Source organism: Variovorax sp. Sphag1AA (genome assembly GCF_014192575.1).
GTDB lineage: Bacteria > Pseudomonadota > Gammaproteobacteria > Burkholderiales > Burkholderiaceae_C > Variovorax.
Window position 1 is genome coordinate 506,861 of sequence record NZ_JACHYC010000004.1, and the last position, 112,691, is coordinate 619,551.

Annotated in this window: 110 protein-coding genes (2 of these 110 running past the window's edge); 43 read left to right on the forward strand and 67 right to left on the reverse strand. The window is 64.9% G+C overall.

Going from position 1 to position 112,691, the window contains the following annotated elements; all coding sequences use genetic code 11:
- The 4 genes in view from FHW64_RS18435 to FHW64_RS18450 are tightly spaced (at most 13 nt apart) and all read right to left on the reverse strand, a layout consistent with a single transcriptional unit that may run on beyond the window.
- Positions 1–92: the 5' end (the start) of an MIP/aquaporin family protein gene (locus FHW64_RS18435; protein ID WP_184528773.1), read on the reverse strand. Its footprint begins 547 nt before the window's first position; 92 of the gene's 639 nt are visible here — the first part of the coding sequence; its start codon is at positions 90–92; its stop codon lies off the left edge, out of view.
- Positions 89–556, reverse strand: coding sequence for an arsenate reductase ArsC (locus FHW64_RS18440; RefSeq protein WP_184528775.1), 468 nt, complete (start codon positions 554–556; stop codon positions 89–91). Before FHW64_RS18440 ends, FHW64_RS18435 begins: the two co-directional genes overlap by 4 nt.
- 8 nt (positions 557–564) lie before the next feature.
- The gene (locus FHW64_RS18445) at positions 565–1,032 is read right to left on the reverse strand and encodes an ArsI/CadI family heavy metal resistance metalloenzyme (protein WP_184528777.1); all 468 of its coding nucleotides are present in this window, start codon (positions 1,030–1,032) and stop codon (positions 565–567) included.
- Positions 1,033–1,045: 13 nt separating this feature from the next.
- Entirely contained in the window at positions 1,046–1,372 is a 327-nt protein-coding gene (locus FHW64_RS18450) for a helix-turn-helix transcriptional regulator (RefSeq protein ID WP_184528778.1), read from the reverse strand.
- An 88-nt stretch (positions 1,373–1,460) separates the two neighbouring features.
- On the opposite strand from FHW64_RS18450, the gene FHW64_RS18455 reads away from it, so the two are divergent.
- Positions 1,461–1,961 (forward strand): isoprenylcysteine carboxylmethyltransferase family protein, encoded by a 501-nt coding sequence (locus FHW64_RS18455; RefSeq protein WP_184528780.1) that lies wholly within the window; start codon positions 1,461–1,463, stop codon positions 1,959–1,961.
- Between the two features lie 34 nt (positions 1,962–1,995).
- Here FHW64_RS18455 and FHW64_RS18460 read toward each other — a convergent pair whose 3' ends face one another.
- Positions 1,996–2,304 carry a hypothetical protein gene (locus tag FHW64_RS18460; protein ID WP_184528782.1) on the reverse strand — a complete coding sequence of 103 codons (309 nt, stop codon included), beginning with the start codon at positions 2,302–2,304 and terminating at the stop codon, positions 1,996–1,998.
- A 329-nt stretch (positions 2,305–2,633) separates the two neighbouring features.
- A complete protein-coding gene (locus FHW64_RS18465; RefSeq protein ID WP_184528784.1) occupies positions 2,634–3,062 on the reverse strand; it encodes a potassium channel family protein in 429 nt (142 codons plus the stop codon).
- 121 nt (positions 3,063–3,183) lie between these two features.
- Between FHW64_RS18465 and FHW64_RS18470 the strand changes: the two genes are divergently transcribed.
- Together FHW64_RS18470 and FHW64_RS18475 are read left to right on the forward strand one after the other, a co-directional pair.
- Complete coding sequence (locus FHW64_RS18470) at positions 3,184–4,047, forward strand: TorF family putative porin (protein ID WP_184528786.1); 864 nt, start codon at positions 3,184–3,186, stop codon at positions 4,045–4,047.
- A 169-nt stretch (positions 4,048–4,216) separates the two neighbouring features.
- Positions 4,217–5,206: a DUF1214 domain-containing protein gene (locus FHW64_RS18475; RefSeq protein ID WP_311733331.1), complete on the forward strand. Its 990-nt coding sequence runs from the start codon at positions 4,217–4,219 to the stop codon at positions 5,204–5,206.
- 159 nt (positions 5,207–5,365) lie between these two features.
- Here FHW64_RS18475 and FHW64_RS18480 read toward each other — a convergent pair whose 3' ends face one another.
- Positions 5,366–8,023 (reverse strand): autotransporter domain-containing protein, encoded by a 2,658-nt coding sequence (locus tag FHW64_RS18480; RefSeq protein WP_184528790.1) that lies wholly within the window; start codon positions 8,021–8,023, stop codon positions 5,366–5,368.
- Between the two features lie 146 nt (positions 8,024–8,169).
- Positions 8,170–8,937 (reverse strand): IclR family transcriptional regulator, encoded by a 768-nt coding sequence (locus FHW64_RS18485; protein WP_184528792.1) that lies wholly within the window; start codon positions 8,935–8,937, stop codon positions 8,170–8,172.
- 130 nt (positions 8,938–9,067) lie between these two features.
- Here FHW64_RS18485 and FHW64_RS18490 point away from each other — a divergent pair, with 130 nt between their 5' ends.
- From FHW64_RS18490 to FHW64_RS18520, 7 genes are read left to right on the forward strand one after another with little or no spacing between them, the layout of a single operon-like run.
- Complete coding sequence (locus FHW64_RS18490) at positions 9,068–10,681, forward strand: acyl-CoA carboxylase subunit beta (RefSeq protein ID WP_184528794.1); 1,614 nt, start codon at positions 9,068–9,070, stop codon at positions 10,679–10,681.
- A 34-nt stretch (positions 10,682–10,715) separates the two neighbouring features.
- Entirely contained in the window at positions 10,716–11,882 is a 1,167-nt protein-coding gene (locus FHW64_RS18495) for an acyl-CoA dehydrogenase family protein (RefSeq protein ID WP_184528796.1), read from the forward strand.
- Between the two features lie 11 nt (positions 11,883–11,893).
- Positions 11,894–12,760 (forward strand): enoyl-CoA hydratase/isomerase family protein, encoded by an 867-nt coding sequence (locus FHW64_RS18500; protein WP_184528798.1) that lies wholly within the window; start codon positions 11,894–11,896, stop codon positions 12,758–12,760.
- Between the two features lie 11 nt (positions 12,761–12,771).
- Positions 12,772–14,787 carry a biotin carboxylase N-terminal domain-containing protein gene (locus FHW64_RS18505; protein ID WP_184528800.1) on the forward strand — a complete coding sequence of 672 codons (2,016 nt, stop codon included), beginning with the start codon at positions 12,772–12,774 and terminating at the stop codon, positions 14,785–14,787.
- Positions 14,784–16,586, forward strand: coding sequence for an acyclic terpene utilization AtuA family protein (locus tag FHW64_RS18510; RefSeq protein WP_184528802.1), 1,803 nt, complete (start codon positions 14,784–14,786; stop codon positions 16,584–16,586). Before FHW64_RS18505 ends, FHW64_RS18510 begins: the two co-directional genes overlap by 4 nt.
- 25 nt (positions 16,587–16,611) lie before the next feature.
- The gene (locus tag FHW64_RS18515; protein ID WP_184528804.1) at positions 16,612–17,598 is read left to right on the forward strand and encodes a tripartite tricarboxylate transporter substrate binding protein; all 987 of its coding nucleotides are present in this window, start codon (positions 16,612–16,614) and stop codon (positions 17,596–17,598) included.
- A gap of 5 nt (positions 17,599–17,603) precedes the next feature.
- Entirely contained in the window at positions 17,604–18,827 is a 1,224-nt protein-coding gene (locus FHW64_RS18520) for a CaiB/BaiF CoA-transferase family protein (RefSeq protein ID WP_184528806.1), read from the forward strand.
- Positions 18,828–18,853: 26 nt separating this feature from the next.
- On the opposite strand, the gene FHW64_RS18525 is transcribed toward FHW64_RS18520, so the two are convergent.
- Positions 18,854–19,732 (reverse strand): hypothetical protein, encoded by an 879-nt coding sequence (locus FHW64_RS18525; protein WP_184528808.1) that lies wholly within the window; start codon positions 19,730–19,732, stop codon positions 18,854–18,856.
- Between the two features lie 483 nt (positions 19,733–20,215).
- On the opposite strand from FHW64_RS18525, the gene FHW64_RS18530 reads away from it, so the two are divergent.
- Positions 20,216–20,941: a DUF899 family protein gene (locus tag FHW64_RS18530; RefSeq protein ID WP_184528810.1), complete on the forward strand. Its 726-nt coding sequence runs from the start codon at positions 20,216–20,218 to the stop codon at positions 20,939–20,941.
- Here the strand turns inward: FHW64_RS18530 and FHW64_RS18535 are convergent.
- On the reverse strand, positions 20,923–22,401 hold the full coding sequence (locus tag FHW64_RS18535) for a DUF2252 domain-containing protein (protein WP_184528811.1): 1,479 nt from the start codon (positions 22,399–22,401) through the stop codon (positions 20,923–20,925). The two genes, FHW64_RS18530 and FHW64_RS18535, sit on opposite strands and share 19 nt — an antisense overlap.
- 78 nt (positions 22,402–22,479) lie before the next feature.
- Positions 22,480–23,439, reverse strand: coding sequence for a helix-turn-helix domain-containing protein (locus tag FHW64_RS18540; RefSeq protein ID WP_184528813.1), 960 nt, complete (start codon positions 23,437–23,439; stop codon positions 22,480–22,482).
- A gap of 155 nt (positions 23,440–23,594) precedes the next feature.
- On the opposite strand from FHW64_RS18540, the gene FHW64_RS18545 reads away from it, so the two are divergent.
- The gene (locus FHW64_RS18545) at positions 23,595–24,620 is read left to right on the forward strand and encodes a carbon-nitrogen hydrolase family protein (RefSeq protein WP_184528815.1); all 1,026 of its coding nucleotides are present in this window, start codon (positions 23,595–23,597) and stop codon (positions 24,618–24,620) included.
- Positions 24,621–24,622: 2 nt separating this feature from the next.
- On the opposite strand, the gene FHW64_RS18550 is transcribed toward FHW64_RS18545, so the two are convergent.
- From FHW64_RS18550 to FHW64_RS18660, 23 genes are all read right to left on the reverse strand, one after another.
- Positions 24,623–25,051, reverse strand: a complete 429-nt coding sequence (locus FHW64_RS18550; RefSeq protein WP_184528817.1) for a thioesterase family protein — start codon at positions 25,049–25,051, stop codon at positions 24,623–24,625.
- Positions 25,048–25,587, reverse strand: a complete 540-nt coding sequence (locus tag FHW64_RS18555) for a MarR family winged helix-turn-helix transcriptional regulator (RefSeq protein WP_093160925.1) — start codon at positions 25,585–25,587, stop codon at positions 25,048–25,050. The genes FHW64_RS18550 and FHW64_RS18555 overlap by 4 nt, the downstream gene beginning before the upstream one ends.
- Positions 25,584–26,360, reverse strand: coding sequence for an SDR family NAD(P)-dependent oxidoreductase (locus FHW64_RS18560; protein ID WP_184528819.1), 777 nt, complete (start codon positions 26,358–26,360; stop codon positions 25,584–25,586). The genes FHW64_RS18555 and FHW64_RS18560 overlap by 4 nt, the downstream gene beginning before the upstream one ends.
- Positions 26,361–26,428: 68 nt before the next feature.
- Positions 26,429–27,178, reverse strand: coding sequence for an SDR family NAD(P)-dependent oxidoreductase (locus FHW64_RS18565; protein ID WP_184528821.1), 750 nt, complete (start codon positions 27,176–27,178; stop codon positions 26,429–26,431).
- Between the two features lie 4 nt (positions 27,179–27,182).
- Positions 27,183–28,775: an ATP-dependent acyl-CoA ligase gene (locus tag FHW64_RS18570; protein WP_184528823.1), complete on the reverse strand. Its 1,593-nt coding sequence runs from the start codon at positions 28,773–28,775 to the stop codon at positions 27,183–27,185.
- Complete coding sequence (locus FHW64_RS18575) at positions 28,765–29,496, reverse strand: ABC transporter ATP-binding protein (RefSeq protein ID WP_184528825.1); 732 nt, start codon at positions 29,494–29,496, stop codon at positions 28,765–28,767. The genes FHW64_RS18570 and FHW64_RS18575 overlap by 11 nt, the downstream gene beginning before the upstream one ends.
- Positions 29,493–31,208, reverse strand: a complete 1,716-nt coding sequence (locus FHW64_RS18580; RefSeq protein WP_260305596.1) for a branched-chain amino acid ABC transporter ATP-binding protein/permease — start codon at positions 31,206–31,208, stop codon at positions 29,493–29,495. Before FHW64_RS18580 ends, FHW64_RS18575 begins: the two co-directional genes overlap by 4 nt.
- A gap of 146 nt (positions 31,209–31,354) precedes the next feature.
- Positions 31,355–32,410: a branched-chain amino acid ABC transporter permease gene (locus FHW64_RS18585; RefSeq protein ID WP_184528829.1), complete on the reverse strand. Its 1,056-nt coding sequence runs from the start codon at positions 32,408–32,410 to the stop codon at positions 31,355–31,357.
- Positions 32,411–32,465: 55 nt separating this feature from the next.
- Entirely contained in the window at positions 32,466–33,623 is a 1,158-nt protein-coding gene (locus FHW64_RS18590; RefSeq protein ID WP_184528831.1) for an ABC transporter substrate-binding protein, read from the reverse strand.
- A 40-nt stretch (positions 33,624–33,663) separates the two neighbouring features.
- A complete protein-coding gene (locus tag FHW64_RS18595) occupies positions 33,664–34,134 on the reverse strand; it encodes an aromatic-ring-hydroxylating dioxygenase subunit beta (protein WP_184528833.1) in 471 nt (156 codons plus the stop codon).
- Complete coding sequence (locus FHW64_RS18600) at positions 34,131–35,456, reverse strand: aromatic ring-hydroxylating dioxygenase subunit alpha (RefSeq protein WP_184528835.1); 1,326 nt, start codon at positions 35,454–35,456, stop codon at positions 34,131–34,133. The genes FHW64_RS18595 and FHW64_RS18600 overlap by 4 nt, the downstream gene beginning before the upstream one ends.
- A gap of 26 nt (positions 35,457–35,482) precedes the next feature.
- A complete protein-coding gene (locus FHW64_RS18605; protein ID WP_221210369.1) occupies positions 35,483–36,622 on the reverse strand; it encodes an ABC transporter substrate-binding protein in 1,140 nt (379 codons plus the stop codon).
- Between the two features lie 2 nt (positions 36,623–36,624).
- Positions 36,625–37,782 (reverse strand): ABC transporter substrate-binding protein, encoded by a 1,158-nt coding sequence (locus tag FHW64_RS18610; RefSeq protein WP_184528837.1) that lies wholly within the window; start codon positions 37,780–37,782, stop codon positions 36,625–36,627.
- Between the two features lie 248 nt (positions 37,783–38,030).
- Positions 38,031–38,762: an SDR family NAD(P)-dependent oxidoreductase gene (locus FHW64_RS18615; protein ID WP_184528839.1), complete on the reverse strand. Its 732-nt coding sequence runs from the start codon at positions 38,760–38,762 to the stop codon at positions 38,031–38,033.
- On the reverse strand, positions 38,759–39,571 hold the full coding sequence (locus FHW64_RS18620; RefSeq protein WP_184528841.1) for a cyclase family protein: 813 nt from the start codon (positions 39,569–39,571) through the stop codon (positions 38,759–38,761). Before FHW64_RS18620 ends, FHW64_RS18615 begins: the two co-directional genes overlap by 4 nt.
- A 13-nt stretch (positions 39,572–39,584) precedes the next feature.
- On the reverse strand, positions 39,585–40,838 hold the full coding sequence (locus FHW64_RS18625; RefSeq protein ID WP_184528842.1) for an SDR family NAD(P)-dependent oxidoreductase: 1,254 nt from the start codon (positions 40,836–40,838) through the stop codon (positions 39,585–39,587).
- A complete protein-coding gene (locus tag FHW64_RS18630; protein ID WP_184528844.1) occupies positions 40,835–42,004 on the reverse strand; it encodes a thiolase family protein in 1,170 nt (389 codons plus the stop codon). The genes FHW64_RS18625 and FHW64_RS18630 overlap by 4 nt, the downstream gene beginning before the upstream one ends.
- Positions 42,001–43,623: an AMP-binding protein gene (locus tag FHW64_RS18635; protein ID WP_184528846.1), complete on the reverse strand. Its 1,623-nt coding sequence runs from the start codon at positions 43,621–43,623 to the stop codon at positions 42,001–42,003. Before FHW64_RS18635 ends, FHW64_RS18630 begins: the two co-directional genes overlap by 4 nt.
- A gap of 7 nt (positions 43,624–43,630) precedes the next feature.
- The gene (locus FHW64_RS18640) at positions 43,631–44,116 is read right to left on the reverse strand and encodes an aromatic-ring-hydroxylating dioxygenase subunit beta (protein WP_221210368.1); all 486 of its coding nucleotides are present in this window, start codon (positions 44,114–44,116) and stop codon (positions 43,631–43,633) included.
- Positions 44,116–45,429, reverse strand: coding sequence for an aromatic ring-hydroxylating dioxygenase subunit alpha (locus FHW64_RS18645; protein WP_184528850.1), 1,314 nt, complete (start codon positions 45,427–45,429; stop codon positions 44,116–44,118). The genes FHW64_RS18640 and FHW64_RS18645 overlap by 1 nt, the downstream gene beginning before the upstream one ends.
- 13 nt (positions 45,430–45,442) lie before the next feature.
- Positions 45,443–46,435, reverse strand: coding sequence for a PDR/VanB family oxidoreductase (locus FHW64_RS18650; RefSeq protein ID WP_184528852.1), 993 nt, complete (start codon positions 46,433–46,435; stop codon positions 45,443–45,445).
- A gap of 14 nt (positions 46,436–46,449) precedes the next feature.
- Complete coding sequence (locus FHW64_RS18655; RefSeq protein WP_184528854.1) at positions 46,450–47,940, reverse strand: indolepyruvate oxidoreductase subunit beta family protein; 1,491 nt, start codon at positions 47,938–47,940, stop codon at positions 46,450–46,452.
- 17 nt (positions 47,941–47,957) lie between these two features.
- Positions 47,958–50,117 carry an indolepyruvate ferredoxin oxidoreductase subunit alpha gene (locus FHW64_RS18660; RefSeq protein WP_184528856.1) on the reverse strand — a complete coding sequence of 720 codons (2,160 nt, stop codon included), beginning with the start codon at positions 50,115–50,117 and terminating at the stop codon, positions 47,958–47,960.
- A gap of 83 nt (positions 50,118–50,200) precedes the next feature.
- Between FHW64_RS18660 and FHW64_RS18665 the strand changes: the two genes are divergently transcribed.
- Positions 50,201–50,743, forward strand: coding sequence for a MarR family transcriptional regulator (locus FHW64_RS18665; protein ID WP_184528858.1), 543 nt, complete (start codon positions 50,201–50,203; stop codon positions 50,741–50,743).
- Between the two features lie 13 nt (positions 50,744–50,756).
- Here the strand turns inward: FHW64_RS18665 and FHW64_RS18670 are convergent, their stop codons facing one another.
- From FHW64_RS18670 to orn, 6 genes are all read right to left on the reverse strand, one after another.
- On the reverse strand, positions 50,757–51,701 hold the full coding sequence (locus FHW64_RS18670; protein WP_184528860.1) for a zinc-binding alcohol dehydrogenase family protein: 945 nt from the start codon (positions 51,699–51,701) through the stop codon (positions 50,757–50,759).
- On the reverse strand, positions 51,698–52,501 hold the full coding sequence (locus tag FHW64_RS18675; RefSeq protein WP_184528862.1) for an alpha/beta fold hydrolase: 804 nt from the start codon (positions 52,499–52,501) through the stop codon (positions 51,698–51,700). Before FHW64_RS18675 ends, FHW64_RS18670 begins: the two co-directional genes overlap by 4 nt.
- Positions 52,498–53,499, reverse strand: coding sequence for a 3-hydroxybutyryl-CoA dehydrogenase (locus FHW64_RS18680; protein ID WP_184528863.1), 1,002 nt, complete (start codon positions 53,497–53,499; stop codon positions 52,498–52,500). The genes FHW64_RS18675 and FHW64_RS18680 overlap by 4 nt, the downstream gene beginning before the upstream one ends.
- Positions 53,489–54,562, reverse strand: coding sequence for an NAD/NADP octopine/nopaline dehydrogenase family protein (locus FHW64_RS18685; protein ID WP_184528865.1), 1,074 nt, complete (start codon positions 54,560–54,562; stop codon positions 53,489–53,491). Before FHW64_RS18685 ends, FHW64_RS18680 begins: the two co-directional genes overlap by 11 nt.
- A 201-nt stretch (positions 54,563–54,763) precedes the next feature.
- Positions 54,764–56,548: a DEAD/DEAH box helicase gene (locus tag FHW64_RS18690; RefSeq protein WP_184528867.1), complete on the reverse strand. Its 1,785-nt coding sequence runs from the start codon at positions 56,546–56,548 to the stop codon at positions 54,764–54,766.
- 228 nt (positions 56,549–56,776) lie between these two features.
- Positions 56,777–57,367 carry an oligoribonuclease gene (orn, locus tag FHW64_RS18695; protein WP_184528869.1) on the reverse strand — a complete coding sequence of 197 codons (591 nt, stop codon included), beginning with the start codon at positions 57,365–57,367 and terminating at the stop codon, positions 56,777–56,779.
- A 77-nt stretch (positions 57,368–57,444) separates the two neighbouring features.
- On the opposite strand from orn, the gene FHW64_RS18700 reads away from it, so the two are divergent.
- The 3 genes from FHW64_RS18700 to rsgA all read left to right on the forward strand — a co-directional run bounded on the left by FHW64_RS18700 (position 57,445) and on the right by rsgA (position 60,064).
- On the forward strand, positions 57,445–58,716 hold the full coding sequence (locus FHW64_RS18700; protein ID WP_184528871.1) for a M48 family metallopeptidase: 1,272 nt from the start codon (positions 57,445–57,447) through the stop codon (positions 58,714–58,716).
- A gap of 13 nt (positions 58,717–58,729) precedes the next feature.
- On the forward strand, positions 58,730–59,065 hold the full coding sequence (locus tag FHW64_RS18705; protein ID WP_184528873.1) for a 4a-hydroxytetrahydrobiopterin dehydratase: 336 nt from the start codon (positions 58,730–58,732) through the stop codon (positions 59,063–59,065).
- Positions 59,066–59,137: 72 nt separating this feature from the next.
- Positions 59,138–60,064 carry a ribosome small subunit-dependent GTPase A gene (rsgA, locus tag FHW64_RS18710; protein WP_184528874.1) on the forward strand — a complete coding sequence of 309 codons (927 nt, stop codon included), beginning with the start codon at positions 59,138–59,140 and terminating at the stop codon, positions 60,062–60,064.
- Between the two features lie 9 nt (positions 60,065–60,073).
- Here the strand turns inward: rsgA and hisC are convergent, their stop codons facing one another.
- From hisC to rpsP, 7 genes are all read right to left on the reverse strand, one after another.
- Positions 60,074–61,156, reverse strand: a complete 1,083-nt coding sequence (hisC, locus tag FHW64_RS18715; RefSeq protein WP_184528876.1) for a histidinol-phosphate transaminase — start codon at positions 61,154–61,156, stop codon at positions 60,074–60,076.
- Between the two features lie 19 nt (positions 61,157–61,175).
- Positions 61,176–62,177, reverse strand: coding sequence for a CobD/CbiB family protein (locus FHW64_RS18720; protein WP_184528878.1), 1,002 nt, complete (start codon positions 62,175–62,177; stop codon positions 61,176–61,178).
- A 43-nt stretch (positions 62,178–62,220) separates the two neighbouring features.
- The gene (locus FHW64_RS18725) at positions 62,221–62,937 is read right to left on the reverse strand and encodes a CoA pyrophosphatase (RefSeq protein ID WP_184528880.1); all 717 of its coding nucleotides are present in this window, start codon (positions 62,935–62,937) and stop codon (positions 62,221–62,223) included.
- 171 nt (positions 62,938–63,108) lie between these two features.
- Positions 63,109–63,486: a 50S ribosomal protein L19 gene (rplS, locus tag FHW64_RS18730; RefSeq protein WP_093160839.1), complete on the reverse strand. Its 378-nt coding sequence runs from the start codon at positions 63,484–63,486 to the stop codon at positions 63,109–63,111.
- A gap of 100 nt (positions 63,487–63,586) precedes the next feature.
- Positions 63,587–64,333, reverse strand: coding sequence for a tRNA (guanosine(37)-N1)-methyltransferase TrmD (gene trmD / locus FHW64_RS18735; protein ID WP_184528882.1), 747 nt, complete (start codon positions 64,331–64,333; stop codon positions 63,587–63,589).
- 24 nt (positions 64,334–64,357) lie between these two features.
- Positions 64,358–64,912, reverse strand: coding sequence for a ribosome maturation factor RimM (gene rimM / locus FHW64_RS18740; protein ID WP_184528884.1), 555 nt, complete (start codon positions 64,910–64,912; stop codon positions 64,358–64,360).
- Positions 64,913–64,926: 14 nt separating this feature from the next.
- Entirely contained in the window at positions 64,927–65,190 is a 264-nt protein-coding gene (rpsP, locus tag FHW64_RS18745) for a 30S ribosomal protein S16 (RefSeq protein WP_184528885.1), read from the reverse strand.
- A 168-nt stretch (positions 65,191–65,358) separates the two neighbouring features.
- On the opposite strand from rpsP, the gene FHW64_RS18750 reads away from it, so the two are divergent.
- Both FHW64_RS18750 and FHW64_RS18755 read left to right on the forward strand, forming a co-directional pair.
- A complete protein-coding gene (locus FHW64_RS18750) occupies positions 65,359–65,880 on the forward strand; it encodes a GNAT family N-acetyltransferase (RefSeq protein ID WP_184528887.1) in 522 nt (173 codons plus the stop codon).
- Complete coding sequence (locus tag FHW64_RS18755) at positions 65,877–66,329, forward strand: hypothetical protein (protein WP_184528889.1); 453 nt, start codon at positions 65,877–65,879, stop codon at positions 66,327–66,329. The genes FHW64_RS18750 and FHW64_RS18755 overlap by 4 nt, the downstream gene beginning before the upstream one ends.
- A gap of 19 nt (positions 66,330–66,348) precedes the next feature.
- Here the strand turns inward: FHW64_RS18755 and FHW64_RS18760 are convergent, their stop codons facing one another.
- The 5 genes from FHW64_RS18760 to hda all read right to left on the reverse strand — a co-directional run bounded on the left by FHW64_RS18760 (position 66,349) and on the right by hda (position 70,860).
- Positions 66,349–67,359 (reverse strand): inorganic phosphate transporter, encoded by a 1,011-nt coding sequence (locus FHW64_RS18760; protein WP_184528891.1) that lies wholly within the window; start codon positions 67,357–67,359, stop codon positions 66,349–66,351.
- A gap of 13 nt (positions 67,360–67,372) precedes the next feature.
- Positions 67,373–68,017: a DUF47 domain-containing protein gene (locus tag FHW64_RS18765; protein WP_184528893.1), complete on the reverse strand. Its 645-nt coding sequence runs from the start codon at positions 68,015–68,017 to the stop codon at positions 67,373–67,375.
- A 95-nt stretch (positions 68,018–68,112) separates the two neighbouring features.
- A complete protein-coding gene (gene folK / locus FHW64_RS18770) occupies positions 68,113–68,571 on the reverse strand; it encodes a 2-amino-4-hydroxy-6-hydroxymethyldihydropteridine diphosphokinase (protein ID WP_184528895.1) in 459 nt (152 codons plus the stop codon).
- Positions 68,568–70,145 (reverse strand): polynucleotide adenylyltransferase PcnB, encoded by a 1,578-nt coding sequence (gene pcnB, locus FHW64_RS18775; RefSeq protein WP_184528897.1) that lies wholly within the window; start codon positions 70,143–70,145, stop codon positions 68,568–68,570. Before pcnB ends, folK begins: the two co-directional genes overlap by 4 nt.
- 28 nt (positions 70,146–70,173) lie before the next feature.
- A complete protein-coding gene (gene hda, locus FHW64_RS18780; RefSeq protein WP_184529229.1) occupies positions 70,174–70,860 on the reverse strand; it encodes a DnaA regulatory inactivator Hda in 687 nt (228 codons plus the stop codon).
- Between the two features lie 277 nt (positions 70,861–71,137).
- Here hda and purM point away from each other — a divergent pair, with 277 nt between their 5' ends.
- From purM to FHW64_RS18805, 5 genes are all read left to right on the forward strand, one after another.
- A complete protein-coding gene (purM, locus tag FHW64_RS18785) occupies positions 71,138–72,178 on the forward strand; it encodes a phosphoribosylformylglycinamidine cyclo-ligase (RefSeq protein WP_184528899.1) in 1,041 nt (346 codons plus the stop codon).
- Positions 72,123–73,250 (forward strand): AI-2E family transporter, encoded by a 1,128-nt coding sequence (locus FHW64_RS18790; protein WP_221210367.1) that lies wholly within the window; start codon positions 72,123–72,125, stop codon positions 73,248–73,250. The genes purM and FHW64_RS18790 overlap by 56 nt, the downstream gene beginning before the upstream one ends.
- A gap of 113 nt (positions 73,251–73,363) precedes the next feature.
- Entirely contained in the window at positions 73,364–73,936 is a 573-nt protein-coding gene (locus FHW64_RS18795) for an isochorismatase family protein (RefSeq protein WP_184528901.1), read from the forward strand.
- Complete coding sequence (locus tag FHW64_RS18800; protein ID WP_184528903.1) at positions 73,933–74,556, forward strand: DJ-1/PfpI family protein; 624 nt, start codon at positions 73,933–73,935, stop codon at positions 74,554–74,556. The genes FHW64_RS18795 and FHW64_RS18800 overlap by 4 nt, the downstream gene beginning before the upstream one ends.
- On the forward strand, positions 74,535–75,539 hold the full coding sequence (locus tag FHW64_RS18805) for a GlxA family transcriptional regulator (protein WP_184528905.1): 1,005 nt from the start codon (positions 74,535–74,537) through the stop codon (positions 75,537–75,539). Before FHW64_RS18800 ends, FHW64_RS18805 begins: the two co-directional genes overlap by 22 nt.
- Before the next feature lie 6 nt (positions 75,540–75,545).
- On the opposite strand, the gene FHW64_RS18810 is transcribed toward FHW64_RS18805, so the two are convergent.
- The 3 genes from FHW64_RS18810 to murJ all read right to left on the reverse strand — a co-directional run bounded on the left by FHW64_RS18810 (position 75,546) and on the right by murJ (position 78,502).
- A complete protein-coding gene (locus tag FHW64_RS18810) occupies positions 75,546–76,025 on the reverse strand; it encodes a VOC family protein (protein WP_260305384.1) in 480 nt (159 codons plus the stop codon).
- Positions 76,025–76,876 (reverse strand): SirB1 family protein, encoded by an 852-nt coding sequence (locus FHW64_RS18815; protein ID WP_184528907.1) that lies wholly within the window; start codon positions 76,874–76,876, stop codon positions 76,025–76,027. The genes FHW64_RS18810 and FHW64_RS18815 overlap by 1 nt, the downstream gene beginning before the upstream one ends.
- A 66-nt stretch (positions 76,877–76,942) precedes the next feature.
- Positions 76,943–78,502: a murein biosynthesis integral membrane protein MurJ gene (gene murJ, locus FHW64_RS18820; RefSeq protein WP_184528909.1), complete on the reverse strand. Its 1,560-nt coding sequence runs from the start codon at positions 78,500–78,502 to the stop codon at positions 76,943–76,945.
- Positions 78,503–78,637: 135 nt separating this feature from the next.
- Here murJ and rpsT point away from each other — a divergent pair, with 135 nt between their 5' ends.
- Positions 78,638–78,937 (forward strand): 30S ribosomal protein S20, encoded by a 300-nt coding sequence (rpsT, locus tag FHW64_RS18825; protein ID WP_093160785.1) that lies wholly within the window; start codon positions 78,638–78,640, stop codon positions 78,935–78,937.
- A 141-nt stretch (positions 78,938–79,078) separates the two neighbouring features.
- On the opposite strand, the gene FHW64_RS18830 is transcribed toward rpsT, so the two are convergent.
- Positions 79,079–79,438, reverse strand: a complete 360-nt coding sequence (locus FHW64_RS18830) for a DUF3579 domain-containing protein (protein WP_184528911.1) — start codon at positions 79,436–79,438, stop codon at positions 79,079–79,081.
- A gap of 168 nt (positions 79,439–79,606) precedes the next feature.
- On the opposite strand from FHW64_RS18830, the gene FHW64_RS18835 reads away from it, so the two are divergent.
- Genes FHW64_RS18835 through FHW64_RS18850 form a run of 4 tightly spaced genes read left to right on the forward strand, consistent with a single transcriptional unit; the run spans position 79,607 to position 83,736 of the window.
- Positions 79,607–80,812 (forward strand): aspartate aminotransferase family protein, encoded by a 1,206-nt coding sequence (locus FHW64_RS18835; RefSeq protein WP_184528913.1) that lies wholly within the window; start codon positions 79,607–79,609, stop codon positions 80,810–80,812.
- Positions 80,809–81,738: an ornithine carbamoyltransferase gene (argF, locus tag FHW64_RS18840; protein ID WP_184528915.1), complete on the forward strand. Its 930-nt coding sequence runs from the start codon at positions 80,809–80,811 to the stop codon at positions 81,736–81,738. The genes FHW64_RS18835 and argF overlap by 4 nt, the downstream gene beginning before the upstream one ends.
- Positions 81,739–81,797: 59 nt before the next feature.
- On the forward strand, positions 81,798–82,448 hold the full coding sequence (gene kynB, locus FHW64_RS18845) for an arylformamidase (protein WP_184528917.1): 651 nt from the start codon (positions 81,798–81,800) through the stop codon (positions 82,446–82,448).
- A gap of 49 nt (positions 82,449–82,497) precedes the next feature.
- Positions 82,498–83,736, forward strand: coding sequence for an SMI1/KNR4 family protein (locus FHW64_RS18850; protein ID WP_184528919.1), 1,239 nt, complete (start codon positions 82,498–82,500; stop codon positions 83,734–83,736).
- A 1-nt stretch (position 83,737) separates the two neighbouring features.
- On the opposite strand, the gene FHW64_RS18855 is transcribed toward FHW64_RS18850, so the two are convergent.
- Genes FHW64_RS18855 through FHW64_RS18870 form a run of 4 tightly spaced genes read right to left on the reverse strand, consistent with a single transcriptional unit; the run spans position 83,738 to position 87,387 of the window.
- On the reverse strand, positions 83,738–84,916 hold the full coding sequence (locus FHW64_RS18855) for an FAD-dependent monooxygenase (RefSeq protein WP_184528921.1): 1,179 nt from the start codon (positions 84,914–84,916) through the stop codon (positions 83,738–83,740).
- Positions 84,917–84,928: 12 nt separating this feature from the next.
- Complete coding sequence (locus FHW64_RS18860) at positions 84,929–85,204, reverse strand: DUF6587 family protein (RefSeq protein WP_184528923.1); 276 nt, start codon at positions 85,202–85,204, stop codon at positions 84,929–84,931.
- A gap of 1 nt (position 85,205) precedes the next feature.
- Positions 85,206–87,104, reverse strand: coding sequence for a ferrous iron transporter B (locus FHW64_RS18865; RefSeq protein WP_184528925.1), 1,899 nt, complete (start codon positions 87,102–87,104; stop codon positions 85,206–85,208).
- Positions 87,097–87,387, reverse strand: a complete 291-nt coding sequence (locus FHW64_RS18870; protein WP_311733332.1) for a FeoA family protein — start codon at positions 87,385–87,387, stop codon at positions 87,097–87,099. The genes FHW64_RS18865 and FHW64_RS18870 overlap by 8 nt, the downstream gene beginning before the upstream one ends.
- Before the next feature lie 319 nt (positions 87,388–87,706).
- Here FHW64_RS18870 and FHW64_RS18875 point away from each other — a divergent pair, with 319 nt between their 5' ends.
- The gene (locus FHW64_RS18875) at positions 87,707–89,137 is read left to right on the forward strand and encodes an XVIPCD domain-containing protein (RefSeq protein ID WP_184528927.1); all 1,431 of its coding nucleotides are present in this window, start codon (positions 87,707–87,709) and stop codon (positions 89,135–89,137) included.
- A 115-nt stretch (positions 89,138–89,252) separates the two neighbouring features.
- Entirely contained in the window at positions 89,253–90,932 is a 1,680-nt protein-coding gene (locus tag FHW64_RS18880; RefSeq protein WP_184528929.1) for a type IV secretory system conjugative DNA transfer family protein, read from the forward strand.
- A gap of 10 nt (positions 90,933–90,942) precedes the next feature.
- Here FHW64_RS18880 and acnA read toward each other — a convergent pair whose 3' ends face one another.
- A complete protein-coding gene (gene acnA / locus FHW64_RS18885) occupies positions 90,943–93,678 on the reverse strand; it encodes an aconitate hydratase AcnA (protein ID WP_184528931.1) in 2,736 nt (911 codons plus the stop codon).
- A 135-nt stretch (positions 93,679–93,813) separates the two neighbouring features.
- On the opposite strand from acnA, the gene FHW64_RS18890 reads away from it, so the two are divergent.
- Entirely contained in the window at positions 93,814–94,641 is an 828-nt protein-coding gene (locus tag FHW64_RS18890; RefSeq protein ID WP_184528933.1) for a helix-turn-helix domain-containing protein, read from the forward strand.
- Positions 94,642–94,645: 4 nt separating this feature from the next.
- Here the strand turns inward: FHW64_RS18890 and FHW64_RS18895 are convergent, their stop codons facing one another.
- The 6 genes from FHW64_RS18895 to FHW64_RS18920 form a co-directional block, all read right to left on the reverse strand.
- Complete coding sequence (locus FHW64_RS18895) at positions 94,646–95,971, reverse strand: adenylate/guanylate cyclase domain-containing protein (RefSeq protein ID WP_184528935.1); 1,326 nt, start codon at positions 95,969–95,971, stop codon at positions 94,646–94,648.
- 132 nt (positions 95,972–96,103) lie between these two features.
- A complete protein-coding gene (locus FHW64_RS18900) occupies positions 96,104–98,695 on the reverse strand; it encodes a bifunctional aconitate hydratase 2/2-methylisocitrate dehydratase (RefSeq protein WP_184528937.1) in 2,592 nt (863 codons plus the stop codon).
- Between the two features lie 67 nt (positions 98,696–98,762).
- Entirely contained in the window at positions 98,763–99,323 is a 561-nt protein-coding gene (locus tag FHW64_RS18905) for a hypothetical protein (RefSeq protein ID WP_184528939.1), read from the reverse strand.
- 26 nt (positions 99,324–99,349) lie between these two features.
- A complete protein-coding gene (locus tag FHW64_RS18910; protein WP_184528941.1) occupies positions 99,350–100,360 on the reverse strand; it encodes a CoA ester lyase in 1,011 nt (336 codons plus the stop codon).
- Between the two features lie 11 nt (positions 100,361–100,371).
- The gene (tam, locus tag FHW64_RS18915) at positions 100,372–101,154 is read right to left on the reverse strand and encodes a trans-aconitate 2-methyltransferase (RefSeq protein ID WP_184528943.1); all 783 of its coding nucleotides are present in this window, start codon (positions 101,152–101,154) and stop codon (positions 100,372–100,374) included.
- A gap of 16 nt (positions 101,155–101,170) precedes the next feature.
- Positions 101,171–102,157, reverse strand: a complete 987-nt coding sequence (locus tag FHW64_RS18920) for a malate dehydrogenase (protein ID WP_184528945.1) — start codon at positions 102,155–102,157, stop codon at positions 101,171–101,173.
- Positions 102,158–102,349: 192 nt separating this feature from the next.
- Here FHW64_RS18920 and FHW64_RS18925 point away from each other — a divergent pair, with 192 nt between their 5' ends.
- The 12 genes from FHW64_RS18925 to leuB all read left to right on the forward strand — a co-directional run.
- Entirely contained in the window at positions 102,350–103,111 is a 762-nt protein-coding gene (locus FHW64_RS18925; protein WP_184528947.1) for a GntR family transcriptional regulator, read from the forward strand.
- A 148-nt stretch (positions 103,112–103,259) separates the two neighbouring features.
- On the forward strand, positions 103,260–103,706 hold the full coding sequence (gene sdhC / locus FHW64_RS18930) for a succinate dehydrogenase, cytochrome b556 subunit (protein WP_184528949.1): 447 nt from the start codon (positions 103,260–103,262) through the stop codon (positions 103,704–103,706).
- Between the two features lie 13 nt (positions 103,707–103,719).
- Positions 103,720–104,085: a succinate dehydrogenase, hydrophobic membrane anchor protein gene (sdhD, locus tag FHW64_RS18935; protein WP_184528951.1), complete on the forward strand. Its 366-nt coding sequence runs from the start codon at positions 103,720–103,722 to the stop codon at positions 104,083–104,085.
- Between the two features lie 4 nt (positions 104,086–104,089).
- Positions 104,090–105,898: a succinate dehydrogenase flavoprotein subunit gene (gene sdhA / locus FHW64_RS18940; RefSeq protein ID WP_184528953.1), complete on the forward strand. Its 1,809-nt coding sequence runs from the start codon at positions 104,090–104,092 to the stop codon at positions 105,896–105,898.
- A gap of 20 nt (positions 105,899–105,918) precedes the next feature.
- Positions 105,919–106,620 (forward strand): succinate dehydrogenase iron-sulfur subunit, encoded by a 702-nt coding sequence (locus FHW64_RS18945; RefSeq protein WP_184528955.1) that lies wholly within the window; start codon positions 105,919–105,921, stop codon positions 106,618–106,620.
- Positions 106,621–106,635: 15 nt separating this feature from the next.
- The gene (locus FHW64_RS18950) at positions 106,636–106,938 is read left to right on the forward strand and encodes a succinate dehydrogenase assembly factor 2 (protein ID WP_184528957.1); all 303 of its coding nucleotides are present in this window, start codon (positions 106,636–106,638) and stop codon (positions 106,936–106,938) included.
- Between the two features lie 23 nt (positions 106,939–106,961).
- A complete protein-coding gene (gene gltA / locus FHW64_RS18955) occupies positions 106,962–108,272 on the forward strand; it encodes a citrate synthase (RefSeq protein WP_184528959.1) in 1,311 nt (436 codons plus the stop codon).
- A 145-nt stretch (positions 108,273–108,417) separates the two neighbouring features.
- Positions 108,418–108,558 carry an entericidin A/B family lipoprotein gene (locus FHW64_RS18960; RefSeq protein ID WP_093160723.1) on the forward strand — a complete coding sequence of 47 codons (141 nt, stop codon included), beginning with the start codon at positions 108,418–108,420 and terminating at the stop codon, positions 108,556–108,558.
- A 119-nt stretch (positions 108,559–108,677) separates the two neighbouring features.
- Complete coding sequence (locus FHW64_RS18965; RefSeq protein ID WP_184528961.1) at positions 108,678–109,619, forward strand: LysR substrate-binding domain-containing protein; 942 nt, start codon at positions 108,678–108,680, stop codon at positions 109,617–109,619.
- A gap of 33 nt (positions 109,620–109,652) precedes the next feature.
- Positions 109,653–111,074 (forward strand): 3-isopropylmalate dehydratase large subunit, encoded by a 1,422-nt coding sequence (gene leuC / locus FHW64_RS18970; RefSeq protein ID WP_184528963.1) that lies wholly within the window; start codon positions 109,653–109,655, stop codon positions 111,072–111,074.
- Between the two features lie 17 nt (positions 111,075–111,091).
- Positions 111,092–111,742, forward strand: coding sequence for a 3-isopropylmalate dehydratase small subunit (gene leuD / locus FHW64_RS18975; protein WP_184528965.1), 651 nt, complete (start codon positions 111,092–111,094; stop codon positions 111,740–111,742).
- A 34-nt stretch (positions 111,743–111,776) separates the two neighbouring features.
- Positions 111,777–112,691 carry the 5' portion of a 3-isopropylmalate dehydrogenase gene (leuB, locus tag FHW64_RS18980; protein WP_184528967.1) on the forward strand. Its footprint extends 174 nt past the window's final position, so only the first 915 of its 1,089 coding nucleotides appear in the window; it begins with the start codon at positions 111,777–111,779; the stop codon falls past the right edge of the window.

Below are 112,691 nucleotides of genomic sequence, written 5' to 3' on the forward strand. Positions count from 1 at the left end.
AGGCGCTCGGCCATGATGCCGGAGCCGACCACCGCACACAGCAGGCCGGCCGTGCCCAACAGCTCGGCCAGCGCCTTGCGCCAAAGCGTCATGACTTGTCGACGCCCTCAAGCGGCAGATTGACCAACAGCTCCAGCCTGCGCCGGATGGCGTGCAGCGTCTGCCTGAACGCTTCCAGCTTCTGTTCTTCGGACCCTTGGGCTTCCGATGGGTCCGGGTAACCCCAATGCGCAGTGGCTGGATGACCAGGCCAGAACGGGCAGACCTCACCGGCGGCGTTGTCGCAAACGGTGATGACCAGGTCCATGTGCGGCGCGTCGGGCTTGCCGAACTCGTCCCAGGTCTTGCTGCGAAGCCCCTCGGTGGATACGCCCGCGTTGCGCAGTACTTCAAGTGCCATCGGATTGGGTTGCTGGTTCTCGCGCGGGCTACTGCCTGCGGAGTACGCCTTGAATCGCCCTTGACCCAGATGATTCAACATCGCTTCGGCCAGGATGCTGCGCGCCGAGTTGTGCGTACACAGGAAAAGGACGTTGAAAGGTTTGCCGTCAGCCATCGCAAGTCTCAGCAGCAGCCGTCCTGGGCCTTGACCGCGATGCTCACGGGCCGCCCGCTCGGGGCGCGCGGCGTGCAGCAAACGGCTTGGCCGACAGGTTGCGATTCCCGGAAGGTCGGGATGTTGTCCAAGGTTTGAAACTGCTCCCAGGCGATGCCTTGAGGGTCGGTGACCCAATGCTTCTCGCTGCGCGCATAGCAGCAGGTCGTGGTTCCTTCGTCCAGCAACGCAGCGTCGGCTGCGACGGCACGGCTCTTGAGTTCGGCGAGCTCTTCCGGTGTCTGCGCCTGCAGGCCGAGATGGTCGATGCCGGGCTCGCCACCCGTAGAGACGGCGAAGTTCACCGGTGGGTCGGTCAGCATCCACTTGGCATAGTCGGACTCGACGCGCGCTGGCTCGGCAGCAAAGAGCTTGGAATAAAAGGCGATGCTCGCCGCGAGGTCTTGCACCTTCAGGTGCACATGGAATCGCTTCATGGGGAAAGGTCCTTCAACACGAACAGGAGTTCACGGAGGCATCGACGGCGCACGCCTCGCCTTGGCAGCAGTTCTCTGTGAGATAGCCAAGGAGCGCATTCATGTGCTCGAACGAGGCGCGGTAGATGAGATTGCGGCCTAGTCGTTCCTGTGTGACAAGACCCGCATTCAGCAGCTCTTTGAGGTGGAATGACAACGTATTGGCCGGGATGCCCGAGCCCTCGGACATCACGCTGGGAGTCATGCCACGAGGGCCAGCAATGACGAGGGCGCGGAACACTTGCAGACGAGCGGCTTGTGCCAGTGCGGCGAGGGAGCGGACGACATCTTGTTCTTCCATAGTTCCATCATAGTGGAATTATTGGAGGCGTCAATCTGAGACCCGTCTGAAAGGCGACGCAACGTCCGCGTCGGCTTAGACTGATGTCATGCGGCGCGCCCCTGCAATCATCGGGTCGGCGATCTTCCTTGTGATCGCGCCGGGCACGCTCGCGGTGTACGTGCCGTGGTACATCACGCAGTGGCACTTCGAGCCTGAGCTGTTCCCCATCGCGCGCGTGATCGGCGGCATCCTGATCGCGGCTGGGCTGCCGATCTTGCTCGATTCATTCGCCCGTTTCGCGTTGCAAGGTCTCGGTACGCCGGCGCCCGTGATGCCGCCCACGCACCTTGTCGTCACCGGGTTCTATCGGTACGTGCGCAATCCGATGTACGTCGCGGTCACTGCGCTGATCATTGGTCAGGGCCTCCTGTTCGGCAGCGTCGCGGTGCTCGAGTACGGAGCGATCGTGTGGGCGGCCTTCTTCCTGTTCGTGCTCGGCTACGAGGAGCCGACGCTCAGCGAGCAGTTCCCTGAGGAGTACAAGCGCTACCGCGCGAACGTGCGACGGTGGATCCCACGCACCACACCGTGGCGCGGGGATCATTGAGCCGCGCTCCGGCGGTAAGTGCGTGTGCGGTCCGCTAGAACACGCGTCGCTGTTGGCCGCCGCTGCGGGTTCGCGGCGCTGGCGATGCCTCGATCGCCGCGCGCGCAACCAGCAAGCGCCGTTCGATTTCCGAATCGACGACTGCGTGCAGTGCCCTCAACTCGCTGTCGGTGAAATAGCGGCTGCTCTTGGGCACATCCACGGCGTGGTCGAGCAGGCAACGGACGCACGTGCGAGCGAGGAAGGCCTCGTTGACCGCTGCGGCGGCGTCCGTTGCTCGCTTGGATAGAACGGCGTAGGGAGAAGTCGGGGGGCGCGCGGGCGCGCAGGTAGGGTGTGCCATGAAAGGCCTCCAAGGATGGCGATTTGCAACAACCGCCGCACCCGCTGCTATTCGGAGGCGGCGACTCGAACGGGTTAGCAGACCGGGCCATCCTTGCGGAAACCGGCAGGCCCTCACGGGCCTCCCATCCGAGCCGCCAAAACTGGGGCACAGACAACGAAGCCGCACGAACTGCGGGACAGAACTGCGGCTTGCGTCGCAGGATGGCTATGGGCTGCTAAACCCGATCACGCTTTTGGCGTGACGAGCGGGAGTATATCGATCGGTCCTTTGCAACTTGGGCTCATGGTCATGTGCGCTTGCAAAGGCCTCATGCAACCCTGCTCTGCTCAGAACGCGTCTGCCGTGCGTTCCAGCGCCTTTCGGAGCACCTCGAAGATCACGGCCGTCGACCATCCAAAGAGCAGAACGCCATTCATTGCCGTCAATGGACCGAGCAACCGCCAGTCCGCCACCGGAACTACATCGCCGTAACCCAGCGTCGTGTAGTTCACGAACGCGAAGTACAGCATGTCGGTATTGGCGGGTGCAGCACCAACGAGCGTGTACACGAGCGACCAGACAAACACTTCAAGCGCGTGAGTGATCATCAGGATCGACACGGTGGGGATCATGACGACGATCAGGAACAGGGAGGGATTTGCTCTCTTTTTTGAACCCTCGCGGTGGGCGACGTGCACTGCCGTCGTCATCACGAGCGCGTGGATTGCGATGTTGAGCACGCAGACGATGCCACCAACGATGAATTGCCAGAGCATGTGTCACCTCTCATTGCTGATCGGACTATGCAGCCAATCTTTACGCGCAGCGACTCGCTTTTTACGTGGCTTTTATGAGTGCGGCCCTACGCTTCCGGCTCCTTCTAATCGCTCACAAAGAATGAAACAAGCCTTCGCGAAAACGCTCTCTCTGGCCTCTCTCGCCTTGCCGATGCTGGCAAGCGCACAAACCTCCGACGCTGCCACAGGGCAGGCAGCAGCCCCAGCCCAGAATCTCACGGCCAACGTTTCTCTGACCACGAACTACAAGTTCCGGGGCCAGGACCAGGATGTCCTCGGGCGCAACGACTTCGCCAAGACGAGCTGGTTCAAGCCCGCCATCCAGGGCGGTCTGGACTACGCGTTCGGCGACAGCGGCTTCTACGTGGGCAACTGGAACTCGAGCGTCAACTGGCTCAAGGGCAACTCGGTCGAGATGGACTTCTACGGCGGCTACAAATTCAAGGCCGGCGTGCTCGACCTCGACGTGGGCGTCTACCAGTACTACTACCCCGGCAGCACCGCGGGCAACACCACCGAGATCTACGGCGGCGCTTCCTGGAGCGACGAGCGCATCGGAACCTTCGCGGGCAAGTATTCGTGGACCGTTTCGAAGGACTACTTCAACTACGCGGGCCATCAGGGCGGCTCGGGCCTCGACGGCCAGAACACCAGCTACCTGAACCTGTCGTACTCGAAGGAAATCTTCCCCAAGCTCACCTTCAAGACGGCGGTGGGCTACACCTTCCTGACGAGCGACATCCGCAGCCTGGGCTACAGGAGCTACTTCGACTACAACGTGGGAGCCTCCTACGACTTCGGCAGTGGCCTGTCTCTCACCGGCTCGGTGCAAGGCGCTACCGAGCAAGCGGCCTTCAACCTGATCGCCGAGCCCGGCGTCGTCATCAACGGCATTCCCTTCGGCGTGACCGCCTTCTCGCCGAACAAGCCGCGATTCATCCTCATGCTGACCAAGACCTTGTGAGGCGGCGGCACCAAGTCGATGGCTTGATTTGCTCAGCCATCTCACGCACCATCGGCGGACTTTTGCCAGCAGCCCCCACAGGAGACCGACCATGGCACGCAAGTTTGCTTCCTCCGAACGACGGACCTTGGAAGGTCGACGGTGCGGTGCCAGTCGCTTGGCACTCGCCGTGACCCTCACCTTGTCCGCAGCCGCGCAAGCCCAGAACGCAGTGCCGGTCACAGTCGACAACTTCATTCGAGCGGAGACCGACCACTACCTGGCCACGAATGCCAAGGAGGCTGGTGGTCTCGGCAAGTTCTTTCACTCACGTGAACCGGCTTCGATCGACAAGCAGGCAGTGATTCGAATGAACCGGGACACGCTGTATTCGTTCGCGGTGCTTGATCTCGCGGCCGGCCCTGTGACGATCACGTTGCCCAATTCCGGCAAGCGCTTCATGTCGCTGATGGTCTTGAATGAAGACCACTATGTGCAGTTCGTCGCCTACGACAACAAGCCGCACACGATCTCTCAAAAGAACATGGGCACCCGGTACGCGTTCGCTGCAGTGCGCACCCTGGTGGACCCCAACGATCCAAAGGATCTGGAAGCGGTCCACAAGCTCCAGGACGCCATCAAGATCAGTCAGAAGGACACCGGCAAACTCGAACTCCCGAACTGGGACGAGGCCAGTCTCAAGGAGGTGAGAGAAGGCCTCCTGGCTCTTGCCAAGCACTCGGGCTTTGACCATGCGTTTGGAAAGAAGGAAGAGGTCAACCCGGTCCACCACCTGATCGGCACCGCCGCAGGCTGGGGAGGCAATCCCGACAAGGACGCGAGCTACAAGAGCTTCACCCCCGAGAAGAACGACGGGAAGACCGTCTACAGGTTGAACGTGCCAGCGAACGTCCCTGTCGATGCCTTCTGGTCAATCAGTCTCTACAACGCAAAGGGCTTCTTCGAGAAGAACCAATACGACGCTTACTCGGTGAATGACATCACGGCCAAGAAGAATGCCGACGGGTCGGTGACAGTCCAGTTCGGTGGATGCGACGGCAAGATTCCAAACTGCCTGCCCACTGTGGAGGGGTGGAACTACACGGCGCGCATGTATCGGCCGCGTCAGGAAATCCTGAAAGGCAGTTGGAAGTTTCCTGAAGCTCGGATCGTTGAGTAAGGGAATGAGCGTCAAGGATGGGCCGCATGAGACTAAGGCGGGCTATCGGCCACGACCGGACAGTCGGCGGCGCTGCAGATTTCGGATCGCAACGGACCCACGGAGATGATCTCCGTAGGCGCGGCATGACTCTCCTGGGGTGCGTCGCTTACTGAGTCTTTACCAGAGCACCTTCACCCCCACGCTGCCGTTGACGCCGCTGCTCGTGCGCGCGTCGCCGCCGATATCCCAGAGCTGCCCCACTTCTCCATAGAGGCTGGTGCTCTTGCTCAACTCCCAGGTGGCACCAGCGGCCAGTTCACTGCTGCTGCCGCCCGTGCGGCTGGTGATGTCGGTGCTGGCTGCGGGTCCGATGAAGCGCGTGATGTCGGTGCCGCTGCTGCGCTTGTAGAGGTTCACGCGCACATAGGGCTGCAACGTGCCTGCGCCGACGTCGTACTGGCCTTTGACTCTCACCCCAGCGCGGGCCATCCAGCTGCCATCGATATCCTGATGGATGGTGGCGCCGCTGATGGCGGTGTCATCGAGGCTCAGGTGCTGGTAGGTGATCTGCACCTGCGGCTCGATCACCCAACGCGGTGCGAGCGCAAAGCTCTGGCCCGCCTCGATCGAGCCCACCAGGCTGTCGCCCTTGCCCGTGCTCGACTGACCCAGCGACGGATACGCGGTGTAGCTGTGCCGACCCGCTTGCAGCACGCTGTCCACGTAGAGGCCTTCGCGGGTCCACGTGGCGTAGGCGCCCACGTATTGGCTGCGCAGATCGTTGTGGCCGGCCGCGTAGTTCACGACGCCGCGCGCAAAGCCACTCACATCCATGTCGCCTTCGAGTTGCCCGGCATAGAGGCCAGTGCGCCAGTTCGAATTGGCCCACAGGTCGGTGCCGGCCTGGAAGCCGGTCAGGCGACCACTGCTGCTGGGGCTGACCGTGCCTTGCTGTGCGATATCGCGATCTGTGCTGATGATGCGTCCCCAAGCTTGACGCTCGCCCAGCGCTGCACCCGTTGCCGCCCGCTCGTCGCCAACGCGCTGATGCATGTTGCCCAGCATTGCGAAATCGAACTCGCGGAACTGCTCAGGCTGAACGGCATACAGCGGCACTTCGGCGCGGTAGGTAGGCACCGGCCCGCGCGGCATGGTGGGATCCATGACCACCGAAATGGCCGATGAACGCAGATACCAGTTCTCGCCCGCGCCGCTCGCATCGGCCGCGTACAGGCGATATTCGTACGCCCCGGCGTCCACGTAGCCACCAGCGAGGCTGAATGCGTCCTTGGTGGTCTGCGCGGTGGTGGTGGCGCCGCCGGTGGCGGAGACCACCTCGATGCCGTTGCCGGTGGTCAGTGCGCCCAGGCCGCCAAGGTTGGTGATCTGGATCTTCGTGTTGCCGCTGGCGCTGGCTGTGGCGCCGCTCAGGACCAGGCGATCGCTCGCGCTGCTGCTGTCGCCGAGGGCCGTGCCCAGGCGCAGCGTGCCGCCGTTGCCGACGTAGGCGCCCGTGACGGCGAGCGTGTTGCCGGGCGTACTGCCGGGCAGGGAGACGACGCCGGCGTTGCTCAACGAGGAGAGCGTCTGGCTGAAGCCTGCGAGGTCGAGCGTGCCGCCCACGGCGACGGTGTGGGCCGAGGCGGCGCTGAAGACATTGGCCGCGCCCGCACGCAGCGTGCCGCCGGTGACGTTCGTCGCACCGGTGTAGGTGTTGGCGGCGGTGAGCGTGGTGGTGCCGCTGCCGATCTGGTTGACGTTCGTGGTTTCGGTAATCGGCACCGCGAAGTCGTAGTTGGCGGCGTTGTGGTTGAAGTTCAGCACCGCTGTGCCTGGCCCCCCCTGGATGGCCGGGGCGATCACGGTGCCGGGTGCCCCGGGCGCGTCGCCGACGGCCGCGCCGATGTTCACGGTGCCGGTGCCGGTGCCGGCACCAATGCCGCCCAGGGTGATCGCGCTTGCGGAGGAGATCGTCCCGCCATCTGCCACGGTCAGGGTCCCCGACCCGTACGCCCCCAAGGCAATGCCGGAAGTCGCCCTCAGGGTTGATCCGGCGCCGGTCACCATTCCCGTAACGCTGCCGGTCATAGCCCCGAGGTAGATCAAGCCGGCTTGCACCGTACCGCCGTTGGAGATCGCCAAGGTGCCGGCCTGCTGGAGATACTGGCTGCCGGCGAGGATTGCGGAACCAGCGCCGCTGACAACAACGTTGGCGCTCCCACCGTTATAGGCCCCGGCCGCTGTTCCACCCAGAAACACCCCGTTCCCGGTGCCCGAGGTGATGGTGACGATTGCGCCGTCCAGCACGTTGATGTTGGATTGCCCGGAAAAGCCTCGGAGCGCAATGGTGCTCAGCGTGGTGCCGCTGCCCCGCAGCGTCAGCGTGCCTGTCGTGTTCGCAGTGCTACCGACCAGCACGCGGCCAAGCAGACCGCTGCCAACGTAGTCCGCCCCTCCCTGCAGTTCCAACGACGCCCCGGCCGCAGACCCGATCGTTGTAGAGAGGTTTGCGTTCGTGGTGATCGTCACGTTGCCGTTCAACGCCGGCAGCGCCGAGGTGGCGGTGATCGCGGCCGTCAGGGTGATCGTGGAACTTGGATCCGTGCTGGCGTTCGCCTGGTTGATGGCGGTGATCAACTCGGCTTCATTCGTCGCCGCGAAGGTGGCCGCCTGCGAGACACCGCTCGCGGCCAGCGTTGCCACGGCGAGCACCGCACTCGCGCCGATGGCACGCCGTGTGCCACGTGCACGACCGCGCGGCGCACTCGCGTTCTCCGCCACCGCCACGCAGGCACCCAGACACGCATTCCAGACCGTTCTGTAGCTCCGATTCACGCGATCGCTCCTCTTCAAAAAACAGGTTTTGTCAATGAGGAGCAAACCGGAGTCGCGCCTCACAAAAGGGCGCGATCTTACATATGCAACTAAACGTTTCTCGACCGTTGATTTCGGTTGCATACAGCCGTGCAAGGCTATACGGGTCACTGGCTTGACAGCCGCCCAATCTCTCCTTTCAACATTCCAACCAACACCTCTCCCCTCGCCCGCGACATCCGCGAAGCCGGCACCACGATCCCCAGCGCCGCATCGCCGCACGACCCCACCGCGAACCGCATGCCGACACCCGCGATCCCCTTGGCGCTGATATGCGCATGCCCCAGCTCGCGCGTCTGGCGAATCCACCGCTGCAGCTTGCCCGCGCTCATGTTGTGGCTCTGGTATTCGGCCTGATGCCGCGCATAGTGCGCAGCAACGTCCTCGTCCGACATCTCGGCGAGAAACGAGAAGCTGGGAATCCCCAGCCCCAGCAGACGGATGCTGCCGACGGTCTCGAAGAAGCTGCGGATCGGATGCACGCCCTGTTCCAGATGCAGGCAATGGCTGTGATCTCCTGAGCGCACGACGAGGAACACGTGTTCCTCCGTGCGCCGCGCAAGCACCTTCATGGCGGGCAGGCAGCGCTCGATGATCGGTGCGCGCTGCATCGCGGTCAGGCCCAGCGCCATGGCCTCGATGCCGAGCCGATACAAGCCAGTGGTGCCATCGCGGCTGACGAGGCCTGCGCGCACCAGCGACGTGGCGATTCGGTAGGTGGTGGTGCGGTCGAGCTGCGCGGCTTCCACGAGGCTGGCGAGCTCGATGCCTTGTGCGTGGTGCGCAGCGACGTGCCGCAGCAGTTGCATCGCGCGGTCGATGCTTTGGGAGCCGCGCACAGGAGCCGTGCGGGCAGAGGTCTTGGCGCCGGTCATCGAGGGTAATCCCGCAGTAACGAGGTGAACTGTGCACATTGTGCACACGCACGCACTTTGAGATTGCGGGTGCGGGGCGGCTGGTCTGCAATGCGCATCAGCCACACGCAACCACTGCAAAAGTCCAACGATGACTCCGTTCCAATCCCGTCTTCATCCCGCTTCTGAGGCGTTCCAGGCGCAGCGCGCCGGCATGCTCGCGCTGGTCGACGAACTGCGCGCGCTGGAGCAGCGCGCCGCCGATGCCTCCGCGCGCGCCGCTGCCAGCTTCGACAAGCGCGGCGCCCTGTTGCCGCGAGAGCGGCTCGGGCGGCTGCTCGATGCGGGCCGACCCTTTCTGCCGATCGCGAATCTCGCGGGCTACGGCATGGACGATCCCGATCCGGCCGCGTGCGTGCCCGGCGGCTCGCAGATCGCGGGCATTGGCTTCGTGAGCGGCGTGCGCTGCATGGTGGTGGTGACGGATTCAGGCATCGATGCCGGCGCGCTCACCGAATCGGGCAACCAGAAGCTGATGCGCTGCCAGGAACTGGCGCTGGAGAACAAGCTGCCCTTCGTGCACCTGGTCGAGTCGGCAGGCTCCAACCTGCGCAAGTACCGGGTCGAGAAGTTCATTCGCGGCGGCGGCATGTTCTACAACCTCGCACGCCTGTCAGCCGCCGGGCTGCCGGTGGTCACGGTGGTGCATGGTTCATCGACGGCGGGCGGTGCCTACATGCCGGGGCTGTCGGACTACGTGGTGATGGTGCGCGGTCGTGCGAAGGCCTTCCTCGCCGGGCCGCCGCTGCTGAAGGCCGCGACCGGCGAGATCGCGACGGACGAAGAACTGGGCGGGACCGAGATGCACGCGAGCATCAGCGGCCTTGCCGAATACGTGGCCGAGGACGATGCCCACGCGATCGCGGTTGCGCGCGACATCATGGCCAACCTGGGCTGGCAGCGCGCTGAAGATGCACTCACCGCACAGCCGCCGCGGCTCGATCCTGAAGAACTCGCCGGCGTGATGGTGCTGGAGCACCGGAAGCCGATCGACATGCGCGAGGTGATCGCGCGCGTGGTGGACGATTCGGGCTGGATGGACTTCAAGCCGGACTACGGCGCAGCCACCGTCTGCGGACACGGCCGCATCGAAGGTCATCCGGTTGGCTTCATCAGCAACAACGGGCCGATCGACCCGGCGGGCGCGACGAAGGCGGCGCAGTTCATCCAGCTTTGCAACCAGTCGGGCACGCCGATCGTGTTCCTGCAGAACACGACGGGCTTCATCGTCGGACGGCACTCGGAAGAGGCCGGGATGATCAAGCACGGCAGCAAGATGATCCAGGCGCTGGCGAATTCGCAGGTGCCGCAGGTGACGATCCATTGCGGCGCGTCGTTCGGCGCGGGCAACTACGGCATGTGCGGACGCGCGTTTCATCCGCGCTTCTGTTTCTCGTGGCCCAACGCGCGCACCGCCGTGATGGGCGGCGAGCAGGCCGCAACCACTCTGGAAATCGTCGCGCGCCAGCAGGCCGAGCGAAAAGGCGCGGCGGTGGACGACGCCAAGCTGGCGGCACAGAAGCAGGAGATCGTCGCGAACTTCGAGCGGCAGGCGAGCGCCTTCTACACCAGCGGACATCTGCTGGACGATGGCGTGATCGACCCGCGCGACACGCGTGCCGTGCTGGCCTTCGTGCTTGCCACCGCACGCGAAGCGGCGCAGCGTACGACCCACCCCATGCAATTCGGCGTTGCGCGCTTCTGACGAGCGCCCGCCCATAGAGAGTCAGGAGAAAGCAATGATCTACACCGCCGAACACCGCGAGATGATGGACAGCATCCGTCGCTTCATCAGCTCCGAGATCGATCCGTTCGTCGACGAATGGGAAGCCGCCGAAATCTTTCCGGCGCATGAGCTGTTCCGCAAGATGGGCGGCCTCGGCTTCCTCGGCATCACCAAGCCGGAGGCGTATGGCGGGCTGGGGCTCGATTTCTCGTACGCCGTCGCGGCGGCGGAGGCGATGGGCTATGTGCGTGCGCAGGGCGTGGCGATGGGCGTCGGCGTGCAGTCGAACATGGCGACGCCTGCGCTGGCCGCCTTCGGGTCGGATGAACTGAAGCGCGAGTTCCTTGCGCCGGCGATCTCGGGCGAGATGGTGTGCTCGATCGGTGTGTCGGAACAGGGCGCGGGCTCGGATGTCGCATCGCTCAAGACGCGCGCCCGGCGCGATGGCGATGACTACGTCATCAGCGGCTCGAAGATGTGGATCACCAATGGCACGCAGGCCGACTGGATCTGCCTCTTGTGCAACACCTCCGAAGGCGGCTCGCCGCACAAGAACAAGTCGCTGATCATCGTTCCGCTGAAAGAGAACGGAAAGCGCGCGCGCGGCATCGAGGTGCAGAAGATCAAGAAGTTCGGCATGTGGAGCTCCGACACGGCGCAGATCTTCTTCGACGAAGTGCGCGTGCCGGTGCGACACCGCATCGGCGAAGAAGGCATGGGCTTCATCTACCAGATGAAGCAGTTCCAGGAAGAGCGGCTCGATGGCGCTGCGCGGCGGCTCTCGGCAATCGCGTGGATTCAGGAGACGGCCGACTACCTGCGCCAGCGACAGGCGTTCGGCCGGCCGCTGCTGGACAACCAGTTCATCCAGTACAAGCTGGCCGAACTGAAGACCGAGCTCGAAGCGCTGCGCGCGCTGGTGTACGTGGCGACGAAGACGTACATCGAAGGCGGCGACGTGGTGGAACTGGCCTCGATGGCCAAGCTCAAGGCCGGGCGGCTGTCGCGCGAGATCGCGGACTGGTGCATGCAGTTCCAGGGCGGCATGGGCTACACGTGGGACAACCCGGTGTCGCGTGCGTATCGCGACTATCGGCTGGGGTCCATCGGCGGTGGCGCCGACGAAGTCATGCTGATGGTCATCGCCCGCAATATGGGCCTGATGAACATGAACGCCTGAGGAGCACGGTCATGTCCGAATCCTCTTCAGACTTCAGACACATCGTTCTGCGCCGCCGGCAGGACGTGCTCTTCGCCACGCTGAACCAGCCGCAGACACGCAATGCGCTCTCGCCCGATGTGGTGGCAGAACTGGCGCGTGTGCTGGATGCGGCGGAATCCGATGACACGGTTCGCGCGCTGGTGCTGCGCGGCGGCGGCGGGTTCTTTTGCGCGGGTGGCAATGTGGGCAACTTCCAGTCGCGGCTCGATGCGGATGCGGTGAAGGGCGACGACCCCGTGGCGGCGCGCAATCGCGAGTTCGGGCACTTCATGCAGCGGCTTGCGGCACTGCCGGTGCCGGTGATCGCAGCGGTCGAAGGCGCGGCGATGGGTGGCGGCATGGGGCTCGCATGCTGCGCGGACATCGTGCTGGCGACACGCGACGCGAAGTTTGCGCTCAGCGAAACATCGCTCGGGATCATCCCGGCGCAGATCGCGCCGTTCGTGGTGGCGCGGCTCGGGCATCGCGTGGCGCGACGCCTTGGGCTCAGCGGCGAGCGCATCCACGGCGAAACGGCCGTGCGACTCGGCATGGTCGACGAACTCGCCTCCGACAGCGCAGCACTCAACGAACATCTGGCGCAATGGCTCAGCCGCATCGGTGCGTGTGCACCGCATGCCAATCGCGCGCTCAAGCCACTGCTGCAGCGCTGCGGCCACGAGGACGAAGGCGCGTTGCTCGACGACGCGGCGCGCCTCTTCGCCGCCTGCATGCGCGACGAGGGCGCGGAAGGCATTGCCGCCTTCCGCGAGAAGCGCGCGTCCGCATGGCGGCGCGAGTTCACCGCCGCCGATGTGCGCGAGGCACAGGCAACCACGCCCGCATCGGCCGCGTGAGGAATCCGTTCATGACCACCCCAAAACAGATCCGACCTTTTCATACCGTGCTCGTCGCCAATCGCGGCGAGATCGCGCTCCGCATTCTTCGCACCGTGCGCCGCATGGGCTACGGCACCGTCGCCGTCTACTCAGAAGCCGATCGTGAAAGCCCGCATGTACACGCCGCCGACCGCGCGGTGCTGATCGGCGGCGCAGCGCCGCGAGAGTCGTACCTGAACATCGCCTCGATCATCGAAGCAGCCCATCGTGCCGGTGCGGACGCGGTGCATCCCGGCTACGGCTTCCTGGCCGAGAACGAGGACTTCGCGGATGCAGTCGATGCAGCCGGCCTGGTGTTCATCGGCCCTTCGGGCGAGGCCATCCGGGCAATGGGCAACAAGGCGCAGGCCAAGCGGCTGGTGATGGCCGCCGAGATGCCGTGCATCCCCGGCTACCAGGGCGAAGACCAGAGCGACGCGGCTTTCGTGCACGCCGCAGCGGACATCGGCTTTCCGGTGATGGTGAAGGCCGCTGCGGGTGGCGGCGGGCGCGGCATGCGGCTGGTGAACGAGCCTGCCGCACTGCCGCAGGCACTGGCGTCCGCGCGCTCCGAAGCGGAGGTGGCATTCGGCTCCGGTGAACTGATCCTCGAACGCGCGGTGATCGCACCGCGGCATGTCGAGATTCAGGTGCTGGCGGACAGCCACGGGCACGTGATCCATCTCGGCGAGCGCGATTGTTCGGTGCAGCGGCGCCACCAGAAGGTGATCGAGGAAGCGCCCTCCCCAGCCGTCGATGCCGATCTGCGCGCGCGCATGGGCGAAGCGGCGGTCAAGAGCGCGAAGGCGATCGGCTACATCGGTGCAGGCACGATGGAGTTCCTGCTCGATCGTGATGGGCGCTTCTACTTCATGGAGATGAACACGCGGCTGCAGGTCGAGCATGCGGTGACGGAGGCGATCACCGGGCTGGACCTCGTCGAGTGGCAACTGCGCGTGGCGGCCGGCGAGCCCCTGACGATCCAGCAATCGGACGTACGCCTCGACGGCCATGCGATCGAAGTGCGTTTGACGGCCGAAGACGTGCCTGCCGGCTTTCTGCCGCAGACCGGACCGGTGCTGCGCTGGCGACCGCCCGTCGACGGCCATGACGTGCGCGTGGATCACGGGCTGCTCGAAGGCGGCGCGGTCTCGCCACACTACGACTCGATGATTGCCAAGCTCGTCGCGCATGGACCGACGCGCGACGAAGCGCGGCGCAAGCTGCTGCGGGCCATGGAGCATTGCGTGCTTCTGGGCCTGCCCAGCAACCAGGGCTTTCTCGCCGACTGCCTTGCGAATGCCGTGTTTGCCAATGGCAATGAAGTGCATACCGGATTCGTGCAGGCGCAGTTCGGCGCGGCGATCAACGAGCGCGCAACACCGGGCACCCGGACCATCGCCCTCGCCGCCTTCGGCGCACTGGCGGCTGAGATGCGGGACTCGGCACTGCGGATCGCGGGGTCGGCGCTGGGTCAGCAGCCCGCGCGACTGGTGCTCGCACAAGGCACTGCCCGTTGGGAGGTCCGGTTGCTGGCGCAGGCATCGCAGTGGCAGGCCACCGTCCGCCGCCTCGACAAGGAAGAAGCAGTGCACGCGTTTGCGCTCCGCGGCGCAGAGTGGAGCAATACCGACCGAACCGCTTTCAGCGTCGAATGCGACGGCATGGTCGAACGTTCAGTGCTCGCCTTGCAGGCCGATGCGGTGCACCTCTTCCACGCCGGTCGCGCATGGACCTTCGAGCGCGTCAGTGAACGCAAGAGCCGTGTCGCCGAAGGTGGCGGTGGCGCAGTGACGGCGCCGCTCACTGGCCGCATCGTCGACGTCGCGGTGCGCGAAGGCGACACGGTGCAGGCCGGCCAACGGCTGGTGGTCCTTGAAGCAATGAAGATGGAGCACACACTGACCGCGCCGATCGCAGGCGTCGTGGTGGAGGTCTGCGTGCAGGCCGGCGGCCAGTCGTCGAAGGGCGCACTCCTGCTGCGCATCGAAGAGGCAAAGGCATGAGCCGGACGATCCGCATCGGTGGCGCGAGCGGCTTCTGGGGAGACTCCGCAATCGCTACGCCGCAGTTGCTCGCAGTGCCGGGCATGCAGTACCTGGTCTACGACTACCTGGCCGAGACCACGATGTCGATCCTCGCGCGCGCACGCGCCAAGGACCCGGCGCTGGGCTACGCGACAGATTTCGTGCACGCGGCGATGGCGCCGAACCTGGCCGCGATCTGCGAAAAAGGGGTGCGCGTGATTGCGAATGCCGGCGGCCTCAATCCGCAGGCATGCCGAGATGCCTTGTCTGATGCGGCGAAGAAGCAAGGTCTTTCTCCGCGCATCGCCATCGTGACTGGCGACGACGTGATGCCGCAGTTCGAGCAACTGCGTTCGCAGGGCGTGGTCGACCTGCACACCGGCGAGGCACCACCGGCGGAGTTGTATTCCGCCAATGCCTATGTCGGTGCGCGCGGCATCGCGCAGGCGCTGGCGCTTGGCGCGGACATCGTCATCACCGGGCGCTGCGTCGACAGCGCGGTCGTGGTCGGCGTGCTCGCGCATGAGTTCGGCTGGCGCTGGGACGACTGGAACCGCATCGCTGCCGGCACGCTGGCGGGCCATGTGATCGAGTGCGGGGCGCAGGCCACCGGCGGACTCTTCACCGACTGGCAGCAGGTGCCGGACTGGGCCAACATGGGCTATCCGGTGATCGACTGTGCGGAAGACGGCAGCTTCATGCTGACCAAGCCCGAGGGCACTGGCGGGCTGGTTCATCCGGGCGCGGTGGCGGAGCAGATCCTCTACGAGGTCGGCGATCCCGCGAACTACCTCATGCCGGACGTGACCTGCGATTTCCGTCAGGTGCAGGTCCAAGCACTCGACGCCAATGCGGTTCGCGTGAGCGGTGCACGCGGACGTGCGCCCACGGCCACCTACAAGGCCAACGGCACGTGGCGCGACGGCTATCAGTTGCAACTCATGATGGCAATCCGCGGCATCGATGCGCCCGCGAAGGCGCGCAAGACCGCCGATGCGCTGCTGGAGCGCACGCGCGCGCAACTGCACCAGCGCGGCATGGCCGATTACTCGCAGACCTGTGTCGAGCTGCTGGGTTGCGAAGCGCTCTACGGCGCGAACGCACGAGCGCTTCCGACGCGCGAGGTGGTGCTGCGCATTGCAGCGCGGCATGCCGATCCGACGGGGCTTTCCTTCCTCCAGCGAGAGTGCGCATCGGCCGGCACATCGATGGGTCCCGGCACGCGCTCGTCCTTTGCCGGAAGGTCGGACATCCAGCCGGTGATCAAGGTGTTCTCGTTTCTCGTAGAGAAGGAACAAGTGGAATTGCAGGTCGAACTCGGCGGCGTGATCAAGTCGGTTGCCGCGCCGGCATCGGGGCCTGCCATTGCGCCGGAGCCGCTTCCGGAGCTGCCCTTCGCGCCATCGCCCACCGACGATGCCATTGAAGTGCCACTCGTCGCGCTCGCGTGGGCACGCAGCGGCGACAAGGGCGACGACGAGAACATCGGCGTGATCGCGCGCCGCACGGAGTTCGCGCCGCTGCTGCGCGCACAACTCGGCGCTGAGCAGGTCCGCGCGTACTTCTCGCATCTCGTGAAAGGCGAAGTCGAGCGCTTCGAGGTCCCCGGCTTCGACGCATTCAACTTCGTGCTGCATCGCGCGCTCGATGGGGGCGGCGTCGCGAGCCTGCGTTCGGACCCGCTCGGAAAGTCCTTCGCGCAGATGCTGCTGGACCACCCGATTCGCATTCCCCGGCACTGGGTCGACCAAGGCCTCGTGACCGCGCATCACTCATGACATGACGAACAACCCAGGAGACAACATGACATCGACGTATCGCCGCAAGATCCTTTCCGCTGTCGCTGCGGCCGCCGTGACGCTGGCTGGCGCGGGTGCGGCCTTCGCGCAGGACAACTACCCGAGCAAGCCGATCCGCGTGGTGGTTCCGTACACGCCGGGCGGTGTGTCCGACACGGTCACGCGCCTGGTGATGCAGAAGCTCGCCGAGCGTCTGAAGGGCACGATCATCGTGGACAACCAGGCGGGCGCGAACGGGCAGATCGGCTCGTCCAACGTGGCACGCTCGACACCCGACGGCTACACGCTGCTGGTGGTGGTGGCCGCGCATGCGATCAACCCGAGCCTCTATCCGAAGATGACCTATTCGCCGCTGCAGGATCTTCGCGGTGTGAGCGAGTTCGGCGCGATCCCGTTGCTGATGGTTTCGAGCGCGCAACTGCCGCCGAAGAACCTCAAGGAGTTCGTGGCCTGGGCGAAGGCGAATCCGCAAACCGCCAACTTCGCATCGAGCGGTGCGGGTTCGGGCGCGCATCTGGTGGGCGAACTCTTCTCGCAGACGACCGGTGTGCCGATGCAGCACGTGGCGTACAAGGGCATTGCGCCCGCGTTGCCCGATCTGTTCGCGGGCCAGGTGGCGATGATCTTTGACTCGGTGCAGACCATGATGCCGCAGGTCAAGGCCGGCAAGCTGCACGCGCTCGCCATGACGAGCGCCAAGCGCTGGCCCGCCGCGCCCGATGTGCCGACCATGGCCGAAGCCGGCTACCCCGGCATGACCGGCGGCAGCTGGATCGGCCTCCTGGCGCCCGCGAAGACGCCGAAGGAGATCGTCGCGAAGCTCAGCGCCGAGACGCAGAAGGTGCTGGACATGCCCGACGTGCGCGAGAAGCTGATCGAATACGGCATCGACCCCGTCGGCGGCACGCCCGAGCAGTTCGACGCCTTCATCCAGAGCGAGGCGAAGCGCTGGGCCGATGTGGTGAAGAAGGCCGACATCCGGCTGGAGTGATTGCAATGGCTGCTTCCATCCTCGAAGGCATCAAGGTTCTCGATCTCACGCGAGTGATCGCGGGGCCCTTGTGCACGCAGATCCTGGCCGACATGGGTGCGACGGTCTACAAGATCGAGAAGCCCGGCGAAGGCGACGACACGAGGCGCATGGGGCCGTTTCTGCCGGACGCGGAGACCGGTCGCGACAGCAACGATTCGGCGCTCTACCTGGCCTATAACCGCGGCAAGCAATCGATCACGCTCGACATCGCCACGCCCGAGGGCGCGCGGCTCGCGCAGGATCTCGCGGCGCGCTGCGACGTGGTGGTGGAGAACTACAAGGTCGGCTCGCTCGCGAAGTACGGGCTCGACGAGGCGAGCATCCGCAAGCGCAGGCCCGACATCATCTATTGCTCGGTGACGGGCTTCGGCCAGAGCGGGCCCTACGCGGCGCGACCCGCGTACGACTTCATCCTGCAGGGGCTCGCCGGTGTGATGAGCACCTGCGGGCAGCCCGAAGACGCGCCTGGCGCGGGTGCGATGCGCACCGCGATCCCAATCACCGATGTGGTGACGGGTCTCTACGCGACCATCGGCGTGGTCAGCGCGCTCTATCACCGACGTGAGACAGGCGAAGGCCAGCATGTGGATGCGGCGATGCTCGACGCTTCGGTGGCGCTGAACGGGCACCTCGCGCTCGGCTACCTGATGACCGGCAAGGTGCCGGCGCGCGTGGGCAACACGAACCCGATCGCATCGCCGTCCGAAGTGCTGACCTGCGCGGACGGCCAACTCATCCTCGCGGTGGGCAACAACGGGCAGTTCCAGTCGATGTGCCGCGTGCTCGGCCATCCGGAATGGGTAGAGGACGAGCGCTTCTGCACCAACGCGCTGCGCGTGACCAACCGCATCGCGCTGCGCGAAGTGCTGGCGCCGGTGCTGGTGAAGCGCCACCGCGCCGAGTTGCTCGCGGCCTTCGAAGCGGTGAGCGTGCCGTGCGGCCCGATCAACGACATGGCTGGCGTCTTCGAAGACCCGCAGACGCGCCATCGCGAGATCGAGTTGCACCTGCCGCACAGCCGCGGCGTGGAGGTGCCGAGCCTGCGCAGCCCGCTGCGGTTCTCAGAGACACCGGTGGAGCATCACGCTTCGCCGATGCTGGGTGAGCACAGCGCGCGCGTGCTGCACGACGAGCTGGGCATCGACGAGCGGCAGTTGCAGGCGCTGCGGGACCGGTCAGTCGTCTGAAGCCGCCCGGGCCGAGGGGGCCAGCTTCAGAAGACCCAGTGCACCTTGCCTCTGAGCGCCGGCGTCCATCCCTCGCAGTGCTGCTCGAATCGAAGATCGATCGATTTGAGCGTGGTGCCGCTGTAAGTCGCCTGGTCGACCACGAACCATCCGCGCAGGGTGTTGCAGCCGCGGCCCCATCCGAACCAACTCAGGCCACCGGTTGCGGGGTTGTTGAATGGATAGCGATTGAGTCCGCCGTAGTAGCCAGGCTCCAGCTTGGTCACCGAGTTCATGGTGACGAAGTCGCCGTCCCACGTGTTGACGCCGTACCCGCCTCTGACGGAGAGATGGGTACCTGTAATGGTTGCCGACATAGGCACGATGTCCGGGGTGAAGAGGTATGACGATCCGCCGCCGACATAGTCGCCCCGGTCGCTGGCCAGGTAGATGTAGTTTCCGGTGGCGGGCGTCGTCCCTGGAGCCGGTGCCCATAGTTCGGCGGGCGGCGGGTTCACAGGGCCTGGCGCTGTCGTCTTGTCGTAGGCCGTCCAGTGGATCTGCCCGCGCAGCGCTGGCGTAAAGCCTTCGCAGTGCTGCTCGAACGAGAGTTCAATCGCCTTCAGGACGTTGCCGACGTAGGTCACGCTGCTGATGGTGAAGGAACCCTTCAGGGTGTTGCAGCCACGGCCGTCCCCGGACCAACTCAGGCCGCCGAAGATCGGGTTGTGGAAAGGGTAGCGCTCCAGATTGGAATACGTGCCGACCTGCAGCTTGGTTGCCGAGCTCGGCATCTGGAAGTCGCCGGACCATGTCTTGTCGCCGACGACGACAAGACTGAAGCGATTGCCCGTCACCGTGACGTTGATGTTGGAGTTGGCGCGCGTGTACTCGTAAGACAGCCCTTTGCCGACGAAGTCACCCACATCGCTTTCGAGAAGGATGGAGTTCGGCGCAAAGTTTGTTGCCGTATTCGTGTCGGGATCGACTGTCGGCTGGGGCTCGGGACCGGGGTCCTGAGCTGGCGTTTGACTGCCGCTGGCAGGCGTGTTCGATGCAGCTGGTGTTGGCGCCGCTGCTGCTGGCGCAGTTGTCGTGGTTGCGCTGCTCGAGGAAGTCGGAATGAATCCTCCCCCTCCTCCACACCGCCGCCGCACGCAGTCACAGTCGCCGCGAGAACGATCGCGGCGACTCGTAGAGTCAGACCCCTCATTTTTGAATCCTCGATATTTTTGATGTTTCGCCGTCCCTCAACGGCGAGCTCTTCGAGCGGCGGCAAAGATACTTGATGTTGCATTGTGTTGCAACCAAAAGTGTTCATTTACATGGATACGCCTCAAACCGGGCATCGACGAATGGCAATTGCGACGGCTCCCGGAGCGGGCAATCATCTGGACCAGCCATCGGAGATGCACATGCCCGCCTCACCCGAACTCCCGAGCGCGACGGATCTCGCGCGCAGCAGCAACCGCCACTTCCCCGGCGAAAGCAGCGCCTATCGCGAAGCGCGCACCGCGCTGCTGGCCGAAGAGATCGAACTGCGCCGCCAGATCGAATACGTGGCGGCGCTCCGCCGCAAGCTGCCGCCCGGCGGCGTGGTACCGGAAGACTATGTGTTCCAGGGCGCGCACGGCCCGGCCAGCCTGTCATCGCTGTTCGGCAGGCACGACACCCTGGTGACCTACAACTGGATGTTCGGCCCGCAGCGCGAGCGGTCGTGCCCGATGTGCACCTCGCTCCTCAGTGCGTTCGATGGCGAGATGCCGGACATCCTGCAGCGCGTGGCCTTCGCAGTGATCGCGCGGTCACCGGTGACGAAGATGCTTGCCTTTGCGAAGGAACGCGGCTGGCGACATCTGCCGCTGTATTCGTCGCAGGGCACCAACTTCAACCAGCTCTATGCGTTCGAAGATCCCGATGCGAATGAAGACATGCCGGCGTTCAATGTCTTTCACCGAGAAGGCAACGTGATCCGCCACTTCTGGGGCGACGAGATGAACATGCAGACCGCCGACCCGGGTCAGGACCCGCGCGGCGCGCCGGACCTGATGCCGATCTGGAACATCCTCGACCACACGCCGGCCGGGCGTCCAAAGGATTGGTATCCCTCGCTCGACTACCCGGCTGCAGCCTGAGCCTGCCCCTGCGCGGCGAGCCGGTCCAGCGCGGCCACTTCGATGACGCCCTCGCGCGCCGCGGCAGCGAAGGTGTTGTAGTCATGCCGGGTCTGCTCGGCATAGGCAGCGGCAAAGCGCACCATCGCATCGTCGAAGACATCCGACTTGCCAAGATAGCCACCGATCAGCGCGGCATCGCCTGACTTGGCGTGCGCGAGCGCGAGCGCCCAACCGCAGAGGCCGCAGTATTCGATGAAGCCCGCGGTCGTGGTCTCGCCGGGTTCCAGGTCGATCCCGCCTTTCATGTCCCGCAGCTGGCGGATATAGAAGTCCACGCCGTCGATGTGCCCCCAGCCGAGAAAGATGTCCGGCGAACCCTGGATGAGCCGCTGGCCCATGACCACGCGCTGGCCCTGATTGCGCGGCTCGTCGCCACGCATGGGCAGATACGCGGCGAGCACGGAAGGCTGCGCCTCCTTCATCTGCAGGAAGAGCGGGTCGTCCTCGTCCCTGCCCTGCAGCAGCACCACCCAGCAGCGCGTACCGACGCTGCCTACGCCGACCACCTTCTGTGCCACGTCGATGACGCGGTAGCGCGACAGCAGCAGCCGGCGGTCGGGCGCAAGCGACTCGAGGTAGGCAACGAGGCAATGGCCGAGCGCCTCGCGCACCGGCCTGCCTGTGGAGGTGACCTTCGATCGCACGATGAACGGGTGCTGCTCGACGATGCGATGCCGCTCGTCCACGAGGTCAGTCATCTTGTCGAGCACCTGCATGTGCGTGCGCTTGCGTGCCTTCTCCAGCACTGCGGACGCAGCTGTATGAAACGAGGTTGGGAGGGATTCGATCAGCCGGTTGCTGTCGATGGTGTCGTACCAGACCTCCAGCGTGCCCATGCCGGCATAGCGCCGCATGCGCTGGCGGTAGCTCGACGCGGCCCGGTTCGCGGCCGCTTCGCTGTCGGCAATGCTGCCGCCGAGATGGTGGGCCGCCACATAGGCGCTGGCCGCGAGGCGCTTGATGTCCCACTCCCAGGGGCCGTGCCGGGTCTCGTCGAAATCGTTGATCGCGAAGACGAGCTGCCGTTCCGCCGATGCGAACACCCCGAAATTCGCGACGTGCATGTCGCCGCAGGCCTGCACTTCGAGACCGGTCGTCCGGCTCGGCGCGAGGTCTGCCGCCATCACGGCGGCCGACCCGCGCAGGAAGGCGAACGGGGACTGCATCATGCGCGCATGGCGCACCGGGATCAGGTCCGGAATGCGCGTGACGGCTTGCTGGCGCAGGATGTCCACGGGGTCGACGCCGGGCGGGCGCTCGAAGTCCGCGTGACTGGTTCGGGGAATGCGCTCTCGCAACGCCTTGCCGGCGGCCATGCGCTCTTCGACGCCGGGCCTTTTGGCCGTGAAAGCCCGCGTCAGCTCATCGGCCTGCACGGTGATGGGGCCGATCGCCGAGATCCCGTTGTTTCGCGCCATTCCTCGCTCCGTGATGTTGGGATGGCGAACATTCTGCTTCGTCCATGCCACATTGAGGAGCACTTCGTTTTGAGGCCGTCAGTGGTGCCGCCCCATCCGCCAGTCGCGCGGCGAGCGCCCGAACCGCTCCCTGAAGGCGCGACTGAAGTGGGCCGCGTCGCTGAAACCGCGGCCGTAGGCGATCTCGCCGACCGTGCGCCCTGCCTCGCGCGGATCGAGCAGATCGCGGCTGCAGGCTTCGAGCCGGCGGTCCCAGATGTATTGCGAGAGCGTCAGCGGCTCGCTCCGGAACACGCGGTGGATCTGGCTTGCGGACATGCCCAGGTCCCCCGCCAGCAGGCCGACCGATAGCGCGGGGTCGTCCAGGCGCGCATCGATGCAGCGCTTGATGCGCGCGAGATGGAAGGCGGTCAGGTTGCTGAGCGACGGCGACTGCGCCGCAGGCAGCGTCTGCAAGCCCGCGACGAGGATGTTGAGCACGCCATTGGCCACTGCCAGTGCGGAAGCCGGCTGCAGTGTGTCGATGTCTTCGCGCAGCGTGCGGATCATGCTGAGCATCAGATGGCCCGCGCCCTCGCGGCCCGATACGGTGGTGGCCGTCAGCGCCTCGGTATCGCGCAACTCGCTGCGCAGGCGCTCGCCGGGCAGCTTGAGCACGATCTGCTCGAACGAATCGTCGAACAGCAGTTGATAGGGCCGCGTGCTGTCGTAGAGCGCGAAGTCGCCCACGGAGAGCACTGCATCGCGCCCGTCCTGCCGCACCACGCCCTGCCCGCGCGCCTGGATGCTCACGAGGAAGTAGTCGTCCGACGAACGCGCGATGTGGCCCGGCGTGCGCATGACTTTCTGCGGCCCGGACGTGACCACCGAGACGTCGAGGCTGGGCAGCGTGTGCTGGCGGATGCTGCCTTCGAAGTCGCCGCGCCCGTCGGCAACCGGGTCGCAGCCAAGCTGGACGTAGACATTGCAGATCATGTCCGTCCAGTAGGCAAGGCGCTGGTCGCGGGAAACGACTTCGGTGCTGAGCAGCCGGTTCATCGGAGCTCCTTCAGGGGGCGGTTGCAACGCAGGATCAAGAACGCTGCGTGTCCGGGACAAGGCCGGCGCAGGCCGCGAACTTACGCTTCAAGCAACGGGCATGCCACAGCGCTAACCCGGAGAGTCGCTCTTTCAACCCACCCGGAGTTCGATCCATGTCCAGCAAGACCCATCCCCGCCTTCGCGTCGCCGCCGTGCAGGCTGCGCCCGTGTTCCTCGACCTCGACGGCACGATCGACAAGACGATCGACCTGATCGCGCAGGCCGCGCGTGACAAGGTGCAACTCATCGCCTTTCCGGAAACCTGGGCGCCGGGCTATCCGTGGTGGATTTGGCTGGATTCGCCGGCGTGGGGCATGCAGTACGTGCAGCGCTATCACGACAACTCGCTGGTCATCGGGTCGCCCGAGTTCGACCGTATCCGCGAGGCCGCCCGCAAGCACCGCATGTGGGTGTCGCTCGGCTTCAGCGAGAAGGCCGCGGGCAGCCTCTACATCGCGCAGGCGCTGATCGACGACCAGGGCAACGTGCAGCAGACGCGGCGCAAGCTCAAGCCGACGCATGTGGAGCGCACCGTGTTCGGCGAAGGCGACGGATCGGACCTCGCCGTGATCGAGACATCGATCGGCAACATCGGTTCACTCTCTTGCTGGGAGCATCTGCAGCCGCTCAGCAAGTACGCGATGTATTCGCAGAACGAGCAGATCCACTGCGCGGCGTGGCCGAGCTTCTCGCTCTATCGCGGTGGCGCGTATGCGCTCGGGGCCGAAGTCAACAACGCGGCGAGCCAGGTGTATGCGGCCGAGGGCCAGTGCTTCGTGATCGCGCCCTGCGCCACGGTGTCGAAGGCCATGCACGAGATGCTGTGCACCGATCCGGGCAAGCAGCAGATGCTGCTGGTGGGCGGCGGCTTCGCGCGCATCTACGGGCCAGATGGTTCGCCGCTGGGCACCAATCTGGCGGAGGACCAGGAAGGGCTGGTGGTGGCGGACATCGATCTCGGGATGATCTCGCTCGCCAAGGCGGCGGGCGATCCGGCGGGGCACTATTCGCGGCCGGATGTGACGCGGCTGCTGTTCAACAAGACGCGGCGTGAGCCGGTGGTGGTTCAGCGGAGTGCAGAGGTCGAGCCGGCGGGCTTCGAGGTTGCGCCCAAGACGGAAGCAGCTGCGAGCGCCTAGGCCTAGGCTGCACTGCGTTCGATGGCCGCACGCAGGTGCGCGGGAATCTCGATCGCCCGATGGGTTTCGAGAGACGTGGTGACCAGCACCTGCTTCATCCGCATACGGGTTTCGCCCTCCCCGTCGAAGCAATGCAGGCCGAGCGTGATCGAGCGCGTGCCGAGCTGTTCGACGTTCAAACCAAGGATCACGTTGTCGCCCATGCGGCTCACGGAGCGGAAGTCCGCTTCGAGCCGCACTGTGGGCAGGCCGATGCGCTGCTCGACGATGAGCTTGCGGTAGCCGATGCCGAGCCCGTCGTTGACCCAGTCCTCTACGAGGCCGTTGAACATCACGAAGTACTGCGGATAGAAGACGATGCCCGCCGGGTCGCAGTCGGAGAAGCGGATCAGCCGTTCGCGACGAAACTCGGCGCCAATCGACTCGGTCACGCGTTCTCCTCGGCCGAGGGCTCGTTACGCATCACATGCACTCGCAGTTGGCCGAGCTGCGCATAGAGCTGGCGCACGGTCTTCGTGTCGAGGCCCGAGAACATCTCCAAGATCCACTGCTCGTGTTCCTTGGCCATGGCCTCGAAGCTGCGGCGGCCCTTGGCGGTGAGGCTCACGATCCACGCACGGCGGTCGTCGGGACTCGGTGTGCGCGAGACGAAGCCTTCGCGCTCCAGTTCGTCTGTGAGGCCGGTGACATTGCCGCCGGTCACCATCAGGTAGCGCGAGAGCACGCGCATCTTCAGGCCCTCGCGGTAGCGATAGAGCTGCGCCATGTAGTCGAAGCGCGCCAGCGTGATGTCGAAACGCTCGCGCAGGCGCTTGCGGATCTCGGCCTCGATCTGCGTGGTGCTCGCGAGCATGCGCAGCCAGAGCTTGAGCACCGCATGGTCGTCGTGACGCGCGCGGGCTTCGTGGCCGAGTTCTTCCGCGTCGCTGAGCGCTGCGTGCGATGGGTCGTTTGTGCTGTCGATCATGGTGTGACTTCTCCTCCCGAAACGGAGATCGATTGTCCATTCATCGAGGCCGCGCCCTCTCCGCACAGCCAGCGCACCGCATCGGCCACCTCAGCCGGCTGCACGATGCGGCGCTGCGGATTGACGGCGGCGAATTCCGCCAGTGCGTCGGCTTCGCTGCGACCGGTCTTGCCGACCACGTTGGCGACGCTGTTGCGCAGGATGTCGGTCTCCGTATAGCCCGGACACACGGCATTGACGGTGATGCCCTTGCGAGCCACTTCGAGTGCGAGCGAGCGTGTGAGTCCGATCACGCCATGCTTGGCCGCCGTATAGGCCGACACATAGGCGTAGCCCTTCTGCCCCGCGGTGCTCGCGATGTTGACGATGCGGCCCCAGCCCGCGTCCAGCATGTCGGGCAGCGCAGCCTGTGCGCAAAGAAAGCTGCCGGTGAGATTGACCGCCAGCATGCGCTGCCAGAGGTCAATGGAAGTCTTGAGGAAGGGCGCGCTCTCGGCCTGCCCGGCGTTGTTGACGAGGATGGCGACCGGACCCGACGCAGCGCGAAGCGCTTCGAAGGCGGCGCGCACCGAGGCTTCGTCACTCACATCGGCGGCGGCGACCGCGTGGCCGCTGCCTGCCAGTTCCTTCTGCACCTTCTCCAGGGCGGCGCGATCGCGTCCGATGAGGCTGACGCGCGCACCTTCAGCGGCGAGCGTTCTCGCGATCTCCGCACCGATGCCGCGTGCGGCTCCGGTGACGACGGCGTGACGACCTTGGAGGGCAGTGTTCATGGCGTACCTAAAAGATTGACAACTAAATCAATTCTACTGCTTGGGGCTCTGGAGCGGGTTCAAACACTTCAGCGCATGAAGCGCCCGCCGTTGAGATCGAGCGTCGCGCCGGTCGTGAAGGCACCCGCTTCCGACGCCAGATAGACCACCGCCGCCGCAACCTCGCGCCCCTCGCCGAAGCGGCGCAGCGGAATCGTGGCCTGCAATGCGCGCTGGCGCGATTCGTCCATCGCGTCGAGCACCGGGCTGCGGATGGCGGCCGGCGCGATGGCGTTGACCGTGACGCCGCTTGGCGCCAGCTCCTGTGCGAAGGAGCGCGTCAAGGCCAACAAAGCCGCCTTCGAGGCCGCATAGTGCACGCCGGTAGCCGTACTCGCCTGCTGGCCAGCCATGGAGGACAGATTCACGATCCGCCCCGACTTGCGCTCCCGCATGTGGCGGCCGGCAATGCGGCAGCCGAAGAAGCTGCCGCGCAGGTTGATCGCCATCACGTCGTCCCACTCGTCGGCGCCGATGTCCCACAGCGAAGTCGACGGGGTGAGCGCGGCGTTGTTCACCATCACGTCGATCGCACCGAAGCGCTGCACGGCCGCATCGAAGCATCGCGCGAACGCGGCTTCGTCTCGAACGTCGAGCGGCATCGCGATGCATTCGCGGCCTTCGGACTGCATCGCCGTGGCGACCGCGTGCGCCGCGTCTCCGTCGATATCGGCCAGCACGATGCGCGCGCCCGCCTCGGACAGCCCACGCGCGATGGCTTCGCCAAGGCCCCGGCCCGCGCCCGTCACGAAAGCAGCCTGACCGGTCAGCGAGAACATCGCCTTACCTGCCACGCCCGGCGGGCCGCCGGTCCCAGGTGGATTCGCTGACGCCGCGCTCGCGAAGCTTGTACTTCTGGACCTTGCCGTTCTCGGTGCGCGGCAGATCGTCCAGCAGATCGATGTAGCGCGGCACCGCGAAGTACGGCAGCCGTGCCTCGCAGAAGCTCGCAAGTTCGGTGAAATCGATGCGGCAGTCGACGCGGGCCACGAGAGCAGCCATCACTTCGTCTTCCGCAAGTTCGGAACTCACTGGATAGACCGCGCACGATGCCACCGATGGGTGGCTCAGCAGCACCTGCTCGACTTCGAACGACGAGATGTTCTCGCCGCGCCGACGGATCGCGTCCTTGATGCGATCGACGAAGCGGAAGGCGCCATCGGCCTCGCGGATCACGCGGTCGCCGGTGTGGAACCACAGGTTTCGCCACGCCTCGATGGTCTTTTCGGGCATGTTGAAGTAGCCGCTCGCGAAGGCATAGGGCTCGTCCGCGCGAAGCAGCAGTTCGCCCGCCTCGCCTGGAGCGACTTCGACATCGTCGTCATCCGCGACGCGCGCCTGGAAGCCCTGGCGCGCCCATCCCATCACGCCGCCGCGCGGCGAATCGGGAGCGGTCGCGATCACGAAGTTGGTTTCGGTGGAGCCGTAGCCTTCGAGCAGCTTCACGCCGGTGCGCTCGAAGAAGGCCTTGCCCGCAGCCGCAGGCACGCCGGGCCCGAGGCCGATGCGGACGCGGTGATCGCGCTCGCCGCCGTTCTCTGGCTGCGCGAGCAGGATCGGCACCATTGCACCGAGCAGATAGACGACCGTGGCGCCGCTCGCGCGCATCGAAGGCCAGAAGCCGGAGGCGGAGAAGCGCGATTCGAACACCACTTCGCAGCCGGTCACCGCCGCCTGCGCGAAGGTGTTGAGCGCGTTGATGTGAAAGAGCGGCAGCGTGGTGCACAGCACGTCCTCGCGGCCGACGCCGAGCACTTCGGCGCTGTTGACGCCCCACCAGAAGTACTGCGCATGCGGGCACATCACGCCCTTCGCGGGGCCGGTGGTGCCGGAGGTGTAGAGGATCGCGATCGGATCGCCAGGCTTCACATCTGCCGGGGGAGCCGCTTCGGAAGCCTCTGGATAGCGTGAGACGCGAACCGTCGAAGGTGGCTGCCAGTCCGCAGGCGCATCGCCAATCACCCAGACTTCGCGCAGTTGGGTGCGCGCGAGATCGGCAGTGTTCAGCCGTTCGAGGAATTCGGCTTCGATGACCAGCAGCTTCGCCTCGCTGTTGGCGAGGAAGTATTCGATCTGCTGTCCCATCGATGCGGTGTTGATCGGCACCGTCGCGGCGCCCATCCATCCCGCGCCGAGAAATACTTCGAGGAACTCGATGCGATTGCCGCACATCAGCGCGACGCGGTCGCCGCGCGCAACGCCGGCCTGCATGAGCGCTCCGGCTCGCGTCGAAGCGGCGGTCGCGGCATCTTCATGCGACCACTCGCGCCCCGCAATCTTCAACAGCCGACGACCCGCGAAAAGCGCGGTCTGCCGCTGCAGCATGGCGGGGAGCGTGCGCTGCGCCGGTGGCAGCGCGCGGGGTTCAGTCGTCATCGTGGGTGCCTCCACCCAGGTAGGTGGCCTGCACGCGCGGGTCGCTTTCCAGTTGCGCCGAGGGGCCGGAGAGTGCGATCTCGCCGGTTTCGAGCACGTAGCCGTGATCGGAGCTTTCGAGCGCGGCGCGCGCGTTCTGCTCCACCAGCAGGATCGAGACGCCGTCGTCGCGCAACTTGCGCACGATGGTGAGGATGTCGCGCACGATCAACGGCGCGAGGCCCAGGCTGGGCTCGTCGAGCATGAGGAGACGCGGCTCGGACATCAGCGCGCGACCGACTGCGAGCATCTGGCGCTCGCCACCTGAGAGCGTGTCGGACCGCTGCGAGCGCCGTTCGGCCAGGCGCGGGAAGCGGTCGTAGACGAACTGCAGGCGGCGCTTCATGGCCTCACTGCTCAAGCGCCTGGAATACGCACCAAGCTGCAGGTTGTCGAGCACGGTGAGTTCGCCGAACAGTTCGCGCTTCTCGGGCACGAGGCACAGGCCCCGCTCCACGCGCGCTTCGACGTCGAGACCATGCAGGTCCTCACCCTCGAAGCGAAGCACGCCCTTGCACGACAGCAGGCCCATGGCAGCTGCAAGCAGCGTGGTCTTGCCCGCGCCATTGGGGCCGATGACCGAGATGATCTGGCCTTTGTCGAGCTTGAGCGATACGCCGCGCACGGCATCGACCTGCCCGTAGGAAACATGCAGGTCGCCAATTTCCAGCATTGCGGTCATACGACGCTCCCGAGGTAGGCCGCCTGCACACGCTCATCCGCGCGCACCGCAGCGGGCACGCCTTCCACGAGCTTGGAGCCGAAGTTCATCACCACCAACCGATCCACCAGTTTCATCACGAAGTCCATGTCGTGTTCGACGATGAGGATGGTCACGCCTTCCTCGCGCAGCTTGCGCAGCAAGTCGCCGAGCGCCATCTTTTCCTTGCGGCGCAGGCCGGCCGCGGGTTCGTCGAGCACCAGCAGCACCGGGTCGGCCGCGAGTGCACGCGCGATTTCAAGAATGCGCTGGGTGCCCAGCGGCAGGCTGCCCGCGAGCTCGTGCGCGCGATCGCCGAGACCGATGCGATCGAGCTGACGTTGGGCTTCCTGGAGGATCTGCTGCTCTTCCGTGCGATCCAGCCGCAGGCCCGCCTTGAGCAGCCCCGAACGCGTCCGCGAATGCGCGCCGAGCGCGACGTTGTCGAGCAGCGTCATGTACGGACGCAGCTTGACGTGCTGGAAGGTGCGCGCAAGACCGAGGCGCGCGACCTTGCGCTGCGGCATGCCCGCGATGTCGTGGCCGAGGAAGCGCACCTGCCCCGCCGTCATCGGCAGCGTGCAGGTCAGCAGGTTGAACATGGTCGACTTGCCCGCGCCGTTCGGCCCGATCAGGCCGAGGATCTCGCCGGCATTGACGTCGAAGCTCACTTCGTTGACCGCGACGAGGCCACCGAAGCGCTTGACCGCGCCGTTCACGGAAAGGATCGGCGTGCCGCGAGCAGGCAGCGTGCGATGCGGCAGCGGCTCGACCGGGCCAGAGGCCTCGCGCGTCGGCGCGGCAAAGCGTCCGCGTGTGAAGCGCCGAACGAAACCCATCACGCCACCGCGCGCAAAGTGCAGCAGCAGAATGAACAGCGTCGCGAACGCCACGGCTTCGAGCTGCCCGGCGCGCTGCGTCAGCAGCGGCAGCACGTCCTGCAAGACGTTCTTCATCACCAGCACGATGCCGGCGCCCACCAGCGCGCCAGCGAGTTGGCCAAGGCCCCCCGCAACCGCCATCAGCAGGTATTCGATGCTCGCGCGCACGTCGAAGGGCGACGGGCTCACGAAGCGGTTCATGTGCGCATAGAGCCAGCCCGCGAGGCCCGCGTAGAGCGCCGCCGTGACGAACAGCGAGAGCCGCACGCGGTAGGCATCCTCGCCCACACTTGCCAGCAGGATCGAGCCGCCGCGCAGGCTGCGGATCGCGCGACCGGGGCGCGACTGCAGCAGGTTGTTGCTGAAGAGGAAGGCCAGGCCGACGATCACCCAGATCAGGTAGTAGATCGAGCGCGGATCCGCCAGTGAGAAGCCGGCGATCGTGAGCGGCGGAATGTTCGACAAGCCGGTGTGGCGGCCCAGCGCATCGACGTTGCCGAACAGCATCGCGATCGACAGCCCCCATGCAATGGTGGACAGCGGCAGGAAGTGCCCGCCGAGCCGGAGCGTCAGCAGGCCGATAGCGAGTGCAGAAATACCGGTCAGCGCGAGCGCGAACACGAGGCCGATCCACGGCGACATGCCCTGCGTCGTGGTCAGCCACGCGGTTGCATAGGCTGCGATGCCGACGAAGGCCGCCTGCCCGAACGAAGTCGCACCACCGATGCCTGTGAGCAGCACGAGGCCGAGTGCGACCAGCGCACCGATGCCGATGTCGTTGAGCAATGAGACGGTGAAGTTGCCCGCCACCATCGGCGCAAGCGCCAGCGCGACGATCAGCACGCCGATCCAGAGGCGGCGCGAGTTCAAGCCGCCGCCCTTGGCCGCCGAGGCGTGCGACACGGCAGCCTTCGCGCCGAGTGCGAGCGCCGCCTCGTCCTGTCTTCCGATGGTCTGGCTCATTGCTCCACCTCGTCTTCTTCCTCTTCGGAGTGCACGCTGAGGAACGACCTCAGCATCAGCACCGGTATCAGCAAGCTGAACACGATCACGTCCTTCAACGCGCCGCTCCAGAACGACGCGAAGCTTTCGACGACGCCCACCGCGAGCGCGCCGACCGCCGTCATCGGGTAGCTCACGAGCCCGCCGATGATCGCGGCCACGAAGGCCTTCAGGCCGATGATGAAACCCGAGTCGTAGTACATGGTGGTCACCGGCGCGATCAGCACGCCGATGAGCCCTGCCAGCAACGATGCACTGCCATAGGCCAGCAGCGCGGTGCGCGCTGGCCGGATGCCGACCAGCCGTGCGCCGACGCGGTTGACCGCGGTCGCGCGCAGTGCCTTGCCGGCCACTGTGCGTTCGAACACCAGGAAGAACAGGCCGCTCAGCACGATGGCCGAGGCGACCATGAGTACGATCTGGCCACTCACGGTGAACCCCTCGCCGAGGGGGATGGTGCCGCTTGCCAGCGGCTGGGTACGCGAGCCCTCCGGCCCGAAGAACAGCAGGCCGAGGCCCGACAGCAGGAAGTGCAGCGCCAGCGAGACGATCAGCAGCACCAGCACCGAGGCATCCGCGATCGGCTGGAACACGATCCGCGCCAGCAGCGGCGCGATCGGCACCACGAGCAGCACCGTCACGGCGATGTTCACCGCGGCCGGCGCACCGGCGCGCGATGCGGCCCAGGCCAGCGCGCAGGGCACCAGCGGAAGCACACCCCAGGCGAGGACCGCCTTCGGAATCGCGGCGGCTTCACCCTTGCGGATAAGGCTGCCGATTTCAGTCAGCGTTGCAATCAAGGCCAGCACAGCAACCAGGCCGATGGTGGGCGGCAGGCGGTTGGTTTCAAAAGCCGCCAGCGTCAGCGCCGCGAAGGCAGCGATATCGCCGAACGGCACGAACACCACCCGCGTGACGGAAAAGATCAGTACCAGCCCCAGCCCCGCGAGCAGATAGACCGCGCCATTGGCGAGCCCGTCGATGCCCAGGATGAGCGCCACGTCCCATGTCATTGAAAGAGTCCTCTAAGTGGTGGTGTTCGTATAGACCGCTGCCTTCAGGCGTTGGTCAGGGCGCCAATTTCCATTGGCCGTTGTCCAGCTTCACGATCACGCGAGCGCGTTCGTCGACGCCGTAGAGGTTGCCGGGCTTGAAGTTGTAGACGCCGTGCGTGCCGACGACTTCCTTCGTGCTCGCGATCGCATCACGCAGCGACAGGCGGAACTCCGGCGTGCCCGGCTCGCCCTTGGCACGCGCAGCGGCGTCTGTGAACACCAGCCAGCCGTCGAACGAATAGGCCGAGAAGGCATCGCTGGTCGGCGCGTTGTTGACCTTCTGGAAGATGGCGCGGAAGTCCATCGCGATCTTCTTGGTCGGGTACTCGGCGGGAAGCTGCTCGGCGACGATCACCGGACCGGTGGGCATCAGCGCGCCCTGCCCTGCCGCGCCGACGACGCGCACGAAGTCGGGGTTGATCAGGCCGTGCTGGCCATACACCGGGCCCTTGAAGCCGCGTTCGTTGAGCGCCAGGAACGGCAGCGCACCCGGCGTACCGGCGCCGCCGGTCATCACTGCATCGGGCTTCATCGCGAGCAGCTTGAGGATCTGGCCGGTGACCGATGCATCGGCGCGCGCATAGCGTTCGTTGCCCAGCACCTTGATGCCGGCCTCGGGCGCTGACTTCATCAGCGCGTTGTAGACAAGGTCGCCCCACGCATCGGAAAAGCCGATGTAGCCCACCGACTTCACGCCATCCTTCTTCATGCGCTGCACGACCGCATCGATCATGAGCTGCGTCGGCTGCGCGACGGTGAAGACCCACGGGTTCTCGGCCGGGTCGAGCTGGATCGGCGTGAGGCCGATCATCGGCACCTTCGCATCGCGGCCGACCTGCGCCATTGCGATCGCGGCGGGCACACCGGACGTACCCATCAGCACGTCGACCTTGTCCTCTTCCACGAGCTTGCGCGCATTGCGGCCTGCGGTCGTCGGGTCGGAGCCGTCGTCGAGCACGATGAGCTGGATCTTGCGGCCGTTGACTTCCGGCTTGTACGCCAGCGCCGCCTGCATGCCCTTGGCATACGGCACGCCGAGCGACGAGTTCGGGCCGGAAAGCGAAACGCTCAGGCCGACCTTGAGATCGGCCGCGAACGCCGTCATCGCAAGGCCGGTGCCCAGCGCGGCGGCAAGCGCGGTGCGCGTCAAGGTCTGCATCAAGCTCTTCATGTCGTGACTCCTGGTGGGTGGAAATGGATGAGCGACTTGCTCAGATGAACAACTGGATGGCCGGCAACGCGCGCGCGGCATTGAGCAGATCGACGCGCTTCAGGCGGATGGACCAGCCGGCCGCGTCGCGAACGAGGCGATGCCGATAGGTGCCGGCGAGCATCACCTGCTCTTCGCCTCGCGCCTCGGCATAGATGAAGGGAGTGCGCAGGTCGACCTCGCCTGTCGCAGCGTCTTCGCGCTCGACGATCGAGCGTTGCAGCACATGCTGGCAATGGCTCGCCGGATGCTGCGAATGCGCGCGCGGGTTCTTGAGCCGGTCAATGCGCAGTTGCAGCAGCAAGCGGTCTTCGTAGGCGATGGAGTTGTGCGATTGCGGATCGGCCTGTGCCGCGCCGAGCAGCGGGACCCAGTAGCGCCCATCTTCGGCGAACAGCGCGAGCCAGTCGTCGAAGCGGCCCGCATCGAGCAACGCCGCTTCTTCGGCGATGAAGTCGCGCGGATCGGTCATTGATTCGACTCCATGCCCGCGGTCATGAACTTCGCCCATGCGCGGAACTGGTTGCGCATGAGCAGCTCGTTGGTGCCGTTGGTGGTGATCGACGATTCCGACAGTTCGTCCGCATCGAAGTTGCGATGCAGACTCACCCACTCGTTGCCTTCGGCGTGCAGGCCAACCTGGATGCTTTCGAAGAGGTGCACATCGTCGTGCGCCACGATCGACATCGGCGAGAAGACGAGGCGGTTGTAGCTCATCGCACGTTCGAAGAGCAGGTCCGGCGCACCTGCGGCGCGGAAGGCCCAGGCCTCGATCAGCGTTCGGTTGGCCGAGAGCGGGCGAATCACACGGATTGCCTGCGGCGAGCCCTTCACCGAGAGGCTCGGGAAGAATACCGAGTTCTGCGGCGAGCGCTGGAGGATCTCCATGGCGCGTTCGTCGCCATGGGCTTCACGCATCGCCGCTTCGTAGTCGGGCAACTGCGCGTAGTTCGAATGGATGCTGAAGTTGACCCCGAGCACGCTGTGCCCGTTGGCGAACACCCGGCCGCCCATCTTGTCGAAGAAGTCGTAGCCGGAACCGAAGGGCAGGATCTGCTCCATCGCCATCGGCTTCGGTTCATCGGCCGCGCGGCCCTGCCAGAGTGCATCGGCGGCCTGCGTGGCCGATTCATGCGTCGACATCGGATGCACCGTGTCGTTGATGTTCTCCAGATACATCTTCCAGTTGCAATGGATGATGTTGCGCATCACGCCACCGGACGCGGTGAGCTTGCCTTCCGGCGAGCGGTCGACCATGTTGTCGATCGCGCCGAGCACTTCGCCGAAGTACTCGCCGAACTCCGGGCCTTCGTCGGCGATGCGCGCGAAGACGAAGTCGCGATAGACCGCGACGTGCTTCAGCTCGCTCACGCCGCGTCCCGATTCGCATTCCTTGAGGCGCGTGCCTTCGTATCCACTCTTGAGCGGGATCGCGAGCGGTGCGCCGTCAAGCTTGTAGGTCCACGCGTGATACGGGCAGCGGAAGAACTTGCCGGTGTTGCCGCATTCGTCAGACACCAGCCGCGCGCCCTTGTGCGCGCAGCGGTTGTAGAGAACGCGCACGCTGCCATCGCCCTGCCGGACCATCATCACCGGCCGGCCCGCGAGATCGAGCGAGTAGAAGTCGCCCGCGTTCGGCACCTGGCTGGTGTGGCCGACATACAGCCAGGTGTTGGCGAAGAAGCGCTCCTGCTCCAGCGCGAAGAGTTCATCGCTCAGGTAGACGTCGCGATGCACGCGGTCGTCCTGCACCAGTGCACGGATCGCTTCGGGCTGGTTTCGGTAGCTGCTCATCACGGGCCTGCTGGGTTAGGTCAGCTTCAGGGGACCAGCTTCCACTGACCCTTCTCGCTCTTCACGATCACGACGGCACGCTTGTCGGAGCCGTAGCGGTCGTCGGGCTTGAAGTTGTAGATGCCATGCGTGCCGACCAACTCCTTGGTGCTCACGATCGCATCGCGCAGCGCGGTGCGGTATTGCGGCGTGCCGGGTTCGCCCTTCACGCGCGATGCCGCATCGGCCAGCAGCAGGTAGGCGTCATAGGTGTACGACGAGAAAGCATCGTTCGGCAGCGCGCCGTTGGCCTTCTTGTAGGCGTCGCGGAAATTCATCGACACCTTCTTGATCGGGTTGCTGTCGGGCAACTGGTCCGCCACCAGCACCGGGCCACTCGGCACTTCCAGGCCTTCGATCGAGGCACCGCCCACGCGAACGAAGTCTGCGTTGATCAGACCGTGCGTGCCGTAGATCTTGCCCTTGTAGCCACGATCCGCCAGCGCGAGGTAAGGCAGCGCGCCCGGCGTGCCGGAGTTGCCGGCGAACACCGCATCGGGCCGCGCCGAGATGATCTTCAGCACCTGGCCGGCCACGGATGAATCGCTGCGCGCATAGCGCTCGTTGGCGACGATCTTGATGCCAGCAGCATCGGCGCTCTTCACCAGCGAGTCGTAGGCCAAATCACCCAGCGCGTCGGAGAAGCCGATGAAGGCGACCGTCTTCACGCCGGACTGCTTCATCTTGTCGACCACAGCGGAGACCATCAGCGGGAAGGGCTGCGAAACCGTCACGGTCCATGCGCCTTCCGGGCCGGGGATCGTCACGGGCGTGGGCGAGATCAGCGGCGTATTCAGCTCGCGCGCAACGGCGGCAATCGCCATTGCGCCCGGCACGCCGGAGGTGCCGATCAGCACATCCACCTTGTCTTCCGTGACCAGCTTGCGCGCATTGCGGCCAGCCGTCGTCGGATCGGAAGCGTCGTCCAGCACGATCAATTCGACCTTGTGGCCGGCGAGCACCGGATGCTCGGCGATGGCGGCGCGGATGCCCTTTTCATAGGGAATGCCCAAAGCCGAGACGGGGCCCGACAGCGAGCTGATGAAGCCGACCTTGAGGTCCGCAGCGAAGGCCTGCGTGGCGGCGAAAGCGATGGCCGTGAGGCCGAGGATTCGAGTGAGTTTCATGTTCAGGGGACCAGCTTCCATTGACCTTTTTCGAGCTTCACGATGACGCGGGAGCGCTCATCCGAGCCATAGCGGTTGTCGGGCTTGAAGTTGTAGACGCTGTGCGTGCCGACCAACTCCTTGGTGTTGACGATTGAGTCGCGCAGTGCAACGCGATAGGCCGGCGTGCCCGGCTCGCCCTTGGTGCGCGAGGCGGCATCGAGGTACAGCAGCCATGCGTCGAACGAGTACGCCGAGAAAGCATCCGTCGGCGCCGCACCGTTCGCCTTCTGGTAGGCATTGCGGAAGTCCATCGAGACCTTCTTGATCGGGTTGCTCTCGGGCAGCTGCTCGGCAACGATCACTGGGCCGGTCGGTGCGAGAAGACCTTCGACCGCCGGACCACCCACGCGCACGAAGTCGGGGTTGATCAAAGCGTGCGTGCCGTAGATCTGACCCTTGTAGCCGCGCTCCTGCAGTGCGAGGTAAGGCAGCGCGCCCGGCGTGCCCGAGGTGCCGGTGATGACCGCGTCGGGACGCAACGCCACGATCTTCAGCACCTGGCCGGTGACGGATGCATCGGCGCGCGCATAGCGCTCGTTCGAAACGACCTTGATGCCCGCGGGCTCGGCGCTCTTCTGCAGCGCGTCATAGACCAGGTCGCCCCATGCGTCGGAAAAGCCGATGTAGCCGACCGTCTTCACGCCCGACGCCTTCATGCGCTCGACCACCGCGCTGACCATCAGCGGGGCGGGCTGCGGCAGCGTGACCATCCATGCGCCGTCTTCGCCCGGCAGGTTGGCGTTGGCGATGGAGATCAGCGGGGTCTTCGTTTCGCGCGCGACGGCGGCGATCGCAAGAGCGCCCGGCGAGCCTGCGGTGCCGATGATGACGTCGACCTTGTCTTCGTCGATCAGCTTGCGGGCGTTACGTGCGGCGGTGCTCGGGTCCGACGCATCGTCGAGCGAGACGACCTGGATCTTCTTGCCATTGAGTTCCGACTTGTAGGCAATGGCGGCCTTCATGCCCTTGTCGTAGGGAATGCCGAGCGACGACACCGGCCCCGAGAGCGATGTGATGAAGCCGACCTTGAGATCGGCTGCCAACGCATTCGCGGCGGTGAGAACGCTGACGGCAGCGGCAACGCCGGCCATCGTAAAGAGACGAGTCAGAACTTTCATGCAGGGGCTCCTTGGAATTCCGATGGGGTTAAGCAGGACTCACGCCAACCAATGATTTCTGAAATGTTTAGATGTAAACCATGCTAGCGGGCGTGCAACGCAATGACAAGGCAGTGAAAACGAGGGGTAGGGAGTTCTCCCCCAGCCTCGCCCACTTCGTGTCGCTCGGGCACCCCCTTCCGGGGGCAACCCCAGCGGCCCGGCAAAGCCGGTTCCGCGGGGTTCCTGGCATTCGCTATGACGCACCGCTACAGGGCGAGGCTTCCAACACTGGTGCCGCCGCACACATAAAGGACCTGGCCGGTCACGAAGCTGTTTGCGGGCTCCGCAAAGAACCGGACCGCGCGTGCGACGTCCGCCGATTCACCCAGTCGTTTGACGGGAATAGACGCAGCGAGCGCGCGTTCCTTCTCGCTGCCGGCTTCGACCACGTCGTAGAACATGTCGGTGCGGATCGGCCCCGGCGCGACGACGTTGACCGTGATGCCATCGGGCGCGAGTTCGAGCGCCCAGGTGCGCGCCATGCCGAGCATGCCGGCCTTGGTCGCGGAATAGCTGGTGCGCGTCTGCAAGCCGAGCGCGGCGCGCGACGACAGAAGGATCACGCGGCCGAAGCGCTGTGCGCGCATGGTTGGCAATGCGGCCTGCACGAGCTGGATCGCGCAGCCAAGGTGCAGGTCCACCAGCGCGTCGAGATCGTCGAGCTTCACTTCGGCCAGCAACGCGGGTCGGATCACGCCGGCGTTGTGGACCACCGTGGTCACATCGAAGCGCCGCACGAGTTCCGCAACAGCCTGGCCGGTCGCCGCGCGGTCAGTCAGATCAACCTCGATGCTGTGCAGCTTCGGATGGTCGATCTCGCTGCGACGCCGCGCGAGCGACACCACTTCGTAGCCCTGTGCGAGCAGGTCTTCGCAGATGGCCTTGCCGATGCCGGCACTGCCGCCGGTGACGGCCGCAACCTTTGTTGCCGCGCTCATGCCGAAGCTCCCACCAGCGCGAGCACACGCAGCGGACTGCCGCTGCCCTTCTCGATCTTGAGCGGCGGGCAGATCAACACCGCACCGCTTGCCGGCAGCAGGTCGAGATTGCTCAGGCACTGAAGGCCGTAGCGCCCTGCGCCGTGCATGAAGTAGTGGCACGGGTACGGCGGCCGCAGGTGGTAGCCCTGCCCGGCATCGGTGCCGATCGCTTCGGAGCCGAAACCGAGCACATCGCGCTGCTCGACCAGAAAGCGCACCGCTTCCGCACTCGGGCCGGGCGTGTGCTGGCCGGTCTCGTCGAAGTTCTGGTAGGCCTCGGGGTCCTGCCGCTTCGACCAGTCGGTCCGCATCAGCACCCAGGCGCCCTTCGGAATGCGGCCGTGCTTCGACTCGTAGTCCTCGATGTCTTCGATGGTGAGCAGGTAGTCCGGGTCGTCCTTTACCTGCGGCGAACAATCGATCACGCAGGCCGGCGCGACGAAGTGCTGCACGGGAATGGTGTCGACCGAGTTGTTCGGCAAGTCGCGGCCGGAGATCCAGTGGATCGGCGCATCAAAGTGGGTGCCGGTGTGCTCGCCGCACGAGAAGTTGTTCCAGTACCAACCCGGGCCGCGCTCGTCGTACTTCGACACTTCCTCGATGCGGAAGGGCCAGCACTGGCCCATCTCGGGAGGCAGCGCGATCTGCGGAAATTCGGGTGTCAGCGTCTGCGTGAGGTCGATGACGCGGATGCGGCCGCTGGCCATTGCGGTCACGAGGCCGCCGAGGATTTCGGCGGTGGACATCAGTTCAGTGGTGGTCGTCATTCGGTTTCTCCGCTCAGCTGCCGCCCGCCGCGAGTTCGCGTTCGAGGATCTTGGGGTTGTCGCGCCAGCGTTCGAGCCACTCCTGGGCCACGTCGCCGGGGTACACGTCTTCGACACCATCCCGCAGCGCCTTCACGATCGCATTCGCGAGCGCGCTCGGTGCGAGCTTGGGCGGCGGCGTGTGCTGGTTCCATTCATCGTCGATCGGACCGGGGAACACGTTGATCACGCGAATGCCCGCAGGCCGCATTTCTGCGCGCAGACACTGAGCGAGCGAATGCGCCGCTGCCTTCGAAGCACTGAAGGTGCCGTGCGGCGGAAAGTTGGTCAGCGCGTAGATCGACAGCAGATTGACCCACGCGGTCGCGCCAGTGATGCCATCGGCCGACCGCCCCTTGAGCGCCGGACCGAACTCCTGAGCCAATCGCAGCAGTCCGAAGTAGTTGATGTCCATCTCCGCCTTCGCCACATCGGTGCCGCGACGCGAACCGATGCCGAAGGTGCGATGCACTTCCGCGGTGTTGATGACGATGTCGACCTTGCCGCCGATCTCGCCGGCCAACTCGCTCACCGAGCGGCCATTGGTCAGGTCCAGCGGCACCAGCGTGACCTGCGGCAACGCGGTGATGTCTTCGAGGCCGCCCATCTTCTTCCACGGCTCGGCGTGGCCAACCCAGACGATATCGGCACCGGCCTTGACCAGCGCCCGGACCATCGCCTGGCCCACTTCGGTCTTGCCGTCGGTGACCAGCACCTTGCGGAATTTCGGGTCGCTCGTCATTTCACGGAGCATCTTGTCGTCAGCCATGTGGGGGCTCCCTTCGTTCGGAAATCCAATGAGGACGGCTTGTCCGGCGCGATCGAGCCGCGCGCCAACGCGCACGCGCTGGGGCGCATCGCCGACTTCGCCGTGGAGGTGGACCATCAGCGTCGGGCCGGCATCGAGGTGCACGAGGCCCAGCCGCCATGGCAGCCGTTCGCGGAAGAACAGGTCGTTGCTGTGGTGCAGCGTGGTCGCGCTCAACAGCTCGCCTTCGCCGCTCTGTTCGCGCCAGTGCAGACGCGGCGAAAGGCACTTGTGGCAGGCCTCGCGCGGTGGGTATTGCACGGTGCCGCAGTCCTCGCAGGTCTGCAGCACGAAGCGGCCTTCCGCAGCGCCGGCCGTGATGCCGAGCGCGACGCGGCCACGTGCCCACGGCGGCAGATTCATCTGCCGGGTGCGCAGGACGGGGTTCTTGCGCTTGGGGCGCATCAGGGGCATCGTCATGCCGGTCTCCCGAGGATGATCGCGCCGGTACAGAGGCAGCGGTCGTAGGTGACCATGCCAAAGCCGGCGACAAGGCCGAGCTGCGCATCGGGCACTGCGTGCGCTTCGGCAGCATCGGTCAGTTGGCGAATGGTTTCGGTCATGCCGAGGAAGCCGCCCGCTGCACCGGCCTGTCCGGCAGAGAGCTGCCCGCCGCTGGTGTTGTTGGGAAAGCTGCCTTCGTTCGTCATCACATGCGACTGGACGAAGGCCGATCCTTCGCCCTTCTCGCAGAACCCGAGGTCCTCGAATTGCATCATCACGATGACGGGGTAGTCGTCGTAGGTCTGCACGAAATCGATGTCGGCGGGCTTGACGCCGGCCTGCGCGTAGAGGTCGTCGCGATCCATGCGCCAGCCGCCGCGGACCATCACGGGGTCTTCGGAATAGGCGTTGTGCCGCTCGATGGCACCGCGGATCACCGCATGTGGCAGGCCGAGGTCGCGCGCACGCTCTTCGCTCATCACGAGGAAGGCTTCAGCCCCTGCGCACGGCATCACGCAGTCGAAGAGATGGATCGGATCGGAGATCGGCCGCGCGGCCATGTATTCGTCGAGCGTCAGCGGCTTCTTGAACATCGCATGCGGGTTCTTCAGCGCGTTGGTGCGCTGGTCCACGCAGATGCGGCCGAAGTCCTCGCGCTTGGCTCCAAACGTGCGCATGTAGTGCGACGTGATCATCGCGAAGATCGAGTTCGGGCCGCCCGAGCCATACGGATAGGTCGCATCCCGCGCGAAGTTGCTGAAGCTGCCAAGCGTGAGACGGAACGAATCGACATGGTTGGTGTCGGCGGCGACGCAGGCAACAACGTCCGCATCGCCTGATTGCACTGCACGCGCAGCACGGCGAAGGCACATCACGCCGGATGCGCCACCGGTCGGCACATGGTCGAGCCAGCGGGGCGAGAGGCCCAGGTGCTGCGTGACGCCGACCGCCGTATCCGGCACCAGCGAGAAGCTGCTGACGCACAGGCCGTCGATCTGCTCCTTCTTCACGCCGCTTTCCTTCACCAGCGACTCGATCGCCTGGCCGAGGAACCAGTGCGCGCTGCGTGTGGAGTAGCGCACGTAGGGCACCGTGACCGGCACCGCGACGGCCACACCTTCGTAGGAAAGTCGCCGTGTCATGACTGCCTCTTCTTCATCGAGCGCGTATCGACGCAGTTCGCACTGCCGGGCAACGAATGCGCGAGCTCGCGCAGCTGCCCGCGCTGGATCTTCTGCGACGCCGTGAGCGGCAATGCTTCGACGAACGCCACGTAGCCCGGCGCCTTGTAGTACGCGAGCTGAGCCAACGCATGGTCCACGATGCTCGACGCGAGCTTCGCGGGTTCGCTCGAATCTGCATCCTCGCGCAGCACGATGCAGGCCAGCACCTCATCGCCGCGCACCGTGTCGGGTGTCGCAGCCACGGCGGAGGTCTTCACCGCCGGATGCTGGTTGAGCACGCTTTCCACCTCGACCGCCGAGATGTTCTCGCCGCTGCGGCGGATCACGTTCTTCTTGCGATCGACGAAGAAGTAGTTGCCTTCGCCATCGCGGCGCACCATGTCGCCGGTGTGGAACCAGCCATCGGCCCAGGCCTCGCGCGTGGCTTCTTCGTCCTTCAGGTAGCCGGAAAAGAAGTAGCGCTTGGGATCATTGCCCGACGAGCGCACCAGCAGTTCGCCCGGCGTGCCATCGGGTACATCTCGGCCTTCGTCGTCGACCAGACGGATCTCGACAAAGTCCTCGCGGCGACCGAAACAATTGGTACCGACATGGCGCGGCTCGTGGTTCGCCATGACGCAGGCGGCGGCGCCGGTTTCGGTCATGGCCCAGGCCTCGACCAACGGGAAGCCGAAGCGTTCTTCGAACGGTGCGTGGTTCTTGCGATCCACGCCGGCGCCGAAGCCCCAGCGGATGTCGTGTTCGCGGTCCGCATCCACTGCAGGCGCGGACAGCAACATCGCCGGCATTACGCCCAGGTAGTGGACGATGGTCGCCCGGCTTTCGCGCGCACTCTGGAGCCAGCTCTTCGGGTGGAAGCGGTCGAGCTGCACCAGGCAGCCGCCCGCGACGAGCACCACCATGGTCGAGAACGCCATCGCATTCACATGGTTGAGCGGCAGCGGCGTGATGATGCGTTCGGCATCGGGGCGCACCGGGCAGAGGTCGCCGAGTTCCGCGTACCACCGGCCAGCGCGCAGGAAGTACTCGTTACCCAGCATGCAGCCCTTGGGCCGGCCGGTGGTGCCCGAGGTGTAGAGCAGCGCGCATTCGGTCGAGAGGCCGACCGGCTCCGACGCACGCGGCGCAGGCTTTGTCGATGGCGGCACCACATCGTCAGGGCCCATCGTCTCGAAAGGAATGCCGGCAGACTTCGCCGCGGCGCGCAGGTCATCCGCGCGATGCGGCAAGGTCACTGCAAGGCCGATCTCACTGTGGCCGATGAGGTAGCTCAGCTCGGCCGAGCGCATTTCGGCATTGATCGGTACCACGCTCACGCCCAGTGCGTTGAGCGCGAACCAGTGAAAGAGAAACGCCGGCCGGTTCTCCAGCAGCAGCCCGACGCGATGGCCATGGCCGTAGCCCGCCTTTGCGTAAGCGGCACGCAGGCGGTCCACCTGCGCGGCAGCATCGCCCCAGAGGATCGCGCCCGGCGCGATGTCGTAGGCCTGCGCGGTCACCGATTCGGTGAAAAGGAACTCGGCCCCCGGCGTGCGCCGCGCGCTCGCACTGAAGGCGTCGTGAACGGTGTGATGCATGGCGGCCCTAGATGAAAAGCTGCACCGCCGGCAGCGCCGCGTCGCAGTTGAGCAGGTTCACGCGCTTGAGCGTCATGCGCAGCGCGCCGTCTTGCACCGTGAGGTGGTGGAAGAAGGTGCCGACGTAGAACTGAAGCTCGTCGCCCTGCGATTCGGTGTAGTGGAATTCGCTGCGCACCACGAAGCGATTCGCGGCTGCATCGAATTCCTCGACCGTCGGCGTCTGGAGCAAGTGGTGGCAGCGGCTCGGCGGCTGCTGCGAAAACGCGCGCGGGCTCTTCAGGCGCTCGATGCGCAGGTCGCGCAAGAGCTTGTCTTCGTAGAGATGCGACGTGTGGTTGATGCCGTCTTCCTGGTCGGGAATCAGCGGCACCCAGTAGAAGGCATCGTCAGTGAAGAGTGCGTTCCACTCCTCATAGCGCTTGGCGTCGAGCAGGCGCGATTCATTGACGACGAAATCGATGAGCTGCTGGCGGGTGACTTCGTTCTGCATCACATCGTCTCCGTCATGTAGCGGGCCCAGCTTCTGTACTGGTTGCGCATCGGCAGCTCGTTGGTGCCGACGGTGGTGATCTCACCACCCTGCTTTTCAGCCGGGTCGTAGTTGCGATGCAGGCTCACCCATTCGTTGCCGCTCGCATGCAGCCCAGCCTGAATGCCGCGATAGGCCTGCAGGTCGTCGTGCCCCACGACAGAGAACGGCGAGTTGATGAGCCGGTTATACATGGCGGTGCGCTGCAGCAGTTCCGGCGGCGCACCCTTGAGGCGGAAGGTCCAGCTCTCGACCAGGCACTTGTCGGCGGCGATCGGCTTGACCACGCGGATCGACTGGATCGCGCCCTTGATCGTGAGGTTCGGGTAGTACACCGTGTTGTGCCGCGCCATGCTGAGGATCTCTGCAGTGCGCTCCTCGCCGTACCTGGCCTTCATCGCGTTGTCGTACTCGGGGATCGCCTTGTACTTGCTGTGGATGCTGAAGTGCACGCCGGTAAAGCTGTGGCCGTTGTCGTAGGTGCGAACACCCATGTCCTCGAAGAACTTGTAGTCGGACATGAAGGGCACGAACTGCTCGATCGCCATCGGCTTCGGCTCGTCGGCGGGCTTGCCGGCCCACATGGTCTTGGCAGTGCCGGCGGACGATTCGTGGGCCACCATCGGATGCATGGTGTCGTTGAGGTTCTCGACGAACATCTTCCAGTTGCACTGGTGGATGAAGCGCAGGCAGCCGCCCGCGATCTCGAGTTCGCCTTCCGGTGAGCGGTCAGCCATATTGTCGATGGAGCTCAGCGAGTCGCCGAAATATTCCTCGAAGCTCGGGCCGACATCGTTGATCTTCACGAAGATGAAGCCGCGGTGGCTGCGGACGTTCTTTACCGTGACGAGGCCCTTGGCCGATTCGCACTCGTGGAGCTGCGTGCCTTCGTAGCCATTCTTCAGAGGGATCGACAGCAGAGAGCCATCCGTCTTGAAGGTCCACGCGTGGTACGGGCAGCGGAAGAACTTGCCGGTGTTGCCGCACGGCGAACTCACGAGGCGCGAGCCCTTGTGTGCGCAGCGATTCATCATCACGCGCACCGAGCCGTCGGTGTGACGCGTGATGATGAGCGGTCGACCCGCGATCTCGTTGGTGATGTAGTCGCCGGACTTGGGAATCTGGCTCTCGTGGCCGGCGTAGTTCCAGGTGTTCGCGAAGAAGTGCTCCTGTTCCAGCTCGAACACTTCCTGGTTGATGTAGAGGTCGCGGTGCACGCGGTCGTCCTGCACCAGCGCGCGCACCGCATCGGGGTTGCCTCGGTATGAAGTCATCGTGGGGTCTCCTTCAGATGTCGAGCACCAGCCGCTGCCCCTTGGCGCGGGAGATGCAGATCTGCATCACATTGCCTTCGGCCTTCTCGCGCGCGGTGAGAACGTAGTCGCGATGGTCGATCTCGCCGTCGATCACAGGCGTCGCGCACACACCGCATTCGCCGCGCTTGCAGTCGAACATCGGGTCGCAACCATGCTCGATCAGGCAGTCGAGGATGCTCTGATCGGCGGGCACCGTAAAGCGCTGGCCGGATTGCGCGAGTTCGACTTCGAAGGCGTGGTCGCCCTCTTCCACCACTGGCGTGGTGAAGAGCTCGAAGTGCACGCGGTCGTGCGTCCATCCACGCGCCTGCGTCTGCACAAGCACTGCGTCAAGCATGACCTTCGGGCCGCACACATAGAGACGATCGCCCGCCGGGAAGTTGTCGAGCAGCGCGCCGATGTCGAAGGGGCCGCCTTGCTCGGTGTCGGCATGCACGCGCAGGTCGTCGCCGAGCACGGCTTGCAATTCAGGCAGGAAAGCCATCAGGTCGCGACTGCGGCCGGCGTAGTGGAGGCGCACCGGCAGACCCTCGGCACGGCGTCGCGTCGCCATGCTCGCGAGCGGAGTGATGCCGATTCCGCCGGCCAGCAGCACGGTCCCGCCGGGGCCGGTGTGCAGCGGGAAGTCGTTCTTCGGCACTTCAATGGTGACCGTGTCGCCTTCATTCAGACGCTCGTGCATGAAGCGCGAGCCACCGCGGCCGTCGTCTTCCTTGCGGACCGCGATGACGTATTCGGTCGGCGCATCGGTCGCATCGGCCTGCGCGGCGAAGTTGATCAGCGAGTAGTGGCGCCAGTCCTTCTTGCCATCAGCCAGCGTGACTTCGATGCGAATGTGCGCTCCGGCAGTGAAGGCCGGCAGCACCGCGCCATCGGCGGCGCGCAGCCTGAACAGCTTGATGAGCGGATTGAGCGAACGCGCCTCGGCGACGCGCAATTGCAGGGTGGCGGGTTGGGCGGACATGATTCGATCCCGGTTCAGGCGAGCGCGTGCTGTGCGAGCGCGGCGCGCAGTTTGTTGCCGTGTTCATCGGCTAGCGCCGCGTCGCGCAGTTCGCGCAACGTAGCGGGCGCGATGGCAGCACCAGCGCGCTGCAGGGCGGCCATCACGGTGTCGTAGTTGCGAAGGCCACGCTCATGCGTATCGCTGTAGCCCTTCACCAGGCGCTGGCATTGGGCGACCTCGACCGCGAGCTCGGGGTTGCGCGCAGCGATGTCTGCGATGCGGCCGAGCCATTCCTCGATGCGGCGGTTCTCGTCCGCATAGCGGATGGTCGAACGGCGCCAGCGCTTCATGCCGGCGACGGTGCGCAGCATCAGGTAGCCGCGCAGCGAGCTGGTCTGGATCACGCGGCCCTTCTGGGTCATGCGTTCAACGAGCTTGCGCGGCGCGGTCGAGTTCATCAGCCAGCGGCCGAAGCCTGCAGGCAGCGTCTCGCAGATTTCCTGCAGTCGCGGGTGCATGAATTCGTTGATCGCGAGCACCTGGCCCTGCTGCACGCGTGCTTCGCCACGCACGCGATCGAAGCGCGTCGCGCGGGTCTTGAGCGACGCGACGCGCACGGTGTCTTCATAGGACATCCAGAGCGCGAGATAGCGGACGGTCTCGCGCAGGAGCTTGCCGCCGTCGTCGACGCGCAGCGCTGCAACAGCAGCCGCGCGGTCGAGATAGAGGCCTGCGTATTCGATGTCCTGGTAGTCGATCAGGCGGCGCACGCCTTCGAGCAGCACGGGATGCGCATCGGCAGGGAAGTCATGCTGCACGCGCTCCACCAGTGCGCGCACGGCGGGATGGCGCGGTTGCGGCGCTGGGGTCTGCTGAACGGCGGCCGGCGTTTCCGTCTCGCCTTGTGCCCGCGTGAATGCGGCGCCGAAGGCCTTCAGGCTGGGCTTGACGCCAACCCCGCCACGTTCGACGGTGGCCTCGAACTGCGCACGGCTGAAGGGCAATACACCCGCCCCGCAGAGCGCCCCGAAGAGCACCGCGCTGATGACGCTGCCCGAGGCTTCTGCGGCCTGCGCCATGTCGAAGCGGATGAAGCGCTTGGCGGCACGATCGGCGTGGCCGAGCAGTTCGTTGCTGTCGACGCGACCATCGCCCATCGCGCTTTTCTCGGCGATCGAATAGACGCGGTGTGTGGAGGCGATCAGCGTGGTTCGGTCGTTGGTCACCAAACCGCGCTGCACTGCGCGGCCGGCTTCCATCAGTTCGGAGGCGAGCACCACATCGACATCGCCCGGCAGCGGCATCAATGCCAGAACCGGCTTGCCACCCGCAGCATCGGCTTGCGACTGCGGGAACAACTCGACGTAGTAGATGGTCGCGCCGGTGCGCTGCGCCACGCCGGGCACCGAAGTGGTCTGCGCCACGTAGCCATTGGCTTCGCCCATGTCGACGATCCAGTCGGCGAGCACACCGCCGCCTTCGCCGCCCATCGCAAGGATTGCAATCTTGATTGGTTGAGTCATCGCTCGCTCGTATCGATTCAGAAGGCGTACTCGGCGCGGCGCTTGGCCTCGCTCTTCTGCAGCCAGCCGATGACGCGCTGGCGAAGCCCTTCGCGCAGGCGATCCCAGCGGCTGGGGTTGCTCACGATCTGCGCCTTGTAGAACGACGGACACAGCACCGCAGCATGCGAGACCTCGCCGCAGACACCGCAGCCCACGCAACTGTCGAGCACATGCGCCACCGGATCGGTGCGCAGCGGGTCGGGGTTGGGCTTGATCGACAGCGACGGGCAGCCCGACAGGCGGATGCAGGAGTGGTCGCCGGTGCAGGTGTCCGAATCGACGCCGAACTTCTCGCGCACCTGGCGCTTGCCGTCGGCAATGGCCTTGCGCACCAGCGGCTTCTCGCGGCGTTGGCGGTTCAGCATGCATTCGGATTGCGCGACCAGGACCTTCGGGCCCTTCTGCTTCGTGGTCAGCGCGTCCTTCAACGCATCGCGCATGCCAGCGACGTCATAGGTGCGGCGCATGGTCCTGACCCACTTCACGCCAACGCCGCGCACTGCGCGTTCGATCTCGTGGCCGGTGCTGCGCGTCGCGTTGACCGCCTTCGACGACAGGATGTCCTGCCCGCCGGTCGCGGAGGTGTAGTTGTTGTCGACAACGATGGTGAGGTTGTCGCTCTCGTTGAAGACCGCGTTGGCGATGCCACTGGTCAGGCCGTTGTGCCAGAAGCCACCGTCGCCCATCACGGAGATCGCGCGCTTGTCGGCCTGCGTGTTGAGCGCGGCTGCACCCGCTGCGCCGAGGCCGTAGCCCATCGTCGTGTTGCCGATGTTGAAGGGCGGCAGGATCGAGAACAGGTGGCAACCGATGTCTGCGCTGACGTGGTGGGCGCCGAGTTCGCGCTCGACCAGCTTCATTGCGCTGAAGATCGGGCGCTCGGGGCAGCCGGTGCAGAAACCCGGCGGGCGCGCATGCACGCTTTCGGCGAGCGGCTTTGCGGGTTCGGTCGCTGCGACCAGCGGGATCACCTTGCGCACCGGTGCGGGCACCGGCAGTGCTTGCAGGCGGCCGTAGCGCTCGCCGAAGGTGCGTGCGCCCTTCAGCAGTTCGGCGGCTGTGTATTCGCCGGCCACGGGCAGCATGTCCTTGCCATGCAGCGCGGTGGCGGAGCCCGCCTGCCGCAGGATGGTTGCCAGGTTCTGTTCGATGAAGTTCGGCTGGCCTTCTTCGACCACCAGCACGGCGCGCTTGCCTTCGCAGAAGCGGATCACTTCGCTCTCGATGACCGGGTAGGCCACGTTCATCACGTAGAGCGGCACCTTGGTGTTGCCGTAGACGTCGGCGAGGTCGAGTCGCTCCAACGCGCGCATCAGCGTGTTGTAGCTGCCACCCTGCACGATGATCCCAATGTCATCCGCGCCTTCGGAGAAGAACTCGTTGAGTTGCCGCTCCTCGATGAACTTCACCGCGGCGGGCCAGCGGTCCTTCACCTTTTCCTGCTCGTGCAGGAAGCTCGCGGGCGGAAGCACGATGCGGCTGACGTCGCGCCGCGGGTTCTCCATCGCTTCCTTGAGCGTGAACTTGGCGCGCTTGTTGTCGCCGGCAATGAACTGGCCGTGCACGTGGCAGGCGCGGATGCGCAACTGGAGCATCACCGGCGTGTTGCTCGCTTCCGAAAGATCGAAGCCCTGCTTGACCGCATCCACGATGCTCGGCAGGTTCGGGCGCGGATCGAGCAGCCAGATCTGCGACTTCATCGCGAAGGCGTGGCTGCGCTCCTGCATGATCGACGAGCCTTCGCCGTAGTCCTCCCCCACGATGACGAGCGCGCCGCCGGTGACGCCGCCAGACGCCAGGTTGGCGAGCGCATCCGACGCCACGTTGGTACCGACAGTGGCCTTGAAGGTCACCGCACCGCGCAGCGGATAGTTGACGGAGGCCGCGAGAGTGGCGGCGGCGGTGGCCTCGCTCGCGCTGTTTTCAAAGCGGATGCCGTGCTCGGTCAGGATGTCCTGCGCGTCGGCCAGCACGTCCATCAGGTGCGAGATCGGCGCACCCTGGTAGCCGGCGACATAGGAAACACCTGACTCCAGCAGAGCCTTGGTGACTGCCAGAATGCCTTCACCGCGAAACACCTCGCCGCCCGAGAGCCGCAGCTTCTTCACTTCTTCGACGAACGATCGCTCAGCCATGGCGCCCTTTCTTCTCTGGAATCGTGGGGTTCCAATAGAAACCTCGGTCTCTATAATGTTTAGAACTGAATGTATCCACAATCATGAATAACCCTAAACACGCAAGCAGCGTGCCCGCTGCGGACCAGGGACCATTCACCGGGGAGAAGCCGGAGCACAAGCTCCGTTTCGTCGACGACTACCTGCCGGCGCTACTCGCGCAGGCCAGTCAGCTCATTTCCTCCGAGTTCCACGAAGTTGCGCGCAAACACGGCTTTTCGGTGTCGGAATGGCGGGTGATGGCATCACTGGCGGGTGGCGAGGCGATCAGCATCGGCCAGCTGGCGCAAGTCACGGTAACGAAGCAACCCACGGTGACGCGGTTGCTGGACCGCATGGAAGCGCGCGGCCAGGTCGAACGCCTGCCCCATGACAGTGATCGGCGGGTTACTTTGGTGCGGATCACACGCAAGGGCTCGCAGGCGGTGGAGCACCTGATGGAGCTTGCGCGCGAGCACGAGATGCGCGTGCTCGAGCCCTTCGGCCTCCAGCGTGCGGAGGATCTCAAGAGCACACTGCGGCACATCATCGAGTTGCATGCGCGCGCGCCAGGCGATACGCCGGCGGAAGTGAACGAAGAGGAATGAAGCGCGGGGCGGCTCAGCGCCCCGTCACCAGTACCGCTCGGCCACGGTGGCCGCGCTGGCTGATCCAGTCCATGGCTTTCGCTGCGTCTTCGAGCGCGAAGGGTTGGACATCCAGCTTCAGTCGACCATCGGCGAGCCGCGCCAGCAACTCGGGTGCAGCAGCCCGGCCGGCAGGTTCGCGGCGGAACATGTTCAGCGGCAGCAGCGAAACATCCCGTTGCAGGAAATGCGCGATGTCGAGCGCCAACGTGTTGCCGGCCGTGTAGCCGACGAGCACCGCCCGGCCATCCGCCCGCACTTGAGGCAGCGCGGCGGCGAGCACTGGGCCGCCCACAGTATCGACCAGCAGATCGACCAACACAGAGTCCAGCGAAGACGCCGGATCGTCACCGAGCACAAGCACCTTGGCACCCGATGGAATCCAGGCCACCTGCGATGCATCGGCAACGACGGCCGTGACCTCGGCCCGGGCATCGAGGGCCAATTGCACCGCAAGCGATCCGACGGCACCGGTGGCGCCAGTGATGAGGACGCTTTCGCCTGCCGCGAGCCGCGCGACGTCATGCAGCGCGACCCACGCCGACGTGCTTGGCGAGAAGAACGCGGAGCCGATCGTGAACGGCACGCCATCCGGCAGCAGGCCCAGCGCTTCGTCGGGCGCGTCGATCACTTCGCACCAGGTGCCGTCGAACAGCGTGCCCAACCCACTGCCGCGTAGCCACACTCGCTGGCCCTCGGGATGGACATGGCTCGCAACCACCACGCCCGCAGCCTCTACGCCGGGCGTATAGGGGAACGGCGGATGCTTCAGGAAGCTGCCGCGCCATACCGTCCGGTCGATATGGCCGACTGTGGCCGCCTCCATTCGCACCAGCGTGCGGCCTGGACGCAAGGTGGGCGCCGGTACGTCTTCGATCACAGGCAGCGCGTCGAAGGCATGCACGCGTACGGCCTTCATGGCGGCGTCTCCAGGAAATCGAGCACCACGCGCGCAAAGGCCTCGGGCATTTGATCGGGCAGAGGGACCATTCCTCCCTCGATGTCGACGATGCGCGCGCCCGCGAGATGCTCGTGCAGTTCGGCAGCATGCGGCGACGCAAAGGGATCGTCCGTCGCGCGAATCAGAAGCGTGGGCTGCTTGACCAGGTGGATGCGATCTTCCATGCGATAGGCCGCAACCGCGCGATGGCCATCTTCAGGGCTGCCGCTGGCTTTCAATGCATCGCTCACAAAGGCTTCGAGCAGTTCGGGGCGGCCCGGTGGATAGAACCCCTGCCTGCGCTGCCACATCGCTGCGAGATGGCTTCCGTCTTCGCTCGGAGCGACTTCGTCGATCGGCGGGCGTTCCGCGCGGGCCTTGCGGAAGGCTTCGTTCGTGTAGGGCGTCGACGAAAGCACGAGCCTTCGCACGCGCTGCGGAAAGGCGGCCGCGAGTTCGATCGCAATCACGCCGCCGGTGTGATGACCCACGACGTCGATCTGGTCGAGCCGCAACGCATCGAGCAGCTCGCAAGCAACACGGCCCCATAGCTCGATGCTGACCGGTGCATCGCCCGCGGCCGAATCGCCGAAGCCCACGGTGTCCATCGCGATCGCGCGGCGGCGCGCACCGATCAGCGGAAGCACCTCGCGGTACTCCCGCCAGCTTCTCGGCGACTGATGCAGCAGCAGAACGGCGGGCGCTTCGCGATCGCCGCATTCGGCGTAGTGGATCTGCCCCGGGGAGAGATCCGCGAACGCGCGCCGGATGTTGTTCATGACTGCGTTTCGCTCGCGGGTGGCTTCCACAGCCCGGCGTGCTTCAGCATGCCGAGCGTGCGCGATAGCACATCGCGTCGGTACGCCGGCACATCGCGACCTTCGTATTCGTAGAAGCCGCTGCCGCTCTTGAGGCCAAGCCGCCCTTCTTCGACCATGCGATCCACGATCGCAGGCGCGGTGTAGCGAGCGCGATCGATCGAGCCCGACATCTCGCGGCTTGCGTGATGAAGGATGTCGCAACCGCCGAAGTCGATGAACTCCACCACGCCGAGCGCCGCGAAGCGCAGTCCCAGGCCGTAGCGCGTGGCCTTGTCGATTTCTTCCGCTGTGGCTGCGCCTTCTTCGATCATGCGCGCGGCCTCGTTCATGATGAGCGCCTGCAATCTAGGCACGATGTAGCCCGGTGTCGGGCCGCACACCACCGGCAGCTTGCCGATCGATTCCATCAAGGACTTGGTTCGTGCGAGCACTGCGGCATCGGTGCCCGCATGGCAGCTCAGCTCGACGACCGGAATCACATACGCCGGGTTGAGCCAGTGCATGTTCAGGAAGCGCTCCGGCCGCCGCACCATCGCCGCGAGTTCGCTCACGAGGATGCTGCTGGTGGTGGAGGTGAGGATCGCGTCGTCGCTGCAATGGCGGTTGATGTGCTCGAACGCTTCGCGCTTGGCGTCGAGTGTTTCCGGGACGCCTTCGAAGAGCAGCTCGGCTGCGGCCAGCGCCGCCGGTGCTTCATCGGCTTTGACGAATTCGACGCGCGCCGCGATCGCCGGCACCTGCGCCGCGTCGATCACACCAAGCTGCGAGAGGCCCGAGAGGCTGGCGGTGATTTCCGCCTGCGCCTCGGTGCGCAGCTTCTGCCACGCTTCGTCGCTGCGCGGACGCAGGTCGATCAGCGAGATCCGATGGCCTGCATACGCGAACGCAATCGCGATCCCGCGCCCCATGCGGCCCGCGCCGACTGCGGCAAATCGGGGAAGACTGTCATGCGCCATCGTGCAGCCTCTTACGCAGCTCAGCGGGCGTCAGCTTGTCGAGGCCGAGGGTTTCGAGCGTGCGCGGGCCCTTGCGCAGATCGCGGCCGAGGAAGCCGCCGACGATCGCCAGCAGCCCATGCGCGATCGGTGCATCGACACCGGCGTAGCGCGCAGCCGATGCCAGGAAGGCCAGGCCGAGCTCGGTGTCTTCGGTGATGTAGCGATGCGAATGCAGGTCGATGTTCTCGCGCCAGTCGCCCGACTTCACGAGCTGCTTGTGCGCATCGCCGTACATCCACTGGTCGTTGTTGTAGTGATCTGCGAGCGGATAGTGCGGCGCGCCGTGGCCGAGCGCCTCGCGCACCGCCATGCGTTCCCGGTCGAGCTTGTCGGTCACGGCACGCACGGAGGGCTGCGTGCCTTCGTTGTGAATGTCCCAGCGCTCGAAGTGCTGCAGCGGCGCGGCGTTCATCACCATCAGCGGCGGATGGATGATCGGGCCAGCGTTCATCAATGCGCCCGAAAGCGCATCGCCGCAGCCGTGGACCGAGGGATACGCCTTGCGGATGACCGCGATCGCCGCCTCCTCCTTGCGCGCCGGATAGACGCCAGTTGGCAGGCGGATGGCGCGGATCGTCACGTTGACTTCACGCTCGCCGTGCTTGCGCGCGAGGTACGGCAGCGTGCCGGTTTCTGCCCAGGCCACGTCGGCGCGGTTGCCCGATTCGGCCACGATGCGCGCCATCACGTAGCTGCCGAAGGTCCCGGGCGGCAGGAAGACGACCTGCCCGTCGACCAGGTGCGGCGCCATGGTGCGCGCGATGTCATCCTGCGCGATGGCGGGCGTCGGGAGCACGATGAGTTCGGCGTCGTTCATCGCCGCACCGATGTCGGGCGTGGCGAGCGCGATCTTGACGTCGCGCGAGCCGGCAGCGTCTTTCAGCGTGATGGAGCCGGTGCGGATGACGGGCTCCAGAGCCGCTGCATCACGACGCCAGAGGCGCACTTCATGTCCGGCTTCAGACAGGTCGGCGGCGGCCGCATAGGCGCCGTGACCACCACCAAGAATCGCGATTTTCATAGGGCAACAGAAGAAAGATGAGGTGGACAAACCGGCCGCAAAGGCGCTTCCGGAGGACTTGAGGCCTCAATACATTACTTTTCAACTGTTCAGGAGTCAATCAATTTAGACCCTCTGTTCGCGTTTCCGATAGGTCGGCGGTAACAAAAAAGCCCGCGCTTTCTGCAAGCGCGGGCTTTTTGGTTTGAGTAGCGGATCGCCTTAGCGGCTCGGCTTGAAGCCCCGCTTCTGGCCGTCGCGCGGCACAAAGGCCTTGCCGGCACCGGCTCCGGCGTGGCCGCGCGGGGCAAAGCCGTCGCGGCGCGGAGCGCCTGCAGCGTTTCCGTTTCCGTTCCCGTAACCGCGCGGCGCGCTTTCGCCCCAGCCCGACTTGCGGCCGTAGCCTTCGTTGTCACGTCCGCCGCCGAAGCCGGCGTTGCTCGGGCCGCGCGAATTGCGGTCGTTGAAGCCGCTGGCGCCGGCATAGCCGCCGCCGCGATGGCCGCCGCCGAACTTGCGGTCACGCGAATGGCCGTCGCTGCGGCCGCGGCCGCCGAAATCGCCCTGCGAACGCGGCGGGCGCTGCTGCGGCTCGAGACCCGGGATCACTTCCGACTTGAACTGCTGGCGGCTGTACTGCTCGATGTCGAAGATCCGGCGGCGATCGCGGAACTCGGCAAAGGTCACGGCGAGGCCGTCACGCCCTGCCCGGCCGGTGCGGCCGATGCGGTGGGTGTAGTCCTCGGCCTTCATCGGCAGGCCGAAGTTGAAGACGTGCGTGATGGTCGGCACGTCGATGCCGCGCGCCGCCACATCGGTGGCGACGAGGATCTGGACCTGGCCGTTGCGCAGCGCCATGAGCCGGCGGTTGCGCAGGCCCTGGCTCAGCGCGCCGTGCAGCGCGACGGCGCTGAAGCCGTCTTGTTGCAGGTCGTTGGCGAGACCGTCGCATTCGATCTGCGTGCTTGCGAAGACGATCGCCTGGTTGATGGTCGTGTCGCGCAGCCAGTGGTCCAGCAGCTTGCGCTTGTGCTGGGTGTTGTCGGCCCAGAAGAGAACCTGCTTGATGTTGGCGTGCTTCTCTTGCGGGCTGGCGATCGTGACGCGCTGCGGCTCGCGCATCACGCGGGTCGCGAGCTGCTGGATGCGAGGCGCGAAGGTCGCGCTGAACATCATGGTCTGCTGGCGCTCGATGGTGAGCTGGTTGATCTCGGCCAGATCGTCGGAGAAGCCGAGGTCGAGCATGCGGTCGGCCTCGTCGACGACGAGGAATTTGACCTGTTCGAGCTTGATCTGCATCGAACGCTGGAGGTCGAGCAGACGACCCGGCGTCGCGACCACGAGATCGGCGTTCTGCAGACGCTGGATCTGCAGTTGGTAAGGCATGCCACCCACAACGCTGGCAATGCGCAGGCCGCGGCAGTGACGGACCAGATCGATCGCGTCATGAGCCACCTGCTGCGCGAGTTCGCGCGTCGGGCACAGCACCAGCGCGCCGGGCGTGGCCGGCTTGAAGTTGCGGCTGTTGGTCGGATCCTTGCGCTTGGGCCTCTTGGGCGGCGCTTCGCCGCGGGCAGCGGCTTCGGCGGCGAGGCGCTCGAATTCGGCCTTTGCAGCCGCTTCGGCTTCGGCCTGGCGCTGCAGCAGCGTGTGCAGCACAGGCAGAAGGAAGGCTGCGGTCTTGCCGCTGCCGGTCTGGCTCGACACCATCAGGTCGACGAAGCGGGTCGCGCCTTCGCCGTTGCCGCTCATGGTCATGGCGCGCGGAATGGCCTGTTCCTGAACGGCGGTCGGCTGGGTGAAGCCCAGGTCTTCGACTGCGGCGATCAGCTGGGGCGCGAGGCCCAGCTTGATGAAGCCGTTGGGCTCCTTGGGCGCGTCCGCCTCGGCGGCGTCGAGCGCCTCGAGTTCGGAAACGGTGGAAATGGTTGCGGCTTCGCCGGAAACGGCAAAGCTGTCGGATTGCGCAGGCGCGAAGTCGCGCTGCGCTTCAAAAGCGTCAGTCATCAAGAGTCTCTTACGCGAGCGCTACCGTGAGTAGCGCTCCGTCGGGTGGTCAAAAAAACATCAACCATCCAACGACTTCAACTTCGACATTCATCGAGGTTGCGGCCCCATGTGCTGATATTCAGCGGGCGCGATGTGCAAGATAGGGAGATGCGGGAGGAATCGCTGGCTTGATTGGCATGTCAAATCAGCGAAGCCCGCAATTATGGCACGCCTTCGGGTTTTTACCTAATCCTCTATGCGAAGGAAGGTCTCGCGGTAGTGCTCCAGTTCTTCGATGGATTCGTGGACATCGGCCAGCGCCGTGTGCGCCTGCTGCTTCTTGAAGGCATTGAACGCCGCGGGCTTCCAGCGCTTGGCGAGTTCCTTGAGCGTGCTCACATCGAGATTCCGATAGTGGAAGTACGCCTCCAACTTGGGCATGTATTTCACGAGGAAGCGACGGTCCTGGCCAATGGTGTTCCCGCACATCGGCGAACCACTCTTGGGGATGTAGCGCGCGATGAATTCCAGCAGTTGACGCTCGGCTTCCGCCTCGTCGATCGTCGAGGTCTTGACCTTGTCGATCAGGCCGCTGCGACCATGCGTGCCCTTGTTCCAAGCGTCCATTCCGTCGAGGACTGCATCGCTCTGGTGGATGACGAGGACGGGCCCGTCGATACGGGGCGTCAGGTTGGGGCCGGTCACGACCACGGCGATTTCGAGCAGGCGTTCTTTTTCGGGGTCGAGGCCGCTCATTTCGCAGTCCAGCCAGACAAGGTTCTGGTCGCTCCTGCCGAGCGTGACCGCCGGTGCGGTCGTTTCGATGGATTCGGGCATCCGGCGATTGTCGTCGATGGCCCTGCCGTCGGGCGGGCTGCCCACGGCTGAAGGGCCGCGGGCTAAACTCGGCCGCCATGCCGACTCCCATCCCCGCGTCTCTCGCCACCACCCTGGCTTTTGCCCTTGCGCTGGTCGCCGGGCTGGTCGTGAAGTTCTGGCTCGCATCGCGGCAAGTCCGGCATGTGGCGCGTCATCGCCAGGCCGTGCCTGCTGCCTTCCAACAGGCAATCACGCTGGACGCGCACCAGAAGGCTGCCGACTACACGATCGCCAAGACGCGGCTCGGCGTCATCGAAATGGCCTGGAGCGCCGCGATCCTGCTCGGATGGACGCTGCTCGGCGGACTGGATCTCCTCAACAGCCTGCTCCTGACTGCATTGGGCGGCGGCATGTGGCAGCAACTCGCCCTGTTCGGTGCATTCGCGCTGATCGGCGGCATCCTCGAACTGCCCTTCACGCTATGGCAGACCTTCGTGCTCGAGGAGCGCTTCGGTTTCAACAAGATGACCTGGCGCCTGTGGATCAATGATGCCGTCAAGGGCATCCTGCTCGGCACCGCGATCGGCCTGCCACTCGCCGCGCTGATTCTCTGGCTCATGCATGCGGTCGGTGCGTTCTGGTGGCTATGGGCCTGGGGCGTGTGGATGAGCTTCAATCTCTTGCTGATGCTGGTCTATCCGACCTTCATCGCGCCGCTCTTCAACAAGTTCCAGCCATTGGACGACGCCGCCCTGAAGACCCGCGTCAATGCGCTCATGCAGCGCTGCGGCTTCTCGGCCAAGGGCCTGTTCGTGATGGACGGCAGCACGCGCAGCGCGCATGCCAATGCTTACTTCACCGGGTTTGGAGCCAGCAAGCGCGTGGTGTTCTACGACACGCTGCTGCGCCAGCTGAACGCCGGCGAGATCGAAGCGGTGCTGGCGCACGAGCTCGGCCACTTCAAGCACCGGCACGTGGTCAAGCGCATGGTGGCGATGTTCGCGCTGAGTCTTGCGGGCTTCGCGCTGCTGGGTTGGCTTTCGAGCCACACGTGGTTCTACACAGGGCTGGGCGTGCAGCCGAATCTCTCGGCGCCCAACGACGCGCTCGCGATTCTCCTGTTCATGCTGGCGGTGCCGGTATTCGGCTTCTTCGTCGCGCCGCTGCCGGTGTTGATCTCGCGCAAGCACGAATTCGAGGCGGACGCCTATGCCATCGCGCAAACGAGCGGCAAGGATCTCTCCGCCGCACTGCTCAAGCTCTACAAGGACAACGCTTCGACGCTCACGCCCGATCCGGTGTTCGTCAAGTTCTATTACTCGCACCCGCCAGCGTCCGAGCGCCTCGCGCGCATGGCCGCGGCCTGATCGGGAGCCAATCATGAGCAGCATGCTGAAGATCCAGGACTGGAAGTCACACCCGCGCCGCGCCATGAGCGCGACGGAGATCGTCGCGAGCCTCGCGAAACTCGACGGCTGGAAGCTCGCCGGCGATGGCAAGGACGTCGCGATCGAGAAGACATTCACCTTCGCGAACTACTTCGAGACCATCGCCTTCGTCAACGCACTCGCACTGATTGCGCACCGGCAGGACCATCATCCTGACCTGTCGGTGCACTACAACCGCTGCGTGGTGCGCTTCAATACGCACGACGTGTCGGGCATCTCGGCGACCGATTTCGAGTGCGCAGCGCAGGCCGATGCGCTGATTGCATGAAGCTCACCCGCCGGTTTCGCGGGGTTCCAGGCTTTGGCCACGAGAGCACCGCTGGCTTGCCGGGGTGCTTCCTTGGCTAAGCATCGCGGCGGCACGACGAGTGCCGCGCTGAGCGAGGGACTTGTCGTTGCGAGTCACGGCCGCCATTGCATCGTCGAGACGCTTGAGGGCGAACGAGTCATCTGCCATCCGCGCGGCAAGAAGAGCCAGGCGGTCGTCGGCGACCGCGTGCAATGGCAGGCAAGCGAAGACGAAGGCACCATTGAAAAGGTCGTTCCGCGCAAGAACCTGTTCTACCGTCAGGACGAGATCCGCACCAAGTCGTTCGCGGCCAATCTCGACCAGGTGCTGATCCTCGTCGCGGCTGAACCGGAGTTCTCCGAGAGCCAACTCTCTCGCGCGCTCATAGCGGCGGAGGCCGAGCACATCACGCCGGTGATCGCGCTCAACAAGCGCGACCTTGCGACCGCTTTCGCGCGGGCCTGGGAGCGGCTCGCGCCCTATAGGCAGATGAACTATCAGGTACTGCCACTGGCACTCAAGGCAGCGGATGCCTCGGACCGCGACGCGCTGACCGGGCTGCTCGCCGGCAAGACGACGCTGGTGCTGGGTCCGTCCGGCGCGGGCAAGAGCACGCTCATCAATCAGCTGGTGCCGGGCGCCTCGGCGCAGACGGGCGAGATTTCGCAGGCGCTCAATTCCGGCAAGCACACGACCACGACAACCACCTGGTACTGGATGGACAGGTCCAGCGACACCGCACTCATTGATTCGCCGGGCTTCCAGGAATTCGGCCTCCACCACATCGAGGCAATGCACCTTGCGCGCCTGATGCCGGATATCGCGGCGCATGCGACCGAGTGCAAGTTCTACAACTGCACGCACCTGCACGAACCCGGATGCGGCGTGATCGCGCAGGTGGAGGCAGGCACCATCAGCCCGTCGCGCTACCGAATCTACGGCGAGCTGTTTGCCGAACTCAGCCAGCCACGCTACTAGGGCGTTCGCTCAGGCACCGACGATGTCGGACAGCGCGGCCACGAGCGCCGCACATTGATCGCGCGTCCCGACCGTGATGCGCAAATACTGCGATATGCGCGGCTGCCGGAAATGCCGCACCAAAATCGCCCGCTCGCGCAATGCGGCCGCCAGGGCGGCTGCATCGCGACCCGAGTGCCGCACGAACAGGAAGTTGGCCTGCGAAGGCAGCACATCGAAGCCGAGGTCTTCGAGTTCCAGGGCGAGGCCCTCGCGGGTGTCGATGACGTCTCTGCATGTGCGCGCGAACCAGCGCTCGTCCTCGATCGCAGCCACCGCGCCGGCGACTGCGAGACGGTCCAGCGGGTAGGAGTTGAAGCTGTTCTTCACGCGCTGGAGGGCGTCGATGAGATGCTGCTGCCCGCAGGCGAAGCCCACGCGCAGGCCGGCAAGGGAGCGCGATTTCGAGAGGGTCTGCACGACGAGCAGGTTCGGATATCGGGCAATCAGCGGGATCGCGCTTTCACCGCCGAAATCGACGTAGGCCTCGTCGACGAGGACCACGCGGCCTGGTGACGCCGCCAGCAATGCCTCGATGCGCGCCAGTGGCAACCCGATGCCGGTCGGCGCGTTCGGATTGGCGATGACGATGCCGGCGCAGCCTTGGGACGCACGCATCGCCAGCGCGCGATCGTCGATCCGGAGTCCCTCGTCGACAGGCTGCAGTTCGCAGACGATTCCGTAGAGCTGCGCATAGACGCGGTAGAAGCTGTAGGTGACGTCCGGGATCAGCAGCGGTTCGGCTTGCTGGAAAAAGGCGAAGAAGGCATGCGCGAGGACTTCATCCGAGCCATTGCCGACGAAGACTTGCGCGGGTTCGATCCTGTGGCGAGCAGCAATCGCTTCACGCAACAGCAGGGATTCGGGATCGGGATAGAGCTCGAGCCTGCTCTCGGCCGCGCGGCGGATGGCATCGATCGCCTCGGGCGACGGCGGGTAAGGGTTCTCGTTGGTGTTGAGCTTGACCAGGTTCGCGATACGCGGCTGTTCGCCCGGCACATAGGGTTCGAGCGCCGCGATGCGCGGGCTCCAGAAGCTGGGAACGTTCGACAAGGCACTACCCCCGGTTGACTCAGCCGAGGAGCCGAGCGAGGGTCAGGAGCGCCAGCAGGACCATCCACATCACGACGGAACGCCACACCAGGCCGACCACGCTGCGAAGATGCGCTGGCTCGGGTTCGCGTCCGGGCGTGCTGCCACTGTCGGCTTCGCGCGCGTCACCAAATGACTCGCCGGCCTGGGCGCGCGACAGCGGATCCGTTGCCGGGACGGCGCGCAAGGTGCCACCGCCGAGTCGGACATTCACTGCACCGGAAGTCGCGGCGAGGATCACGCCATCGTTTTCATTCGGGAAGCGGCGCGCGTCGTTGCGCCAGCAGTCGATCGCCTCTTCGAAGCTGCCGACCACCGCGAAGCCCAGCGCCGTGATGCGCGCCGGCAACCAGTCGATCACCGCCCACGCGCGCTCCGCCGCTTGCTGGACCCAGATGCTCGACGGCTGCGTCGACGCGCCGTTCTTGTGCACCCAGTAACGCGCGACGAATTCGCTCATCCGGTAGAAGACTGCGCCGGCCGGGCCGAGGCCCACCGCCGCGAGAATGGAAAACCACGCCAGCACGCCGAAGACATGGCGGTGGGCGGCAATGACCGAGTGCTCGATCACGTGCCGCACGATTTCGCTGCGCGGCAGATTGATGGCATCGACGTGCTGCCAGTGCGCAAGCAGCGATCGGGCGAGCGCTTCATCGCCTTCGTCAAGCGCGTCGCGGATGCCGGTGAAGTGGTGGCTGAACTGGCGGAACCCGAGCGTGACGTAGAGGATCGCAATGCTCCAGAGCACGGCAAAAGGCAATCCCAGCGTCAGGACGAGGACCCAATGGACGGCCAGCGCGAGCACGGTTGGAACGAACACTGCAAGCGACCAGGCCACCCAGCCGTGGTGCGGTTTGCCTGCATCGAAGTTGCGGCTGGTCCAGCGCGTCCAGGCGAGCACCCCGGCATAGACGGGATTGCGGTACGCCAGCGGACGTACCTGCTCGATCAGCAATGCGCACAGGATCGCAAAGAAGCTCATCCGTCGATGATAACGAGAGCCTTCGTCGATCCCACAGCCCTGGTCAGGCCGAGAGGAATCGGTAGAGGTTGCGCAGCATGCCAGCGGTGGCGCCCCATACGAAACGCTCGTTGGGGCCGTCCTGGTACGGCATCGACAGCCATTCGCGCGACCGCCGATCGTCGTCCGTCATAGTGTGGCGCCGGTGGTTGGCCGGGTTCATTAGGAAGGCAAGCGGCACTTCGAAGGCTTCGGCAACCTCGTGCGGGTTGATGGCGAGTTCAAAGTCGGGGCGCACCAGCGCCACAACCGGCGTCACGATGAACGAGGTGATGGTCGTATACGTTGGCAGCGTGCCGAGTACCTCGATGTATTCCGCCGAAAGACCAACTTCTTCCCAAGCTTCGCGCAGCGCGGCCGCGGAGATATTGGCGTCCTCCGGATCGACCCTGCCGCCGGGGAAAGCCACTTGCCCTGAATGATGGGTCAGATGCGCGGTGCGCTCCGTCAGAAGAACCGTCGGCTGCTCGCGCGTCACGATCGGCACAAGGACGGCCGCCTGAGCCGGCGGGCGATCGCTCATCTGAGGCTCGCGACGCAATTCCGGCGTCCACGCGGGCGGGGTGGCAAATCGTGCACGCAACGCACCGACGCCCAGTTGGTCAAATGCCACGGCGGCCAAGCTGGTGTCGATGGAGGACACCGGCACCTCGCGCGGATCGAACGACCTCAGAGGCGCTGGGGGCACGACGTTGATCACTTCGACGGGGGTTGCGCTCATGGCCGGTGATGTATGTGTCAAGTGGATGGACTTTGGGAATTACAACGAATGAAACGGTGCATGTGTAGGACACGGCACCACGAAAAAATCACGATCCCCTGCTCGAATGGAGACCCCAAAAGCAAAAAGCCGCCTCGATTGGCGGCTTTTTGCATGACAAGGAGAGGCCTCTTATTGAGCGGCCGCTGCCGACTTGCCGGGCAGCTTTTCCTTGATGCGAGCCGAACGGCCGCTGCGGTCACGCAGGTAGTACAGCTTGGCGCGACGGACGTCACCGCGGCGCTTGACTTCGATACCGGCGATCAGCGGGCTGTAGGTCTGGAACGTACGCTCCACGCCTTCGCCGCTGGAGATCTTGCGGACGGTGAAGCCGCTGTTGAGGCCGCGATTGCGCTTGGCGATCACGACGCCTTCGTAGGCCTGCACACGCTTGCGGTTGCCTTCGACGACGTTCACGCTGACGATGACGGTGTCACCAGGCGAGAACTCGGGGATCTTCTTGCCGAGGCGGGCGATTTCTTCCTGCTCGAGGGTCTGGATGAGATTCATGATTTCCTGATTTCGATCGTGCCCACGCTACACAAAAGGCGTCTTTTGAAGCACCTGATAGATGCCGACGCGGCCGGGCAGAGGATCGGAGAACCCGAGATTATAGCTTTTTCTTGAGCACGGCTTCATCTGCCGCACTGAGGCGCCCCGCCCGACGGGCAGCTTCGATGAGATCCGGCCGCTTTTGCGCCGTAATGGCGAGCCGCTGGTCTCGTCGCCAGCGTTCGATCTGAAGATGATGGCCCGACATCAACACGGCCGGCACACCCTCTCCATTCCATTGCTCTGGCCGCGTGTAGTGAGGGCAGTCAAGCAGCCCGTCGAGCGCGGGATTGAAACTGTCCTGCACATGGCTCGCCTCATCGCCGAGCACCCCTGGCTGCAGCCGCGCAATCGAGTCGAGGAAAGCCATGGCAGCAATCTCGCCGCCGGACAGCACGAAATCACCGAGGCTGATCTGGTGCGTGACCCTCGCATCGATGAAGCGTTGATCGATGCCCTCGTAGCGGCCGCATACCAGCACGGCACCGTCGCCGCCGGACCATTGTTCGACCGCCTCATGGCGCAGCGCTTCGCCAATAGGCGAAAAGAGGACGACAGGCGCCGCGGCGCCCCGTGCAGCTAGCACAGCATCGAGACACGCCGACAGCGGCTGCGCCAGCATGACCATGCCGGGACCGCCGCCAAACGGCCGATCGTCGACGCGCCGGTAGTTCCCGTCCGCATAGTCGCGTGGATTCCAGAGCACCACCTCGACCTGCTTCGACTCGAAGGCGCGACGCGTCACGCCACTGGTCAGAAGTGGCGCGAACAGTTCGGGAAACAGGGTGATGACGTCGAAGCGCATGACGGCGCCGGCCTGCAGCCTCGGTCAGTAGTCGGGCTGCCAGTCGACCGTGATCACGCGGCCGGCAAGGTCCACCTTATCGATGAACGCCGAAACGAAAGGCACCATGCGCTCGACGGGCTTGCCGCTTTCCTGCGCATCAAGGACCAGCGTGGTCTGGGGACCGGACGCGAGCAATTCGCGGACTGTGCCAAGCGAAACGCCTTCCCGGTTGACGACAGTGAGGCCGATCAGATCGACCCAGTAGTACTCGTCATCGCCTGCGGTGGGGAAGCTCGATCGGGGGATGAAGACCCGCGCGCCGCGCAAGGCCTCGGCCGCGTTGCGGTCAGGCACCTCTTCAGACGAGGCGACGATGCAGTCGGAATGTTCCTTGGCTTCGCGGATCGGAAGCCGGAACGCGCGGCCTGCCGGAGAGCCTGGCGGCTGCAGGAACCAGCGCTTGGAAGAAAAAAGCGCCTCGGGCTCGGCGCTGTGGGGCAAGACCTTGAACCAGCCCTTGATGCCCCAGGCGTCGGCGATGCGCGCCACTTCGATCGCATCCGCCGGCAATTCGGCGGCTTCGAGTGTGGGCAGCATCGCCGGGCAGCGGCTTAGGCAGCCGCCTTGGGAGCGGCTGCAGCCGCTTGCTTGATCAGGCGCAGGACGGTGAGCGACGGTTGTGCGCCAACGCCCTTCCAGTAGGCGAGGCGATCCTGAGCGATGCGGATGCTTTCCTCGTTTTCCTTGGCGGTCGGGTTGTAGAAGCCCAGGCGCTCGATGAAGCGGCCATCGCGACGCTCGCGCTTGTCCGACACGACGATATTGAAGAACGGACGGCCCTTGGAGCCGCCGCGGGAGAGTCGAATAACGACCATGATTTATCCTTCGGGTGGTGCGGCAAACCTGTTCCAAGGCTCGCCCACAATGTTCTTCCAGCGTCGAGACACGCGACATGGCCACCCGGCCAGCGACACGCTGAAAAGCCCTCGATTATAGCCCGTACCAGCTTTTCCCCCACACCTGGCAGCGCCAGGACGTACCAAATGACCAACATCCGCCCCAGCCGCGACGAAGACGTCGAGGCCATCACCGCCATCTACGCCCACCACGTTCTGCACGGAACGGGGACCTTCGAGACCGATCCGCCGAGCGCAGCGGACATGGCGGCACGACGAACAGACGTGCTTTCCAAGAAGCTCCCCTACCTCGTCGCAGAGCAAGGTGGTGAGGTCCTCGGCTTCGCGTACTGCAACTGGTTCAAGCCGCGCCCGGCCTATCGCTTCTCCGCAGAGGATTCCATCTACCTGGCCAACAGCGCCCGCGGTCAAGGGCTCGGTTCGAAGCTGCTTGATGCCCTCTCGCAGGCTGCCGAAACGGTCGGCGTGCGCAAGCTCATTGCAGTCATAGGCGACTCCGCAAACGCCGGCTCGATCGGGGTGCACCGCGCGCAAGGCTTCACCCATGTCGGCATCCTGAAGGACTGCGGCTGGAAGTTCGGCGAGTGGCGCGACGTCGTCCTGATGGAGAAGGTCCTGGGCGCAGGCAGCTCGACCAAGCCGGAATGAAAAACAAGACTGTAGCCGCGTGGCTGGCCTTCCTGGGCGGGCCGCTCGGCCTGCATTGCTTCTATCTGCGCGGCTTTTCAAGCACCCTCGGATGGCTGCTGCCGATCCCGACAGCGATCGGCCTGTACGGCATCGAGCGAGCGCGGATGTACGGATTGGATGACGGGTTGAGCTGGGCGCTCATTCCCTTCCTCGGATTCACCATCTCGGGTTGCGCATTGACGGCCATCGTCTACGGCCTCATGTCGCCCGAGAAATGGAATGCGCGCTACAACGCCGGCAGGGCCTCGGCCGCAGAATCGACCTCCGGGCACACGAGCTGGCTCACCATTGGCGCCGTCATCCTCGCCCTGCTTGTCGGCAGCACGGTGCTGATGGCGAGCCTGGCGTTCAGCATCCAGCGTTATTTCGAGCACGAGATCGAAGCGGGCCGCAAGATCTCGCAATAGCGTGTAGCGAGCGTCGGCGTCAGAGAATCTGCATGCCGACCCAGTAGGCAATCGCGGCGACGAAGGCCGACGCCGGAATCGTCAGGATCCAGGCCCACACGATGTTGCCCGCGACGCCCCAGCGAACGGCGCTGGCTCGCTGAGTCGAGCCCACGCCGACGATGGCGCCGGTGATCGTGTGCGTGGTCGAAACCGGAATGCCGAGCGCGGTCGCAAGAAATAGCGTCAACGCGCCCCCAGTCTCGGCACAGAACCCGCCCACGGGCTTGAGCTTGGTGATCTTCTGGCCCATCGTCTTCACGATGCGCCATCCGCCGAACATCGTGCCGAGCGAGATGGCCGTGTAGCAGATGACGATCGTCCACGTTGGCGGGACAGTCGCATCGGCCGCAGCGTAGCCAGTGGCGATCAGAAGCATCCAGATGATGCCGATGGTCTTCTGCGCATCGTTGCCACCATGGCCGAGGCTGTACGCGCCTGCGGAGACCAGTTGCAGCCGCCGGAACCAGCTGTCGATACGCGACGGCGTTGAGTGCCTGAACAACCAGGCGACCGCCACCATCATGAGCGAGCCCAGCATGAATCCCAGCAAGGGCGAAACGAAGATGAACGCGACCGTCTTCCAGATGCCCCCTGCAATCAGCGCCCCGACGCCGGCCTTGGCGATTACTGCGCCTACGATGCCTCCGATAAGCGCGTGCGAGGAACTACTGGGAATGCCGTAGTACCAGGTCACCAGATTCCAGGTAATCGCCCCCACCAGTGCGCCGAACACCACGTGCACGTCGACCACCTCCGGCTGCGCGATCCCCTTGCCGATCGTCGCGGCCACGCTCAGATGGAAGACGAAGACCGCGATCAGATTGAAGAAGGCCGCGAAGATCACCGCCTGACCGGGCCGGAGCACGCCGGTCGACACCACGGTGGCGATCGAATTCGCCGCGTCGTGGAAGCCGTTCATGAAGTCGAAGAGGATGGCCAGCGCGACCAGCAGCACGACCACCCAGAGGGCGACTTGAGCCGTTGCCATTCGAAACCCGCGGTCAGGAGTTCTCGAGGACGATGCCCTCGATCACGTTGGCGACGTCCTCGCACTTGTCGGTGATCGTCTCGAGCAGCTCATAGATGGCCTTGAGCTTGATGACCTCGCGCACATCGGGCTCCTCGCGGAAGAGCTTGCTCATGGCGCTGCGCATCACGCGATCGGCATCCGACTCCAGCCGGTCGATTTCCTCGCAGGTCTTGAGCGTGGCCTCAGCGGTCACGGGATCCGTGATCTTGCCGAGAAACTCGACGGCGTCCTTTACCCGCTCGCAGCACTTCACACTGAGCGTGGTCAGGCGCGTGATTTCCTCTGTCATGTGCCGCACGTCGTACAGCGCCATGGTTTCGGCGGAGTCCTGGATCAGGTCGGCCACGTCATCCATGGTGTTGATGAGCTTGTGGATCTGCTCGCGGTCGATCGGCGTGATGAACGTCTTGTGGATCAGCCGGTTGACGTCGTGGGTGACCCGGTCCGCGGCACGCTCGGCGTTGTCGACATCGCGGTTGTACTGCTCGCGCAGGTGCAGGTCGTTGTAGTTGGCGACCAGGTGTTCAAACGCGCGTGCGGCTTCGACGATGCGGTCGGCATGCTGATTGAACATCTCGAAAAAATTCCCCTCCCGGGGCAGCAGCTTGCCGAACATGGCGCTCTCCTGAGTTCGCGGCCGTCACAGCACTTTTGTGTGACACCTTCGTGAAAAAACCGCGCAAGTGTAATGGGCGGGCCCGGATACCGCTCTCAGAGCCGCTCTATGCGCTGGTCGGCGACGTGGCGCAACTGGTCCTGCGTAACGCGATCCGGCGCGATCTCGGCAAGCGGAAGCAAGACGAAGGCACGCTCGGAAATACGCGGATGCGGAAGCTTCAATGCCTCCGTCGCCATCACCGCGTCGCCGTGAAAAAGCAAGTCGAGGTCGAGGGTTCGTGGCGCATTCCGGTACGGTCGCTCACGGCCCGCGCCAAGCTCCAGACGCTGAAGTTCGCGCAGCAACGCCTCCGGCTCCAACCCCGTTTCGAGCTCGACCACGGCGTTGATGAAATCCGGCCCAGTCGCATCGACGGGCGCGCTGCGGTAAAGCGACGAGTGCGCGACGACGCGCGTTTCAGGCAAGGTGCCTAGGTCCGCCATGGCGCGCAGCACTGCTGCACGTGCATCGCCGAGGTTCGCGCCGATCGCGACGTGCGCGCGATTGGTCATTCCGCCGCGCTGCTGGCAGCATCGCCACCGCTGCGCGGCTTGCGCCGGCGGCGACGCTTGCGCGCAGGCGCCAGGGCGACTTCACCGTCGGGTGGCAATGCGGCATTCGCCTCCGCAACCGGCGAGGCCACTGGACGGGCCCCGGCTGCTCCGCCGGATCGCGGCGCCCGCTGTCGAACCTTCTTCTGCTGCTCGTCGCGGACCTGGTCCATCAAGTCCTGCCGACGCATGTCGTCGGCCGTGCTGAATTCCTGCCACCACTCGGCAACGGCCTCGCCGATCTCGCCGACGTCAGCGCGCAGGCGCATGAAATCGAAGGCGGCGCGGAAGCGCGCCTGTTCGACCAGGCTGTACGGCGTGGCGCCGCTGCGTTTGTCGAAGCGCGGCTGCATCATCCAGATCTCGCGCATGTCGGCCCCGAGCTTGCCACGGCCGGATACATCGCCGATGCGCGCGTTGAACACGTCGTCGATCGCGTCCTGGAGCGCCGGGAACGGAGCCGTCGGTCGTTCTCCGCCGCGCGGCTGCATGCGCTGCGCCCAGCCGTCCCGGACGTCGGCCCACAAGACGCACGCGAGCAGGAAGCTCGGCGCCACGGGCTTGCCCTCCGCCACACGACGATCGGTGTCCTGCAGGGAGGCACGCACGAAGGGTTGATCGGCCCGCTCGACCACGATGTCGAGCAAGGGATAGATCCCGGTCGACATGCCGAGCGCACGGAGCTGCTCGATGGTCGCGACCGAGTGCCCGGTCTGCAGCAACTTGAGCATTTCATCGAACAGCCGGCTTTGCGGCACATCGGCGAGCAGCTTGCTCGACGCCACCAGCGGCGCCGCCGTCTTGGCCTCGAGCTTGAAGCCGAGCGCCGCCAGCTTGGCGGAGAAACGGATCGCACGAATGATGCGAACAGGGTCTTCGCGATAGCGCGTGGCCGGGTCGCCGATCATGCGCAGCGTGAGCTTCTTCGCGTCCCGGATGCCGTTGTGATAGTCGACCACGATCTGGCTCGCCGGGTCGTAGTACATCGCGTTCACCGTGAAGTCGCGCCGCGCGGCGTCTTCTTCCTGCGGACCCCAGACGTTGTCGCGCAGCACGCGGCCACTGGCGTCCACAGCATGCTTCATGCCGGCCAGTTCGCCCTTGCTGGTGCGTTCGTTGCCGGCGACTTGCTCGGCGCCGTTGCTGTCCATGTAGGCACGGAAGGTCGAGACTTCGATCACCTCGTGCTCACGGCCGCGGCCGTAGACGACATGGACGATGCGGAAGCGCCGGCCGATGATGAAGGCGCGTCGAAAGAGGCCCTTGACCTGCTCCGGCGTCGCATTGGTCGCCACGTCGAAGTCCTTCGGGCGAAGGCCGAGCAGCAGGTCGCGCACCGCACCGCCCACGATGTATGCCTCGAAACCGGCCTCCTGGAGGGTGGTCACCACGTTCTTGGCGCGCTCGTCCACCAATGCAGGGTTGATGCCGTGGACCGATGCCGCCACTTCCTGGCGCTTGCCGAAACGGGTCTTGCCGCGCGTCGCGGCGCCGCCGGACTTGCCGAGGAGCTTGTCGATGAATTGCTTGATCATTGGATGGAGGGATTCGGCGCTCGGCGCCTCATTCATTTTCGAGCATCGACCGGATCAGGGGGATCGTGATCGCGCGCTGTGTCTGCAGGGCGTAGCCATCGAGCTGCGTGAGCAGTTCCATGAGGCTTCCGAGGTCGCGGCTGAAGCGGTGGAGCATGTAGTCGAGTACGTCGTCCGACAGCATCACGCCGCGATCGTCCGCCGCCTGACGCAGCACCGCGCGGCGCTCGGCCTCGCTCAGCACCTGCAGGTGAAAGACATGGCCCCAGCCGAGGCGAGTGCGCAGGTCCTCGCGCAACGGCAGGTCTGCCGGGGGCACCGCGCCCGCCGCCACGACGCCGCGCTGCAGGCTCTGGGCATTGACGAACCAGTTGAATGCCGCGTGCTGCTGGACCGCCGTGTACAGGTGAACGTCATCGAGCAGGATCGCGCCCCAGCGATCGTCGAACTCGGGCGGATCGGCAATGCCGGGATGCAACCAGCCGGCGCTCGCCCCCTGGTCTTTCAGCGCGGCCCGCACCCCTTCGAGCAGATGTGTCTTGCCGCTACCGCTTTCGCCCCAGAGGTAGGTCGGCACCGGCGAATGGACTGTGGGCGAGCGCCCGTCGCCAACCCATAGCGCCAGGTGCCGCAACGCCGGCTCGTTCGGCCCGGCGAAGAAGCCCGCCAGCGTCGGACCGCTCGCCAGGCCGATGTCCAGCGCGAGCTGCTTCATGCCCGACATGCCCGAGCTGCCCGGGACGGCTGAGGTGACGCGGATGACGCGAAATAAAGGTTCATAGGACAGTGCAGAACGCCGCGCGGCTGCCGGAAGGCGCTCGCCCCTTTCCGGGAGGGGGTGGCGCAAGTTCACGGCATGACCCACCCTGAGACGGTCGGTGGATCGGTGAGCGCCCTTAAAATCGTGTGGAATTCTATCGGCCCGACCGTCTTGGTTGCCGGCATCATTGTCCTCCTCTCCTTCCGCCCTCTCCTCCAGTCCCGGTCAGCCCATGAACTCCAACTCCACCACTCCGCTCAGCTACAAGGACGCCGGCGTCGACATCGATGCAGGCGATGCGCTGGTCGATCGCATCAAGCCGCTCGCCAAGAAGACGATGCGCGAAGGCGTGCTGGCCGGGATCGGCGGGTTTGGCGCCCTCTTCGAAGTGCCCAAGCGCTACAAGGAACCCGTGCTCGTGAGCGGCACCGACGGCGTCGGCACCAAGCTCAAGCTGGCCTTCGAATGGAACATGCACGACACCGTCGGCATCGACCTCGTGGCCATGAGCGTGAACGACGTGCTCGTCCAGGGTGCCGAACCCCTGTTCTTCCTCGACTACTTCGCCTGCGGCAAGCTTGACGTCGATACGGCCGCGGCCGTCGTCGGCGGCATTGCACGGGGCTGTGAGCTCAGCGGCTGCGCCCTCATCGGGGGCGAGACCGCCGAGATGCCCGGCATGTACCCGGCCGGCGAATACGACCTCGCCGGCTTCGCCGTCGGTGCAGTCGAGAAATCGAAGATCCTGACCGGCCAGAACGTGAAGCCCGGCGATATCGTGCTCGGCCTGGCTTCCGCCGGCGTGCATTCGAACGGCTTCAGCCTCGTACGCAAGGTGATCGAACGCGCGGGCACGTCGATTCCGGCCACGCTCGACGGCAAGCCCTTCCGCGAAGCCGTGATGGCCCCGACCCGTCTCTACGTGAAGCCCGTGCTTGCGGCGCTCGAAAAGCACCCGATCAAGGCGCTGGCCCATATCACCGGTGGCGGCCTGCTCGAGAACATCCCGCGCGTACTGCCTGACGGCACCGCGGCCCACCTGCGCAAGGGCAGCTGGCCGCAGACTGAGCTCTTTGCCTGGCTCCAGAAGGTGGCCGGCATCGACGACATCGAGATGAACCGCACCTTCAACAACGGCATCGGCATGGTGGTCGTGATCGACGCCGCCGAAGCGGCCGCCTGCGCCGAAACGCTGCGTGCCGCCGGAGAGACTGTGTATGAAATCGGCGCAATCGCCGAGCGCGGCACCAGCGCCGCCGTCGTCGTCGCTTGAACAACCCGCCCGGGTGAGCGAACCGTTCGCCGCCGCGTCACGACCCGTGGTCGCGGCCAGCTACCTGCTGATCGCCGGTGCTCTGCTCCTGATCATGTGGCAGGGGCTGCTGCCCGGCCTGCTCTGCGTGTGCATCGGCTTCCTCGGCACGCGCTGGATCGCCCGCATGCTGGACGCGACCTTGCGGGGCTCCAGCAAGCTCAGCGCCAACGACCCGGCCTGGACCATGACCCGGCGCTTCGCACGCGTCGTGGCGGCCTCGGTCGTCATGCTGGCGCCGATCGGCCTGCTGATACTCGGCTTTGCCGAAGCGCGCGAGTTCGTGCTCGATGCGCCCGATCAATACAAGGAGCTGCTCGATTTCGTCGCCCGCACCATCCTTGAGCTGCGCCTCAAGCTGCCGGCCGAAATCGCCACCTATTTGCCGGAAGGCGCTGCCGAAGTCCAGCGCACGGCTGCGAGCTATCTGCGCGCGCAGGCGGGATCACTGGCACTGACCGGCCGCGCGTGGCTCGGCGGCCTGCTCTTTGCCTATGTCGGCCTGATTGTCGGCTCGCTCGCGGCGGTGGCGAACCAGGCCCCTTCGCGCCGGCCGCTGGCCCGCCAGCTTCGCGAACGCATCATCCTGTTCGGCGAGGCCTTCGGCCAGATCGTCGCCGCGCAGTTCTGGATCGCAGCCTTCAACACCCTGCTGACCGCGATCTTCCTGTTGTTCCTGCTTCCAATGTGGGGGATGGAACTGCCCTACACGCCAGCGCTGATCACCCTGACTTTCGTCGCCGGGCTCGTGCCGATCGTCGGCAACCTGGTCTGCAACATCGTCATCACGCTGGTTGGCCTGTCGGTCTCGCCGATCGTCGCGTTGGCCTGCCTTGCGTTCCTGATCCTGATCCACAAGGCCGAATACCTGATCAACGCCAAAGTCGTCGGCAGCCGCACGCAGATGTCGGTGTGGGAACTGCTGGCGGTGATGTTCGTGGCCGAGGCGGTCTACGGACCGGCCGGGCTCGTGGCGGCGCCACTCTTCTACGCCTATCTCAAGAAAGAGTTGAAGGCGGCCGAGCTGGTCTGAGCACGGCGATGTCCTGAATTGATCGATTGAGGTCCGACCGGGTGCGGACGAGTCGGCTTTTATCGCCCGAAAATCCGGCGCATCATCCACATGCTTTACCGGAGTTTTCGCTCATGAAGACCTGTCTCATTGTGATCGACGTCCAGGAGTCGTTCCGTCATCGTCCGTTCTTCACCGATCGCGATGTGGCGCTGTACCTGTCCGCCCAGAACGCCTTGATCGCCGGCTTCGCCGAGGCCGGCGCGCCTATCGTGAGGGTCTTCCACAGCGACGGCCCCAAGACGACCGAGAACCCCTTCGCGATCGAATCGGGTCACGTTCGCCCGCTCGAGGGCCTCGCGGACTTCCAGGCCGCAGCGACCTTCACGAAGAACCGCCACAGCGCACTTGTCGGCACGGGGCTCGACGTCTGGCTCACGCGAAATCACATCGACCGCATCGTCATCAGCGGCATCCGCACGGAGCAATGCTGCGAGACCACCGCGCGCCATGCGTCTGACATGGGCTGGCAGGTCGACTATGTCACCGACGCAACGCTGACTTTCGACATGACACAGCCCGACGGTCAGCGTCTTCCGGCGAACGACATCAAGATCCGCACGGCAACGGTGCTGCAGGGACGCTTCGCGACGCTTTGCAGCGTCGGCGAAGCGCTAGACCGGCTCGACGAGAAGATCGCGGCATGAACACGCCCACTCGGACCCGGCGCGTTGCGATCCTGGCGTTCGATGACGTCGAGGCGCTGGACCTCGCAGGGCCCTACGAGGTCTTCACGACGGCCACCCGCATGCAGCTGCGGGGCGCGCCGTCCGCCCCGCCCCTCTTCGAAGTCGCCTGCGTTGCGCGGACGAACGCACCCGTGCGCATGCGGGCAGGGTTGTCGATCTTGCCCTCCTTCACCTTCGCGGACGCACCACCGCCGGACGTGCTGATCGTGCCGGGCGGGGTGGTCGACGGGGCCATGGCATGCGTCGAAACGATCGGCTGGATCGCCAACGCGAGCAGAGAGGCGGAACTCGTCGCGTCCGTCTGCACGGGCGCATTCCTGCTTGCGGAGGCCCGGGTCATCGAAGGTGGCCCGGTCACGACGCACTGGGAAGACATCGCTGACCTGCGCCAGCGCTTCCCGAAGCTCGAAGTCCAGGAAAACGTGCGCTGGGTCGACCGCGGACGGATCGTGACTTCGGCGGGCATCACCGCCGGAATCGACATGAGCCTGCACCTAGTGTCGAGACTTGCCGGCGAGGCGCTCGCGCAACGCACCGCAAAGCAGATGGACTTCGCATGGACGCGCCTCGCCCCCTAGATGACCAGCCGATCCGCGTGGTCTTCGCGCTGCTGCCCCAGAGTCTCGTGCTCGACTGGGCGGGGCCTGCCGAGGCGCTTCGCATCGCCAACCAGTTGCTCGTCGCGAGTGGCCGGCCGCCGCGGTTCGAACTGGTATTCGCAAGCCCGGAACCGACTTCCGTCAGTTCGGTCGGCGTCACGCTCTCGGGCTTGCAGGCACTGCCATCCGAGTGGGACTTGCCATCGTGGGTCGTGCTGGTCGGTATGCCGGGCCGGACGATTTCCGTGGACAACCCGCCAGCGCAGGCACTGCTGCATTGGCTGCGCGGGCTGCGGCTCGAAGAGGGTCGCCTCGAACTCGTGACCATCTGTGCCGGCACGCTGCTCGCAGCGCACGCCGGCCTTGTCGCGGGGCGGCGAGCCACGACTCATCATCATCACCTGGACGAGCTGCGCGACATTGATGCGCGGTGTGACGTCGTCTCCAACCGCGTTTTCGTGCTCGATCCGCCCCTCTACAGCAGCGCAGGCGTGACGACCGGCATCGATCTGGTGCTGCACCGCATCGCAGAGACGTGTGGAGAGCCGCTCGCTGCGCGCGTAGCGCAAACCATGGTGGTCGCGATGCGGCGCGGGCCGCAGGACCCTGAACTCTCTCCCTTCCTCGCCTACCGGAACCACCTGCATCCCGCGTTGCACAAGGTGCAGGACGCAGTCAGCGAACGGCCACAAGCCGACTGGAGCGTGCCTCGAATGGCCGATGTCGCGCACACGTCTCCTCGGCACTTGACGCGGCTCTTCGTGGAGCATGCCGGTGTGGCACCACTGGCGTACCTGCGGCGCCTTCGGCTCGCGGCGGCGCAGGTGGCATTGCAATCCGGCGCGAACGTCACGCGCGCAGCGGAAATCTCGGGCTTCGGTTCGGACACGCAGTTGCGCCGCGCATGGCGACAGTTCGGCCTGGCTGGCTCACCCTCGGCCGCGACGCCTCGCCCTTCGTAGCGCGAGCTAGAGATATCCGCAGAAGCGCAGGATGTGGCCGTCCGGCTCGCGGATCGCGAATTCGCGCAGGCCCCAGGGCTGAGAGACCGGCGGCTCGATCACGTTGACGCCACGCTTCACGTACGCGTCGTGCAATCCGTCGACATCGCGCCCGACATGGATCACGATCTCGCCGCGCCACGGTTGGGCATCGCGTCGGCCGCATTGCCACAAACGGATGTAGACGGGATCCCCATAGGTTCGATCGCCCTTCTTCACCCGGGCATAGCTCGGCGGCTCGCCGGCGATGAAATCAAGTTCGAAGCCGAGCACATCGCGGAAATAGCGTGCAGCGCGTGCCGCATCCGTCACCGGGAGCACCGGCTGGATGCCATGGAACTCGTGAAGCGTGCCGAGGTCGGCCGCCGGCGCCATGCTGCCCCCACCCTCGACACCGGGCGAGTCGTGCCCGCCTTGACGCGGGCCGGCTGCCGGCTGCGATCCCATCAGCTCTCCGCGCGCCGCAGGGCGGCGACCCGCTCCGCGATGGTGTCGATGTCCAGCGCTTCGTCCGCATGCGCGAGATAGGTCTCGAGATCACGAACCGCGGCGGCCGAATTGCCTTGCTCCGCATGGGCCAGGCCGCGATCACGGTATTCGCCCCACGCTTCGGGAAACAGTGCGACCAGACGGTCCTGCACCGCAATCGCGCGCTGCCAGTCTTCCTGCGCGTGATGGATTTCCTTCAGGTTGCGCAGCATGCGCCCAATGATTTCACGCGGCGTGGCCGGCTGGAGATACAGGCCCAGCGGCACATCGAAGTCGCCCACGAGTCCGTTGCTGCGCTTGTAGGGTTCGAGCCGCTCGCTCAACTCCTCGCGCGACAGCGATTTTCCAGTGAACGGGTCGATAACCACCTGCCCCTTGGGCAGCGTGACCTTGAGCATGAAGTGCCCCGGAAAGCCCACGCCGCGCGCCTGCAGGCCGAGGCCATGCGCAAGCTCCATCCACAGCACCGCGAGCGAGATCGGAATCCCGCGCCGCGTCCGCAGGACGGCATTGAGATAGCTGTTGTCCGGGTCGTAGTAGTCGTTGACGTTGCCGCCGAAGCTCAAGTCGTGAAAGAAAAACTGATTGAGCGTCCGCAGTCGATGCAGCGGCGCGGCGTCGGCCGGCAAGCGGCGCTTGAGGCGAGCAAGCAACTGGTCGACGTCGCCGAGCACCTGCTGAACGTCGAGTTCGGGGTATTCGTCCTGCGCGATGCTCGCCGCCGCCTCGAGCAAAGGAAACTGCTCGTCACTCTTGACGAGCGATTCGAAATACTCGAGAGCAGTGGGCGCCTGGAAGCTGAACGTCATGTGGCTTTGTAGAGGAGCAATGGGGGAGCGTCAAGGCGGCCGACACTGAGGTCGCGAGGTCCGTGATCAACGACGCACGAAACTGCGCAGTTTCACGCCGACCACGGCGAGCACTCCGAAGTAGAGCACGCCAGCGCCGACAATCAGCGCCGCCAACAGGCCGATGCGCTGCAGGCGCGCCTCGCGAAGCGCAATCCAGTCGAAATGCCGCGCCCCCCACAAGAGAAGGACGGCAAGAACCAGCGTGCCGATCGTCACCTGGAGCAGGAACTTGCCCCAGCCCGGCTCGGGCTTGTAGCTGCCGCGCCGGATCAATCCGATCAGGAGCCATACGGCATTGACCATCGCGCCGATGCCGATCGTGAGCGTGAGCGCCGCGTGTTGCAGAAGCGGCACGAGCAGGAAGTTGAGTGCCTGCGTGAGCACCAGCACCCCCACAGCAATCAGCATCGGCGTGCGCATGTCGTGCTTGGCGTAGTAACCGGGCGCAAGCACCTTGATGGCCACGAGCCCGACCAGACCCACGCCGTAGCCCATCAGCGCAGCTGTGGTGCGACGCACGTCCGCCTCGCCAAATGCACCGTTGTGGAACAGCACCGCGACCAGCGGCTGCGAGAAGACGAGCAAGGCCAGTGCGCACGGCACGGACAGCAGCACCACGAGGCGCAGGCCCCAGTCCAGCATCGACGAGTACCGCGCATCGTCCTTCGCAGCGCGCGCGCTCGCCAGTTGAGGCATCAACACCACGCCCAGCGCCACGCCCAGCAGCGCGGTCGGGAATTCCATCAGGCGGTCGGCGTTGGTGATCCAGGTCACGCTGCCGGTCGCCAGGTGCGATGCGATCTGCGTGTTGATGAGCAGCGAGATCTGCGCGACGCTGACACCGATCAGTGCGGGAAGCATCAACCGGACGATCTTGCGCGTCGTCGGGTCGGCCCACGCTTCGCGGATCGCGGCGAAGCTGACGCCGATCCTCGGGAGCATGCCGAGGCCGCGCAGGGCCGGAATCTGGATTGCAAGCTGCAGAATCCCGCCAATCATCACGCCTACGCACTGTGCGTAGATCGGTTCGATCCCCATGCGGCGAAGCCATGGCGCGCCGAGCACGATCGAGAGAATCAGCGCCACGTTGAGCAAGACGGGCGAGGCGGCTGGCACCGCGAACTTGCGCCAAGTATTGAGGACGCCCCCCGCCAGCGCCACGAGGGACATGAAGCCGATGTAGGGGAACATCCAGCGCGTCATGACAACGGCGGCATCGAAACCGTCCGGCTTCAGGCCGCTCGCCATCGCCCAGACCATGACGGGGGCGCCGATCACGCCCAGAACGCAAATGACGACTAGCGTCCAGGTCAGCAGCGTGGAGACGTGATCGACCAGCTTTTTCGCGCCTTCGTCGCCCTCCTCCGTCTTCGTTGCCGCCAATACCGGCACGAAAGCCTGGCTGAAGGCGCCCTCACCGAAAACGCGGCGAAACAAGTTCGGGATGCGAAATGCGACGTAGAAGGCGTCGGTCATCGCGCTCACCCCGAAAACGGAGGTCATGAGCACGTCGCGGATGAGGCCCGTCACCCGGGAGGCGAGTGTCAGCAGCGAAACGGTGGAGGCGGATTTGAAGAGAGACACGGCCCGCGAGTGTATGGGTACCAGCCCGGGCGCCCGCGGAAGGGGTTGGAGTAGCGACACGAAGTGCGCGAAGCCCGGGGACGATATAATGGTCGGCTTTGCTGCAACATCCACAGACACTCAAGGAATATCACCGTGGCATCTACCAAGCCCAAGAAAAAGAACCCGCGCCTCGCGTCGGGCCGTAAGCGCGCCCGTCAGGACGTCAAGCTCAACGCTGCGAACACCTCGCTGCGCTCCAAATACCGTACCGCCGTGAAGAACGTCGAGAAGGCCGTCCTGGCCGGCGACAAGACCAAGGCGGCTGAAAACTTCGCGAAGGCCCAAAGCGTCCTCGACACCGTCGCTGACAAGGGCATCTTCCACAAGAACAAGGCTGCTCGCGACAAGAGCCGCCTGGCAGCCAAGGTCAAGACCCTGGCCCTCGCCGCCTGACACTTTCAGGCAAACAGCCCGGACTGGTTCGCTGGTCCGCCGTTTGATCCGGGTGCGCTGCAGCAAAGAAAAAGAAAAACCGCCTTCGGGCGGTTTTTTCATGGACGCTCCGTTTCTGGAGTCTTGAGCGGGTAGCCCCGGTTACTTTTCGGTCACGACCGGCGGCTTGGCGGGCGCCCTGACGGGGGCTTCGGGTGCGTCCGGAACGAGGCAGGCTTCCGCCACCTGCAGGTTGTTGTCCTTGGCGAAGTTCACGCAGAAATCCCAGGCCATCGGTTCTGCGTCACGCAGCTGGCGATTGACGACCACGCACTTGACGCCATTGATCACGGTCGGAACGCACCACGGCGAATAGCTCAGGTGGCTCCCCGGCTGCGGTCCACCCGGGCGGAACGAACACATCACGCCGGCCAGCCGTTCGGCCCAATCGCTCGGGCGAAAGGTCCGGCCATCGTGGGTGATGCCCTGAATGAAGATTTCTTTGGCGTTGGGAGAGACCATCGGTCGGCTTGGCGGGTTGAATGCACGGGCTCGTGCTGCGCCGCACAACCGATTCTATCCGGGGGTCCCGTGCGCGACATACACAGGGGCATTGGTGTGATGCGCAATCCTCAATGAACGCGTCAAAACGGACGCCTAGAATCCGCCTTCCCTTTTCCGGAGATACGCATGAGCGCCACTGCCGCCCCCTCTTCGCCCCATGTCATGAACACTTACGGCCGCCTGCCGATCGCGTTGTCGCACGGTCAAGGCTGCCGAGTCTGGGACACCGAAGGCCGTGCGTACCTCGACGGCCTGGGCGGGATTGCCGTCAATACGCTGGGCCACAACCATCCGGAGTTGGTCCCCGCCCTGCAGGACCAGATTTCCAAGCTGATCCACAGCTCCAACTACTACCACGTGACCGGCCAGGAAAAGCTCGCGACCAAGCTGACCGAGCTCTCCGGCATGACCAACGCCTTCTTCTGCTCCACCGGCCTGGAGGCCAATGAGGCGGCCCTCAAGCTCGCGCGCAAGTTCGGCCACGACAAGGGCATCGAACGGCCCGAGATCGTGGTTTACGAGGCCGCCTTCCACGGCCGCAGCATCGCCACGCTCTCGGCAACCGGCAATCCGAAGATCCAGAAGGGCTTCGAGCCGCTGGTCGAGGGCTTCATCCGGGTGCCGCTCAACGATATCGAGGCCCTGAAGAAGGCCACCGAAGGCAATCCGAACGTTGTCGCCGTGATGTTCGAAACCATCCAGGGCGAAGGCGGCATCCACCCGATGCGCTGGGAATACCTGCGTCAGGTGCGCCAACTGTGCGACGAGCGCGACTGGCTCATGATGATCGACGAGGTGCAATGCGGCATGGGCCGTACCGGAAAGTGGTTCGCGCACCAGTGGGCCGGCATCACGCCGGATGTGATGCCGCTGGCCAAGGGCCTGGGTTCCGGCGTTCCGGTCGGCGCGGTCGTCGCAGGCCCGCGCGCCGCCAACATCTTCGGACCCGGCAACCACGGCACCACTTTCGGCGGCAATCCGCTCGCCATGCGCGCCGGTATCGAAACGATCCGGATCATGGAAGAGCAGAAATTGCTCGAGAACGCGGCGAACGTCGGTGCCCACCTGAAGGCTGCGCTGGAGCGCGAACTCGGCGGCGTGGCCGGGGTGAAGGAAGTCCGCGGCCAGGGCCTGATGCTCGGCATCGAACTCGACCGCCCGTGCGGTGTGATCCTCAACCGCGCCTGTGAAGCCGGGCTGCTGCTCAGCGTGACCGCTGACAGCGTGATCCGACTCGTGCCACCATTGATCCTCAGCATTGCCGAAGCGGACGAGATCGTCGCGATCCTCGCCCCGATCGTGAAAGCCTTCCTCGCGGAACCTCAGCCATGAGTCAGACGCCTGCCATCAAGCACTACCTGCAGTTCTCGGACTTCGCCGCGGACGAATACGCCTACCTGTTCACGCGCGCCGCGCTGATCAAGAAGAAGTTCAAGGCCTACGAAAAGCACCAGCCGCTGGTCGACCGTACGCTGGCCATGATCTTCGAGAAGGCTTCGACCCGAACGCGCGTGAGCTTCGAGGCGGGCATGTACCAGCTCGGTGGCAGCGTTGTGCACCTCACCACCGGCGACAGCCAGCTCGGACGCGCCGAGCCGATCGAGGACAGCGCGAAGGTCATCAGCCGCATGGTCGACCTCGTGATGATCCGCACCTTCGAGCAGACCAAGATCGAGTCCTTTGCGGCGCACTCGCGCGTGCCGGTGATCAACGGTCTGACGAACGAATTCCACCCCTGCCAGATCCTCGCGGACATCTTCACGTACATCGAGCATCGCGGCTCGATCGCCGGCAAGACGGTGGCATGGGTCGGCGACGGCAACAACATGGCCAACACCTGGCTGCAGGCCAGCGAGATCCTCGGCTTCACGGTGCACGTGAGCACGCCGAGCGGCTACGAGGTCGACCAGTCGATCGCCGGCATCCGCTCCAGCGACAGCTACAAGGTGTTCAAGGACCCGATGGAAGCCTGCCGCGGTGCCGATCTGGTCACCACGGACGTCTGGACCAGCATGGGCTACGAGGCCGAGAACGAGGCCCGCCGCGCCGCTTTCGCCGAATGGTGCGTCGACACCGAGATGATGCGGGTCGCGCAGCCGGATGCCCTATTCATGCACTGTCTGCCGGCACATCGCGGCGAGGAAGTGGAGGCCGAGGTGATCGACGGTCCGCAATCGGTGGTCTGGGACGAGGCCGAAAACCGGATGCATGTGCAGAAGGCGCTCATGGAGTACCTGCTGCTCGGGCGGCTGGCCTGAGCCGGCGGTGTTGGAAAGTACCGACACCGAACCCCCGTTCATCGCGCTAAGTTCGCGCCATGGACGCAAGACTGTGGGACATCTCGCCGCCGGTACATGAAGGTGCGCCGGTGTTTCCCGGTGACACGCCTTACCGCCAGCGCTGGGTCGCGACGATTGCGCCGGACTGCCCCGTCAACGTCAGCGAGATCACGCTGTCACCGCACATCGGCGCGCACGCCGACGCACCGGTTCACTACGACCCCGGTGCCGCGACGATCGGCAGGGTCGACCTCTCGCCCTATCTGGGTCCGTGCCGCGTGATCCATGCGATCGGGTGTGGTCCGCTGATCGAGTGGGCGCACATTGCACATGCGGTCGACGCACTGCCGCCACGCGTCCTCGTTCGCACTTACGAGCGCGCACCCATCGACCGTTGGGATCCACAGCTCGCCGCCTTTGCGCCCGCCACCATTGAGCGCCTGGCAGGGCTCTGCGTGACCCTGATCGGCATCGACACCGCAAGCATCGATCCGGCCGACAGCAAGACGCTTGACAGCCATCAGACCATTCGCCGCCTCGGCCTGCGCGTGCTCGAAAACCTCGTGCTCGACGACGTGCCCGAGGGCGACTACGAACTCATCGCACTGCCGCTGAAGCTGATGGACGCGGATGCCTCGCCGGTGCGCGCGGTATTGCGCGAACTGGCGCTGCCGGAACCGCGGGCGTAAGCTATTCGCAAGAACGCCCGGGATCGAGGGCATGAAACGGAGGTAACCGATGTTCAGTGACGACGACCTCGCCCAACTGCGCACGCACGGTGTCGTGCTCTTCGCCAAGCGCGTGATCTTCGACGCGCAGCCGCCGATGTCCGCAGAGCAGATCGCGGCCGTGCAGAGCGTCTGCGCAGGGCCGATTCCGCCGGATCTTCTTTCGCTCTGGCGCGTCACCGCCGGTGGGCGGCTGGACTACGACCTGCACCTTCACATGAACGGCAACGAGGAGTCGTTCAGCTGGAACGAGCTTTTCTGGAACGGCAGCGACACCTACCACGACCTGCAGGGATGGATCGATCACGAACTCCAGGGCGCGAGGGATGCGGCCGCCGAAAGCGCCGAGGCATGGGACGGCAAGCTCACCCTGCTGCCCTTCGGCGGCTTCGAGTACTGCGATCGCGTCTACGCGGTGGTCGAGTCCGGCGCCGACTACGGACATGTCCTCGCATGGAAGCAGGGCCTGCCGCAAGCCTGGGCGCACGAGATGCACGAAGACGGCATGACGACCGTCGCGCATGATCTCTACGCCGCGTTCGACGCACTGCGCCTCGACGAAGACCCTCTGGAGCCCGCCGGCGAATACTTCACCGGGCAGGCGCTGCTCGAATACCTCGACGATCGGCACCAGGAGGACGGACTGCCGATCGAGCTGATGGACAAGGTGGTCGCCTTCTACCGCCAGGCGATGGTGGACTGGCGCACGCCGCTAGCCAACGGTACGCTGGGCGACAATGGGCCGCTCTCGCGCATCGCACTTCGTCACGCAGTCGCGACCGATGACGAACAGCTCGTGGCAAAGCTGCACGCTGCAGGTGTACCGCTCGCTGGCCCCTTGAGCGGCAGCGCGATCGCGACCGATCTGGCGATCGGCCATGGGGCGCATGCTGCCGCAGCGGCGCTGGTGCGCGCTGGTGCGCCCGTGGCCCCCGATGCGCTAGACGCCATCGACAGCGCAATTTCTCCTGAACTGGCCGACCTGCTGCTCACGCATGGCGCGCAGGCCAGCCCTACGGCCATCGCCGAATGCGTTGCCTGCGGGGCGCCCGCCGCGGCGCGGGTCATCGCCAGCGCCTATGCGCAGTCGCACGACGACCTCGCGCCCGCCTACGCCGCCGCACGGGACGAAATGCTCGCCGATCTCGAATCCTCGCTGGTCGAAGTCCGGGAAGGCCGGCTGACGCACTATCTGGGCTTGGCGGGCCTGACCCGGCGCGCGGATCACCTGCGCAGCTTCAGCCTCTGAATCAGGCGTCGTAGAGCCAGGGAACGTCGAGCAGCTTGGCGCCGAGCATGCGCAGCGCAGCGTCGCGGCCGATGCGCACGAGGCCGGTCGCGTGGAAGATTTCGCCGTTGCGCCGCGCACGCGCCTGCACATTGGCGTTTCGCTCCCAGCGCTCGGCCGCATAGCGCGCGAAGGCCGCGGGCACTTGTGCTGCGGCACCGCCGTCGAGCGCATCCGCGAGCGCGACGGCATCCTCGATGGCCATGCCCGCGCCCTGAGCCAGATACGGCAGCATGGGGTGCGCCGCGTCACCGGTCAGGGCGATGCGTTCGCCGGCCATCTGGTGCGGGCCGGTAAGCGGCGGCCGGTCATTGAGCGTCCACGCACGCCATCCAGGCACGGCTTCGAGCAATGCCTGCAGTTCCCCGCAGGTACGCCCGGTGGCCTGCTGCAGGGCGGCGAGACTCGTCGAGCGGTCCCAGTCGCGCGCATCGCCTTCGGGCGCGGCCTCGGCCAGCACCACGACATTGAGCGCATCGCCCCGCCGCACCGGGTAAGACACCGCGTGCAGCCGCGGACCGAGCCAGACGTCGATGCGCGTGCTGCGCAGCGCGGCCGGAAGCGCCGACTGATCGACCATTGCGCGCCATGCCGTATGCCCTGTCGCGCGCGGCGGTGACGCATCGTCGATGACGCTGGGGCGCACTGTGCTCCAGAGGCCATCGGCCCCGATCAGCGCATCGGCTTCCCAGACGCGCGAATCGGCGCTGGCCGCGCAGACGGCATCTCCGCGCGCGGTGACCTGCGCCACGCGCGCACCGGTGGTGAGCCTGACAGCCCCGCTGCCGCGAACCGCAGCAAGCAGCAGCGCATGGAGATCCGCACGGTGAACGCAGAGATACGGCGCGGCGTAGCTGTGCAGCATCGCGTTGCCGAGCGGAAGACGGGCTATCTCGTTCCCCACAGTGGCACTGCGCACCACCAGGGCTTCCGGCCTCGCCGCGATGCGCATGAGGCCTTCGGAAACCCCGAGCGCCTGCAGTCGCCGGGTGACGTTCGGCCCTAACTGGATGCCCGCGCCGACTTCCCCGAAGGCCACCGCCTGCTCCAGCAGATCGACGCGATGGCGCCGACGCGCGAGCGCCAGCGCGCTTGCGAGGCCCGCGATGCCGCCTCCCGCAATCAGGACATGTGCCGCCATCGACCCGCGCACTCAGTGGGAGTGCGGCACGGATGTCTTGCCTGCTTCAGTCGTTTTGCCCGCCGGAGTCGAACAACTGCCGCAGCTATCGCACGAACCGCAGCCCGAAGTCTTGCCCAGCGAATCTGCGAGCCGGCCGGCGCGCTCCGCGTCGACAAGCCCGGCGCGTTGCGAGCCGGCGGCCACCTTCGCGGCCATACCCCGGCGCCAGCTGCCGGGCATCCAGCGCCAGACCGCGTAGATTGCGGCCAGCGCGACGATCAGAGTGACGACGATTTGTTGTGCCATCTCATCCTCCTGTGAGAGCCAGGGCCACCCGATAGGTGATCCAGCACGCAATGTAGGCGAGTCCGAACAAATAGCCAGCCATGATGAACACGTAGCGCCATGAACCGGTTTCGCGCTTGACTGTCGCCAGCGTCGAAATGCACTGCGGCGCGAAGACGTACCAGACCAGGAGCGAAAGCGCGGTTGCCAGCGACCAGCTGCCCGCGAGCAGCGGCTCCAGCTGCCCCGCGACGTCATCGCCGGTGGCTGAGAGCGCGTAGACGGTGCCCAAGGCGCCCACCGCCACTTCACGCGCAGCCATGCCGGGCACGAGCGCAATCGAGATCTGCCAGTTGAAGCCGATGGGCGCGAAGATGTGTTCGAGCCCGCGGCCGATCATGCCGGCCAGGCTGTACTGGATCGCCGGCCCAGTCGCACCTTCCGGCGGCGATGGGAAGGTCGAGAGGAACCACAGCAGGATCGTGAGCGTGAGGATGATCGTGCCCACGCGCTGGATGAAGATCCACGCACGCTCGTAGAGGCCCAGCGCAAGATTGCGCAGGTTGGGCCAGCGATAGGCCGGCAGTTCCATCATCAGCGGCGAGTGCTGTTTGCTGTCGCGGAAGCGCTTCATCACCCACGCCACCGCCATCGCCGAGACGATGCCGAAGACGTAGAGCGCGAACAGCACGACGCCCTGGAGATTGAACACGCCACCCACGGTGCGCGCCGGAATGAAGGCGGCGATCAGGAGCGCATAGACGGGCAGGCGCGCCGAGCAGGTCATCAGCGGCGCGATCATGATCGTCGTGATCCGGTCGCGCCAATTGGTGATCGTGCGCGTCGCCATCACGCCGGGAATCGCGCATGCGAAGCTGGAGAGCAGCGGAATGAAGGAGCGGCCCGACAAACCCACCGTGCCCATCACGCGGTCGAGCAGGAAGGCGGCACGCGGCAGGTAGCCTGAATCTTCCAGCGCAAGGATGAAGAGGAACAGGATCAGGATCTGCGGCAGGAACACGATCACCCCGCCGACGCCGGCCACGATGCCATCCACCAGCAAGCTCTGCAGCATGCCTTCGGGCATCGCGCGCTTGAGGAACTCGCCGACCGCGCCGGTAGCGTCCTTGATGGCGTCCATGGGCACTTCGGCCCAACTGAACACCGCCTGGAACATCAGGAACATCGTGATCGCCAGCACCAGCATGCCCCACAGCGGATGCATCACGACACGGTCGATGCGATCGCTCGTTGCGAGGCTGCCGACGGGCTCTTTCACCGCCACGGAAAGAATGCGGCGCACTTCGCGCTGGGTGTCGAGCACCTCATCGAAGCCCGGCGCGTGCCATGCGCGCGGCACGGCAGCGGTCACCGGCGCATCGAGCGCTTCGACCAGCGCACGCGCGCCATTGCTCTGCACGCCGACGGTCTCGATCACCGGCACGCCGAGCTCGCGCGACAGCGCCGCGGTGTCCACGGTGATCCCCTGCTTCCTCGCCATGTCGGTCATGTTGAGCGCAACCACCATCGGCAGTCCGAGCCGCTTGGCATCGAGAACGAGTCGCAGGTTCAGGCGAAGGTTGGTGGCATCGGTGACGCACACCAGCAGGTCGGGCGGCGCCTCGCTGCTCTTGCCGGTGACCACGTCGCGCGTGACCGCCTCATCGGCAGACAGCGCATTGAGGCTGTAGGCGCCGGGCAGATCCAGCACGAACACCCGACGGCCCGAAGCGGTGCGCAGCGTGCCTTCCTTGCGCTCGACGGTCACACCCGCGTAGTTGGCGACCTTCTGCCGGCTGCCTGTGAGCAGATTGAACAGCGCGGTCTTGCCGCAATTGGGGTTGCCCAATAGCGCAATGCGCTCGGGCGGGCTCGACACCGACGCAGCGCCGGGCTTGAACGTGAGCGTTGCTTCAACCATGGCGAGCCGCTCCCGGTGTGACGCGGATCATCGCGGCCTCATGCCGGCGCAATGCGAACGTCGTGTGGCCCAACCGCACAGCGAGCGGCTCGCGCCCAGGCACGCCATTGGCGACGATGCAGACCGCCTCGCCGGGAACAAATCCGATCTCAGTCAGCCGCAACGCCAGTTCGCGATCTTCGGGGGTATCCGGCCGCGCCACATCGAGCACCGTGGCCCACTGACGATTGGGAAGTTGATGGAGGCTGATGGCGGCGAGGGCCGCGCCGGTCGAATTGGTCACCCGCAGAGTCCAGGAGTCTTCAAAAATGAGAATTATTCTCGAAAACAGAGGGCGTTGGGCGGATCTTGGCCGAAGCCATCACGCGAGCAGGTAGAAATTCCGAGGCTTCGCCAGAACTTTCCCGGGACTCCACAGGCATGCTGCCGAGCGCGATTGCGCGTTACGTCTGGCTACACATGACAGAATCGCCAAAAAAGTCAGGGAGCCCAGTGAACCATTTCATCGCCATCGATGGGCAACATCGTGCCAGCCCATCCAGAAGCCCAATCGGACTCTTCGCGTCCGGCAATCCGCATCTCCTGAGTTCCAGCAGCCGGTCATGACCAATGCCGCGCTGACGCATGCCCTGCGGGGCAGCTTTGCCCTGTCCGCCGTTATTGCACTGACAGCCTGCGGCACGCCACCCCCGTCCGATTTCTCCGGCGATTGGCGCCCGGTCAATCGCTACCAGCAGGCAACCGCAGAAATCCCACTGTCGCCGGCCTACCTGTTCCATGCCACGCCCATCGACGGAACGTTGAAGACGATGCTCGAGCGCTGGGCGAGGGACACGGATCTCGAACTCGCCTATACCAAGAGCAGTCGTCAGATTTCAAGCAAGGTTTCGTCCGCGCTTCGGGAAGGACCGGACGCTCTTGAGGCTGCCCGCCTGGAAGCGCTTGAAGGCAAGCCTGAACGACTGGCCGAACTGATGTATGGCGGTCGCATGGGGAACAACGATCCGGGTGACGGCTACAAGTACCGGGGCCGGGGTTACATCCAGTTGACCGGCAAGCATGGCTACACGGAGGCCGGCAAAGCGCTTGCGCTTGACTTGGTCGACAACCCGGAGTTGGCGGCCGATCCTGAGAACGCTTCGAAAATCGCCGTGTGGTACTGGAACAAGCGGGTGCACAACGTCGCTCCTGAAAGCGTCACCGGCGCAACCCGCATCATCAATGGCGGCACAAACGGTCTAGAGGATCGCAAGTCGCGCTTTGTCGAATGGGACAGCAAACTTACGCCCGAAGTTGTAGCGCGGTTGCGCACGGCCGTCGGTCACGAGGAAGTGCCCGACATGTTGGGCGAGGTTGGCCGCAGTGAAGAGGTGCATCGCAAGAATGCAAACTTAAAGCAAGGAGACCGCGGAACGCTCGTCATCGACCTGCAGCGCCAACTCAACGCGCTGGGATCGACAGACAAGCACGGCCAGCCTTTGACGTTGGACGGACACTTCGGGCCGACAACCCACCATGCACTGCAAAGCTTTCAGCGCGATCACGGCTTAGCGCCCGATGGAGTCGTAGGCCCCAAGACGCTCAACGCGATGCGAACGCCCTCGCACCACGAGAACAGCGACATCGCCGCGGCTCAGATCAACGAAGCAGGCCATCCCGGCTTCACCATGTTCCGTCAGGCTCTCGCAGGTGTGCAACAGCTCGACGCCCAGCATGGGCGCGCTTCTGACCTCCATAGCGAACAGATCAGCGCATGCCTCGCCGTAAAGGCTTGGGGCGAAGGAATGCAACGAATCGACCACGTCGCCCTCGGCACAGACGCGACGCGCATTTTCGCAGCGCAAGGCGCGTTGAACTCACCGTTCAAGCAAGTAGCGGGTGTGACCACGATGGACGCGTTCAATACGTCGATCGCGCAAAGCACGCAAGACTGGACGGTCGTCACGCGACAACGCAGTGACCAAACCTCGGCGCGAACGCGGGACCTGCAGGCACAGGATCAGACCCGAGACATTCGAACACTCGCGCACTGATCGGGCCCGTCCGAGTCCGGTCGCCAATCGCCGACTCACCACACCAAGAACGAGACGAGCGTGCTTCGCACGCTTCGTCTCGCCGTCATCCTCAATATCAATCAATCCACTCCACATGACCAAGGCCAAGTGGACCGCGACGGCATTGCTGCTCGTCGTGGCCGTCGCTGCCGGCGCCTATCTGTCCGGCTTCATCACGCTGCTGCTGCTCAAGCTCCCGGTGCATTCCCTTGCGTGGCACACCTATCTCGACTACGCGCGCGTGCTCGATCACCCGCAAGTGCAACCGCATGTCGACCGCATCAAATTGGCCGGCATGATTGGCTTCGGTCTGTCCTTGACACTTTGGCTGATGCTCCTTGCACTGGCGGCGCGGGCAAAAGCCGCTTCTCTCCACGGAGAAGCGCGCTTCGCCACTCGCTCGGATCTGGCGCGCAGCGGAATGCTCAAGTCCACGACAAATGGAATCCTGGTCGGCAAACTGGGACGCGATCTGCTGCGCCTTTCCGGTCAGCAGTTCGTGATCCTTGCAGCACCGACGCGCTCGGGCAAAGGTGTCGGCGTTGTGATCCCCAACCTGCTGGACTATCAGGAATCGATGGTGGTCCTCGACATCAAGCAGGAGAACTACGACCTGACGAGCGGATGGCGAGCCAGTCAAGGTCAGCAGATCTTCCTCTTCAATCCCTTTGCAGAGGACAGGCGCACCCACCGCTGGAATCCGCTGAGCTATGTGTCGAATGATCCGGCGTTCCGCGTCTCCGACCTGATGAGCATCGCCGCAATGCTCTACCCCGACGGTGCGGACGACCAGAAGTTCTGGGTCAGCCAGGCGCGAAACGCATTCATGGCATTTGCGCTCTATCTTTTCGAGAAATGGGAAGCGGACGAAGAGCAAGGCTTGCCCATGCACTTTCGCTCGATACGCACGCTGGGGCAAATCTACAGGCTGTCGTCAGGCGACGGGTCCGATCTGCGTGCGTTCTACCAGTCGTTGGCCCAGTCGCCCTTTCTCAGCGAGAACGCCCAATCCGCTTTCTCGAATCTGCTTTCGCAGGCTGCCGAAACCTTTGCGTCAATCCTCGGTACGTTCAAGGAGCCGCTCAACGCCTGGATCAATCCAGTGCTCGATGCAGCGACCAGCGCTGATGACTTCCTGCTCACCGACGTGCGCAAGAAGAAGATGACGATCTACATCGGCATCCAACCGAACAAGCTTGCCGAGAGCCGGCTGATCGTGAATCTCTTCTTCAGCCAGCTCATCAACGTGAATACGAGGGAGCTGCCGCAGAACAATCAGGCGCTCAAGCACCAGTGCCTGCTGTTGATGGACGAGTTCACGAGCATCGGCAAGGTGGACATCATCGCCAAGGCAGTGAGCTACATGGCCGGCTACAACATCCGGCTCCTGCCCATCGTTCAAAGCATGGCGCAACTCGATGCGACGTACGGCAAGGAGGTGGCCCGCACGTTGGTCACGAACCACGCGCTGCAGATCGTCTATGCGCCTCGCGAGCAGCAGGACGCAAACGACTATTCGGAGATGCTCGGCTACACCACGGTGCGCAAGGAGAATCTCACGCGCAACCGCGGCGATGTGTCACGCGCCCAAAGTGAGGAGCGACGCGCACTCATGCTGCCGCAGGAGCTGAAGGCGATGGGACCGGACAAGGAAGTCTTCTTGTATGAAGGCATACCCCATCCCGTGCTTTGCGAAAAGATCCGCTACTACCAGGATCCCTACTTCAAGACGCGGCTGCTGTCCAAAGTCGAGATCCCGGCACTGTCGGTCTGAGCGACCTCTGTCAGGCCGCCAGCAACTGCCGCAGCACGAATGGCAGGATGCCGCCGTGCTTGTAGTAGTCGACCTCGATCGGCGTGTCGATGCGCAGGCGCACCGTCACCTCCTGGTGGCTGCCATCGGCCCGGTGAACGACGAGCTTGACGTCCATCTGGGGCTTGAGCTCGCCGCCGACCACAACGTCGATCTTCTCGTTGCCGGTCAGGCCGAGACTTTCCCAGGAATCGGCGCCACGGAACTGCAGCGGGAGCACGCCCATGCCAACCAGGTTCGCGCGATGGATGCGCTCGAAGCTGCGCGCCACCACGGCCTTGATGCCGAGCAGCTGCGTGCCCTTCGCAGCCCAGTCGCGCGATGAGCCGGTACCGTATTCCTCGCCGCCGAAGACGATGGTCGGCACGCCTTGCTCGATGTACTTCATCGCAGCGTCGTAGATCGCCATCTTCTCGCCGCTCGGCTGGAACAGCGTCACGCCGCCCTCTTCGCGCGAGCCGTCGGCGGCCGCCGGGATCATGAGGTTCTTGATGCGCACGTTGGCGAAGGTGCCGCGCATCATCACTTCGTGGTTGCCGCGCCGTGAACCGTAGCTGTTGAAGTCGGCCTTCTGCACGCCGTTCGCCTTCAGCCAGATGCCTGCGGGCGAGCTTTCCTTGATCGACCCGGCCGGTGAGATGTGGTCGGTCGTGATCGAGTCGCCGAAGAGCGCCATGACGCGCGCACCCGTGAAGCCCGCATCGGCCGCATGCGGCTCCATCTTGAAGCCGTCGAAGAACGGCGGCTCGGCGATGTAGGTGGATTCGGGCCAGTCGTACACCTGCCCCGTCACGCCCTTGATGCTGCTCCACAGCTTGCCGGGGTTGTCCTTGATCTGCTCGTAGTTCTGGCGGAACGCCTTGGCGTTCATTGCATAGCGCAGGTTCTCGTCGATTTCCTTTGCAGTGGGCCAGATGTCGCCGAGGTAGACGTCCTGTCCCTTCTTGCCCTTGCCGACCGGCTGGGTCATCAGGTCGACCATCACGTTGCCAGCAATCGCGTAGGCGACGACCAGCGGAGGCGATGCCAGGAAGTTGGCCTTCAGGTTCGGATGGATGCGCGCCTCGAAGTTGCGGTTGCCGGACAGCACCGCTGCACCCACGAGGTTGTTCTTCGTGATCACGTCGTTGATTTCGGGCGCAAGATCGCCTGCGTTGCCGATGCAGGTGGTGCACCCGTAGCCGGCCAGATAGAACCCGAGCTTTTCGAGATACGGCAACAGGCCCGCTTTCTCCAGGTACTCGGTCACGATGCGCGAGCCGGGCGCAAGCGAGGTCTTCACATGCGGCTTGACCGAAAGCCCAGCCTCCACCGCCTTCTTGGCGAGAAGACCGGCCGCAAGCAGCACGCTCGGATTGGACGTATTGGTGCACGAGGTGATCGCCGCAATCAGGACATCGCCATTGCCGATCGCGACATCGTCGTTGGGCAGCGGATGGCGCACCCTCAGCGAATCGGCCGGCAGATTGAAGCCGTTCGCTTCGATCGGCTTGCTATAGAGCTCCGAGAACTTCGTCGCGAGGTCGCCCAGGTTGATGCGGTCCTGCGGACGCTTCGGGCCTGCAAGGCTCGGCGTTACGGTGCCGAGGTCGAGCCGGACGACCTTGGTGTAGTTGAGCGCGCCAGGCGCGGGCATGCCGAAGAGGCCTTGCGCCTTGTAGTAGGCCTCGAATCGCTCGACTTCCGCATCGGTACGGCCGGTTCCCTTGAAGTAGGCGACCGTCATTTCGTCGACCGGGAAGAAGCCCATGGTCGCACCGTACTCGGGCGCCATGTTGCCGATCGTGGCGCGGTCGGGCACCGCGATCGATGCCGCTCCGGGGCCGAAGAATTCGACGAACTTGCCAACCACCTTCTCGCTGCGCAGGATCGACGTGACATACAGCACCAGGTCGGTCGCAGTCACGCCTTCGCGCAGCTTGCCGGTCAGCTCGAAGCCCACCACATCGGGCGTCAGGAAGTACACAGGCTGCCCCAGCATCGCGGCTTCGGCCTCGATGCCGCCGACGCCCCAACCGACCACGCCGATGCCGTTGATCATGGTTGTGTGGCTGTCGGTGCCGACCAGCGAATCGGGGTAGTAGACCGGCGGATCACCGTTGTCGTTCGCGCTCTTGTAGACACCGCGCGCAAAGTATTCGAGATTGACCTGGTGCACGATGCCGAAGCCTGGCGGCACGACACCGAAGGTGTCGAAGGCCTGCATGCCCCACTTCATGAACTGGTAGCGCTCGTTGTTGCGCTGGAACTCCAGCTTCATGTTCAGGTCGAGCGCCTTTGGCGTGCCGTAGTAGTCCACCATCACGGAGTGGTCGACCACGAGATCGACCGGCACCAGCGGCTCGATCGTCTTGGGCGACTTGCCAAGCGACGAGGCCACGCTGCGCATTGCAGCAAGATCAGCCAGCAGCGGCACGCCGGTGAAGTCCTGCAGGACCACGCGCGTGACGACGAAGGGGATCTCCTCGGTGCGCTCCGCGTTGGGCGCCCAGTTGGCGAGCTGCTCGACGTGCTCGGCAGTCACCTTCTGGCCATCGCAATTGCGCAGCACGGATTCGAGAACGATACGGATCGAAACCGGCAGCTTGTCGACGTTCGGGTACTGCTTGGCAAGCTCCTTGAGCGACCAGTATTTCCCGGCCTTCCCCGATGCGGTCTTGAAGGTTTTCAACATGGGGGCAAAGGCATGTGCCGGTTCTTTGGCCATAGGGAAACTCCTGTGATTCGTGGAAGCCTCGCAAAGATAGCAGGCTTCGATGACATCGGCAGCAGTCCGGCGCCGTAGCCCCGTCATGACGTGCGAGGTCATGGCGTTCGCGCACGAGATCACTAGGATGCGCGCATGACGCTTCGAAGCACACCGCCGACCGCCGCCGATCCTTTTGGCATCCACCTGAGGCACTGGCGACAGCATCGCCGGCTGAGCCAGCTCGATCTGGCGAACGAGGCGCAGGTGTCGACAAGGCATCTGAGCTATGTCGAGACTGGCCGCGCGGAACCCAGCCGCGAGATGGTGCTGCGCCTCGCCGAGCGGCTGGAGGTGCCGCTACGCGAGCGCAATGCCCTGCTGGTGGCGGCCGGCTACGCGCCGATGTACCGACAGCGCTCGCTCGACGACCCGGCGCTGGCCTCGGCACGGCGGGCGGTCGACCTCGTTCTCAAAGGCCACGAGCCCTTTCCGGCGCTCGCGGTCGACCGGCACTGGAATCTGGTCGCGCACAACGCGCTGGTCCCTTTGCTCATGGCCGGCGCCGCGCCCGAGCTGCTCAAGCCGCCGATCAATGTGCTCCGGCTCAGCCTGCACCCCGAGGGACTGGCGCCGCGGATTGCCAATCTGCAGCAATGGCGCGCGCATCTGTTGGAGCGGCTTCAGCAGCAGGTCGCCGCGACCGGCGACGTCGCCCTTTCGGCGCTCCACGATGAGTTGGCAGGCTATCCGCTCCCCAACGTCGGGCACGACGCACCAAGAGCCGCCGGAGAACTCGCGAACGTCGTCGTGCCCTTCCAGCTCGTGACGCCCAACGGCATCCTGAGCTTCATCAGTACGACCACGATCTTTGGAACTCCCGTGGATGTGACTCTGCAGGAGCTTGCGGTGGAATCCTTCTTCCCAGCCGATGCAGAGACGGCGAAGGCGCTGTCGACACTGGCGGCATCACCGCAAGGCTGAGGGTCTACTGCTCGACGGCAAATAGCCGCCATTCCTGCGGAAGGCCCTTCAGGTGCCGCATCCCCCGATCCTGGAACGCCAGGCCGGAGCCTGCGACCAGATCCCTGACCGTGCTCGACACGAGCACTTCGCCGCCCTGTGCCTGCGCCGCGACCCGCGCACCGGTGTGGACTGCAATGCCGGCCACCTTTCCGCCCATCACCTCGCACTCCCCGGTATGCAGGCCGGCACGGATCTCGAGTCCTAGCGTACGGACCTCGCGGACGAGCGCGCAGGCGCAGCGCACTGCACGCGCCGGGCCATCGAAGGTCGCCAGGAAGCCATCACCCGCGGTGTCGATCTCGCGCCCGCGAAAGCGCTCCAGATCCCGACGCACCATCGCGCGGTGACTTTCGAGCAGGTCGTGCCAGGCCCGGTCGCCGACTGCCGCCGCGCGTTCCGTCGCGCCCACGATGTCGGTGAACATGACAGTGACCAGCAACCGGTCGGGTTCGGCGCCCAAGTGAGTCCCGGTGAGGAACTCCTCGATCTCATCGAGGATGACGTCGCTGTCGCAGCCCCAGGGGACGTGATCGATGCCCTCCAGCGCGATCAGCTTCGCGCCCGCGATGTGATCGCTCATGTACTGGCCCGCGCCGAAATCGACGACGCGATCGTTCCGGCTGTGCAGTACCAGCGTGGGCACGCGGACGGCGGGCAGCACATGGCGGATGTCGATATCCATGTTCATGCGCAACGCTCTCGCCGCGGCCGCGGGGCTCGCGCTGGAGCGAAGCCAGCGGGCCCACCACTGACGACTGCGCTCGTCATGGCCTTGACTGGGCCATCGCGCATCGAGGCCGACCGGACCGCCCCAATCACGCTCCACTTCTTCAGTGAAGGCGAGAAACTGCTCCCGCGTCGGTCCCCAGGGATAGTCGGGTGCGCTGGTGCGGCGGGCGAATGCACCGACCATCATGAGCGCCGAAGCGCGCTCGGGGTAAGTGGCGGCAAAGAGCGCGCACATCGCGCCACCTTCCGAATTCCCGAGCAGCGCTGCCCGCTGCGAGCCCACGGCATCCATCACCGCGCGCACGTCGTCCATACGGACCTCGAGGCTTGGGATGTCGCTGACGCGATCAGACAACCCGGTGCCGCGCTTGTCGAAAAGGATGAGGCGGGAAAACGAGGCCAGACGCGTCAGCATCCGTGCCATGGCTGGCTCTTCCCAGAACACGTCGAGGTTCGATACCCAACCCGGCACCAGTACGAGATCGATCGGACCGTCGCCTACGGTCTGGTAGGCGATGTTGACTTCGCCGCTCTTCGCGTAGCGGGTAGTGGGAAGCATGGGGTGCGCCTCGAAGCACCGGCAGCCGGCTCGGCGAGAAAGCTTGCCACAAATCGATCTGCAGCGCGACCGGCGCAGCGCCAATGAAAAAGCCCCGCCGGGGCGGGGCTTTCGGAACCATCGGACCTGCGATCAGGCCGTGACGGTCGCGGCGACTTCGGTGTAGTCCTGGATCTTGTCGAAGTTGAGGTACTGGTAGATCTGCGAGCTGGCGGCATCGAGCACGCCGGCGCTCGCCATGTACTCTTCCTTCGTCGGGATGCGGCCGAGGCGCGAGCAGATCGCGGCCAGTTCGGCGCTGCCGAGGTACACGTTGGTGTTCTTGCCCAGGCGGTTCGGGAAGTTCCGCGTGCTGGTCGACATCACCGTCGCGCCCTCGCGCACCTGTGCCTGGTTGCCCATGCACAGCGAGCAGCCCGGCATCTCGGTACGTGCACCCGCGTTGCCGAACACGCCGTAGTGGCCTTCTTCGGTGAGCTGGTGCGCGTCCATCTTGGTCGGCGGTGCGATCCACAGCTTGACCGGGATGTCGCGCTTGCCTTCGAGCAGCTTGGAAGCCGCGCGGAAGTGACCGATGTTGGTCATGCACGAACCGATAAACACTTCGTCGATCTGCGCGCCGGCCACATCCGACAGCGTCTTCACGTCGTCAGGATCGTTCGGGCAGGCCACGATCGGCTCGTGGATGTCGGCCAGGTCGATCTCGATCACGGCTGCGTATTCGGCGTCATCGTCGCCCTTCAGCAGCTGCGGGTCCTTCAGCCACGCTTCTTGCGCGGCGATACGGCGAGCCAGCGTGCGCGCGTCGGCGTAGCCCTCAGCGATCATCCACTTCATCAGCGTGACGTTGCTGTTGATGTACTCGGCGATCGGTTCCTTGTTCAGGTGAACCGTGCAGCCGGCGGCAGAGCGCTCGGCCGAAGCGTCGCTCAGCTCGAAAGCCTGCTCGACCTTCAGATCCGGCAGACCTTCGATTTCGAGGATGCGGCCCGAGAAGATGTTCTTCTTGCCCTTCTTCTCGACCGTCAGCAGGCCTTGCTTGATCGCATACAGCGGGATCGCATTCACGAGATCGCGCAGGGTCACGCCCGGCTGCATCTTGCCCTTGAAGCGCACGAGCACCGATTCAGGCATGTCGAGCGGCATCACGCCGGTCGCGGCCGCGAAAGCCACAAGGCCCGAGCCAGCCGGGAAGCTGATGCCGATCGGGAAGCGGGTGTGGCTGTCGCCGCCGGTGCCCACGGTGTCGGGGGTCAGCAGGCGGTTGAGCCAGCTGTGGATCACGCCGTCGCCCGGACGCAGCGAAACGCCGCCACGGGTCGAGATGAAGTCCGGCAGCTCGTGGTGCATCTTCACGTCGACCTTCTTCGGATAGGCCGCCGTATGGCAGAACGATTGCATCACCAGGTCGGCGCTGAAGCCGAGGCAGGCGAGATCCTTGAGCTCGTCGCGGGTCATCGGGCCGGTGGTGTCCTGGCTGCCGACCGAGGTCATCTTCGGTTCGCAGTAGGTGCCCGGACGCACGCCTTGGCCTTCCGGCAGACCGCACGCGCGGCCGACCATCTTCTGAGCGAGCGAGAAACCCTTCTTGGTGTCGACCGGGCTCACCGGCAGGCGGAACAGCGTCGAGACCGGCAGGCCCAGCGCTTCACGCGCCTTGGCGGTCAGGCCGCGGCCGATGATCAGCGGAATGCGGCCACCGGCACGCACTTCGTCGAAAAGCACATCGCTCTTGACCTTGAATTCGGCGATGACCTTGCCGTCCTTCAGCGCCTTGCCTTCGTAGGGACGCAGCTCGACCACGTCGCCCATTTCCATCTGGCTCACGTCCAGTTCGATCGGCAGCGCGCCGGCGTCTTCCATCGTGTTGTAGAAGATCGGAGCGATCTTGTTGCCGAGGCAAACGCCGCCGAAGCGCTTGTTGGGTATGAAGGGGATGTCGTCGCCCGTGAACCACAGCACCGAATTGGTGGCCGACTTGCGGCTGGAGCCGGTGCCGACCACGTCGCCGACGTACGCGACCAGATGGCCCTTGGCCTTCAGCGATTCGATGAACTTGACCGGACCGCGCTTGCCGTCTTCTTCCGGCTGGAACGACGCGCCGTCGCGCTTGTTCTTGAGCATCGCGAGCGCGTGCATCGGGATGTCGGGACGCGTGGTCGCATCGGGTGCGGGCGACAGGTCGTCCGTGTTGGTTTCGCCAGGCACCTTGAAGACGGTGATCGTCAGGCTCTGCGGCACTTCCGGACGACCGGTGAACCACTCGGCATCAGCCCAGCTTTGCAGCACGGCCTTGGCGTTGGCGTTGCCCTTGTCGGCCTTTTCCTTGACGTCATGGAACTGGTCGAACATCAGGAGCGTCTTCTTCAGGCCATCTGCGGCGACGGCGCCGACTTCGGCGTCATCGAGCAGGTCGACCAGCGGTCCAATGTTGTAGCCGCCGAGCATGGTGCCGAGCAGTTCGGTCGCACGGGCGCGCGACAGCAGTGCACTCTTTTCGGTGCCGTGGGCCACGGCGGCCAGATAGCTCGCCTTCACCTTGGCCGCGTCGTCCACGCCGGCGGGCACGCGATTCGTCAGCAGGTCGAGCAACTGCTCGGCGTTGGCCGAGGCCGGCGCCTTCATGAGCTCGATCAGCTCGGCAGTCTGCTTCGCGGTCAGCGGCAGGGGCGGAATACCGAGCGCGGCGCGTTCGGCAACGTGGTCAGCGTAGGCTTGCAACATCTTCTTTTCTCCGGAAACACAAATTGGCGACGGCTCTCGCGATGTAGCAAGAGCCGCGCCTCGGGACTTACTGTTTAGGCGTATCAGCGCCTTCGAACAGGCTCTTGGGTGGGTTCTTCTTCATGTCCTCGGCAACTTCGACCTGCTTGGCTGCCTGGCATTCATCGGCCAGACGCAGGCCCTGCTTCTGGCTCATGAGCATCGACTTGTTGCCCAGCTGCAGCCACATGGCGCCGCGGGCGGGATCTTCGAGTCGGACGGCGCCGGTGCGGCTTTCGACCGGATGGATGCGATAGCGGACGCCGGCGTGGGTCAGCGTGAAGAAGCCCGGCTTCTTGGGATCAGGTTCGATGTTCACGCTGGCGCCGAGCTCACACTTGATGGTGCCGGTCAGCACGGTCTCGGCCACCTTCAGATCCTGCTCCGACAGGGCCACATCGGTTTCTTCGCCGATGGGCTTTGCTTCTTCAAGCTTCTTGATGACGCGCTTGGGCACCACCTTCTGCACTGCCTTCTTGGTGGGCGTATTCGCTGCCGGCTTCGCCGTGGAGCTCGCGGTGCTGCTCTGGGCCATCGCTGCCAGCGGCAAGGTCAGCGCAGCAGCGGCAATCAGCGCAATAGTCTTCATGTGTCGTTCTCTCTCGCGGTTGAGTTTCAGGATGAGGAAGGGGCGAACCAGGCGTGCGCCTCAGGGGGCAAGGCGCGACCCGTGGCATGCGCCCTTTCCAGGACCTGCCAGAAATGGCGGTAACTGGCGCGGTCATGCAATGTGCCATCGATACTGACCGGCGCCCACGCGGCGGCGGCCGCGGCAGCGATTATTTTTGTTGCGATTTGAATCTGGCCTTCTTCGGGCGCGAAGGCTTCGAGAATCGGACGGATCTGGCTCGGATGAATGCTCCACATCCGCGTATAGCCGAACTCATTCGCGGCCTTCTTCGCGCCAGCGCGCATGGCGTCGACATCGCTGAATTCGGTGACCACGCAATGCGATGGCACCTTGCCATGGGCGTGAGCGGCGGAAGCAATCTCGAGCTTCGCGCGCACCACGAGCGGGTGCGTGAACTGTCCTTTGGCACCCATGCCATCGGCCGGGATCGCACCGCCATGTGCGGAAACGAAATCCATCAGGCCGAAGCTCAGAGACTGCACGCGCGGATGCGCCGCGATCTCGAATGCATGGTGAACCGCGAGCGGCGACTCGATCAGCACATGCAGCGGCAGGGCTTCGGCGCCCGCAGCTTCGAGCGCTTCTGTGGCCACCAGCACGTCTTCGACCGACTCCACCTTCGGAACCATCAGGTGACTCAGGCGATGACCCGCACGGCCCGCGATGGTGATCACGTCCCCAGCGAACGAAGGATGGTCGACCGGATGAACCCGCACACCGACCCGCATGTCGGGCGCGGCGGCCAGTGCGAGTTCGGTGACCAGCGCCGCATGCTCGGCCTCTCCGCCGACGGGCGCACCGTCTTCACAATCGAGCGTGACGTCGAAGACACATGCGCCGAACTCGTCGGCCATCTCGGCCTGCAGCGCGAGGCTCTTGCGCATGCGCGCTTCCACACCGCTGTAGTGGTCGCAGACCGGCAGTACGACACCGCCTGCCTGTGCGCCCAGCAGCACAGTGCGCGGATGGGCTGTGGAAGAAGATGCCGCGCTCATCGTGTTGCTCCTCACGCCTTCCGTTGTGCCACGATGAACATGCGCGGAAAAGCCAGCAGACGGCGGCCGTCAGCGCGTGGCGCATAGGCGGCGTCGATGCGGCGCTCGTACTCGGCGAGGTAGCTGGATTTCAGTTCCGGCGTCAGGCGATCGACAAAGGGCTTCAGGCCCGTGCCACTGACCCATTCGACGATGGCGGCGGCCGAAGCCATGGGGTGCTGGTAGGCGGTGCGCCAGACATCGACATTGGTCATATCGGCGTTGGCCGCGAGAAGGTCGTAATAGCCCTCGATGCCCAGCAGCTCGGTGCGGATCTTGTCGGCATCGCCGATGGCATTCGCCCACGGTGCCTCCGACGCGACCTCTCGCATGATGCGATGGGTGGGCTCTTGCCGGTTGTCCGGCATTTGGATCGCCAGCACGCCACCCGGCGCCAGGGCCGCGAAGAGCCTGGGGATCAAGGCTTCGTGGTCGGGCACCCATTGAAGGGCAGCGTTGGCGTAGATGAGGTCTGGCGGCGTCTCGGGCCGCCAGGTGGAAATATCGCTGAGCTCGAACCGAGCCTGGGGCAGCCGCTCTCGCGCACTGACCAGCATCGGTTCGGAGTTGTCGGTCCCGACGACTTGCGCGCCGGGGAACCGACGAACCAGCAGCTCGGTGGAATTGCCCGGCCCGCAACCGAGATCAAAGACGCGAGAGGCCTCGGTCAGCGGCACCCGGTCAAGCAGATCCTGCGCGGGACGGGTACGCTCGTCTTCGTAACGACGATAGAGCGCGGGGTTCCAGTCGAGCATGTCTGGTCAGGCTGAATCAGAGCAGGTGTGCGACGCCCGCTTGTTCGTCTTGCAGTTCCTTGAGCGTCTTGTTGATGCGCTCCTGGCTGAAGGCGTCGATCTCGAGGCCTTCGACGAGCTTGTATTCGCCGTTTTCGGTGGTGACCGGGAAGCCGAAGATCACGTCCTTCGGAATGCCGTACTGGCCGTCCGACGGGATGCCCATCGTGACCCACTTGCCGTTGGAGCCCAGGGCCCAGTCGCGCATGTGGTCGATGGCGGCGTTGGCAGCCGAGGCAGCCGACGACAGGCCGCGCGCTTCGATGATCGCGGCGCCGCGCTTGCCGACGGTGGGCAGGAACACGTCGGCATTCCAGACCTGGTCGTTGATGAGGTCCTTGACGCTCTTGCCGCCGACGGTGGCAAAGCGGTAGTCGGCGTACATCGTGGGCGAGTGGTTGCCCCAGACGGTCAGCTTCTCGATGTCACCCACGGCGGTGCCGGTCTTGGCAGCGATCTGGCTGGCAGCGCGGTTGTGATCCAGGCGCAGCATGGCGGTGAAGTTCTTGCGCGGCAGGCTCGGCGCGCTCTTCATCGCGATGTAGGCATTGGTGTTGGCGGGGTTGCCGACGACCAGCACCTTGACGTTGCGGCTTGCAACTTGGTCAAGGGCCTTGCCTTGGGCCGTGAAGATCTGTGCGTTGGCGGCCAGCAGGTCGGCACGTTCCATGCCGGGGCCGCGCGGACGGGCACCCACCAGCAGTGCGTAGTCGGCATCCTTGAAGGCAACCAGCGGGTCACCGGTGGGGATCACGCCGGCGAGCAGCGGGAACGCGCAGTCTTCGAGTTCCATGATCACGCCCTTGAGGGCTTTCTGGGCCTTCTCGTCGGGGATTTCGAGCAGTTGCAGGATGACCGGCTGGTCTTTGCCGAGCATTTCGCCGGAGGCGATTCGGAACAGCAGGGCGTAACCGATTTGGCCAGCGGCACCGGTGACGGCAACGCGAACGGGCTTTTTGCTCATGGGAAAACTCCAGGAAAAGATGAAAACGGTGCAAGGCCGCCAGGTGCGGCCGCGAAGGTCGGCCGGAGCTGCGTCGCCCCGACTTCAGGCCGTCGGCGATTCTATTCCGATTTGGGGTTTTGATGGCGCGTGTCTTATGTCTTATATAAGATATCGACCCGCAGGCGCGAGAACCGAGCGCCGAACGAACACATGAGCACCATTCCCACGTCCGCCGCTGAACTTCCGACGCCGTCGTTCAGTCCGCTCTATCAGCAGATCAAGTCGCTGATCCTGCAGAGCCTGCATGCCGGCGAATGGAAACCGGGCGAGCCGATTCCGAGCGAAATCGACCTCGCCGCGCGCTTTCGCGTGAGCCAGGGAACGGTGCGCAAAGCAATTGACGAACTCGCCGCCGAGAACCTCGTCGTTCGCCGTCAAGGCAAGGGCACTTTCGTCGCGACGCATGCGGAACAGCATGTGCAATACCGATTCCTGAAGCTGGTGCCGGACACCGGCGATGTCGACAGCGAGGGCCCAGCCGAACGCCAGATCGTGGACTGCCGCCGGCTTCGCGCAACCGCGGACGTGGCGCGCCTGCTGGCGCTTCGCACGGGCGATGCAGTGCTGCAGGTACGACGAGTGCTTTCCTATCGCGGCACGCCGACCATCCTCGAAGACCTCTGGCTACCAGGAGCGCCGTTCAAGGGCCTGACCGCAGAACGCCTCGCCGAGTGGCATGGGCCGATGTATGAAATGTTCGAGACGGAGTTCGGCGTTCGCATGGTGCGAGCCGAGGAAAAGCTTCGTGCCGTCCTGCCCGACGAGGCGCAGGCCGCCCTGCTTGGCGTCACAACCGGGACACCACTCCTGAGCGTCGAACGCGTGGCGCACACCTATCACGACACTCCGATGGAGCTGCGCCGCGGCCTGTATCGCACGGACACGCACCACTACCGCAATGAACTCGGCTAAAGCTCGCTTCGCGGGCGCCGACATCCTAGTGCGCCAGTGCGATGACCTGCCGACTCATGCAGACGCATGGTGCATTGCAATAGAATTTTGAGTTGTTTGCATTTCTGCTACAGATCAAGCCGCCCATCTAAAAATACCGAAAGCCCACATGACAGAGCTGGCCACACCACCCCGACCGCCGCGGCGCGAGTTCCGCAACATCAACGCAATCACCGATCTGACAACCTACCGGCTTCCTCCGGCCGGCATCGTGTCGATCCTCCACCGCGTGAGTGGCGTGCTGATGTTCCTGCTGCTGCCGTTCATCATCTGGATGTTCGACACGTCGGTCTCCTCCGAAATCTCGTTTGCGCGTTTCAAGGCCGCCTTCAACAGCGGCCTTGGTTTCGTTCCGGGCTGGTTCATCAAGCTCGTGGCCCTCGCCTTGATCTGGGCTTACCTCCATCACATCATTGCCGGCCTGCGCCATCTGTGGATGGACGTCAGCCACGCTGCCGTGAGCAAAGAGTTCGGCAAGAGCTCCGCAATCGCAACGCTCGTCATCAGCATCCTGTTGACAGTGATCCTCGGCGCCAAGCTGTTCGGCCTGTACTGATAAGGAGCAATCGATGTCTGTGAACTACGGCTCCAAGCGTACCGTCGTCGGCGCGCACTATGGTCTTCGCGACTGGCTCAGCCAACGCATCACGGGCGCCCTGATGGCGCTCTTCACGGTGATCCTCCTGGTGCAGGTCATCTTCACCCGCGGCCCGATCGGCTACGACCTTTGGGCCGGCATCTTCGCCGCCCAATGGATGAAGGTGCTGACCTTCGTCGTCATCGCTTCGCTGCTCTATCACGTCTGGGTGGGCATGCGCGACGTATGGATGGACTACGTCCAGCCTGTCGGCATCCGCCTCGTACTGCAGGTTTTCACGATCGTCTGGCTTGTGGCATGCGCGGGTTGGGCCATTCAAGTGCTCTGGAGAGTTTGACCCCATGACATACACCAAAGAACAAATCACAAAGCGCAAGTTCGACGTCGTCATCATCGGCGCCGGCGGCTCCGGCATGCGCGCATCGCTGCAACTCTCGCGTGCCGGCCTCAATGTGGCCGTGCTGTCGAAGGTGTTCCCGACCCGTTCGCACACGGTCGCCGCACAGGGCGGCGTGGGTGCATCGCTCGGCAACATGAGCGAAGACAACTGGCACTATCACTTCTACGACACCGTCAAGGGCTCCGACTGGCTCGGCGACCAGGACGCCATCGAGTTCATGTGCCGCGAAGCACCGAAGGTCGTCTACGAGCTCGAGCACTTCGGCATGCCCTTCGACCGCAATCCGGACGGCACCATCTACCAGCGTCCGTTCGGCGGCCACACCGCCAACTACGGCGAGAAGCCTGTTCAACGCGCATGCGCCGCGGCTGACCGCACCGGCCACGCGATGCTGCACACGCTCTATCAGAAGAACGTCGAGGCTCGCACCCAGTTCTTCGTCGAATGGATGGCCCTCGACCTGATCCGCGACGCCGAAGGCGACGTGGTCGGCGTGACCGCCCTCGAAATGGAAACCGGCGACTTGCACATCCTGCAGGCCAAGACCGTGCTGCTGGCCACCGGCGGCGCAGGCCGGATCTTCGCGGCGTCGACCAACGCCTTCATCAACACCGGTGACGGCCTCGGCATGGCCGCGCGCGCCGGCATCCCGCTGCAGGACATGGAGTTCTGGCAGTTCCACCCGACCGGCGTGGCCGGCGCCGGCGTGCTGCTGACCGAAGGCTGCCGCGGCGAAGGCGCGATCCTGCTGAACAGCAATGGCGAGCGCTTCATGGAACGCTACGCGCCGACGCTGAAGGACCTCGCACCACGCGACTTCGTCTCGCGCTCGATGGACCAGGAAATCAAGGAAGGTCGCGGCTGCGGTCCGAACAAGGACTACGTGCTGCTCAAGCTCGACCACCTCGGCGCCGACACCATCCACAAGCGCCTGCCCTCGGTGTACGAGATCGGCGTCAACTTCGCGAACGTCGACATCACGAAGGAACCCATCCCGGTCGTGCCGACCATCCACTACCAGATGGGCGGCATCCCCACCAACATCAACGGCCAGGTCGTGGTGCAGCAAGGTGACGAGCACAACGCAGTCGTGAACGGCCTCTACGCCGTCGGCGAATGCTCGTGCGTGAGCGTGCACGGCGCCAACCGCCTCGGCACCAACTCGCTGCTCGACCTGCTGGTGTTCGGCCGCGCCGCCGGCAACCACATCGTCGCGTTCGCTGACAAGCAGAAGGAGCACAAGCCGCTGCCGGCCGATGCAGCCGACCGCACGCTCGAGCGCCTCAATGCACTCGAAAAGTCCACTGGTGGCGAATACGCGCAGGACGTCGCCAACGAGATCCGCTCGGTCATGCAGCAGCATGCCGCCGTGTTCCGCAAGCAAGCGTCGATGGACGAAGGTGTCCAGAAGATCGCAGCCGTGCGCGAGCGCGTCTCGAAGGTCACGCTGGCCGACAAGTCGCGCGTCTTCAACACGGCGCGCATCGAAGCGCTCGAAGTCGACAACCTGATCGAAGTTGCGCAGGCCACCATGGTCTCGGCAGCAGCCCGCAAGGAATGCCGCGGCGCGCACACCGTCGAGGACTACGAGCGTCCGGCGGACGATCCGGTCGCGCCGCTCGGCCGCGACGACGCGAACTGGATGAAGCACACCCTCTGGTACAGCGAGGGCAACCGCCTCTCGTACAAGCCCGTCCGCATGAAGCCGCTGACGGTCGACACCGTGCCGCCCAAGGTCCGCACGTTCTAAGTCACAACAAGGTTTTCACGATGAAGCGCACTTTCCAGATCTATCGCTACGACCCCGACAAGGACGCCAAGCCGTACATGCAGACCGTCGAGGTCGAGCTTGACGGCCACGAGCGCATGCTGCTCGACGCCCTGATCAAGCTCAAGGCGCAAGATCCCACCATCTCGTTCCGCCGCTCCTGCCGCGAAGGCGTCTGCGGCTCCGACGCGATGAACATCAATGGCAAGAACGGCCTCGCCTGCCTGACGAACATGCGCACGCTGAAGGGCACGATCGTTCTCAAGCCGCTGCCCGGCCTGCCCGTGATCCGCGACCTGATCGTGGACATGACGCAGTTCTTCAAGCAGTACAACTCGATCAAGCCGTACCTTCAAAACGACACGGTGCCGCCCGAAAAGGAGCGCCTGCAGTCGCCTGAAGAGCGCGACGAGCTCAACGGCCTCTACGAGTGCATCCTGTGCGCGAGCTGCTCGACGAGCTGCCCGAGCTTCTGGTGGAACCCTGACAAGTTCGTCGGCCCGGCCGGCCTGCTGCAGGCCTACCGTTTCATCGCGGACAGCCGTGATGAAGCCACCGCCGAGCGCCTGGACAACCTCGAAGACCCGTATCGCCTGTTCCGCTGCCACACGATCATGAACTGCGTGGACGTCTGCCCGAAGGGCCTGAACCCCACGAAGGCGATCGGCAAGATCAAGGAATTGATGGTGCGTCGCGCCATCTAAGCGGTTTTGGACCCCATGCAAGCCCTTGACGACCTCGACCAGCCGATCGGCGCCCGCGCGCTGAGCAAGCTCAAATGGCGCTGTCGTCGGGGCCTGCTCGAAAACGACCTGTTCATTGCCCGTTTTTTTGAACGGCACGAAGAAAACCTGACCGTAAGGCAGGCACAGGCACTGGAGACATTGATGGACCTGTCGGACAACGATCTGCTCGACCTTCTGCTTGCGCGAAAGGAGCCTGAGCCTGCATGGGCCGGGGCCGGGGTGATCGAACTGCTGCAGCTGATGCGCACTGACGGTGCGCGATCCCTATCTTCCTGAACATTCCATTGAAAGACCCCGAAATGAAAGCATCCGAGACCAAGGCCACACTGTCGTTCAGCAACGGCGGACAAAGCGTCGACCTACCGATCTACAAGGGCACCATGGGCCCGGACGTGATCGACATCCGCAAGCTCTACGCCCAGACGGGCATGTTCACATATGACCCCGGCTTCATGTCGACGGCGTCGTGCGAATCGGCCATCACCTACATCGATGGCGACAAGGGTGAGCTGCTGTACCGCGGCTACCCCATCGAGCAACTCGCGACGAACTGCGACTTCCTCGAAACCTGCCACCTGCTGCTCTACGGAGAGCTGCCCAACGCAGACCAGAAGACCACCTTCACGAAGCTGGTGACCAACCACACGATGGTCAACGAGCAGATGCAGTTCTTCCTGCGCGGCTTCCGTCGTGACGCCCACCCGATGGCGATCATGACCGGCCTCGTCGGCGCCCTGTCGGCCTTCTATCACGACAGCACGGACATCACGAATCCGAAGCACCGTGAGATCGCCGCGATCCGCCTGATCGCGAAGATGCCGACGCTGGTCGCCATGGCCTACAAGTACACCGTGGGCCAGCCCTACATGTACCCGAAGAACGAACTCAGCTATGCAGGCAACTTCCTGCACATGATGTTCGCGACGCCGTGCGAAGAGTACAAGGTGAGCCCTGTGCTCGAGCGCGCACTCGACCGCATCTTCATCCTCCACGCAGACCACGAGCAGAACGCGTCGACCTCGACCGTCCGTCTGTGCGGCTCGTCGGGCACGAACCCGTTCGCGGCGATCGCAGCCGGTGTCGCATGCCTCTGGGGCCCTGCTCACGGCGGCGCCAATGAAGCGGCGCTCAACATGCTCTACGACATCCAGAAGGCTGGCGGCGTCGAGAAGATCGGCGAGTTCATCAAGCAGGTCAAGGACAAGAGCTCGAACGTCAAGCTGATGGGCTTCGGTCACCGCGTGTACAAGAACTACGACCCGCGCGCCAAGCTCATGCAGGAAACCTGCAAGGAAGTGCTCGGCGAACTGGGCCTCGAGAACGATCCGCTGTTCAAGCTGGCCATGGCGCTCGAGAAGATCGCTCTGGAAGACGAATACTTCGTGTCGCGCAAGCTCTACCCGAACGTCGACTTCTACTCCGGCATCGTCCAGCGCGCGATCGGCATCCCTGTGCCGCTCTTCACGGCCATCTTCGCGCTGGCCCGTACGGTCGGCTGGATCGCCCAGCTGAACGAAATGATCGGCGACCCCGACTACAAGATCGGCCGTCCGCGCCAGCTGTTCGAAGGCTCGGCCAAACGCGACGTCAAGCCCATCGCACAGCGCTGATTTCCGCTTTGCGCTCATCCAGGAAAGCTGCCTTCGGGCAGCTTTCTTGCGTTTTGGCTTACAGGCGGCTCCGCTCGGGACCGGTAACTTTTGATGCGGAGGGTTACTCCTCTCGTTTAGTCAACATCCGACCAAGGAGTCCGTCATGAAGAAACTTGCCGCATTGCTCGCCGTGACTTTCGCTTTCACCATCCCGCTCGCCGGTTGCAACACCATGAAGGGTGCCGGCCAGGATATCCAGAAGGGCGGCCAGAAGATGGAAGACGCTGCTCAGAAGAAGCAATAACAGCAAGCCGGGCGCCCCATCGCGCCAAAGCAGCAAAGCCATCGTGGATCACGATGGCTGAGGGGGTAAAACAGGGAGAAAATAGGGGCTTCCATCTCTGAACGAGATGCCAAGCCCCTATGCACGCTTCCGAACGCAGTTTTGCCCGCCGCATCGACCTCACGTCGCTGCAGTTGTTCGTGGCCGTCTGCGAACTTGGCAGCATCGGGCGGGCCGCCGAGCGCGAATTCATCGCTGCATCGGCAATCAGCAAACGGCTCTCGGATCTGGAGGCCACGCTCGGCACCCCGCTCCTCTACCGACACGCCAGAGGTGTCGACCTGACTCCCGCAGGCGAAAGCCTGTTGCATCACGCGCGCTCAGTGCTCTACAGCCTCGAGAAGATGCAGGGCGAGTTGAGCGAATACGCGGACGGCGTTCGCGGCCATGTCCGCGTTCACGCCAACATCTCGGCGATCGTGCAGTTCCTGCCGGAAGACCTCGGCGCGTTCACCCGCGAGCACGACGCGATCAAGATCGACCTCGAAGAGCATCTCAGCAGCGAAATCGTTCGCGCGGTGCATGAAGGCGCCGCCGACCTCGGCGTCTGCCACGTGCCCGAGGGCACGACCGAACTCCAGAGCCTGCCCTATCGCCATGACGCGCTGGTGCTCGTAGTGCCGGCGCGCCATGCGCTCGCGAAGCGGCAAGCCATCGACTTCGCCGACTCGCTTGAGTTCGATCACGTCGGCTTGCACACCAACAGCTCGATCTACGTGGCCATGCACCAGGCGGCACTTGCTGAAGGCCGGTCCATCAAGCTGCGCATCCATGTCACCGGCCTCGACGCCATGTGCCGAATGATCGACAACGGCCTCGGCATCGGCGTCATGCCGCTTCGAGCCTTCGAACTCATGCAGGGCGGCATCGGACGCGGCCTCAAGAGCATCGCACTCAATGACGCATGGGCCGATCGCGAGATCCGGCTCGTTGCGCGCGATTTCTCTTCGCTTCCCGTCGCCGCACGGCTGCTGGTGAAGCACTTGCACACCCCCTCCGCAGCCGAGCCGCTGGCTGCGTAGATCCGAGAATATTTCCCCACGAAAGAGACCACCATGGCACGCACGCTCTACGACAAACTCTGGGACGAACACGTCGTCCACACCGAGGAAGACGGCACCGCGATCCTCTACATCGATCGTCACCTCGTCCATGAAGTGACCAGCCCCCAGGCTTTCGAAGGCCTGCGTGAAGCCGGCCGCAAGCTGTGGCGCATCAGCTCGGTCGTGGCCACGGCCGACCACAACACGCCGACCACGCATTGGGAGCGCGGCTACGACGGCATTGCCGATCCGATCAGCAAGGAGCAGATCACCACGCTCGACAGCAACATCAAGGAATTCGGCGCCGCAGCCTTCTTCCCGTTCCTGAGCAAGCGCCAGGGCATCGTGCATGTGATCGGCCCCGAATCCGGCGCCACGCTGCCCGGCATGACCGTGGTCTGCGGTGACTCGCATACCTCGACGCACGGCGCCTTCGGCGCGCTCGCGCACGGCATCGGCACGAGCGAAGTCGAGCACGTCATGGCCACGCAAACGCTGCTCGCCAAGAAGGCCAAGAACCTGCTGGTGAAGGTCGAAGGCAAGCTGCCGCTGGGCTGCACCGCCAAGGACATCGTGCTCGCCATCATCGGCAAGATCGGCACCGCCGGCGGCACCGGCTACACGATCGAGTTCGCGGGCTCCGCGATCCGCGACCTCAGCATGGAAGGCCGCATGACCGTCTGCAACATGGCGATCGAAGCCGGCGCGCGCGCAGGGCTCGTCGCGGTCGACGAGAAGACGGTCGCCTACGTGAAGGGGCGCCCGCTTTCGCCGACCGGCGTCGAATGGGACCAGGCGGTCAACTACTGGAAGACGCTGCACTCCGATCCCGGTGCGCACTTCGATTCGGTGGTCGAGCTCGACGCCACGCAGATCCAGCCGCAAGTCACCTGGGGCACGTCGCCCGAGATGGTCGTGCCGATCGACGGCCGCGTGCCCGATCCCGACAAGGAAAAGGACGCCAACAAGCGCAATGCGATCGAACGCGCGCTCACCTACATGGGGCTCGAGCCGAACAAGCCGATGAACGACATCTTCATCGACAAGGTGTTCATCGGGTCATGCACCAACAGCCGCATCGAAGACATGCGCGAGGCCGCCGCAGTGGTCAAGAAGCTGGGCCAGAAGGTCGCGAAGAACGTCAAGCTCGCGATGGTCGTGCCAGGCTCCGGCGTGGTGAAGGAACAGGCCGAGCGCGAAGGCCTCGACCAGATCTTCAAGGCTGCAGGCTTCGAATGGCGCGAGCCGGGCTGCTCGATGTGCCTCGCGATGAACGCCGACCGACTGGAGCCTGGCGAGCGCTGCGCATCCACCAGCAACCGCAATTTCGAAGGACGCCAAGGCGCCGGTGGCCGCACCCACCTCGTCAGCCCCGCGATGGCCGCCGCTGCTGCCATCAACGGCCACTTCGTCGACGTCCGCCAATTCGCCTGAACCTGGAGCCACACACCATGCAGAAATTCACCGTGCACAAGGGCCTCGTGGCGCCGATGGACCGCGAGAACGTCGACACCGACGCAATCATTCCGAAGCAGTTCCTGAAGTCGATCCGCAAGACCGGCTTCGGACCGAACCTGTTCGACGAATGGCGCTATCTCGATCCGGGCGAGCCGGGGCAGGACCCGAAGTCGCGCAAGCCGAACCCGGACTTCGTGCTGAACCAGCCGCGCTACGCGGGCGCGTCGGTCCTCATCGCCCGCAAGAACTTCGGCTGCGGCTCGTCGCGCGAGCACGCGCCTTGGGCGCTCGACCAGTACGGCTTCCGCGCCATCATCGCGCCGAGCTTTGCCGACATCTTCTTCAACAACTGCTTCAAGAACGGACTGCTGCCGATCGTGTTGCCCGAATCGAAGGTTGCGCAACTGTTCGACGAAACCTTCGCCTTCCCGGGCTACAGCCTCACGATCGATCTCGATCGGCAGGTCATCGTCAAGCCCGACGGTGGTGAAATCGGCTTCGACATCCAGCCGTTCCGCAAGTACTGCCTGCTGAATGGCCTCGACGACATCGGCCTGACTTTGCGTCACAAGGACAAGATCCAGGCTTTCGAGGCCGAGCGGCTGGCGAAGAAGCCCTGGCTCGCGCACCAGATGATCGCCTGATCGCCCTTTCCTTCAACTTGAAAAAGCACATCTCATGAAGATCGCAGTACTGCCCGGTGACGGCATCGGCACCGAAATCGTCGCGGAGGCCTTGCGCGTCCTCGAAGCGCTCGACCTCTCATTCGAAACGGAGACCGCGCTGGTCGGCGGCGCCGCCTACGAAGCCCATGGCCATCCGCTGCCCGAATCGACGCTCAAGCTCGCGAAGGAAGCGGACGCGATGCTGTTCGGCGCCGTCGGCGACTGGAAATACGACAAGCTCGAGCGCTCGCTGCGTCCCGAGCAGGCCATCCTGGGCCTGCGCAAGAACCTGGGCCTCTTCGCCAATTTCCGTCCCGCGATCTGCTACGAGCAACTCGTCGACGCGTCGAGCCTCAAGCCCGAGTTGATCGCCGGCCTGGACATCCTCATCATCCGTGAGCTGACCGGCGACATCTACTTCGGCCAGCCGCGCGGCCGCCGCACCGCGGTCGACGGGCACTTCCCCGGCGCCGACGAAGCCTTCGACACGATGCGCTACTCGCGCCCGGAAGTCGAACGCATCGCCCACGTGGCCTTCCAGGCCGCGCGCAAGCGCAACAAGCGGGTGACCAGCGTCGACAAGGCCAACGTCCTCGAAACCTTCCAGTTCTGGAAGGACATCGTGACCGAAGTCGGCAAGGAATACCCCGACGTTGAACTCGACCATATGTACGTCGACAACGCCGCGATGCAGCTCGTCAAGGCGCCCAAGAAGTTCGACGTGGTGGTCACCGGCAACATGTTCGGCGACATCCTCTCCGACGAGGCGGCGATGCTCACCGGCTCGATCGGCATGCTGCCCTCGGCATCGCTCAATTCGAGCAACCAAGGCCTCTACGAGCCCAGCCACGGCAGCGCACCCGACATTGCAGGCAAAGGGGTTGCCAACCCTTTGGCTACAATCCTGTCCGCTGCCATGATGCTCCGT

Coding starts and splice junctions, on each gene's coding strand:
- FHW64_RS18875 (WP_184528927.1), top strand. CDS start 87,707: ATGACCAATGCCGCGCTGACGCATGCCCTGCGGGGCAGCTTTGCCCTG.
- FHW64_RS18910 (WP_184528941.1), bottom strand. CDS start 100,360: ATGAGCGCGGCATCTTCTTCCACAGCCCATCCGCGCACTGTGCTGCTG.
- FHW64_RS18565 (WP_184528821.1), bottom strand. CDS start 27,178: ATGTTCTCGCTGACCGGTCAGGCTGCTTTCGTGACGGGCGCGGGCCGG.
- FHW64_RS18600 (WP_184528835.1), bottom strand. CDS start 35,456: ATGAGCAGCTACCGAAACCAGCCCGAAGCGATCCGTGCACTGGTGCAG.
- FHW64_RS18675 (WP_184528862.1), bottom strand. CDS start 52,501: ATGAACAACATCCGGCGCGCGTTCGCGGATCTCTCCCCGGGGCAGATC.
- FHW64_RS18945 (WP_184528955.1), top strand. CDS start 105,919: ATGAAGCGCACTTTCCAGATCTATCGCTACGACCCCGACAAGGACGCC.
- FHW64_RS18640 (WP_221210368.1), bottom strand. CDS start 44,116: ATGCAGAACGAAGTCACCCGCCAGCAGCTCATCGATTTCGTCGTCAAT.
- FHW64_RS18440 (WP_184528775.1), bottom strand. CDS start 556: ATGGCTGACGGCAAACCTTTCAACGTCCTTTTCCTGTGTACGCACAAC.
- FHW64_RS18650 (WP_184528852.1), bottom strand. CDS start 46,435: ATGTCCGCCCAACCCGCCACCCTGCAATTGCGCGTCGCCGAGGCGCGT.
- FHW64_RS18605 (WP_221210369.1), bottom strand. CDS start 36,622: ATGAAACTCACTCGAATCCTCGGCCTCACGGCCATCGCTTTCGCCGCC.
- pcnB (WP_184528897.1), bottom strand. CDS start 70,145: ATGATCAAGCAATTCATCGACAAGCTCCTCGGCAAGTCCGGCGGCGCC.
- tam (WP_184528943.1), bottom strand. CDS start 101,154: ATGCTCGACTGGAACCCCGCGCTCTATCGTCGTTACGAAGACGAGCGT.
- FHW64_RS18575 (WP_184528825.1), bottom strand. CDS start 29,496: ATGACCGCAATGCTGGAAATTGGCGACCTGCATGTTTCCTACGGGCAG.
- FHW64_RS18645 (WP_184528850.1), bottom strand. CDS start 45,429: ATGACTTCATACCGAGGCAACCCCGATGCGGTGCGCGCGCTGGTGCAG.
- FHW64_RS18490 (WP_184528794.1), top strand. CDS start 9,068: ATGACTCCGTTCCAATCCCGTCTTCATCCCGCTTCTGAGGCGTTCCAG.
- FHW64_RS18950 (WP_184528957.1), top strand. CDS start 106,636: ATGCAAGCCCTTGACGACCTCGACCAGCCGATCGGCGCCCGCGCGCTG.
- FHW64_RS18765 (WP_184528893.1), bottom strand. CDS start 68,017: ATGTTCGGCAAGCTGCTGCCCCGGGAGGGGAATTTTTTCGAGATGTTC.
- FHW64_RS18755 (WP_184528889.1), top strand. CDS start 65,877: ATGAAAAACAAGACTGTAGCCGCGTGGCTGGCCTTCCTGGGCGGGCCG.
- FHW64_RS18800 (WP_184528903.1), top strand. CDS start 73,933: ATGAACACGCCCACTCGGACCCGGCGCGTTGCGATCCTGGCGTTCGAT.
- FHW64_RS18655 (WP_184528854.1), bottom strand. CDS start 47,940: ATGACTCAACCAATCAAGATTGCAATCCTTGCGATGGGCGGCGAAGGC.
- FHW64_RS18510 (WP_184528802.1), top strand. CDS start 14,784: ATGAGCCGGACGATCCGCATCGGTGGCGCGAGCGGCTTCTGGGGAGAC.
- FHW64_RS18465 (WP_184528784.1), bottom strand. CDS start 3,062: ATGCTCTGGCAATTCATCGTTGGTGGCATCGTCTGCGTGCTCAACATC.
- FHW64_RS18620 (WP_184528841.1), bottom strand. CDS start 39,571: ATGACGACCACCACTGAACTGATGTCCACCGCCGAAATCCTCGGCGGC.
- FHW64_RS18690 (WP_184528867.1), bottom strand. CDS start 56,548: ATGACTGACGCTTTTGAAGCGCAGCGCGACTTCGCGCCTGCGCAATCC.
- orn (WP_184528869.1), bottom strand. CDS start 57,367: ATGCCCGAATCCATCGAAACGACCGCACCGGCGGTCACGCTCGGCAGG.
- FHW64_RS18705 (WP_184528873.1), top strand. CDS start 58,730: ATGAGCAGCATGCTGAAGATCCAGGACTGGAAGTCACACCCGCGCCGC.
- hda (WP_184529229.1), bottom strand. CDS start 70,860: ATGAAGCAGCTCGCGCTGGACATCGGCCTGGCGAGCGGTCCGACGCTG.
- FHW64_RS18670 (WP_184528860.1), bottom strand. CDS start 51,701: ATGAAGGCCGTACGCGTGCATGCCTTCGACGCGCTGCCTGTGATCGAA.
- FHW64_RS18615 (WP_184528839.1), bottom strand. CDS start 38,762: ATGAGCGCGGCAACAAAGGTTGCGGCCGTCACCGGCGGCAGTGCCGGC.
- kynB (WP_184528917.1), top strand. CDS start 81,798: ATGGACGCAAGACTGTGGGACATCTCGCCGCCGGTACATGAAGGTGCG.
- FHW64_RS18530 (WP_184528810.1), top strand. CDS start 20,216: ATGCACATGCCCGCCTCACCCGAACTCCCGAGCGCGACGGATCTCGCG.
- FHW64_RS18805 (WP_184528905.1), top strand. CDS start 74,535: ATGGACGCGCCTCGCCCCCTAGATGACCAGCCGATCCGCGTGGTCTTC.
- FHW64_RS18460 (WP_184528782.1), bottom strand. CDS start 2,304: ATGGCACACCCTACCTGCGCGCCCGCGCGCCCCCCGACTTCTCCCTAC.
- FHW64_RS18790 (WP_221210367.1), top strand. CDS start 72,123: ATGAAATCGGCGCAATCGCCGAGCGCGGCACCAGCGCCGCCGTCGTCG.
- FHW64_RS18685 (WP_184528865.1), bottom strand. CDS start 54,562: ATGAAAATCGCGATTCTTGGTGGTGGTCACGGCGCCTATGCGGCCGCC.
- folK (WP_184528895.1), bottom strand. CDS start 68,571: ATGACCAATCGCGCGCACGTCGCGATCGGCGCGAACCTCGGCGATGCA.
- FHW64_RS18700 (WP_184528871.1), top strand. CDS start 57,445: ATGCCGACTCCCATCCCCGCGTCTCTCGCCACCACCCTGGCTTTTGCC.
- FHW64_RS18830 (WP_184528911.1), bottom strand. CDS start 79,438: ATGGTCTCTCCCAACGCCAAAGAAATCTTCATTCAGGGCATCACCCAC.
- leuD (WP_184528965.1), top strand. CDS start 111,092: ATGCAGAAATTCACCGTGCACAAGGGCCTCGTGGCGCCGATGGACCGC.
- FHW64_RS18555 (WP_093160925.1), bottom strand. CDS start 25,587: ATGATCGACAGCACAAACGACCCATCGCACGCAGCGCTCAGCGACGCG.
- sdhC (WP_184528949.1), top strand. CDS start 103,260: ATGACAGAGCTGGCCACACCACCCCGACCGCCGCGGCGCGAGTTCCGC.
- FHW64_RS18635 (WP_184528846.1), bottom strand. CDS start 43,623: ATGCATCACACCGTTCACGACGCCTTCAGTGCGAGCGCGCGGCGCACG.
- FHW64_RS18880 (WP_184528929.1), top strand. CDS start 89,253: ATGACCAAGGCCAAGTGGACCGCGACGGCATTGCTGCTCGTCGTGGCC.
- FHW64_RS18905 (WP_184528939.1), bottom strand. CDS start 99,323: ATGAAGACTATTGCGCTGATTGCCGCTGCTGCGCTGACCTTGCCGCTG.
- FHW64_RS18610 (WP_184528837.1), bottom strand. CDS start 37,782: ATGAAAGTTCTGACTCGTCTCTTTACGATGGCCGGCGTTGCCGCTGCC.
- FHW64_RS18795 (WP_184528901.1), top strand. CDS start 73,364: ATGAAGACCTGTCTCATTGTGATCGACGTCCAGGAGTCGTTCCGTCAT.
- FHW64_RS18500 (WP_184528798.1), top strand. CDS start 11,894: ATGTCCGAATCCTCTTCAGACTTCAGACACATCGTTCTGCGCCGCCGG.
- FHW64_RS18835 (WP_184528913.1), top strand. CDS start 79,607: ATGAGCGCCACTGCCGCCCCCTCTTCGCCCCATGTCATGAACACTTAC.
- FHW64_RS18810 (WP_260305384.1), bottom strand. CDS start 76,025: ATGGGATCGCAGCCGGCAGCCGGCCCGCGTCAAGGCGGGCACGACTCG.
- purM (WP_184528899.1), top strand. CDS start 71,138: ATGAACTCCAACTCCACCACTCCGCTCAGCTACAAGGACGCCGGCGTC.
- FHW64_RS18815 (WP_184528907.1), bottom strand. CDS start 76,876: ATGACGTTCAGCTTCCAGGCGCCCACTGCTCTCGAGTATTTCGAATCG.
- FHW64_RS18470 (WP_184528786.1), top strand. CDS start 3,184: ATGAAACAAGCCTTCGCGAAAACGCTCTCTCTGGCCTCTCTCGCCTTG.
- trmD (WP_184528882.1), bottom strand. CDS start 64,333: ATGCGCTTCGACGTCATCACCCTGTTTCCCGAACTGTTCGCGCCACTT.
- FHW64_RS18660 (WP_184528856.1), bottom strand. CDS start 50,117: ATGGCTGAGCGATCGTTCGTCGAAGAAGTGAAGAAGCTGCGGCTCTCG.
- FHW64_RS18630 (WP_184528844.1), bottom strand. CDS start 42,004: ATGACACGGCGACTTTCCTACGAAGGTGTGGCCGTCGCGGTGCCGGTC.
- leuC (WP_184528963.1), top strand. CDS start 109,653: ATGGCACGCACGCTCTACGACAAACTCTGGGACGAACACGTCGTCCAC.
- FHW64_RS18580 (WP_260305596.1), bottom strand. CDS start 31,208: ATGGTGGCGGGCAACTTCACCGTCTCATTGCTCAACGACATCGGCATC.
- FHW64_RS18455 (WP_184528780.1), top strand. CDS start 1,461: ATGCGGCGCGCCCCTGCAATCATCGGGTCGGCGATCTTCCTTGTGATC.
- FHW64_RS18850 (WP_184528919.1), top strand. CDS start 82,498: ATGTTCAGTGACGACGACCTCGCCCAACTGCGCACGCACGGTGTCGTG.
- FHW64_RS18860 (WP_184528923.1), bottom strand. CDS start 85,204: ATGGCACAACAAATCGTCGTCACTCTGATCGTCGCGCTGGCCGCAATC.
- FHW64_RS18505 (WP_184528800.1), top strand. CDS start 12,772: ATGACCACCCCAAAACAGATCCGACCTTTTCATACCGTGCTCGTCGCC.
- FHW64_RS18450 (WP_184528778.1), bottom strand. CDS start 1,372: ATGGAAGAACAAGATGTCGTCCGCTCCCTCGCCGCACTGGCACAAGCC.
- FHW64_RS18495 (WP_184528796.1), top strand. CDS start 10,716: ATGATCTACACCGCCGAACACCGCGAGATGATGGACAGCATCCGTCGC.
- acnA (WP_184528931.1), bottom strand. CDS start 93,678: ATGGCCAAAGAACCGGCACATGCCTTTGCCCCCATGTTGAAAACCTTC.
- rplS (WP_093160839.1), bottom strand. CDS start 63,486: ATGAATCTCATCCAGACCCTCGAGCAGGAAGAAATCGCCCGCCTCGGC.
- FHW64_RS18445 (WP_184528777.1), bottom strand. CDS start 1,032: ATGAAGCGATTCCATGTGCACCTGAAGGTGCAAGACCTCGCGGCGAGC.
- FHW64_RS18570 (WP_184528823.1), bottom strand. CDS start 28,775: ATGACGACTGAACCCCGCGCGCTGCCACCGGCGCAGCGCACGCTCCCC.
- rpsP (WP_184528885.1), bottom strand. CDS start 65,190: ATGGTCGTTATTCGACTCTCCCGCGGCGGCTCCAAGGGCCGTCCGTTC.
- FHW64_RS18680 (WP_184528863.1), bottom strand. CDS start 53,499: ATGGCGCATGACAGTCTTCCCCGATTTGCCGCAGTCGGCGCGGGCCGC.
- FHW64_RS18545 (WP_184528815.1), top strand. CDS start 23,595: ATGTCCAGCAAGACCCATCCCCGCCTTCGCGTCGCCGCCGTGCAGGCT.
- FHW64_RS18925 (WP_184528947.1), top strand. CDS start 102,350: ATGAGCACCATTCCCACGTCCGCCGCTGAACTTCCGACGCCGTCGTTC.
- FHW64_RS18585 (WP_184528829.1), bottom strand. CDS start 32,410: ATGACATGGGACGTGGCGCTCATCCTGGGCATCGACGGGCTCGCCAAT.
- FHW64_RS18515 (WP_184528804.1), top strand. CDS start 16,612: ATGACATCGACGTATCGCCGCAAGATCCTTTCCGCTGTCGCTGCGGCC.
- FHW64_RS18590 (WP_184528831.1), bottom strand. CDS start 33,623: ATGAAGAGCTTGATGCAGACCTTGACGCGCACCGCGCTTGCCGCCGCG.
- FHW64_RS18965 (WP_184528961.1), top strand. CDS start 108,678: ATGCACGCTTCCGAACGCAGTTTTGCCCGCCGCATCGACCTCACGTCG.
- FHW64_RS18665 (WP_184528858.1), top strand. CDS start 50,201: ATGAATAACCCTAAACACGCAAGCAGCGTGCCCGCTGCGGACCAGGGA.
- sdhA (WP_184528953.1), top strand. CDS start 104,090: ATGACATACACCAAAGAACAAATCACAAAGCGCAAGTTCGACGTCGTC.
- FHW64_RS18750 (WP_184528887.1), top strand. CDS start 65,359: ATGACCAACATCCGCCCCAGCCGCGACGAAGACGTCGAGGCCATCACC.
- FHW64_RS18900 (WP_184528937.1), bottom strand. CDS start 98,695: ATGTTGCAAGCCTACGCTGACCACGTTGCCGAACGCGCCGCGCTCGGT.
- rimM (WP_184528884.1), bottom strand. CDS start 64,912: ATGCTGCCCACACTCGAAGCCGCCGAATTGCCGGCGGATGCGATCGAA.
- FHW64_RS18520 (WP_184528806.1), top strand. CDS start 17,604: ATGGCTGCTTCCATCCTCGAAGGCATCAAGGTTCTCGATCTCACGCGA.
- argF (WP_184528915.1), top strand. CDS start 80,809: ATGAGTCAGACGCCTGCCATCAAGCACTACCTGCAGTTCTCGGACTTC.
- FHW64_RS18760 (WP_184528891.1), bottom strand. CDS start 67,359: ATGGCAACGGCTCAAGTCGCCCTCTGGGTGGTCGTGCTGCTGGTCGCG.
- FHW64_RS18485 (WP_184528792.1), bottom strand. CDS start 8,937: ATGACCGGCGCCAAGACCTCTGCCCGCACGGCTCCTGTGCGCGGCTCC.
- FHW64_RS18960 (WP_093160723.1), top strand. CDS start 108,418: ATGAAGAAACTTGCCGCATTGCTCGCCGTGACTTTCGCTTTCACCATC.
- FHW64_RS18625 (WP_184528842.1), bottom strand. CDS start 40,838: ATGACGATGCCCCTGATGCGCCCCAAGCGCAAGAACCCCGTCCTGCGC.
- FHW64_RS18890 (WP_184528933.1), top strand. CDS start 93,814: ATGACGCTTCGAAGCACACCGCCGACCGCCGCCGATCCTTTTGGCATC.
- FHW64_RS18560 (WP_184528819.1), bottom strand. CDS start 26,360: ATGAACACTGCCCTCCAAGGTCGTCACGCCGTCGTCACCGGAGCCGCA.
- FHW64_RS18920 (WP_184528945.1), bottom strand. CDS start 102,157: ATGAGCAAAAAGCCCGTTCGCGTTGCCGTCACCGGTGCCGCTGGCCAA.
- FHW64_RS18595 (WP_184528833.1), bottom strand. CDS start 34,134: ATGACCGATCCGCGCGACTTCATCGCCGAAGAAGCGGCGTTGCTCGAT.
- FHW64_RS18865 (WP_184528925.1), bottom strand. CDS start 87,104: ATGGTTGAAGCAACGCTCACGTTCAAGCCCGGCGCTGCGTCGGTGTCG.
- FHW64_RS18540 (WP_184528813.1), bottom strand. CDS start 23,439: ATGAACCGGCTGCTCAGCACCGAAGTCGTTTCCCGCGACCAGCGCCTT.
- FHW64_RS18720 (WP_184528878.1), bottom strand. CDS start 62,177: ATGAGCTTCTTTGCGATCCTGTGCGCATTGCTGATCGAGCAGGTACGT.
- sdhD (WP_184528951.1), top strand. CDS start 103,720: ATGTCTGTGAACTACGGCTCCAAGCGTACCGTCGTCGGCGCGCACTAT.
- FHW64_RS18535 (WP_184528811.1), bottom strand. CDS start 22,401: ATGGCGCGAAACAACGGGATCTCGGCGATCGGCCCCATCACCGTGCAG.
- FHW64_RS18895 (WP_184528935.1), bottom strand. CDS start 95,971: ATGCTTCCCACTACCCGCTACGCGAAGAGCGGCGAAGTCAACATCGCC.
- FHW64_RS18725 (WP_184528880.1), bottom strand. CDS start 62,937: ATGAGCGCAACCCCCGTCGAAGTGATCAACGTCGTGCCCCCAGCGCCT.
- gltA (WP_184528959.1), top strand. CDS start 106,962: ATGAAAGCATCCGAGACCAAGGCCACACTGTCGTTCAGCAACGGCGGA.
- FHW64_RS18855 (WP_184528921.1), bottom strand. CDS start 84,916: ATGGCGGCACATGTCCTGATTGCGGGAGGCGGCATCGCGGGCCTCGCA.